A 113,914-nucleotide genomic window follows, 5' to 3' on the forward strand; every position below is an offset into this window, starting at 1 on the left:
TCGGCCAGACAGGCCAGATACAACGCCATCGTGGTCCGGTGGTCCCGCAGTGGTCGGCCGGTCGCCTGCTCGATCTTGTTCATCCGGTAGACGACGGTGTTGCGGTGGATGTGCAGGGCCTCGGAGGCGCGGACGAGGTTGAATCCGCTCTCGCACCACGCCGTGATGGTGTCGCGCAGGACCGGCCAGTCCGGCTGGCCGCGCAGGCTCGCGGTGGTGCGTTCGATCAGACGGTTGCGGGCCGGCTGGGACACCGTCGTGAGGGCCTGGTGGACGCGCAGGTCGGTGATCAGGTGGACGGGGGAGTCGCTGGCCACGCGTGCCCCGAGGCGGAGCGCGTCGCAGGCGTCCTGGTAGGAGTCGTGGAGGCCGCTCACCGAGGCGGCCGGTTCGCCGATGCCGGCCCGTGCGACGAGACCGTCCTGCGCGGCGATGACGTCGGTGGTCCGCCGGCAGTCGTCCAGCAGGGAGGTCACCGGGCGCCGGTCCGGGAGTCTGCGCAGTACGCCGATCCAGCCCGGGGCCGTGGAGGCGATGATGTCCTGGGGGTCGGCGAAGACCTCGCGGACCGTGCGCAGCAGTTCGGAACGGACCAGTGCCATGTCCCGGGTGGGTGCGCCCTGGCGGCGGGCGCCCGCTTCGGGGACCCGTACCTCGATGGCGACCGCGACCCGCCGCAGCCGTAGGTCGAAGCCCAGTTCGGCGGCCCGGAACAGCAGGAAGTCGCCCTCCACGACCTGCGGGTCGTACGACGCGACGTCGGACAGCAGTTTCTCCGCCGCCCGCTCGGCGAGCAGGCGGGAGCGCAGCATCACGGACTCCCTGAGCAGGATCTCCGTCTGGCGTTTGACGAGCAGCCCGAACCGGCGCACCTGCGCGGGCGTTCCGGTGATCCCGACCGTGCCCACGGCCTTTCCGTTCGCGACCAGGGGCAGGGTGACTCCCGGGCGTACTCCGCGCAGTTGCTGTGCCTGCGACGCGTTGTGCGTGGCGGGTTCCTGGGTGCGGACGACCTCGACGGACGCCTCGTGGAAGCTGCCCACCCGGCTGCTGTCGCCGCTGCCGATCACCAAGCCGCCCGCGTCGGTGATCAGCACGTTGAAGCCGATGACGGCGGTGGTGTCGGAGGCGATCTCCTGCGCGAGTGACGGGCTCAGCATGAGCGGTTCTCCCGTCGACGGGCGGGCCCGGGTGGACGCACCGTACAGCGGATCGATCGAATTCGGCCACAAGTCTGTACGAAGTACACGGTGACGTAACCGGAGCCGGTTCGTAGCGTATGGCCCCAATCGCATCCGCAATCACCTCCCCGATCCATCCCCCTCACATCCCCGCCGGGGGCACAGCGCGGTGAGTCGGCGGGCTCCCCTCTGCATCCTTCAGCATCGTTACGGAAGGCCCATGCCGATGATCCGTATGCGTCCGCTTGCCGTCTCTCTGTCCGCCACCCTCCTGCTCCTCGGGACCGCCGCCTGCGGCTCCGGTGACGACGACGGCCCCAAGAACGTGTCGGCGAAGACCGCCGCGCTGGGCACGCTCACCCCCGGCGTCATCAAGGTGGCCGTAGAGCCGTACGCCCCCTACACCAGCGTCCAGGGCGACAAGATCGTCGGCCTGGACGGCGACATCCTGAACTACGTGGCCAAGAAGCTCGGCCTGGAGGTCAAACCGCAGGTGACGGACTTCGCCGGCATGCTCGCCGGGGTGCAGTCCCGCCGCGTGGACATCACCGTCGGCGGTGTCGCCTGGTCCGCGGACCGCCAGAAGCAGGGGCTGTTCACCGACCCGCCCTACTACTCGCCCCCGGCGATGGCCGTCCGCAACGGCAAGACGTACAAGACCGTCGACGACCTCGAGAATCTGAACCTCGGCACCGTCGAGGGCTATGTCTGGGTCAAGTCGATCCAGTCCGTCCCCGGCGCCAAGCTGCACGCCTACCCCGACGCCAACGGCGTCTTCGACGACCTCGGCGCGGGCCGCATCGACGTCGGCTTCCTCGACCCGCTCCTCATCATCGCGGCGCAGAAGGAACGTCCTGAGCTGAAGATCAGCACCCAGTACCTGACCCCGCCGACCGCCGCCGAGGTCAAGGCGAAGCCCGCGTACGCCTACTTCCAGCCGTACCAGACCGGCTTCTACCTGCCCAAGAAGGCCACCAAGCTGGAGCAGGCGATCTCCGCGCAGATCGACGCCATGTACACGAACGGCGAGATGGCCAAGCTCGTCGAGAAGTACGGCGGCGACCCCGGGCAGTTCCTGAAGCCGGCCCCCGACGTCGCCACCGCGCGCCGGGGCGTGGACCGGCCGCAGGACTGGAACCCGCCGACCATCGCGAAGTGAGGGGACGACATGTCCAGCCTCTTTCAGGTTCCCTGGTCCGACTACCGGCCCGACCTCGTCGACGCCCTGTGGCGCACCGTCTCCTACACGGTCGTGAGCTTCGTCGGCGCGGTCCTGCTCGGTCTAGCGGTGGCGCTGCTCCGGCTCAGCAGAGCGTGGCCCGCGCGGGCCGTCGCGGCCGTCTACACCGAGGTGTTCAAGAACGTCCCCCTCCTCGCCATCATCTTCCTCACCTACTTCGGCCTGGCCTCGGCGGGCATCCGGCTCGACGTCTTCACCGCCGGCTGCCTCAGCCTCGTCGTCTTCTACGCCGCCTACCTGTCCGAGATCTTCCGCTCCGCGATCAGCGGGGTGCACGCCGGACAGACGGAGGCCGGGGAGGCGCTGGGCCTGGGCCGGGCGGGAATCTTCGGGCACATCGTCCTGCCGCAGGCCGTACGGCAGGCGCTGCCCGGCACCAACACCATGCTGGTCGACCTGCTGAAGTCCACCTCGCTGCTGGTCACCGTCTCGGCGGCCGAGTTGATGTCCGAGGGGCGGCTCATCACCTCGGCCACCTTCCGGGCCCTGGAGGTGTACCTGGTCATATCGGCCATCTACTTCGCCCTGTGCTACCCGCTCTCCCAACTGCTCCTGCTCCTCGAACGCAAGGTACGGGCGGGCATCCCCCTCTCCCCGTGGCGACGCCGGCGCCTGAAGGCGGCCCGCGCCCTGCTCGCCCCGGCCGTGGAGACCGACATGAAGGCAGGTGCCGTATGACCGAGTCGGTCACCACCCCGCAGACCACGTCTGGGACACCGACAGAGGCAGTCGTACGGATCAACGGCCTGAGCAAGTCCTTCGACGGCCGCCTCGTCCTCGACCAGGTGGATCTGGAGGTCGACCGCGGCCGGATCGTCAGCGTCATCGGACAGAGCGGCGGCGGCAAGACGACCCTGATGCGCTGCGTCAACCTGCTGGAACGGCCCGACCGCGGCACGATCGAGGTCGCCGGAGAGGTGGTGCACAGCGACGGCCGCACGGTCTGCCGCGACCTGCCCCGGCTGCGCCGTACCGTCGGCATGGTCTTCCAGCGGTTCAACCTCTTCCCGCACCTGACCGCCGTGGAGAACGTCGTCCTGGCCCAGCGCAAGGCGGGCATCCCGGAGCAGGAGGCGCTGGAGCGTGCCGTCACGTTGCTGCGCAGGGTCGGCGTCGCGCACCGCGCCCTCGGCCGGCCCGAACAGCTGTCCGGTGGCGAGCAGCAACGCGTCGCCATCGCGCGGGCCCTCGCCCTCAAGCCCGAGCTGCTGCTCTTCGACGAGCCCACGTCCTCCCTGGACCCCGAGGCGACCCGGGAGGTACTGAGCGTGATGCGCGAACTCGCCGCGGACGGGATGACGATGCTGCTGGTCACCCACGAACTGCCGTTCGCCCGCGAGGTGTCCGACCACGTCGTCTTCGTCGACGGCGGCCGGATCGTGGAGGAGGGCAGGCCCGAGGACGTGCTCGACAGCCCCTCCCAGGCCCGCACCCAAGAGTTCCTCGCGTCGTACGGAACCGCGTCATGACCGGTACGCCGGCGCTCACCGGCGACGGACCCGTGGTGGTCGTCGGGGGCGGTGTCGTAGGACTGTGCACCGCGTACTACCTGGCGGCGGCCGGACTTCCGGTGGAGGTCGTCGAGCGGCGCGGGCTGGGTTCGGGGGTGTCCCGGGGCAACGCGGGCTGGGTCTGCCTCAGCCACTCGACGCCCGTTCCGTCCCCCGGCGTGCTGCGCTACGCCCTGCGTTCCCTGGGCCGTCCGGACTCGCCGCTCTATCTGCGGCCCCTTCCCGACCCGGCGTTCCTGCGCTGGCTGTGGCGGTTCTGGCGCAGCAGCGCACCGGCCGCCTTCCGGAGGGGCTACGCGGCGATCGCCGACCTGAACCACGACACCTTCGACCTCTTCGACGAGCTGAGCGAGGCCGGGGTGGCCACCACCCTGACCCGGCCCGGCATGGTGCACGCGTTCCTGTCGGAGGCCGAGGCCCGTCATCACCTCGCGATCCAGCGGGAGATGGCGGAGGGCCACTATCCGATGCCCGCCGACATCACCACGGGCGACGAGGCCCGTCTGCTGGACAGCGCGCTCTCGTCCAAGGTGCGCGCCGCCTACCTCGTCGAGGGCGAGGGCGTGGTCGATCCGGAGGGGTTCGCCCGCGGACTCGGCGAGGCGCTCGCCGCCGCGGGGGTGAAGGTCCACGAGAACGCGGAGGTCACCGGATTCCGGTCCGGGACGGGGCGGGTGACCGCGCTCCGGACCGACCGGGGCGAGATCCCCTGCTCGGCCGTCGTCGTGGCGGCCGGAATGCGGTCCCCGGCGCTGCTGCGCGAGCTCGGACACCGGCTGCCCCTCCAGGCCGGCAAGGGCTACAGCTTCGCGGTGGACCTGGACCCGGCACCCCGGCACACCCTGTACTTCGGCGAGCGCAGGGCCGTCGCCTCACCGATCGGCACCACCACCCGGATCGGCGGCACGATGGAGCTGAGCGGCAACAACAACCGCCTCGACTGGCGCCGGATCGTCGCGGTGGCGCTCGCCAGCCGCCACTACCTGGGCCGCTGGTTCGACGACCCCGACGACCTGGTGAGCCTGATCCGCGACCCCTGGGTCGGCGGCCGGCCCTTCCTGCCGGACGGCCTCCCGGTGATCGACCGTGTGCCAGGCCGGGAGAACGTATTCGCAGCCACCGGCCACGGCATGCTCGGCGTCACCCTGGGTCCTGCCACCGGCCACCGGCTCGCCGAGTACATCCGCACCGGCCGCCGCCCCGAGGTCCTCGCCCCGTTCGGCTTCGACCGGCTGCCCGGCTGAGGAGACACGGCGACGCCGGTCGGGCGGGCTCCCGGGGCCGCGGGAGGGGAGGCGCCGAGCTGATGCCGGATGTGATCGAGTACGTGCCGACGCGGCGCGGCGACGGCAGGCCCGCAACCAGCCCCTCAGCCCTGTGCGGGCCGTGTGCGAGTGGTAGCCGTCCTTCCGGCCGCCGAGGTGCAGGACCACCATGTCGCCCGTCTTGAGCGTCCGGTCGCCCGACTGTGGTGTGGGTTCGCGCTGTTCCGGCCGGACGCCACCACGGTGACGACCTGGCTGTGCCCCTGTTCGTGGAGCAGGCGGGCCAGGTCTGCGGCCACTTCGGACTCGCGGCGGCCGGTGAAGCGGGCGGCGAGGATCTCCTCGTAGGCCGTGTCCGCCGCCGCTCCCGCTGCCGTAAGGCGTGCCACCTCGTGTGCGTCCTTCACCGCGCGGAGCAGGGGGAGTACGACGGTCAGGGGGCGGTAGGTCGTCAGCGGCAGGGCCTGGAGGCCGAGGAGGTGGAGGGCGCAGGTGGTGTCGGAGACGCCGTAGCGGCCGTTGGGGAGGAGGAGGCCGGTGGCTGCGGCGTACGGGTCCTGGCCGTCGCGCCAGTCGGAGATGCGGAGGGCGTTCGCGCCGGGGGCCGCTTCCGCGTCGTCGCGTTCGAGGGACGGGACCAACAGGCGGGGTTCGGAGCGGGGGGTGAGGACGAGGAGGGTGAGGCGTTCCGTCGTCGCGGTGGGGCGGTAGCCGCACAGCCACGTCGGGTCGGGGCCGGGGGTGATGAGCAGCCCGGCCAGGCCGGCCTCGGTCGTGTCCCTGGCCGCCCTGGTCATACGGGCCGCGTAGTCCTGTTCTGTGAAGGGGGCGGGGGTGTCGTTCACGGGGCTCCTCCGACCGCTGCCGTCGCCGGTTCATCGTCGGAGGAGCGGGGTGCAGGGTGCGGGGTGCCCGGGGGCCCAGGCCGGTTGGGTGACAGTTCGTCGTGCCGCCCAGGGGTGAGTCAGAGGGCCCCGGGGCCCAGCGAACGTTCCGCGACCCGACCCAGATGGCGGTGGAACACCCCCCGCGTGTCCGGCGTCAGCGTGCGCAGCGCCACCAACGCGGTGATCACCACGTCGCACAGCTCGCCCTGCACGTCCTCCCAGGTGTGGCTGACACCCTTGCGGGGGTTCTGGCCGAGCGCCCCGATGACCGCCTCGGAGACCTCGCCGACCTCCTCGGAGAGCTTCAGCATGCGCAGGAGGAGACCCTCGCGCCCGCTCACCGGCTGATCCGTCTCCAGCCAGGTCCACAGGGCGTCGACCGACGTCCAGAGGTCGGGGGAGGGGGTGTCGTGATCACTCATGTGGAGGAGCTTGCCACGGCGCGGGGTCCCGCTCGCCTACTCCGCGAACAACGCCTCTTCCTCCTCGAACAGCGACGCCTGCCCGTCGTCGCCCGCACCCTCCTTCTCCCGCAGCCGCCGATTCCGCGCCCCCACGACGAGCGTCGTCACCAGCGCCGTCGCACCGAGGGCCACCGGCACCATCCAGCTCCGGTTCACCGTGTGACCGAGGGCGTGGTCCAGGGAGAGGCGTCCCGGGCCCGTCACCGCGAGACCCGCCGCCGTGAGGCCCAGCGTGGCCGCGTACTCGTAGCCGCCGCCCTGGTTGAAGAAGCCGTTGGGTGCGTGGACCGCGGACGCGCCCGCCATCGCGCCGGCCGCCGCCGCACCCGCGGCCGGGGTCGCGAGGCCCAGGGCCAGCAGGGTGCCGCCGCCCGCCTCGGCAAGGCCCGCCGCGGTGGCGCTCGCCTTGCCCGGCGCGTAGCCGACGGACTCCATGAACTGGCCGGTTCCCTCCAGGCCGCCCCCGCCGAACCAGCCGAGCAGTTTCTGCGCGCCGTGGGCGGCCAGTACACCCCCGGTTCCCAGCCGGAGCAGCAGCAGGCCCAGATCACGTCGGTCATAAGCGGTCACGATGACTCCCAGCACAAGAAGTGGACGAGACCCCCCTCGCGTTTCCACCGTCGCACCGCTCACACCTGCCCGGAACACTCGCGCGGCCGTTCGGGTGGCGGGGCCGGGGGAGCGGTGTGAGGGTGACGGGCATGACGATTCAGACCGCCCGACTGAGCGACCCGGCCGTCCGCGCCTTCGTCTCCGCCGTCAACGCCCACGACCGCGAGGCCTTCCTGGCCCTGCTCGCGCCCGGTGCGACCATGGCGGACGACGGCAGCGACCGTGACCTCGAAGAGTGGGTCGACCGGGAGATCTTCACCTCCCACGGTCACCTCGACGTCGACAACGAGTCCAACGGCGGCCGTTCCCTCCTCGCCCGCTACCGCAACGACGCGTGGGGCGAGATGCGCACCCGCTGGGACTTCACGGTCGGGGAGGACGGCCGGATCTCCCGCTTCGAGACCGGTCAGGCCTGACCTCCGGCAGCCGCCCTCGTGAAACCCCTTGCCCTGAAGCGCACTCCAACTCCTAACGTTCCTGGGCATGGAGATCACACGCACGCTCGGCCGCTCCGGCATCGACATCAGCGCGCTCGGCTTCGGCTGCTGGGCGATCGGCGGCGAATGGCAGGCCGCCGACGGGCAGCCGCTCGGCTGGGGCAAGGTCGACGACGAGGAGTCCGTACGGGCGGTCCGGCGCGCCCTCGACCTGGGCATCACCTTCTTCGACACCGCGGACACCTACGGCGCCGGACACAGCGAACGCGTCCTGGGCCGCGCCCTCGGCAAGCGCCGGGACGACGTCGTCCTCGCCACCAAGTGGGGCAACGTCTTCGACGAGGACACCCGCACCCTCACCGGCTCAGACCACACCCCCGAGTACGCCCGCCGTGCCCTGACCGCGTCCCTGGAACGCCTGGACACCGATCACATCGACCTCTACCAGCTCCACCTCTCCGACCTCGACCCGGCGCTCGCGGCCGAACTGAGGGATCTGTGCGAGGAGTTCGTCAGCGAGGGGCTCATCCGCGCCTACGCCTGGAGCACCGACGACCCGGCCCGTGCCGCGGTGTTCGCCGAGGGGGAGCACTGCGCGGCCGTACAGCACGCGCTCAATGTGATGCAGGACGCGCCCGAAATGCTGGCCCTGTGCGAGGAGTCGGGGCTCGCGAGCATCAACCGCAGTCCGCTCGCGATGGGGTTGCTGGCCGGCAAGCGTCAAGGGCCCAAGGACGCCGGTGACATCCGCAGCAGGCCCCCGGCCTGGCTGCAGGGCTTCGGTGACGGCGCGTCCGCCGACCCTCAGTGGCTGGCCCGCATCGACGCGCTGAAGGAGATCCTCACGAGCGAGGGCCGTACGCTCGCCCAGGGCGCCCTGGGCTGGATCTGGGCCCGCAGCCCGCGCACGGTGCCGATCCCGGGCTTCCGGTCGGTGGCGCAGGCCGAGCAGAACGCGGGCGCGATCGAGAAGGGGCCGCTGACCGCCGACCAGTTGACCGAGATCAACAGGCTTCTCGCACGGTGAACGGCCCCGCCTCGCGCGGCGACTACCGCTGAGCCGGCGACTGTTCGGTCAAGGCGATCTGCCCCGACTTGATCGTCGCCAGCCGCGGCGCCCGCCGGGCGATCGACGAGTCATGGGTGACCATGACGAACGTCAACCCGTACTCGTGCCACAGCCCTTCCAGCAACGCCATGATCTCGTCCCGCATCGACTCGTCGAGGTTGCCGGTCGGCTCGTCGGCGAGCAGCACCTTCGGCTTCTTGACCAGCGCCCGCGCGATGGCCACCCGTTGCTGCTGCCCACCGGACAGCTCGGCCGGCGCGTGGGTGAGCCGTTCGCCGAGGCCGACGGACCGCAGCGCCTCGGCCGCCCGCTCACGCCGTTCCGCCGGCTTCACCCCCAGCGGGACCAGCGCCGTCTCCACGTTCTCCTGCGCGGTCAGCGTCGGGATGAGATTGAACGACTGGAAGATGATGCCGACCTTCTCGGCCCGCAGCCGGGTCAGCCTGGCCTCGCTGATCTTCGCGAGGTCGACACCGTCCAGCTCGACGCTGCCCTCGGTGGGGCGGTCCAGTCCGCCGATCATCTGGAGCAGCGTGGACTTGCCGCCGCCGGTGGGGCCCTGGATGACCAGCTGGTCGCCGTCCTCGATGGTGAGGTCGACGCCGCGCAGAGCCTCGACGGTCTCCTTGCCGCGCGTGTAGCGCTTGGTGACACCCGTGAGTCTGTACATGGGAACTCCGTAGAAAAGGAAGAGGGGCGGGGCAGCTGCCGTTACGGCCGCTCGGGCGCCGTCACGACACGCTGCGCAGCGCGTCCGCCGGCCGCATCCGGGACGCCCGCCAGCCGCCCATCGCCCCGGCGATCAGCCCGCCGGTCACCGCGAGGCCCACGGCGAGCGCGATGGTGGTCATCGAGACCGGCGCGGACAGCGCGATCTCCAGGGTGTTCTGGGAGGCCTGCCCGCCGGGACCACCGCCACCGCCCGGACCGCCACCCGTACCGCCGCCACCGGTGTTCCCGAGCTGCGCGGTCAGCTTGGGGCTGATCGCGGTCACCGTGTACGCGGCCGCGAGGCCGAGTCCGATGCCGAGGGCGCCGCCGAGCAGGCCGTTCACGATCGACTCGCCGACGACCTGCCGGGTGACCCGGCGACTCGGCCAGCCGAGCGCCTTCAGAGTGCCGAACTCCCGTACCCGGCGCGAGACCGCGGAGGAGGTCAGCAGCGCGGCCACCAGGAAGGCGGCGACGAGCACGGCGATCGACAGCCACTTGCCGACGCTGGTCGCGAGGTCGGAGGCGGTGGACAGCGAACCGGACACGGTCTCCGCGAGATCGGCGGACGTCGTGACGGTCGTACCGGAGATGTTCTTCTGGATCGCCGCCTTGACGGAGTCGATCTGCTGCGAGTCGGTCGCCTTGACGTAGACCGTGGTGACCTGGTTCTTGGCGTCGGCCAGCGTCTGCGCCTGCTTCAGCGGCAGGTAGACGTCGGTGGTGGACTCGCTGCTGTCGGGCGTCGCGATGCCGATGATCGTGTACTTGCTGCCGGAGATGGTCAGGGTCTTGCCGAGCTTGAGGGAGTTCTCCTTGGCGTACGCCTTGCTGACGACGGCGACCTTCGCGTTGGTCTGCGCTGCGGTGAAGGTCTTGCCGGTGGTGATCTTCGAGCCGGCGAGCGGGCCGAGCGTCTGGTCGGTGACGTCGACGCCGGCGACCGAGTAGGAGTTCACGTCGAAGTCGGCGCCGCCGCCCTGGACCTGGGGCGCGGCGGTGCTGTTGCCGCCTGAGCCGCCGCCCGGACCGCCCTGGCCGCTGTTCCCTGTGTTTCCGCCGGCACTCTGCGCCTTGCCCTGGGTGAAGGAGCCGTCGACCTTGGTGACGTTGAGCGTCAGCGCGCCGACCGCGCCGGCGACGCCCTTCTGCGCGGCGACCTTGGTGACCACGCCGGACGCCAGGGCCTGACCGCCCTGGGTCATCACGCGGTCGGAGCTCTGTGTGGCGTCGCTGTCGTTGGAATTGGCGTCGAACCGGAAGTTCGGTCTGCCCGAACTTCCGGACGTGGGGGCGGACCTGGCCTTGGTGACGGTCATGTCGGTGCCGAGGCCGTACAGCGACTTCAGGACCTTGTCCTGAGCCTGAGTCATGCCGGCCGACACCGAGTTGACGGTGATGACCAGCGCGATACCGAGCGCCAGACCCAGTGCGATGACCAGGGCCGCCTTCTTGCGCCGGCCCAGCTCGCGCTTGAGATAGATGCCAAACATCCCGTTCCTCGAAGGTTCTTGGCGCCCGCTGTGGGCGCGCCCTCAAGGTAGGGACGCCGCATTGCGGGGCCGTGAGGAAGCGATGTGCGAGGGCTGAGAAGGGATGTGCGCGAGCTGAGAATGTGCGCGGCGGCCGTCCACGGACCGGTGCGTACCTCGCGGTCCCACGCGAGATCCACCCCCACCCGGTCCATGGATGGCCGCCGCGCTCCCCCCTCGGATGCGGTCGTCGGAACGCCACCCCTCAAGTGTGAAGCTCTTGTGGAGGACGCGTGATGAGCATAAGCCGCCAACCGGCCGCAGTGGGGTGGAATCTTGTATTCCGCTTGTGGTAATCGGCTGCTCAGCCACGCCCCACATAGGGCATCGCCGTCGCCAGTACGGTCGCGAACTGCACGTTCGCCTCCAGCGGCAGCTCCGCCATGTGCCGCACTGTGCGCGCCACGTCGGCCACGTCCATCACCGGTTCCGGCACGACCTCCCCGTTGGCCTGGAGGACTCCGGCCCGCATGCCCGCGGTCATGTCGGTCGCCGCGTTCCCGATGTCGATCTGCCCGACCGCGATGCCGTACGGCCGCCCGTCCAGCGACAGCGACTTGGTGAGGCCGGTGAGGGCGTGCTTGGTCGCGGTGTAGGCGACGGAGTGCGGCCGGGGCGTGTGCGCCGAGATCGAGCCGTTGTTGATGATCCGCCCGCCCCGCGGGTCCTGCTCCTTCATCTGCCGGTACGCCGCCTGCGCGCACAGGAACGCCCCGTTGAGGTTGGTGTCCACCACGTGCCGCCACGCGTCGTACGACAGCTCCTCCACCGGCACCCCGCCGGGCCCGAAGGTCCCCGCGTTGTTGAACAGCAGATCCACCCGCCCGAACCGCTCCACGGTGGCGGCGAACAGCGCGGCCACGTCCTCGGGGACCGAGACGTCCGTCCGTACGGCGAGAGCGGCGCCCTCGGGCACGAGGGCCGCCGTCTCCTCCAGCGTCTCGGTCCGCCGCCCGGCCAGCGCCACCGACCAGCCCGTCCGCAGCAGTTCCACGGCGACCGCGCGGCCGATCCCCGAGCCCGCGCCGGTCACCACGGCGGTCTTCACGTTCTTGGTGTCCATGAACCCGCAGCGTAGGTGAGACGGGGGCTCACGCCGGCGTGACGATCCCGGCGGTCTCTCCCGGGTAGCGCACGCCGATCCGGTCCCGAACCGCGTCCAGGGTCCGCATCACCGCGAGGGTGCCCTCCAGAGGCACCAGCGGGGACTGGGTCTCACCGGCCCGCAGGGCGCGCATCACCTCGCGGGCCTCGTGCTTGAGGCTGTTGCGGGGCCCGTCGGCCGGGTCGGCGACGAACTCCTCCGGGTCACGCCCGTCGCGGTGCAGGACGAAACGGTCCGGGTGGAAGAAGCCGTTCGGGATGTCGATGCGTCCCAGCGAGCCGGTGACCGAGGCGATCGTGGCGGTGCCGCCGGTCAGTGAGCAGTGCAGGGAGGCGAGCGCCCCGCTGTCCCAGGACAGCAGCGCGCCCGTCTGGAGGTCGACGCCCTCCTCGGAGAGCACCGCCTTCGCCGTGACGTCCGTGGGCTCCCCGAGCAGCAGGTGCGCGAACGACACCGGGTACACCCCTAGATCGAGCAGCGCGCCCCCGCCCTGGGCCGGGTCCCGCAGCCGGTGCGAGGGCGGAAAGGGCCCGGCGAGCCCGAAGTCGGCCTGGACGGTGCGCACTTCACCGATCGCGCCGTCGTCGACGAGGGCCTTGAGCCGCCTGACCAGCGGGTTGCAGTACATCCACATGGCCTCCATGAGGAAGCGCCCGTGGTCCTTCGCGAGCCCGACCAGTTCCTCGGCCTCCCGCGTGTTCAGCGTGAACGCCTTCTCGCACAGGACATTGCGTCCGGCGGTCAGACACAGCCCGGCGGCCGCGCGATGTGCCGCGTGCGGGGTGGCGACGTACACGACATCGATGTCCGCGTCCTCGGCGAGGGCACCCCACTCGCCGTACGCCCGCTCGATCCCGAACCGTTCCGCGAACGCCTTCGCCGAGGCCTCGGACCGGGAGGCCACCGCGACCACCTCCGCGTCCGGCAGATCCACCAGGTCCGCGGTGAACGCGGCCGCGATCCCGCCCGTCGCCAGAATCCCCCAGCGCACGCTCTGCTCCGTCATTCCCGGCTCCACCCTCGCTCACCTGACCGTCGCCACCCTGTACGAGCTGAGAGCATAGGTGTCGGATCACGTGGAGAGGGAGGGGCACATGCCCGAGCAGGGGCACCTTGAGCAGCGCGGGCATGTCGAGAGGGCGGACGTACCGGACACGGAACGACCGGCGGCCGCCGTGCGCCGCACCGGTCTGCTCGTCACCCTGCTCCTCGGCGGCCTCACCGCCACGCCCCCGCTCGCGATGGACATGTACCTGCCGTCGCTGCCGGAGGTCACCGACTCGCTGCACGCGCCCGCCGCCACGGTCCAGCTCACCCTCACCGCGTGTCTCCTCGGCATGGCGCTCGGGCAACTGGTGGTCGGCCCGATGAGCGACCGCTGGGGCCGCCGGCGCCCCCTGCTCGCCGGTCTCCTCGTGTACGTCGTCGCCACCGCGCTGTGTGCCGTAGCGCCGACCGTGGAGTTCCTGGTCGGCTTCCGGCTGGTGCAGGGACTCGCGGGCGCCGCGGGCATAGTGATCGCCCGGGCGGTGGTCCGGGACCTGTACGACGGCGTGGCGATGGCCCGGTTCTTCTCCACCCTCATGCTGATCGGCGGGGTCGCGCCGATCGTGGCGCCGCTGATCGGCGGGCAGATCCTGCGGGTGACGGACTGGCGGGGCGTGTTCGTCGTCCTGACGGCCATCGGGGCGCTGCTCGCCGTCCTGGTGTGGGCGAGGCTGCCCGAGACCCTGCCCGCCGCCGAGCGGCACACCGGCGGCGTCGTCGACGCCCTGCACTCCATGCGCCGCCTCCTCGCCGACCTGCCGTTCACCGGCTACATGCTCACCGGCGGCTTCGCCTTCGCCGCGCTGTTCGCCTACATCTCGGCGTCCCCGTTCGTGATCCAGGAGATCTACGGGGCCTCCCCGCAGACGTTCAGCCTGCTGTTCGGCGTGAACTCGGTCGGCCTGGTCGTGGTCGGCCAGATCAACGGCAAGGTGCTCGTCGGCAGGGTCGGTCTGGACCGGGTCCTGGGTGTGGGGCTGCTGACCGTGACGGCGGCGGCCGCGGCTCTGCTGCTGATGACGACCGGGGTCTTCGGCGAGGTGGGCCTGTTCCCCGTCGCCGCCGGCCTCTTCGTCCTGATGTCCGCGATGGGTGTCACCCTGCCCAACGCCCAGTCCCTGGCGCTGCTGCGCACCAAGCACTCCGCCGGTTCCGCGTCCGCCCTGCTCGGCACGTCCTCCTTCCTGATCGGCGCGGTCGCCTCCCCGCTGGTAGGCATGGCGGGGGAGGGCACGGCGGTCCCGATGGCGGTCGTCCAGTTGGCGGCAGCACTGGTAGCGCTCCTGTGTTTCATGGCAATGTGCCGTCCTTGGAACAGGCGTGCGACTACGGAGGGGGCGGAGAGCTGAGCGCACCGAGACTGCGCACCGACACACCGGAACGGGCCGGGCTCGACCCCGGGGAACTCCGGCATCTCGTCCGGGACTTCCACACCCTCACTACCGGTGACCGCCCCTGGGCCCCCGGCGCCGTCCTGGTCGCGGGGCGCGGCCCGGTGATCGCCGTGGAGGAGGCGTCGGGCTGGGCCGTCCGTTACGGCTCCTACGACCCCGAAGCCGACGCGGGCGTGGAACTGCCTCCCGAGGCGCGCCTCCCCGTCCGGACGGACACCCCCTTCGACCTGGCGTCCCTCACCAAACTGTTCACGGCTGTGGCGGCGGTGCAGCAGATCGAACGCGGCACGCTGGGCATCGACGCGCGGGTGGGTGCCTACCTGCCCGACTTCACGGCGGCCGTGACCCACTCGATCACCGTCCGTGAACTGCTCACCCACACCTCGGGACTGCGCCCCGAACTCCCGTTCCACGACTGCGACAGCGACGAGGAGCGCCTGAACCTCCTGCGTGCCGAGCCGCCCATCGGCGTCCCCGGCACCTACACCTACTCCGACCTCAACCCGCTCCTCCTCCAGCACGTCCTCCAACGCATCACCGGCCGCCCCCTCGACGTCCTCGTCCACGAGGGCATCACCCGCCCCCTGGGGATGACGTCCACCCGCTTCGGCCCCTGCCCGAGGGCGGCGGCCACGGAGGACCAGCGCCGGCCGTGGGCCAAGGCGGACCGGGGGATGCTGCGGGGCGTGGTCCACGACGAGAACGCGTGGGCGCTCGGCGGGGTGGCGGGCCACGCGGGCCTCTTCTCGACCGCCCGCGACCTCGCGATCTTCTGCCGGGCCCTGCTGGCGGGCGGCGCGTACGGCCCCGCCCGCATCCTCGGCCCGGACTTCGTGGAGCTCCTGCTGACCCCGCCCGGGCTGGGCTTCGCCATCGACCAGAAGTGGTTCATGGGGGAGCTGGCGGGGCGGGGAGCCGCGGGCCACACGGGCTTCACGGGCACGTCGCTGGTCCTGGACCCGGCGACCGACACGTTCGTGGTGCTCCTGGCCAACACGGTGCACCCGAGAAGACGCCCCCCGGACAACCGACCACGGGCGGAGGCGGCGACGCGGGTGGCACGGGCGGTACGGGGGGCGTGAGGGCGTGAGGCGCTCAGCTCTCCACGCCGGTCCGGGAGAACCCGGCCCGTCCGTGCGCGCGAGGACGCGGCGCTTGGGGCCGGTGGGGGCTGGTGGCTAGGTGGCTGGAGGCGCAGCCCTCGCACGGACCCGAAGCGCCCCGGGGCGACGGGCCGGACGGTGACAGCGGGGACGAGAACCTGCGGCGCCCACCGCCAGGGCGGGCCCCATCGTCAGGGCAAGGCCCGCTGTCACCGTCCGGCCCGTCGCCAGGATGAGGTCCACCGCGAGGATGAGGTCCACCGCCAGGGCGAGGCCCGCCCCTGCGCGGCGAGGCCCGCCCCTGCGCGGCGAGGCCCGCCCCTGCGCGGCGAGGCCCGCCCCTGCGCGGCGAGGCCCGCTCTCGTATGGCGAGGGCCGCTCCCGTATGGCGAGGCTCGCCCCTGCGCGGCGAGGGCCGCTCCCGTATGGCGAGGCTCGCCCCTGCGCGGCGAGGGCCGCTCCCGTATGGCGAGGCCCGCCCCGGCACTGCGACGCCCGCCCCCACACGGCGAGGCCCACCCCGGCACCGCGACGCCCGCCCCCGCACCGCGAGGCCCGCCCCCACACCCCCCGCCCCTAGAATCACCGGGTGACCGCCCCCGTGCCCCCGGCCGAGACCCTCCGTACCGCTCTCGCTGCCCTTCTCGACGGCCTTCCTCCGAAGCGGGCCGCCCAGGCGGTGGACCGTCTGATCGCCACCTACCGCGGTGCCACCCCCACCGACACCCCGATCCTGCGAGACCGTGCGGACGTGGCCGCCTACGCCGCCTACCGCATGCCCGCCACCTTCGAGGCGGTCCACGCGGCCCTGGAGGCACTCGCCCAGGCCCTCCCCGACTGGACCCCCGCCGGCCACACCGACGTCGGCGGCGGCACCGGCGCCGCGACCTGGGCGGTCACCGCCACCTGGCCGGGCGACCGGGAGGTCACCGTCCTCGACTGGTCCGACCCCGCGCTCGCTCTCGGCCGCGAGATCGCCGCCGCGAACCCGGCCCTGAAGGACGCCCGCTGGCAGCGCGCCAGGATCGGCCAGGACCTGGCCCTGCCGGCAACCGACCTGGTCACCGTCTCGTACGTCCTCAACGAACTCACCCCGGCCGACCGCACCGCCCTCGTGGACACCGCGGCCGCGTCGGCGCAGACGGTCGTGATCGTCGAGGCCGGGACCCCCGCCGGGTACGCCCGTGTCATCGAGGCCCGCGACCGCCTGATCGCCGCCGGGTTCCGGGTCGCCGCGCCCTGCCCGCACAGCGCCGCCTGCCCGATCGTCCCCGGCGAGGACTGGTGCCACTTCTCGGCGCGGGTCAGCCGCTCCTCCCTCCACCGTCAGGTCAAGGGCGGCTCGCTGCCGTACGAGGACGAGAAGTTCAGCTATGTCGCGGCCACCCGGCTCCCCGCCACCCCGGTACCCGCCCGGGTGATCCGCCGCCCCCAGATCCGCAAGGGCCAGGTCCTCCTCGACCTCTGCGAGCCCGACGAACAGCTGGCCCGGCGCACGGTCACCAAGCGCCACGGAGACCTCTACAAGGCGGCGAGGGACGCGGCGTGGGGCGACGGCTGGCCCCCGCCGGACAGGCCGTAGAACCGTCGGGGCCGCGGTCACGTCGACGCTTCCCCCACCCCGTCCGCCTCCCCCTTCCCCTTCCCCTTCCCCTGAAGTTTCCGCGACAGCTCGCGCTCGCGCGCCTGCGGGTCCCGCCGACTTCGAGCATGCCGCCCGTTCCACCGCGCCATGACCTCCCCCTTTCACTCGCCCGACCCGTGACGAGACGCACCGTCTTGTCAACCTGGTAGGTTCGCCCCATGGCCACCCAGAACCCCAAGCAGCCCGCCCCCGACACCACCCGCCGCAGCGAGAGGTCCCGCCGCGCCATCTACGACGCCGCCCTCGACCTCGTCGTGGAGGCCGGCTACCCGAAGACCACGATCGAGGGGATCGCCGCCCGCGCGGGGGTCGGCAAGCAGACGATCTACCGCTGGTGGTCGTCGAAGGCGGAGGTGCTGATGGAGGCGTTCCTCGACCTCAGCGAGCAGGCGGCACGGGAGGCCGGCCCCGAGGAGGCGTACGCCATCCCGGACACCGGCGACCTCGCCGCCGACCTCAAGGCCGTACTGCGGCTCACCGTGGACCAGCTCAAGGACCCCCGCTTCGAAGCCCCGTCCCGGGCCCTGGCGGCAGAAGGCGTCGTCAACGAGAAGGTCGGCCGTGCCTTCGTGGCCAAGCTCCTCGAACCCTCGCTCCAGCTGTACGTCGACCGGGTGCGTGCCGCCCAAGCGGCCGGCCAGGTGCGCCCCGAGATCGACCCGCGGATCGCCCTCGAACTCTGGGTCTCCCCCCTCGCCCAGCGCTGGCTCCAGTACACCGGCCCGATCAGCTACGACTACACCGACACCCTCGTCGACTACGCCCTCCACGGCATCGCACCCCGCTGAGCCGCACACGGTCAACGGGCATTGGTTCCCAACGCCTCATATCCGCTCAGGGCCCCCCGGAGCAGAGGAAGGTGGGACCATGGGGCATGCTGTTTGACACGACAGCGAGGCGAGGGTGGTAGATGAGCGCGGAGTCGGGGGGCCGGACCGGCCTGCAGGGCAAACTCTCCCAGTGGCTGCGCGGACGCCGGCCGAAGGAGGCCGCCGCCGGGGACGACGGCGGTCGTGAGGCCCTGCTGCTGGCCGCTGCCTCAGCGGGACTCCCGCTCGCGCCCGCCGCGCATCCCGCCCCCGGGTACCGCTGTTCCTGCGACCGCGTCGGCTGTCCCACACCCGCCCGGCACCCCGTGTCCTTCGCCTGGCAGACCCAGTCGACCACCGACCGCGCCCAGATCGAGCGCTGGGCCCGGCACCAGCCGCAGGCCAACTTCATCACCGCGACCGGCATGGTCCACGACGTCCTCGACGTCCCCCTGGAGGCCGGCCGGGAGGCCCTGGAGCGGCTCCTGGACTCCGGCATCGAGGTCGGCCCGGTCGCCGAGAGCGACGACGGGCGGCTGCTCTTCTTCACCCTCACCCGCGGCACCCCCGCGGACGAGGACGAGTGGTGGCCGTGCGAACTGGACTGCCACCCCGAGACGGCGGACGAACACCCCGGCCTGCGCTGGCACTGCCGCGGCTCCTACGTCCTCGTACCGCCCGCCCGGCTGCCCGGCGACCAGACCGTGCACTGGGTCCGCGGCCTCGAACACCCGCTGCCCGACCCGCTCAGCCTTCTGGAAGTCCTCACCGACGTCTGCTCCCGCCACGTCGGCGAGGAGCCGGACCAGACGAACGCGGCCTGGCCCCTGCGCCGGTAACGGCCGGTGGCAGCCCGGTGGTACCACGGGCCGCGGCCCGCGGTCGGTTTCTACGAGCCCTTCGCGGACGTCAGTCCCTGGATCCGCCCGAGTACGTCGACCCGCTGGTCGCCCGCGCCCTTCGGCGGGTCGAGCGCCACCTCGTTGGAGACGAACTCCATCATCAGCGACTGCTTGATCTCGCCGGCCGTCAGCGCGAGCACGGCGTCACCGGGGTCGGGCACCGACGTACCGGAGGCGGCCGTCTCCTTCACGTAGTGGTGCGTGGCGAAGAACACCAGCGCCCCGCCGTCCGTCGTGCGCAACGCCAGCGGCGCGTAGGCGTCGTTCGCCAGCGGCTCGTCGATGTACTGGGTGGCCAGCCCCGGCCGGATGGCGTCCTTCGCCCGGTCCGCCCGCCACACGCTGGTGTGCGTCCCGTCCGCGAAGACGTCCCCGCCGTTCTTCAGGTAGTTCGTGTAGTGCTCGCTCAGGTTCCCGGGCTCGGTGGCCAGACCGGTCGAGTCCGCCGGCACCGCCTCGGCCCAGCCGTCCGCGTCCTTCTTGAACTCCGGCACCTTGCCCTCGGCCACCAGCGTCAGATACGCCGCCTGGAACGGCTCGTCCATGCCGTCGCGGGTGAACACGAACAGCCAGCGTGCCGTGCCGCCCTTGTTGCCGGCCGCGTCGGCGACGAACCAGCGCGGCCAGCCCGCCTTCTTCGGGATCGTGTACGTCACGTCCGACAGCTTCAGCGGGGTGTGCGAGGCGTTGCCGCCAGGGCTGTTGGACTTGCCGGCCTTCAGCCGTGCCGCGTCGATGGCGCCGAGCGCGCCGGTGACATGGGAGGCGTCCAGCGAGCTGTCGTACGCCTTGTCGGCCGCGTTGTACGCGTTCGTGAACTGCTGGAGCGCCTTGGCGGCCTCCGCCCGGGTGGTCGCGGGAAGCACCTCCCGCTCGCCGTGCACCACCACGCATCCGCTCGCCGTCAACGACAAAGCGGTCACAGAGGCTGCTATCAGTGCGCTCCGGTCAAGCCTGCGGAGCCTTCGAGGGCCGCGATCCCTGCTCATCAGGTGCCTTCACCTTCCCCTTCCCGGAGGCGAACCCTACCGGGGCGAGGAACAGCGCGAGCGTCGGGATCAAGTACAGCAGCCACACCGTGACCTGAAGGACGGTCGGGTCCGGCTGGAAGTTGAACACGCCCTTGAGGAGCGTGCCGTACCAGCTGTCCGGCGGGATGGTGTCACTGATGTCGAAGGCCCTGTCGCGCAGGCCGGGCAGCCAGTTCGCCTCCTGGAGGTCGTGGAAGCCGTACGCCAGCACACCGGCGGCCACGACGACCAGCATGCCCCCGGTCCAGGTGAAGAACCTGGCCAGGTTGATGCGCAGGGCGCCGCGGTAGAACAGCCAGCCCAGGAAGACCGCCGTGGCGATACCGAGGGCCGCGCCGACCAGCGGGCGCGGAGTGCCGTCGCCGGCCGCGTGCACCGAGGCCCACACGAACAGGGCGGTCTCCAGGCCCTCCCGGCCCACCGCGAGGAACGCGGTGGCGACCAGGGCGGCGGTGCCCATCTGCAGGGCGGCGTCCAGCTTGCCGTGCAGTTCGGACTTCAGGTGCCGGGCGGTGCGCCGCATCCAGAAGACCATCCACGTCACCAGGCCGACCGCGATGACCGACAGGGAGCCGCCGAGCGCCTCCTGGGCCTCGAACGTCAGCTCCTGCGAGCCGAATTCGAGCGCGCATCCGAAGCCGAGGGCGAGCGCGACCGCGACGCCGATGCCGATCCAGATGGGCCGCAGGGCGTCCCGGCGGCCCGTCTTGACCAGGTAGGCGATGAGGATGCAGACGACCAGGCTGGCTTCGAGCCCTTCGCGCAGACCGATCAGGTAGTTGGAGAACACGGGTCAGGCCTCCTCGGAGAACAGCGTGCTGCCCCACCAGTCGTCCTTGTCACGGACGCCGGGCGGGACGGCGAAGACCGCCGAACCCACGTGCTGGATGTACTCGTTGAGCGCGTCGGTGGCCAGATGCCGCTGGATGCGGATGAAGCCCTCCCGGACGTCCTTCATGTACGCCAGGAAGAACAGACCCGCGTCCAGGCGGCCGAGACCGTCGGTGCCGTCGGTGAAGGAGTAGCCGCGGCGCAGGATCGTCGCCCCGCCGTTGGAGTCGGGGTGCGCGAGCCGGACGTGCGCGTCGGGCTTCATGGCCGGCAGGAACGGCTTGTCGCGTTCCTTGGCCTTGCCGACCGGGGCGCCCTCGCCCTTGTCGCGGCCGAAGACGTCCTCCTGCTCCTGCAGCGAGGTGCGGTCCCACGTCTCGATGTGCATGCGGATGCGGCGGGCGACGAGGTAGGAGCCGCCGTGCATCCACGGGGCGTCCTTGGCGTCCTTGGCGGAGTCCGCCCACACGAACTTCTCCAGGCGGTCCGTCTCCGTGCCCGCGATGTTGCGGGTGCCGTCCTTGAAGCCCATCAGGTTGCGCGGGGTCTGCGCGTCGGGCGTGGTCGAGGACGTCTTGCCGAAGCCGAGCTGCGACCACCGGATGACGACCTTGCCGAAGCCGATCCGGGCGAGGTTGCGGATCGCGTGCACGGCGACCTGCGGGTCGTCCGCGCAGGCCTGGACGCACAGGTCGCCGCCGCTGCGGTTCTTGTCGAGGTTGTCCCCGGCGAACTGGGGGAGGTCGACGAGTGCCTCGGGGCGCTGATCGGCGAGGTCGAACTTCCCGAACAGGGAAGGACCGAAGCCGATCGTCAGGGTCAGCCGTGACGGCTTGAGCCCGAGCGCCTCCCCGGTGTCGTCCGGCGGTGCCTCGGCGAGACCGCCGTACGCCCCTTCCCCGACCGCCTTCCCCCCGGTCATCCGGCGGGCCGCGGCCGTCCAGTCCTTGAGCATCTGCACGAACTCGGCGCGGTCCTCGGTCGTCACGTCGAACGCGGCGAAGTGCAGCCGGTCCTGCACGGGCGTGGCGATACCGGCCTGGTGGGCGCCGTGGAACTCCACGGCTGCACCGGCCTCGGCGGCGGTCGGGGTGAGGTCGTCCCCGGTGCGGGTCATCGCGACCGCGCCACCGGCCGCGGCGGCGCCGAGCGCGAGCCCGGCCCCGCCCCAGCCGATGAGCGCGCGGCGTGAGGGCGTCGAGGATTCTGCTGCGTCGGTCATGGCCCCGGCCTCAGGCGGACTTGGTGACGACGGCGGCGGCGAGCTTGGACAGCGGCTCCGCGAGCGCGTTCACACCGTCCGACAGCTGCTTGCGATCGGCGTCGCCGACCTTGTCGTACGAGGTGAAGTCGTACGACGACTTGTCCGCGCGGTACTTGTCCAGCAGCGTGTCGATCGCCGCGAACTGCTTGTCGAGCTCGGTGACCAGGGCCGCGTTGTTCTCCTTGGCGACCGGCTTCAGCAGCTCGTACGACTTCTCGGCGCCCTCGACATTGGCCTTGAAGTCGACGAGGTCGGTGTGCGAATAGCGCTCCTCCTCGCCGGTGACCTTGCCGGTGGCGACCTCGTCGAGGAGTTCCTTTGCGCCGTTGGCCATGGAGGTCGGGGTGATGTCCGCCTTGCCGACGCGCTTCTGCCAGTCGGTGAGGTCGGTGATCAGCTGGTCGGCGAGGGTCTTGTCCTCGGCGGTGATCTTCTTGTCCTGCCAGAGGGACTTCTCGAGCCGGTGCCAGCCGGTCCACTTCTGCCCGCCCTCCAGCCCGTCGGCCCGCACGTCGACCTTCGGGTCGATGTCACCGAACGACTCCGCCACCGGCTCGGTGCGCTCCCAGCCGATCCGGGAGGGGGCGTAGGCCTTCTTGGCCGCCTCCAGGTCACCGGCCTTGACCGCGGCGGCGAAGGTCTTCGCCAGCGGCAGGGTCGCGTCGGCCTGCTCCTGCGCGTACTTGCGGTACGCGGCGACGGCCGAGTCGAGGCGCGGGTCGCGCTTGGCCACGCTTCCGCCGGTCGCCTTGACCTCCTGGCGGATGCCGTCGCCCTTCATGCCGGGCTTGCAGGCGATCGTGTAGGCGCCGGCCTTCACCTCGGCGGTGACCTTCTGCTTGGTGCCCGGGCCGATGTTCTCCCGCTCGGTGACGATCCGGTCGTCCGGGAACAGGACGTAGACCTCGGTGACCTTGGAGCCCTTGTTCTCGATCGCGAGTTCCACGTGGCCGGCCGGGAACTCCTTCTTGGAGACCTCGCACTTGCTGTCCGTGGCGGTCACGTCGATCACGCGGTCGCTGTCGCCGGAGCTTCCCTTCTCCGTGCACCCCGCGACGGCGGTCAGTGCCGCCACGGCGGTGGCGGTGACGACGGACAGTCTGGCGGCGCGCATGCGGGCTCCTGGTGCTGACGTGAACATCACGTGACGGGTGTCACATGTTTGGTGAGGCTGACCTAACTTATCTGAGGCTTACCTGAGTGATACCGCGAGGTGGCTCAAAACAGACACCAAGGGAAGGTCAAGGGACGGTCAAAGCTTTTGCTCAGGGGGCGTGGCCGGGGCGCCGTACGGTGGCACGAAAGCACCTCGCCCCGCTGGTCATGAGCCTGCGAGACCGGTCACCGACGACGATCTCCCCCGCCGGGCCCTCGCCGTCGACACAACCGGCGCACAGAATCGCCCCCCGGCGCGCGAAAGCGCCGACGAGCCCAGCACCGTGCCGCACCCAAACCACCGCGTCACCGGTGTGCGCCCTTTCGGGAGGTCCGCAGCAGGGGATGTGCCGTGCCCCGCCCGGCTCGCCGGCCGTGTCCCGTCCCGAGGGCAGCGTCTCCGGGTGGGTGCCCTTTCCTGGCGGTCCGCGGGAGGGGGTGTGCCCCGGCTCGATCGGCTTGCCGACCGTGTCGCGCCTGGACCGCCGCGTCTCGGGTGTGCGCCCTTTCCGGGAGGTCTGCAGGGGCTTGCGCTGCGTCGCCCGGTTCGCCGGCCGTGTCGTGTCCCGAAGGGCGGCGTCTCCGGGTGGGTGCCCTTCCCGGGAGGTCTGCAGGAGGGGAGTGCCCCGGCTCGATCCGCTTGCCGACCGTGTCGCGCCTGGCCCACGGCGTCTCCGGTGGGTGCCCTTTCCTGGCGGTCCGCGGGAGGGGGTGTGCCCCGGCTCGATCGGCTCGCCGAAGGTGTCGCGCCTGGACCGCCGCGTCTCCGGTGTGCGCCCTTTCCTGGTGGCTCGCGGCAGGGGGTGTGCCCTGCCCCGCCCGGCTGTGTCGCGTCCCGACGGCAGCGTCTCTGGGTCGGTGCCCTTTCCTGGCGTCCGGCAGCAGGGGGGTGTGCCCCGCCCGCCCCCCGCCCAGCCCCGGCACTGCCAGTACTACGGCGCTCCTCCCCGGATGCTTGAATTCCCCCGTGACTGACTACGACGTGCTGCGCGTCTTCTGTGCGCCGAACGGCGGCTACGGCAATGAGCTGGGGGTCGTGCGCGAGGGGTCCGTGATGCCGGACCGGGACGAGCGACAGGCGTTCGCCGCGAAACTCGGGTTCAGCGAGACCGTGTTCGTCGACGATCCCGAGCGGGGCGTCATCGACATCTACACGCCCTCCGCACGGCTGGCCTTCGCCGGATACCCGTGTGTCGGGGCCGCCTGGCTGCTCGACGTGCCCGAACTCGTCACGCCCGCCGGGGTCGTCGGCACCCGGCTCGACGGGGAGTTCAGCTGGATCGAGGCGCGGGCCGAGTGGGCGGCGCCCCGGACCTTCCGGCAGTACGGCACCGCCGCCGAGGTGGACGATCTGGCCGTCCCGGCGCCGGGGGCGTGGATCTACGCCTGGGCCTGGGAGGACGAGGCCGCCGGACGGATCAGGGCCCGCGGCTTTCCCGGCCGGGGTGACGGTGTCGAGGAGGACGAGGCCACCGGTGCCGCCGCTCTCCAGCTCACCGCCGAACTGGGGCGAGCCCTGAACATCGTCCAGGGCGCCGGTTCCCAGATCCTCACGGCCCCGCAGCCCGGGGGATGGGTCGAGGTGGGAGGGCGGGTCTTCCTGGAGCGCTGAGCCTCACGCGGACAGCGGGAACGCACTCCGCCACGACCCGCGTGCAGTGACGCGCGACGTAACCGGCCGGCCAGGACAGCGCACAGGCCCGCACCCGGTCCGACCGGTCCCGCTCCGGCGCCCACAGCCGGAACAACTCGGGCCGGATGAAGGCCGTGCCGCCGAGCAGGTCGCTCATGAACGTCGAGGTCTCCGACCCGTCCCCCCAGGGGACGGGTCCAGGACGGGCTACGGCAGCGTCAGGACCTCCGCCCCCGTCTCCGTCACCACCAGCGTGTGCTCGAACTGCGCCGTCCGCCTGCGGTCCTTCGTGACGACCGTCCAGCCGTCGTCCCACATGTCGTACTCGTGCGTCCCGAGCGTCAGCATCGGCTCGATGGTGAACGTCATGCCGGGCTGGATGACCGTCGTCGCGTGCGGGCTGTCGTAGTGCGGGATGATCAGCCCGCTGTGGAAGGAGGAGTTGATGCCGTGACCCGTGAAGTCCCGGACGACTCCGTAGCCGAAGCGCTTGGCGTACGACTCGATCACACGGCCGATGATGTTGATCTGGCGGCCCGGCTTGACGGCCTTGATCGCACGGTTCAGGGACTCCCGGGTCCGCTCGACCAGCAGACGGCTCTCCTCGTCGACGTCACCCACCAGGTACGTCGCGTTGTTGTCGCCGTGCACCCCGCCGATGTACGCCGTCACGTCGAGGTTGATGATGTCGCCGTCCCGGAGCACGGTGGAGTCCGGAATGCCGTGGCAGATCACCTCGTTGAGGCTCGTGCACAGCGACTTCGGGAAACCCCGGTAACCGAGCGTCGACGGGTAGGCGCCGTGGTCGCACATGTACTCGTGCGCCACCTTGTCGAGTTCGTCGGTGGTCACCCCGGGAGCGATCAGCTTCGCGGCCTCCGCCATCGCCCGCGCCGCGATACGGCCGGCGATCCGCATCGCCTCGATCGTCTCCGGGGTCTGCACCTCCGGACCCGTGTACGGCGTCGGCGCGGGCTTGCCGACGTACTCGGGGCGCCGGATGTTTCCGGGCACGGAACGGATGGGGGACAGCTCCCCGGGCACGAGCAGCGACTGGCCAGACATGCGGACGAGTCTATCCAGCGGCTATGGGGGAACATGACGTTGGCGAGAGGAGCAGGTCATGCCGTTGTTCAAGAAGCGTGCGGTCGGCAAGCCCGGCGAGTGGTACTACTGCCTGGAGCACAAGAAGGTCGAGGAAGGGCCCGAGTGCCCGGCCAAGGACCGCTTCGGGCCCTACGCGAGCCGTAAGGAGGCCGAGCAGGCGATGGAGACGGCCCGCGAGCGCAACCTCGAGTGGGAGAACGACCCCAAGTGGCACGACGCCCCCGCGAGCAGCGAGGACAGCTGATCACGCCTCCATGGGGGTCGGCGCGGCTGCCTCGCGTTGCTTGCGCAGCCGCGTCGCGTGCTCGTCGGTGCGCACGTCGTACGACATCAGGCTCGGCAGGCACAGGGCCAGCAGGCCCACGGCGCCCGCACACAGCAGGCCGCCGGACCACACCGACGTCCGCACGCCCCACCACGCGGCGAAACCGCCGGCCCTGACCTGGCCGACGGTCGGGCCCACCGAGTACGACAGCAGCTCGATTCCGGCGAGCCGCCCGCGCAGCTCGTCCGGGATGGTCTGGTTCCACATGGCCCCGCGGAAGATCCCGCTGACCATGTCGCAGCCGCCGGCCACGGTCAGGAACAGCAGCACCAGCCATACGTCGTCCATGACCCCGGCGGCCGCGATCGCCACGCCCCACAGGGCCGCCGACAGCACCACCATCCGGCCGTGCCGGTGGACCCGGGACGTCCAGCCGCTCATCAGGCTCACCAGCAGCGCGCCGAACGGGACGCTCGCGTACATCAGGCCCAGCGACCACTCGGCGTCCAGTTCGTCCGCCAGGAACGGCAGCAGGGCCAGCGGCATCGCCAGGAACATCGCGGCGAGGTCGACGGCGTACGTGCCGAGCAGTTCCTTACGGCTCCAGGCGTACCGGGCGCCCTCCGCGATGGCCTTCAGCGACGGCTTGGCCGCCTCGTGGGAGGCCGGCGAGGACGCGATCCGCGCGACGAGGACGACGGAGACGGCGAAGGTCAGCAGGTCCGCGCCGTACGCCCAGCCCAGGCCCGCGTAGGCCACCACCACGCCCGCCAGCGCCGGGCCCGCGACCCCGCCCACCGTCCAGCGGAAGGAGTTCAGCGAGGCCGCCGCCGGGAGGTGGTCGTGGGCCACGATCCGGGGCCACAGGGAGTCGAGCGCGGGCCGCTGCACCGAGACCAGGGCGGAGGACAGGGCGGCGACGACGTACAGCGGCCAGACGGCGGGGTGCGGGAACAGCGCGTTGAGCAGCAGGGCCGCGCTCAGCAGGCCCTGCCCCACCTCGGTCCACACGATCAGCTTCCGCTTGTCCCAGGCGTCCGCGAGCGCGCCGCCGTACAGGCCGAAGACGAGGAGCGGGACCAGCTCCACGGCCCCGATCGCGCCGACCGCGGCCGCTGAGCCCGTCAGGTCCTTGAGCTGGACCGGCAGGGCCACGAAGGTCAGGAAACTGCCGAAGTTCGAGATCAGCCCCGAGTACCACAGCCGCCGGAAGTCCCGGGAGGCCCGCCAGGGGGCGAGGTCGGGGAGCATCGCGCGAAGGCCGGAAGGGGGTTCGGGGGAGTCGTCGCTCACGAGCCGTCATGGTCGGGGGAGGCCTCCCGGTCCGGCAACTGCTTTTCCGCGGCTACCAGCGGGCCGGAGGGGGTGCCGTCAGCTGGTCGGCCAGCCTCGACAGCCGGTCCCGGAACCGCCGCCGGCCCCGGGGCGTGGGGACGGCGTTCTCGCCGGCCGCCGCGCTCACCAGGTGCTGCACGGTGTCCAGATCGAGGTCCGTGCCCTCCGGCACGGCCAGTGACTCGTGGGCCATCGCGGCCAGTCCGCCCTCACCGGGGCCGAGGGAGAGGACCGTCGCGCCGGCCCGCCGGGCGTCATGGACCTGCTCCAGAAGTGGGGCGCCCGGCCGGTCCGGGGACACCACCAGCAGGGTCTCGCCGCGCCGGGCCGCCGCGAGCCGGCCCGGCCCGACCGACAGATGCGCGGGGTCGGAGGGACGCGCGTCGTGGCGTACGAGGGTGGGGGCCAGCTCCGGGGTGCCCGACCAGGCGGCCTCGTCGACCAGGTGGGCCGCCAGATGCCACGGTTCGTACTCCGGCGTGCCGACCAGGAGCAGTCCGCCGCCGTGCGAGACCACCGACCCGCGCAGCACGCCCGCGAAGCGTCGCGTGGCTCCCAACCACTCGGTCCCGGCGAGCACTTCGCGCAGCAGCGCGACCCGTACGGCGTCCATGGGGCCGCATCCTGCCGCAAGCCGACCTCCCTGACCGGCCGTTCGCCCCGGATTCGCCCGAACCGGTCAGGGACACGGCCCTGCGAGCGGATCGCCCACGGAGGTATCCGTGACGCGGCTCACCCGACCGGCCGAGGCGGGCGGGGCGCACGTAAAGTCGGCGCCATGACCTCTACCGACAGTGCTGCACAGAAGGCTCCCGCCAAGGACCCCTGGGACCTTCCCGACGTCTCCGGGCTCGTCGTCGGCGTGCTCGGCGGGACCGGGCCGCAGGGCAAGGGCCTCGCCTACCGGCTCGCCCGCGCCGGGCAGAAGGTGATCATCGGCTCACGCGCCGCCGACCGCGCACAGGCCGCGGCCGAGGAACTCGGGCACGGGGTCGAGGGCGCCGACAACGCCGAGACCGCGCGCCGCAGCGACATCGTGATCGTCGCCGTGCCGTGGGACGGGCACGGCAAGACCCTGGAGTCGCTGCGCGAGGAACTCGTCGGCAAGCTCGTCGTCGACTGCGTCAACCCGCTCGGCTTCGACAAGAAGGGCGCCTACGCGCTGAAGCCGGAGGAGGGAAGCGCCGCCGAGCAGGCCGCTTCCCTGTTGCCGGACTCGCGGGTCACCGCCGCCTTCCACCATCTGTCGGCCGTGCTGCTCCAGGACCCGGAGGTCGAGGAGATCGACACCGACGTCATGGTGCTCGGCGAGGAGCGGGCCGACGTGGAGATCGTGCAGGCGCTGGCCGGCCGTATCCCCGGTATGCGCGGCATCTTCGCGGGGCGGCTGCGCAACGCCCACCAGGTGGAGTCGCTGGTCGCCAACCTGATCTCGGTGAACCGGCGGTACAAGGCGCACGCGGGGCTGCGGGTCACGGACGTCTGAGCCGATGGGGGACACTGGTCGGCGAAGCACAGCAGTGTCCCCCCGACAGGAGCCCATGGAAATGCCCCGCCTCGCCCTCTACGCCCTCGCCGTCTGCCTGCTCGCCGTGGCCGCTGCGGTCGTCTCCTTCGCGCAGGGCAGCTGGCTCGGGGTCGTGTGGGTGTTGCTGGCCGGACTCTCCTCCAACATGTGCTGGTACTACCTCAAGCGGGGCCGGGCGGCTCAGGTCCAGAAGCGGTAGAGGCTCCAGCCGGACGAGGCCTGCCAGGGGTCGACCTGGAGGCCGCGCAGGACCGCGTCGACCAGGTCGAAGAACACGCTGTTGACCTGCGGCACCCACAGCAGCGCGAACACGAACAGCAGGCCGAAGGGCGCGAACGGTTCGATCTGGCGCTTGGTGTTGTACGAGAGCCAGGGCTCGATCACGCCGTAGCCGTCCAGGCCGGGGACCGGCAGGAAGTTCAGGATCGCGGCCGAGACCTGGAGCAGGGCGAGGAAGGCCAGCGCGTAGCGGAACTCCGGCGGGACCCCGTCGAGGGCGTCCAGCCAGAACGGGGCCGTGCAGGCGATCGCGAACAGGACGTTCGTGAGGGGGCCCGCCGCCGAGATCAGGCTGTGCCGCCAGCGGCCGCGGATCCGGTCGCGCTCGATGAAGACCGCGCCGCCTGGCAGGCCGATACCGCCCATGATCACGAAGATGACGGGGAGCACGATGCTGAGCAGGGCGTGGGTGTACTTCAGCGGGTTCAGCGTGAGGTAGCCCTTGGCGCCGATGGTGATGTCGCCGCTGTGCAGGGCGGTGCGGGCGTGCGCGTACTCGTGCAGGCACAGGGAGACGATCCAGGCGCCGGTCACGAACAGGAACACGGCGATGCCGGGCTTCTCGGCGAAGCCGGTCCAGGTGGCCCAGCCCGTCACCGCCGTCACGGCGCAGATGCCTATGAAGACCGGGCTGATCCGCCGGTCGCTGTGGCGGGTGGTGGCGGTGGTCATGGAGCTCCCTGGACTGGACACGCGCGCGGTGGGACTGCCCGACGGTACCGGGCACAGGGAAAACGTCTTGGGGTGGGGCGGGGGTTCCATGGAAGGCTGGGGACATGGGGCTCTGGCACGTGTTCTACGCGGACTGGCAGATGGAGTGTTGCGGTACGCCCTTCTCGGTGGGGGAGGAGGTGGGCTGGCCGCTGCTGTTCCGTGCCGCGGACGACGTGCTCGGTGGCGGCTGGGACCACCACCTCACCGAGCTCGCTGGACCGGTGGAGCAGGGCGCAGTGCGGGTGCTGCGGGACGGGGACGGCCTGGTCGTGGGGGTGGCGGAAGGTGTGCCGGTGCCGGAGGACTCTCACAGGTTCGTCGGGCTGCTCACCGTCGAGACGCATGGGGGGCGGTTGCCGGAGGTGCGGGGACAGGTGCGGAGGGTGCAGGTCGTGACACAGGAGTACGGCCGGACGGAGCCGGGTTCGCGGACCTGGGAGCCGGTGCCGGGGCGGCGGTCGCTGCGGTCGGTGGACGCGTGCCCGAAGTGGTTCGCGGGTGGTGGGGGTGAGCGGTCCGAGGCGGGGGTCCTGGTCACGCTGGAGGTACCGGGCGGGGGATGAGCCTTCCGACGGCCGGCCTCTTGACGGCCTCTCGGGGAGGACCTCGGCACGGACGCCTGGCCCCGGCGGGCGCGCCCCGACACTCCGGCCGACTCCGGCAGTCCGGTCGGCTCCGGTACTCCGGTCGGCTCCGGCAGTCCGGTCGGCTCCGGCAGTCCGGTCGGCTCCGGCAGTCCGATCGGCCTCGGTACTCCGGCCGGCCTCTGCAGTCCGTTCGGCCGACCAGCCCCGGCTGCCTGGCCGGCCCACCCGCCCTGGCGACCCGGCAACCCGGGCGGCTCCGGCAGTCCGGCCGGCCTCGGTACACCGACCAGCCCCGGCATTCCGGCCGGCGGCCTCGGTACTCCGGTCAAGCCCGGCAGCCCGGCCGGCCTCGGTACTCCGGTCAAGCCCCGGCAGTCCGGTCAGCCCACCCGCCCAGAGCAACCCGGCAGGTCAACCGGCACCCCGGCCGGCCTCGGCAGTCCGTTCGGCCCCCGCAGTCCGTTCGGCCGACCAACCCCGGCAAACCCGGCAGGTCGACCGGCACCCCAGCCCGGCCCCGGCACCCCTGCCCGGCCGACCGACACCCCGCTCCCGGAACCCCGTGACCCGTCCCGCCCCCGGCAGAGACAATGGACCCCGTGCGCTATCGCATCCTCGGCACCACGCAAGCACTCCGCTCCGACGGTACGACCGTCCCGGTCGGCGGAACGCGCCTGCGTGCGTTGCTGACCGTGCTCGCTCTGCGGCCCGGCAGGACCGTCCCGGTGAGCCTCCTGGTGGACGAGGTGTGGGACGGCGACCCGCCCGCCGACGCGACGGGCGCGGTGCAGGCGCTGGTGGGGCGGCTGCGGCGGGCGCTCGGCGCGGATGCTGTGGCGTCCGTGGACGGCGGTTACCGGCTGACGGCCGCGCCGGACGACATCGACCTGCACCGTTTCGAGCGGCTCGCCGGTGACGGCATGCGGGCGCTGGCCGACGGCGACCCCGCGAAGGCGGCCGTGGTCCTGGACGATGCCCTCGTCCTGTGGCGGGGTCCGGCGCTGGCCGATCTGCCCGACCGCACGGCCGAGGCGGCCCGCGCCGAGGCCCGCAGGCTGGACGCCCTGCGCGCCCGGCACACCGCCGCCCTCGCCCTCGGCCAGGCCGACCAGGCCCTCCCCGAACTGACCGCTCTCTGCGACACCCACCCCCTCGACGAACCCCTCCAGTGCCTCCGCCTGCGCGCCCTGCGCGACACGGGCCGCACGGCGGAGGCGCTGGCCGCCTACGAGTCCGTACGGCAGCTGCTCGCGGACCGGCTGGGAGCCGACCCGGGGGCCGAACTGCGGGCGCTGCACGCGGAGTTGCTGCGACCGGAGCCGTCCCGCCGGGACCAGGGGACGGGTGGGCCCGCTGGTGGCGCCCGCGCGCAGACCCCGGCCGCGCAGACCCCGGCGGCACAGACCCCGGCCGCACAGGCCCCCGTGGCGGAGGGGACCACGACCGCACCCCCACCCGCCGGCAACCTCCGCGCCCGGCTCACCTCCTTCGTCGGCCGGGAAGCCGACATCGATGCCATCCGGGGCGACCTCGCGACCGCGCGGCTCGTCACACTGCTCGGGCCGGGCGGGGCCGGGAAGACGCGGCTCTCGCAGGAGGCCGCCGAGGCCGTGGGGGACGTGGTGCGGGACGGGGTGTGGCTGGCGGAGCTCGCGCCGGTCGACGATCCGGACGCCGTGCCCGAGGCCGTGCTCACCGCCGTCGGGGCCCGCGAGACCGTGCTGTACGGCGCCGGTGCCGCCGAGGCGATGCGCGCCGCGGGCAGCGAGCGGCTCGACGAGCCCGTCGAGCGGCTCGCCGAGCACTGCGGCCGGCGCAGCATGCTGCTGATCCTCGACAACTGCGAGCATGTGGTCGACGCGGCCGCCCGGCTGGCGGAGCGGCTCCTGGAGCGCTGCCCGGGGCTGACCATCCTGGCCACCAGTCGTGAACCCCTCGGCGTGCCGGGGGAGTTGCTGCGTCCCGTGGAGCCCCTGCCCGAGCCGGTCGCGCTGCGGCTGCTCGCCGACCGGGGCGCCGCCGCCCGGCCCGGGTTCCGGGTCGACGCCGACGAGGAGACCGCGGCGGCCTGCGCGGAGATCTGCCGTCGCCTCGACGGGCTGCCCCTGGGAATCGAGCTCGCCGCCGCCCGGCTGCGGATGCTGACCCCTCGCCAGATCGCCGACCGGCTCGATGACCGGTTCCGGCTGCTCACCTCCGGCAGCCGTACGGTGCTGCCCCGCCAGCAGACCCTCAGGGCCGTCGTCGACTGGTCCTGGGACCTGCTCGACGAGGAGGAACGGGACGTCCTGCGGCGGCTGTCGGTGTTCGCCGGCGGCTGCGACCTGGCCGGCGCCGAAGCGGTCTGCGGCTCCGGTGCGCTGGAGGCGCTCGGTTCGCTCGTCGACAAGTCCCTGGTGGTGGCGGCTCCTTCGGGGGACGGCGAGATGCGCTACCGGCTCCTGGAGACCGTCGCCGAATACGCCGGCGAGCGCCTCGACGAGGCGGACGGCGCCCGTGCCGACGCCGAGCGCGCGCATCTGACGTACTACCGCGAACTCGCCCGCGTCACCGATCCGTTGCTGCGCGGCTCGCGTCAACTCGCCGCCATCGAGCGTCTGGAGCGCGAGTACGAGAACCTGCGCACCGCGCTGCGCCGGGCCGTGGCCGACCGTGACGAGCAGGAAGGGCTGTGCCTGGTCCTGTCGCTGGCCTGGTACTGGCAGATGCGCGACCTGCGCATCGAGGCCCGCAACTGGTCCCGCGAGGTCCAGGGCCTCGGCCCCGACCCCTTCACCGAGCCGGTCCGCCCCGCCGCGCCGGTGTGGGAGCGCTGCACGGACACCCCGCCGCCATGGACCGGCGAGGTCCTGGAGGAGGCGAGGCGCGGCGCCCATCTCGTCCATCTCGCCTGCATGGACACCGAGTTGGACGCCTGGCAGAACCAGCACGCGCAGGCGAAGCTGCGGTCCATCGCCGCCACCTACGAGCCCGGTATGGCACAGACCTGCCGGATGCCGGGCTCCCTGTGGTTCTTCGCCATCATGCTCACCGGGGACATGGACCGGCTGCGGGACGTCATCAGGGCGACCGTCGAGACCTGCCGGGCCACCCCGGGCTACGAGTGGGAGCTCGCCGCCGCCCTCCAGTGGCGGGCCAACCTGCTGGCCAACCGCTCCGACTGGGCCGGCGACGCCATCCAGGACGCGGAGGAGGCGCTGGAGATCTACGAGCGGCTCGGCGATGTGTGGGGAACCGCCGAGGCGCTCTCCGCGCGCGCCGAGGCCCACGAGCGCAAGGGCAAGTGGCAGGCGGCCGCGGACGACTACGAGCGGGCGATCGAGCGGGCCGAACAGCTCGGTGCCCGCGCCCAGAAGTCGGTGCTCAACGCCCGCCTCGGCAGCACGCTGCTGGAGACGGGGGAGGCCGAGCGCGGTGAACTCCTGCTGCGCGAGGTGATCGCCGACCAGGAGGGCGCGCGCAACGAGGCGATGCCCGCCTCCCGGATGTTCCTGGCCGGCTGGCTCGGCCTGACCGGCCGCATCCCCGAGGCGCGCGAACAACTCCGGCTGCTGCGGCAGCAGTTCGGCATCGCCCACTTCGTCATCTTCGACGCCTTCATCCTCGGCTCGGAGGCCTGGCTGGAGGCCTGGGACGGTTGCTACGAGGAGTGTCTGCGGCTGACCCGCCGGGCGCTGGAGAAGTCCGAGGACCCGCTGGCCCTGACCATCGCCCCCCACATGCGCACCATGTACCTGCACACCGCCGGGATCGCCCTGGCCGGGGCCGACGGGGGTGCCCGTGCCCGGGACGGCGCCCGCTGCCTCAGGGTCGGGGACGGGCTGCTGCCCTCCGACCACGTACCGACGACCGTCGAGCGCACCGTGCGGGGCCGGGCCGAGCAGCAGCTGCGCGCGGTGCTCGGCGACGCGGCCTTCGAGTCGGCGTACGCGGAGGGCGACGGCCTCTCCCCGGGGGAGGCCGTCGCCCTGGTGTGACGCGCACCGACGCCTGGGCGTCCAGGCCGGTCAGTTCTTCGTGCGGAACTTGTGGATGGCGTACGGTGCCGCCACCGCCGTGATCGCCGCCGACCAGCCGAGCGTGACCCACAGGTCGTGCGCGACCGGGCCGCCCACCATGAGTCCGCGGGCCGCGTCGGCGAGCGTGGACAGCGGGTTGTAGTCGGTGAAGTGCTGGAGCCAGCCCGGCATCGAGTTCGTCGGCGCGAAGATCGACGAGCCGAACTGGAGCGGGAACAGCACCAGGAAGCCCATCGCCTGCACTGACTGGGCGTTCTTCAGGATCACGCCCAGGGTGAGGAACACCCACATGATCGAGGAGGCGAACACGGCGGACAGACCGACCGCCGCGAACAGACCGCCCCAGTGGTGGATGTCGAAGCCGACCAGGACGGCGACGATCATCAGCACGGTGGTCGCGAACAGCATCCGCAGCAGTTCCACCGAGATCTTCGCGAACAGCACCGAGCCGCGCCCGATCGGCAGCGACCGGAAACGGTCCATGACACCGGAGTTGAAGTCCTGGCTGAAGCCGGTGCCGACGCCCTGGGACAGGGTCATGCTCATCATCGCGATCATGCCCGGGATGACGTACTGGACGTATCCGTCCTGCCCGCCGCCCAGGGCCTGGCCGATCGAGCCGCCGAAGACGTAGACGAACAGCAGGGTGAAGACGACCGGCATCAGTATCGCGTCGAACATCGACTCCGGGTCCTGCCGGATCCACAGCAGATTGCGGCGGACGAGGGCGCCGGTGTGCCGGAGGTGCCCGCGCAGCGGGATCCGGGCGTCGGCGTCGACGGTGGTGGCGGTTGCGGTTGCGGCGCTCATACGGCGACCTCCTCGCGGGTGTCGGTGGGGACGGTGTCCTGCGGGGCACTGGCGCGGTGGCCGGTGAGCGACAGGAACACCTCGTCCAGGCTGGGCAGTTCGGTGGTGATGGAGGAGAGGGTGACGCCGCGCGCGGTGACCGCGCCGACCACGGCGGTCAGCTGCTCGTCGCTGAGGATCGGGACGATGACGGTGCCGCTCTCGGTGTCCACGGTGGAGGTGGCGAGCCCGGTGATGCCGAGCTCGTCGATCCATCCGGCGAGCGGCTGAAGCTGCAGCGGGTCCACGGGCCGTACCCGCAGCGAGCGCCCGCCGACCTTCGCCTTGAGCTCCTCGATGGCGCCGGCGGCGATGACCTTGCCGTGGTCCACGACGGTCAGCTCGGAGGCGAGCTGCTCGGCCTCCTCCATGTACTGGGTGGTCAGCAGGACGGTGACCCCGTCCCCGACCATCCGCTTGACCTCGTCCCACACCTCGTTGCGGGTGCGGGGGTCGAGACCGGTGGTGGGCTCGTCCAGGAAGAGCACCTGGGGCCGCCCGATCATCGAGGCGGCGAGGTCGAGCCGCCGCCGCATACCGCCGGAGTAGGTGCTCGCCGGCCGCTTCGCGGCATCCGTCAGCGAGAACCGCTCAAGCAGCTCGTCGGCCCGGGTGCGGGCCTCCTTGCGGGGCAGGTCGAGCAGCCGCCCGATCATGTACAGGTTCTCCCAGCCCGGCAGCTTCTCGTCCACCGAGGCGTACTGCCCGGTGAGCCCGATCACCCGCCGCAGCTGCCGGGGCTGGCGCACGGCGTCGTAACCGGCGACGGTGGCCTGCCCGGCGTCCGGGGTGATGAGGGTGGACAGAATGCGTACGAGGGTGGTCTTGCCGGCGCCGTTCGGCCCGAGCACACCCATCACGGTGCCCTCGCGCACATCCAGGTCGACGCCGTCCAGCGCCTTGGTCTCGCCGTAGTGCTTGACCAGCCCCCGCACGGAAACGGCGGAGTCCCCGCTCTGGGGGTTCTTGTCGATTCGCGTCATACCGAGGACGGTGCCAGCCCCCACCGACAAACCACCGACAGGTCGCCTACAGGGACCTACAGCCCGCCGACAGACCCTCCGGGGGCATTCCCGGCGAGGGCTCCGAGGAGATCCTTGTGATCGACATCGACCCCCAGGGCCTTGCCGGCTCTGGGCCGAGGACGGCACCCATGTCCTCCAGCCGCCCGCGGGGATCCGGGAGGCCGTCGAGAAGGAGGGTTTCACCTTGGGTGCGGCCCGACGCCGACGACGGCCGGACCAGGGCCGACCACATGTTCCCTAGCACCCTGAGACGGGCGGCGTCGAGGAACGGCGGTCGAGGGCTACCCCGCCACCCGGGCCGAGTGCGCGGTGATGAGGGCCTCGGTCGTCATCGGGTCGGCCGGCAGGAACGCCTCCAGCTTCAGTTCGGACAGCGTCACGTCCACGGCGGTGGCGAAGGTGGTCACCGTCGTCATCAGGTGCAACTCGCCGTACGACGAATCCAGCTGGAGCGGAACCGCGAAGCCGAGCTGCCCGGCGGACGGCTCCAACTCGGGCAGGTACCCGGCGAGTTCGTCCCGCAGAGCAGCCGAGTGGTCAAGGCCGGCGAGGATGTGGCGCGCCCACTCGGCGAGATTGCGGATGCGGGGCGCCAGGCCCTGCGGATGCAGCGCGAGCCGGTAGACGTTCCGTCCCGGTCCGACCAGTTCGGCAGCGGCCCCCTCGGTGAGCAGCTCGAACGCGCTGTTCGCGGCGATCAGGTCACCCCCGCGGTCCACGACCACCGCCGGATAGGGCAGATGCCCGCGCAGGATGTGGTCGATCGCCTCACGCACCGGCGCGAGCACCGGGTCGTCGAACGAGCTCTCCGGATAGACGGGCGCGTATCCGGCCGCCAGCAGCAGCTCGTTGCGCTCCCGCAGGGGCAGTTCGAGCGACTCGGCCAGGCGTACGACCATGGTGCGGCCCGGCCGGGATCTGCCGGACTCGATGAAGCTGAGGTGCCGCTGAGTGGTGCCCGCCCGCAGCGCCAGGTCGAGCTGGCTGAGCTGGCGGCGGGTACGACGGTCGCGGAGCGCACGGGGGAAGTCCACGCGTCAGTTCTACGGCGGCCGAGGGAGCCCGGGCCATTCCCCGCAGGGAATTGTCGCCATTCCCACCGGCCGGAAGCATCGCTGCCATGGACATCGGCGTACTGCTTCCGACCGGCACGGCCCAGTGGGGCACGACCGAAGACCCGCGCGCCCTGGTCGCCTTCGGCCGCTCGGCAGAACAGGCGGGCTTCTCCTCCCTGTTCGTCAACGACTCGTTGCTCACCCCGCGCGTCGAGGCCCTGACGATGCTCGCCGCGCTGGCGCCGGCGACCGAGACCGTCACGCTGGGCACGGCTGCCCTGCTGCCGTTCCTTCGCCGGCCGGTGCAGGCCGCGCAGGCTCTGGCCTCGCTCGACCTCCTGTCCGGCGGCCGGCTCACCGTCGCGGTCGGCGCCGGCTTCCCCGGCCGCTTCGGCCGTCCCCTCTACACCCTGTCCGAGGTCCCGTGGGAACGGCGTTTCGCGCGCCTCGACGAGACGGTCGCCCTCTGGCGGGCCCTGTGGACCGGAGCCGACTCCTTCCACGGCGAGATCCTCCATTACGACGACCTCCCGCCCGCCACCAGGCCCTGTCGTCCCGGCGGCCCCCCGATCTGGCTCGGCGGCGCGACACCGACAGCTCTCGCCCGGACCGGCCGCATGTACGACGGGTGGCTGCCCTACCCTCCCGACCCGGCCGACTACGCGTCCGGCCTCCTGCGGATCCGCGGCGCCGCGGCCGACGCGCGCCGCCGCGCCGAGGACATCACCCCGGCCCTGTTCGTCTCCCTGCGCCTCGACGACGACCCCGTCGCCGGCCACCGCGCACTGGACGACTACGCCCGCGCCACCTACGGCATGCCGCTGGAGGACCTGAGGAGGATCCAGGCGGTCGTCACCGGCTCCGCCGACGAAGTCCTCGACCAGCTGACCCGGTACGCCACCGCAGGCGCCCGGCATCTGGTCGTCCGCCTCGGTGCCCTGGGCCGGTCCGCCCAGCAGGACCAGCTGGAGCGTCTTGCCGACCTGATTCCGGCGGTACGGGAACGGGCCCGGACGCGGACATGAAGAGGGGGCGCCCGGTGATCACCGGGCGCCCCCTCCTGCCGTACGGCTGCTCAGTGGCGCACTGCCTCCGCGTGCTCCGGCACATGCGAGGCGACCACGCGCTCCCGGCCGGCCGGCACGCCCACGCGCCGCCGGTCCACGACCGTCGCCACCGTCGCGACGCCGAGGCCGAGGACGGCCAGGGCGGCGCCTGTCAGGGCCGGGGAGGTCGCGCCGAGGCCCGCGGCCAGGGCGAGGCCGCCGATCCAGGCGCCGCCGGCGTTGGCCAGGTTGAAGGCGGCCTGGTTGGCGGAGGAGGCCAGGGAGGGGGCAGCCGAGGCCTTCTCCATGACCATCAGCTGGAGCGGGGAGCCGGTGACGAAGGCCGCCGTGCCCAGGAGGACGACCGCCGTCGCGGCGGTCCACTGCGTCGACATGAGGACCGGGAACAGGGCCAGGACCACGACCAGCGAGGTCAGGCCGCCGAACAGGGTGCCGCGCAGCGAGTGGTCGGCGAGGCGTCCGCCGATCAGGTTGCCGGCCGTCGCGCCCACGCCGAACAGGGCGAGCAGCAGCGTCACGCTGGAGTCGGCGTAGCCGGCCGCGTCCGTGAGCATCGGCGTGATGTAGCTGTACGCGGAGAACAGCGCGCCGAAGCCCGCCACCGTGGTGCCGAGGGCGAGCCAGACGGGCACCGACTTCAGGGCGACCAGTTCGCGGCGCAGGCCCACCGCCGGGGCGTGCGCGTGGTCGTGCGGGATGAGGAACGCCAGGGAGGCTATCGCCGCCAGGCCGATCGCGCTGACGCCGAGGAAGGTCGCCCGCCAGCCCAGGTGCTGGCCCATGAGGGTGGCGACGGGGACGCCCGCGATGTTGGCGAGGGTCAGGCCGAGGAACATCAGGGAGACCGAGCGGGCCTTGCGTTCCGGCGCCACCATGCTCGTGGCGACGACCGCGCCCACCCCGAAGAAGGCTCCGTGCGGCAGTCCGCTCAGGAAGCGGGCCGCGAGCAGCCAGTGCTCGTCGGGAGCGAGGGCGGAGAGCGCGTTGCCGGCCACGAACAGTCCCATCAGGCCGATGAGGACCTTGCGACGGGACATCCGGGCGGTGACCGCGGCGAGCAGCGGGGCGCCGATCACCACGCCCAGCGCGTACGCCGAGACCAGGTGACCGGCGGTGGGAATCGAGATGCCCAGGTCGTCGGCGACGTCGGGCAGCAGGCCCATCATGACGAATTCGGTGGTGCCGAGACCGAAAGCGCCGACGGCCAGTGCGAGCAGGGCCAGAGGCATGAAGAAGTCGAGCCTTTCAGGGGAGAGCGGAGTTCCGTACCTAGCTTATGTTCATTAACGGAACAAACGCTGCTTCCCCAGGCTTCCCACGGGCTACGACGAAGTGGTGAGGCTCACTCGCGCCGCCACCGGCAGATGGTCGCTGCCGGTCTCGGGCAGGGTCCACGAACTCACCGGCTTCACGCCCTGCACCATGATCTGGTCGATCCGCGCCATCGGGAACGACGCCGGCCAGCTGAACCCGAAGCCGCTGCCCGCCGCGCCCTGCGTGGAGCGCATCTGGGAGGTGACGGCGTTGAGCGCGCGGTCGTTCATCGTGCCGTTGAGGTCGCCGAGCAGGATCTTGCGGGGGAGCCTGTCGTCGGCGATGGCCTCGCCCAGCGCGTCGGCGCTCTTGTCGCGCTGGCGGGCGGTGAACCCGGCCTCCATCTTCACCCGGACGGACGGCAGGTGGGCGACGTACACCGCGACCTGACCGTCCGGCGCGCTCACCGTGGCCCGCATGGCCCGGGTCCAGCCCAGCTTGATGTCGACGGCCTGCACGCCGGTCAGCGGATCCTTGCTCCACAGCCCCACGGTGCCCTCGACCGCGTGGTACTTGTACGTCGACGCCAGCGCCTTCTCGTACACCGGCACCGCGGAGGCGGTCAGCTCCTCCAGGGCCACCACGTCCGCGCCGGAGGCGGCCACGTCCCGGGCGGTGCCGGACGGGTCGGCGTTGTCGGCGTTGACGTTGTGGGTGGCCACCGTGAGGTCGCCGCCGGTGGCGTTCTTGTCGGAGAGCAGCCCGCCGAAGAGGTTCAGCCACACGGCCGCCGGGAGCAGCACCGCGATCAGCGCGGTCGCGGACCTGCGGAGGAAACCGAGCAGGAGCAGCACCGGCACGAACAGGCCGAGCCAGGGCAGGAAGGTCTCCGTGAGGCTGCCGAGGTTGCCGACAGCGTTCGGGATCTGCGCGTGCAGCAGCATCACCAGGGCGACGAGCACAGCGAGGGCGGCCAGGACGAGACCACGGCGCCAGATCCTGGGGTCACCGCGCCAGCCGGACAACGGTCGGCCGAGCAGGCGCCGGAACCGGTCTCTGCGCCGCTCGGGTCCCGAGCCGCCGTCCGCCGTCTCCGTCACGTATGCCTGCTGCGCCATACCGTCGCCTCACTACCTGCCGTGCACACCGTTCGCCCCGTTGCCGTGGGGTGTCAGAACCCCGTACGACCCTAGGGGATGATCGGCTTCCACCTCGTCGTCCCATGACGACCGTACGGGGGCGATGACGTACAAGTCGCCTTCCCGAGTTCCCCGTCCGGGGGGTGAAAGCGCCCTCTGTGACGAAACGCGCACACTAGGAACTGACGGGGCGTAGGCCTTCGAGGACGGTGTCGACGATCTGTTCGGACAGGCCCTCCGGCAGGGCGGCGTTGGGCTGCATGATGGTGCGGAACAGCATGGGTCCGATGAACAGGTCGTTGAGCAGATCGACGTCGATGTCCGTGCGCAGCTCGCCGTTGGCCTGTCCCCGGCGCAGGATGTCGACCTGCTTGCGGTGCCGGGGCGCGACGACGATCGCGTGGTAGGCGTCCCAGACCCTCGGACTGCTCTTCATCTGGGCGAAGACACTGTGCAGCAGCGCCGAGGACCGGGTCATCAGCCCGCGCAGCCGCAACTGCTCCAGCAGGGCCACGAGATCGTCGCGCATCGAGGTGCCGGGCAGTTCCGCGTCCGGCGGCTCGGCGGTGCGCACGACGTCGACGAAGAGCTCCTCCTTGCCGTTCCAGCGGCGGTAGATGGTGGCCTTGCCGACGCCCGCGGTCCGGGCGATGCGCTCGATGGACAGCTCGGCGAGCGGCACGCCGTCCTCCAGCAGCTTGATGACGGCCTCGATGATGGACCGCTCCACGGCCTCGCTGCGGGGCCGGCCCCGTACGGCCCCCGGCTGCCTGGACTGACTCTCGGCGAGGCCGCTCACGTCGCTGGGTCCTCTCTGTGTGATGAAGTGATTATCCCTGCTCTGCGGTGATGCGGGGGAGCGGTGGCCGGCCGGCGACGGCCGGCCACCGCCCCACCGGTTCACTCGCCCGCGGGAACCAACTCCTGTTCCTCCTGGCCCGGCTGACGCTCCGCCGGGCGGCCCGGCAGGTACAGCGCCACCACGAGGGCGCCGACCAGGGCCACGCCCGCTCCCCACAGCGCGGTGACGTGCATCGCGTGCAGGAAGGCGTCGTTGGCCGGACCGACCAGGGCGTCGCCCCGGGGGCCGAGCTTCGCGGCGACGCCGAGCGTGGCCTCGATGGACTCGCCCGCGGTGTGCCGTACGCCCGGCGGAACCGTGCCGAGGTGGGACTCGATACCGCTGCGGTAGGCCGTGGAGAGCACCGAACCGAGGACGGCGATGCCGAGCGCGCCGCCGACCTGCCGGAAGGTGTTGCTCAGCGCGGACGCGGAGCCGGCCTTCTCGCGCGGCAGGGCCTGCATGATGACGACGCTGGTCGGCGTCATGATGTGCGCCATGCCGGTGCCCATGAGGAAGAAGATCACCTCCAGCAGCCAGATCGGCGTGTCCGCCTCCAGCGCGGCGAACGCGCACAGCATCGCGGCGATCAGCAGCATGCCCCCGGTCGTCGTCGCCCGGTTGCCGAAGCGGTCGACGACCAGGCGGGCGCGCGGCGCGAAGATCAGCTGCGCGGCGGCCAGCGGCAGCATCAGCAGACCGGTCTGCAGCGGCGAGTACCCGCGCACGCTCTGGGTGTAGAAGACCGAGAAGAAGGTCACGCCCATCAGCGCGAAGAACACCAGCCCTATGGCGCCGATCGCAGCCGAGAACACCTTGTTCTTGAAGTAGGTGACATCGATCGACGGGTGGTCGCTGCGCTTCTCGAACACCACGAAGGCGACGAGCACGGCGAGACCGGCACCGATGGTGGCCAGTACGGTCGCGTCGGTGAAGTCGGCGAGCTGGCCGCCCTTGATGATGCCGTAGACGAGCAGCACCAGGCCGATGACGGACAGCACGACACCGACGGGGTCGAGCCGGCCCGGCTTCGGGTCGCGGGAGTCGGGCACCAGCCACAGCATCAGCGTGAGCGCGAGCACCACGATCGGCACGTTGATGAGGAAGACCGAGCCCCACCAGAAGTGGTCGAGGAGCACTCCGCCGGTGATCGGCCCGATGGCGATGGCGAGACCGACGCCGCCCGCCCAGATGCCGATGGCCTTGGGCTGCTCCTCGCGCTCGAAGACGTTCATCAGGACGGCGAGCGTGGCCGGCATGACGAACGCCGCGCCGAGGCCCATCATGGCGCGGAAGGCGATCAGCTGGTCCGGCGAGCCGGAGAACGCGGCGAGGGCGGAACCGGCGCCGAACACGACCAGGCCGCCCAGCAGCACCTTCTTGCGGCCGAGCCGGTCGCCGAGCAGGCCCGCGGTGAACAGGAGCCCGGCGAACACCAGGGTGTAGGCGTTGATCGCCCACTCCAGCTCGCTCTGGGTGGCGCCCAGGCCGGTCGGCGCGGGGGTCGAGATCGTCTTGATCGCGACGTTCAGGATCGAGTTGTCGAGCACCACGATCAGCAGGCTCAGCATCAGTACGCCGAGAATCGCCCAGCGGCGCCGGTGCACCGCCTCCGGTACCCGGGAGTCAGGGGCTGCGGTAGTCATGCGTCCGAGAATAGCTCCATTACGATACGGCACCGTCTCGTATCGTTAGTAATTTACCCAGCTCTTACTCACCCGGGTGCCCGCCCGAGCCGTGCCTGAACGGTCACACCGACCACCCCTGGCCCTGGCTGGCACGAGGTGCCACCATGGAGGTGGTCCGGGGACGCCGTGAGGGCGCCTCGAGATGACGTAAGGAGCCGTTGCAATGACGCAGCTTTCGGCTGCCCACACCAAGCCCTCCGACGGCAGCAAGGCGCTGTACGGGGGCAAGGGCACGCGCCGCATCACCGTCCGGGACATCGCCCTCGCCAAGGAACGCGGCGAGAAGTGGCCCATGCTCACCGCCTACGACGCGACGACCGCCGCCGTCTTCGACGAGGCCGGCATCCCCGTGATGCTCGTCGGCGACTCGGCGGGCAACTGTCACCTCGGCTACGAGACCACCGTGCCCGTCACCATGGACGAGATGACCATGCTGTCGGCGGCCGTCGTTCGGGGCACCTCGCGCGCCCTGATCGTCGGCGACCTGCCCTTCGGCTCGTACCAGGAGGGCCCGGTGCAGGCGCTGCGCTCGGCGACCCGGCTGGTCAAGGAGGCGGGCGTCGGCGCCGTGAAGCTGGAGGGCGGCGAGCGCTCCCACGAGCAGATCCGCCTGCTCGTCGAGTCCGGCATCCCGGTCATGGCCCACATCGGCCTGACCCCGCAGTCCGTCAACGCCATGGGCTACCGCGTCCAGGGCCGCGGCGAGGAGGCGGCCCAGCAGCTGTTGCGCGACGCGAAGGCCGTCCAGGACGCGGGCGCGTTCGCCGTCGTCCTGGAGCTGGTCCCGGCGGAGCTCGCGGCCGAGGTCACCCGGGTCCTGCACATCCCGACGGTCGGCATCGGCGCGGGCCCCGAGACCGACGCGCAGGTCCTCGTCTGGACCGACATGCTCGGCCTCACCGGCGGGCGGGTCCCGAAGTTCGTCAAGCAGTACGCCAACCTGCGCGAGGTGATGTCCGGCGCGGTCAAGGCCTTCGCGGAGGACGTCGTCGGCGGCACGTTCCCGCTGGAGGAGCACTCCGTCCACTAGGGCCGACGGCCCGTCAGAGCCACAGCGGCACCACAGCGCCCCGCCGATCTTCCCCCGTCGGCGGGGCGCTCTCCTCTAGGGCCTATGGCGGAAGTGGCCTCTGCCGCGCGACGCCCGGCACGCTCCCCCAGAGGGGGCACCTCACTCGACGCACCGCCCGAAAGCCCGAGTGCGCCCAGTACGAGGGCTTCCGGGCAGCACGCCGAGAGCACGCACCGAACGCCGCGCGGCCGCCCTCCGGGCGACGAGGCCACTTTCGCACCAGGCCCTAGTCGAACCGCTCCAGATCCCGCAGCCAAGCCTTCGCCGAACTGTCCGACGGCGCCCGCCAGTCACCGCGCGGCGACAGCGAACCGCCCGCCGACACCTTCGGCCCGTTCGGCATGGCCGAGCGCTTGAACTGCGCGAACGCGAAGAAGCGCTTGCAGAACACCTCCAGCCACCGACGGATCTCCGGCAGGTCGTACGTCACGCGCTTGGCCTCGGGGAAGTTCGGCGGCCAGTCACCGCTCTTGTCGTCGTGCCATGCGTGCCAGGCCAGGAAGGCGATCTTCGACGGTCGGAAGCCGTAGCGCAGGACGTGGAAGAGCGTGAAGTCGTGCAGCGCGTACGGGCCGATCTTGGACTCGGTGGACTGCATCTCCTCGCCCGGCACCAGCTCCGGACTGATCTCGGTGTCGAGGATCGCGGCGAGGATCCCGCCGGTCTCCTCGTCGAACTGCTCGCTGCTGATCACCCAGCGGATCAGATGCTGCATCAGCGTCTTCGGCACGCCCGAGTTGACGTTGTAGTGGCTCATCTGGTCGCCCACGCCATACGTGGACCAGCCGAGCGCCAGCTCGGAGAGGTCGCCGGTGCCGAGCACGATGCCGCCGCGCTGGTTGGCCAGCCGGAACAGGTAGTCGGTGCGCAGGCCCGCCTGGACGTTCTCGAAGGTGACGTCGTAGACCGGCTCGCCGGAGGCGAAGGGGTGGTCCATCTCCTGCAGCATCAGCCGCGCGGTCGGCGTGATGTCCAGCTCGGCCGCGGTCACGCCGAGGGCCCGCATCAGCTTGTGGGCGTTGTCCTTGGTGTGGTCGCTGGTGGCGAAACCGGGCAGCGTCCAGGCCAGGATGTCGCTGCGCGGACGCCCCGCCCGGTCCATCGCACGGGCGGCGACGATCAGCGCGTGCGTGGAGTCCAGGCCCCCGGACACCCCGATGACCACCTTCGGGCCGCCGATCGCCGTGAGCCGCTGCTGGAGCCCGGCCACCTGGATGTTGTAGGCCTCGTAGCAGTCCTGGGCGAGCCGCTCGGCGTCGGCCGGCACGAACGGGAAGCGCTCCAGACGGCGCTTGAGCCCCAGGTCGCCCGCGGGCGGGTCGAGTTCGAAGGACACCGTCCGGAAGTCACCGGTGCGCGTCCGATGGGCCCGCCGGTTCTCGTCGAACGTGCCCATCCGCATCCGCTCCTGCCGCAGCAGGTCCAGGTCCACGTCGGCCACCGCGTACTCGTCGCCCAGCGGGAACCGCTCGGTCTCGGCCAGCAGCACGCCGTTCTCGTAGACCATGGCCTGGCCGTCCCAGGACAGGTCGGTGGTCGACTCGCCGAGTCCGGCCGCCGCGTAGACGTACGCGGCGAGACAGCGCGAGGACGCCGAGCGGCACAGCAGCTTGCGGTCCTCGGCCCGGCCGACCGTGATCGGGCTGCCGGAGAGGTTGACCAGCACGGTCGCGCCGGCGAGGGCGGCCTCCGCGCTGGGCGGCACCGGCACCCACATGTCCTCGCAGATCTCCGCGTGCAGCACGAGACCGGGGACGTCGCCGGCCTCGAACAGCAGGTCCACGCCGAAGGGCACGCTCGCACCGCCGACCCGGATCGACCCGCCGCGCTCGTCGGCGCCGTCGCCGATCTGCCGACGCTCGTAGAACTCGCGGTAGTTGGGCGGGTACGACTTCGGTACGACACCGAGGACCCGGCCGCGGTGCACGATCACCGCGCAGTTGTAGACCCGGTTGCGGTGGCGCAGCGGGGCACCGACGACCAGCAGCGGGAGCAGGTCGGCCGACCCGGCGACGACGTCCCCGAGCGCCGTCTCGACCTCGTCGAGCAGCGCGTCCTGGAGGAGCAGGTCCTCGATGGAGTAGCCGCACAGCCCCAGTTCCGGGAAGACGGCGACCGCGACCCCCTCCTCGGAGCACCGGCGCGCGTGACGCAGTACCGCTTCGGCGTTGGCGGGCGGGTCCGCGATGACGGTGTGACCCGTACACGCCGCGACGCGTGCGAACCCGTGCTGATAGATGGACCAGAAGTTCGAGGCAGTCACGGGATCAGTGTAATCGTCAGAGCGACGCTATAGAGGTTGGGCCAGGGCCAAGGCGTGAGGGGCCCTTACCGGTGCCCTTACTTTTGGCCTTTACCTTTGCCCTCGATGAGCGCTATGAGCGGCATGAGCGCCACGACCGGAGGCGGGACGAGCGGCATGAACGGTGACAGCCCGGACCGTACGGCGCGATGGGGCTGGTTCCTGGCCTGGCTCCTCGTGGGAGCGTGCGGCGGCATCGGTCTCGCGGCGATCCTGACGGTGGGCGCGGCCTTCGTCGTACTCGCCGTGGTGGCCGCGGTGTTGCTGCTCCGCAAAGGGCCTCGACGCGCTGTCGTGGGCGCCGTCTCAGGGCTGGCTCTGCCGCTGTTCTACCTCGCCTACCTGAACCGGGGCGGTCCGGGAGAGGTGTGCCACGCGGTGACCGGCGGGCAGAGCTGCACCGAGGAGTACACGCCGGTGCCGTTCCTCGTCGCCGGGGCTCTCCTGCTGGCCGTGGGGTTCGTGCTCCACGCGACGACCCGCCGCCAAGGACACACGGACCCGATGCCGCGAAGGTAGGCGGGACATGTACGAGGGGCCCGGTCCCGAAGGTTCTCGCCTTCGGGACCGGGCCCCAGTGGGACGTACGTCCGGTCAGTGCCGGCCGAACGACTGCACGTAACCGTTCGCGGGCGTACCCACGCCCGTCACGTCGTCGTATCCCTTGACCGCGGACAGCGAGCTGTCCTTGCCGAGGCTGCGGACCGAGGTGCTCAACCCACCGCTGGCGTCAGAGCCGTTGATGAAGTCGATGCGCGCCACCGCGAGTCCGGAGCCCGTGGGGTTGTCCGTGACGTCGTGGTACACGCGGGAGCCGAACTTGGAGTAGATCGACGGGTTGGCGAAGCCGAGCGCCTTGCCGCCGCTCGCCTGCTGCGCCAGCGCCTGCACGGCCGCGATCACCGGCGAGGCCAGCGACGTGCCGCCGATGCGGTACTCGCTGTACTGCTGCGAGCCGTCGGGGAACGTCTGCGTCTGACCCACCAGGAAACCGGTGTTCGGGTCGGCGATCGCGGAGATGTCCGGGACCACGCGGTTGCCGGCGGCGTTGTTGGCCGTGGCGAGCGCGTTCGGGACGACACCCTTCTGGTAGAAGGGCTCGGCGACCGTCTTGCTGGTGCCGCCGCCCGCGCCCGAGGTGAACGCGCCGGGGAAGTTGGTCCAGCTCTTGCCGTCCGCGGACAGCGTGGCCTTCTCGGTGCCCCAGCCGGTCTCCCACAGGTACTTGTCGCCCTTGCCGACGGCCAGCGAGGTACCGCCGACCGCCGTCACCCACGCCGAGTTGGCCGGGGTGTCGACCTGCTTCGTACCGGTGTTGGCGACCTCGTCGCCGTTGTCACCGGAGGAGAAGTAGAAGCCGATGCCCTCGACCGCGCCGAACTGGAAGACCTGGTCGTAGGCGGCCGCGAGGTCCGGCGTCTGGTTGGCCTCGATGTCGCCCCAGGAGTTGGAGACGATGTCGGCCAGGTGGTTGTCGACGACCTTGCTGAGCGAGTCGAGCAGATCGTCGTCGTAGCAGGACGCGGCACCCACGTACGTGATGTTCGCGTCCGGCGCCACCGCGTGCACGGCCTCGACGTCGAGGGTCTCCTCGCCGTACCAGCCGGCCGCCCCGCACTCCTCGGTCTTCGTGTAGTTCTTCGGCAGCACCTGCTTCAGCTGGCTGCTCTTGTAGGCCGCGTCACCGTTCTTCTTCGCGTAGGTGGCCGCGTCGAAGGCGATGGTCGGCGAGGCGTAGGCGTCGGTGATGGCGACGCGCACTCCCTTGCCGGTGTACTTGCCCGCGCCGTAGGCGGCGCGCAGCTGCTTGCCCGTGTAGCCCTTGATCGCGTACGGGATCTTCGAGCCGTATGCCTCGGGCAGGGTGCTCGCGATCTTCGAGCCGTAGTACGAGGAGAACGGCCCGGAGTTCTTGAACACGGCGTCCGGCGGCGGCAGCTGGTCCTTGCTGCTGGCCTTGTGCGGCGCGTTGTCCAGGCCGGTGACGGTCAGGACGGCACCGTCCAGAGCGGCCGGCGCGGAAGCGGCCTTGGCCGGGGCACGGTAGGTCTTCGAGCCCTTGGTGTAGTTGTGCAGCTGGGTACCGAAGGCATTCTCGGCGGCGGCTACGTCACCGGTGACGGAGACGTAGTGCTGCGAGACCCCGGTGACCTTCAGGCCCGCCGACTCCAGCCAGGACTTCACCGCGGCGACCTGCGCTTTGGTGGCGCCGAAGCGGGCCTGTGCCTGCTTCGCGCTCAGGTACTTGCCGTACGACGCGGAGGACGGGTCGGACACCGACTTCGCGTAGGCGGCGAGGCCGGCGGCGTTCTTGCCGGCGAGGTAGACCCGGGCGGAGACCTGGGCACTGTCCGAGGCCGCCCCCTTGTCTGCCTTGGCCGTGGCCCACGCGGGCTTGGTCCCGGCCAGCGTGTCACGGTTCGGGCTGTCCGCGGCGTGAGCCGCGGGTATACCGAGCGCCAGCGCGCCCGCGAGCATCGGCAGTGTCGCCGCCATGCTCACCCCGGCGCGGAATTTGGCGCGGTTGGATCTCATGGAACCCCCAAGATGCGGTTCGTCGCGAGTGATCACTCGACGGTGTGGCCACTCTTGCGACGAACCGTTCATGTCCGGGGAATGGGCATGCCAAGAAAAGCCCAATTAACCTAATGGAAAAGGCTCGTTCGAGGGTTAACCCTCTATCATCGCGGGTTCGCGCCCCGCTCCTTCAGCATCCCCGCCATCAGGTCGATCTCCGACTGCTGCGCGGCGACCATCCCCTGCGCGAGACGCTTCTCCACACCGACCGTGCACTTCTCCACACAGCCCTTCGCCATGTGGATGCCGCCCTGGTGATGGTCCGTCATCAACTGCAGGTAGAAGATCTCGGCCTGCTTGCCGTTCAGCGTGCCCAGCTTCTTCATCTCGCTGTCGGTCGCCATGCCCGGCATCAGCGAGCCCTCACCGGCCGACGGCATGTCGCCCATGTCCATCCACGTCATCGGCGGATCGGCCGACACCTTGGGCAGCTGCCACAGATCCAGCCAACCCAGCAGCATGCCGCGCTGGTTGGCCTGCGTCTGCGCGATGTCGTAGGCGAGCCGCCGCACCTCGACGTCCTTGGTGCGGTCGCGCACGATGTACGACATCTCCACGGCCTGCTGGTGGTGCACGGCCATGTCGCGCGCGAAGCCGGCGTCCGCGGACTCCGCCGACGGGGTGTCGCCCGAGCCGCCGTCCTCGGCCACGGCATAGGTGATCGCGCCCGCCGCGACGAGGACGCCCGCCACGGCCACGGCCACTCCCGCGAACCTCACTGCCCCAGACCACCCGTGCACGCCGCGCCCGGCTCGGGCGTCTGCTCGCCCTGCACGAACTTCGCGAAGAACTTGTCGACGTTCGGGTCCTTCGCCCCGGTCACGGTCCGCTGGTGGCCCCACGCCGACAGCATGATCGGGTCCTTCTGCTTGTCGTCCGGGCTCATCAGCGTGTACGGCGTCTTCTTCACCTTGGCCGCGAGCGCGTCCACGTCGGCCTTCTCGGCCTTGCTGGTGTACGTCACCCAGACCGCGCCGTGCTCCAGCGAGTGCACGGCGTTCATGTTGTTCAGCGCCTTGGTGTACACGTCACCGTTGCAGTTCATCCAGACCTGGTTGTGGTCGCCGCCGACCGGGGGCTCCATCGGGTAGCTGACGGTCTTGACGACGTGGTTGCGGCCCAGCGTGCCCTTCCAGGTCCGCACACCGTCCGAGCCCGTGACGAAGTGCCCCTTGCCGTTGCCCTTGCCGTCGGCCGCCGTGCTGTCGTCGGACTGCGACTGCACCAGCACGATGGCGCCGGCGACCAGACCGGCGACGACGACCGCGCTGGCGGTGATGGTGAGGATCCGGTTGCGGCGCTCTCTGGACTGCTCGGCGCGCCGCATCTCCTCTATGCGCGCCTTGCGTGCCGCGGTGGTGCTGTTCTTGGCGGAACCCATGAGGTGTGTCCTTCTGGGGGAAAGGGGCGGGACGGATGGTGACGATCGGTCCGCTGATCGTAGTGGGGCGGGGGTGGTTGCTCGTAGGGCGCCCACGGGAAACCGGGGCGTGCGGTGAGACGGGGTGGGCCGGGCATTACGTATGTCAGTCCGAGCAGGCAAGATGGGCGGGAGAGCAGTACATCCGCCGGACGTGAGGCGTTCACTCCCGGGTCGCCGGGACGATCAAGGTCGGCAACGCGCACGAAATGCTGTTGTGGTGTGATGCTCAGGTGCCCGACCGCCTCCTGCGGGACACGGAGACAGGCGGCCTGACCAGCAAGGATGGGGAAGCGGAAGATGGACAAGCAGCAGGAGTTCGTGCTCCGGACCTTGGAGGAGCGCGACATCCGGTTCGTACGCCTGTGGTTCACGGACGTGCTGGGCTTCCTCAAGTCCGTCGCGGTGGCCCCGGCGGAGCTCGAACAGGCCTTCGACGAGGGCATCGGGTTCGACGGCTCCGCGATCGAGGGATTCGCTCGTGTATACGAATCCGACATGATCGCCAAGCCGGACCCGTCGACCTTCCAGGTCCTGCCCTGGCGCGCCGAGGCCCCCGGCACGGCCCGGATGTTCTGCGACATCCTCATGCCGGACGGCTCCCCGTCCTTCGCGGACCCCAGGTATGTGCTGAAGCGCGCCCTGGCCCGCACCTCCGACCTGGGCTTCACCTTCTACACCCACCCGGAGATCGAGTTCTTCCTCCTGAAGGACCGCCCGCTGGACGGCTCACGTCCGACTCCGGCCGACAACTCCGGCTACTTCGACCACACCCCGCAGAACATCGGCATGGACTTCCGCCGCCAGGCGATCACCATGCTGGAGTCGATGGGCATCTCGGTCGAGTTCTCCCACCACGAGGGCGCCCCCGGCCAGCAGGAGATCGACCTCCGCTACGCCGACGCGCTCTCCACGGCCGACAACATCATGACGTTCCGCCTGGTCATGAAGCAGGTGGCGCTGGAGCAGGGCGTCCAGGCGACGTTCATGCCGAAGCCGTTCTCGGAGCACCCCGGCTCGGGCATGCACACCCACCTCTCGCTCTTCGAGGGCGACCGGAACGCGTTCTACGAGTCCGGCTCGGAGTACCAGCTCTCCAAGGTCGGCCGCTCCTTCATCGCGGGCCTGCTGAAGCACGCGGCGGAGATCTCCGCGGTCACCAACCAGTGGGTCAACTCCTACAAGCGGATCTGGGGCGGCACCGAGCGCACCGCCGGCGCCGGCGGCGAGGCTCCCTCCTACATCTGCTGGGGCCACAACAACCGCTCCGCTCTGGTCCGCGTCCCGATGTACAAGCCCGGCAAGACCGGCTCGGCCCGCATCGAGGTCCGCTCCCTCGACTCCGGCGCCAACCCCTACCTCGCCTACGCCCTGCTCCTGGCCGCCGGCCTCAAGGGCATCGAGGAGGGCTACGAGCTCCCGCCGGGCGCCGAGGACGACGTCTGGGCCCTGTCCAACTCCGAGCGCCGCGCCATGGGCATCGAGCCCCTGCCCCAGAACCTGGGCGAGGCCCTCACCCTGATGGAGCGCAGCGACCTGGTCGCGGAGACCCTGGGCGAGCACGTCTTCGACTTCTTCCTGCGCAACAAGAAGAGCGAGTGGGAGGAGTACCGCAGCGAGGTCACGGCCTTCGAGCTGCGGAAGAACCTGCCGGTGTTGTAGGGGCAGGTCAGGGCGGGTTTCCCGCTGATCGACCACGTGAGGCCGACGGTCACGGACCGTCGGCCTCGGTGCGTTACTGGCCCTGGGCCGCCTGGTAACGGGTCAGGACCACGCCGCCGGGACACGTCCGCGTCTCCACCAGGTTCAGGTTCACCCAGTTGTCCAGCGCCGTGAAGAACGGCGTGCCGCTGCCCACCAGGACCGGGTGGGTGGCGATCGCGTACTCGTCGATCAGCCCGGCGCGCATGGCCGCCCCGGCGAGCGTGGCGCCGCCGATGGTCATCGGGCCGCCGTCCTCGGCCTTGAGCCGGGTGATCTCGGCGATCGCGTCGCCGGTGACCAGACGGGTGTTCCAGTCGACCTTGTCGATCGTCGAGGAGAACACCACCTTCGGCGTGTCCCGCCAGTTCCGCGCGAACGCGATCTGCGCCGGGGTGGCGCCCGGCTGCTCGTCGCCGGTCGGCCAGTAGGAGCTCATCGCCTCCCACAGCTTGCGCCCGTACAGCGTCAGGGCACTTGCCTGCTCGTGGTCGAGCCACCACTGGAACAGCTCGTGGCTCGGCGGTCCGCTCCAGCCGATGTCGTCGCCGGCCGCGGCGATGTAGCCGTCCAGGGTGAGGTTCATGCCGTAGATCAGTTTCCGCATGGCCCAGCCTTCCTCGCCGCCTTCTCCGTAGGGCGCGAGGTTCTACTGTTCTGCCAGTTTCGACAGAACCGCGTGCAGCGGCTCCGTCTCCCTGCGCTTGTACTCCTGGATCGCCCAGCCGTTGCCGTCCGGGTCCTTGAAGTACATGAAGGTGGCGCCGTCCTGTGGGGCGAACTGGACCGGTTCGCTGACGTCCAGGCCGCGGGTGGTGAGTTCCTCGTACGCCGCCTTCGCGTCCGTCACGCACAGTTGCATGCCGTGGTACGTCCCGGGCTGCGGGGTGCCGGTCGGGACCTGGAGGCCGTCCACCAGGGCGATGGAACAGCCCGAGCCGGGCGGGGTCAGCTGGCAGATGCGGACGCCCTCCATCACCTCGCCGTCCAGATCCACGTGGAAACCGACCTTGTCGCGGTAGAACTCCTTGGCGCGGTCGACGTCCGTGACCGGCAGCAGGATGACTTCGAGGCTCATGTCCATGGCGTGACTCCCTTGTCTACGTCAGTACAGAGGGCCGTTCAGGGCCGTTCTCAGAAGCGCCACCGCGTCTGGCTGAACGGCTGTCCCTTACCGAAGCCGAAAACCGTGCGCGGCGCCACCGCATATACGACGGCGTGTCCCGGCCCGTGATGGAAGTAGCCGTCCCGCACCTCGAAACGCCAGAAGTCGCCGTACTTGGCCTCCCACGCGGCGGCCAGCTCGCGCAGCCTCGTGTCGTCCGAGACCCGCACCGCCTCGCCCTCCACCACCAGGTCGTAGCCCTTGTCCCAGATGTTGGTGCCGGTCGTCAGGGTCACGTGCGCGTTGTGCGCGAGGTTCTTCGCCTTGCGCTCCTCGGGGCCGGTGCAGAAGTGCAGCGCCCCGTGCGCCCACACGGCCGGCAACGGTGTGACGTGCGGCCGCCCGTCCGGACGTACCGTCGAGATCCAGAACAGCTCGGCGGAGGCCAGCAGTGACTCCGCGTCGGCCCAGGCGTGCGCCGTCGCGTCCGGGTCGCTGTAGCGCGTGTCGAGGTGGGTCTCGGGTTCCTTCTCGGTCATCACAACGCCTCCGGCTCGGGGAACACCCGGCCCACCGATGCGGTCCGGCTCGACATTCCCAGTCTGCCCAAGGCGTACCCCGAATGCGGGAGAAGACGACGATCTGCTCGGCCCGACGGGCGCGTCCGGCCCCGAACGCGCCCACTCCCGCCCTGGCCCCGCTCCCGCCCCGCCGCCGTTCCCGCGTCGGCGGCGTGTCTGGTTCCGGCCCTGGTCCCGTACCCGCGTCGGCCGCGCGTCTGGGTCTCGCCCCGGCCCCGTTCCCGCGTCGGGGGGCGGGTCTGGTTCTGGCCCGGCCTCGTTCCCGTCTCGGCCGTGTCTGGTTCTGGCCCTGGTCTCGTATCCGCCTCGGCCGCGCGTCTGGGTCTCGCCCCGGCCCCGCTCCCGCGTCGGGGGCGCGTCTGGCTCTCGCCCCGGCCCCGTTCCCACCGCGGCCGCGTGCCTGGCTCTCGCCCCGGCCCCGTTCCCACCCTCGCCCCGGCCCCGTTCCCACCCTGGCCCCGCGCCTTGCGCCTCACTCTCCCCTCGGCCCCCGCGCCCGACCACACCCCGCCCGAAATCCCCCCACCCGCGCGCCAGCGCTCATTCCCCGCTCTCCGGATAGGCTCGATCGACACGACCTAGATCGGACAGGAGGCCGGGATGACGGCGGCGCCGGGGCGCAGGAGCAGTACCTTCACGCGGCTGCTGCGGCACGGTTTCACCGACCCGTCGGGCGCCGAGCGACTGTTGGAGAGCGCGGAGCTGAGCGGCGTACGCAATGACCCCGTGCTCCTTGAGGCGCTCGGCGCGACCGCTGATCCCGATCTCGCGCTGCTCGGTCTGGTACGGCTCCTGGAGGCGCAGCCCGACCGGGAACTGCTCGACACGGTGATAGCGGCGAAGCCGTTCCGGGACCGGCTGCTCGGGGTGCTCGGCGCGTCCGAGGCGCTCGCCGAGCATCTCGCCCGGCACCCCGCCGACTGGCAGGCCCTCGTCACCTACGAGCCCCGCGACCTGCACCCCGGTGTCGAGGAGTTCGAGCGCGGGCTCGCCGAGGCCACCGACCCCGTCGCCCTGCGCGTCGCCTACCGGCGCTGTCTGCTGTCGATCGCCGCCCGTGACGTGTGCGGCACCACCGACCTCGCCGAGACCGCCGCCGAGCTCGCCGACCTCGCCACCGCGACCCTGCGCGCCGCCCTCGCCATAGCGCGGGCGGCCGCCCCCGAGGACGCGGCGCTGTGCCGGCTCGCGGTGATCGCGATGGGCAAGTGCGGCGGGCACGAGCTGAACTACGTGTCCGACGTCGATGTCATCTTCGTCGGGGAGGCTGTCGACGGCGCCGACGAGGGCAAGGCCCTGCGCGCCGCCACCAAGCTCGCCTCGCACATGATGCGGGTCTGCTCGGAGACGACCGTCGAGGGGTCCATCTGGCCCGTCGACGCCAATCTGCGCCCCGAGGGCAGAAACGGTCCGCTGGTGCGCACCCTCTCCAGCCACCTCGCCTACTACCAGCGCTGGGCCAAGACCTGGGAGTTCCAGGCCCTCCTCAAGGCCCGCCCGGTCGCCGGCGACCTGGAGCTGGGCGAGGAGTACGTCGCCGCCCTCGAACCCCTCGTCTGGAAGGCCGCCGAGCGCGAGAACTTCGTCGCCGACGTGCAGAAGATGCGGCGGAGGGTGGTCGAGAACATCCCCGTCGCCGAGCTGGACCGGCAGCTCAAGCTCGGCCCCGGCGGGCTCCGGGACGTCGAATTCGCCGTGCAGCTGCTGCAGTTGGTGCACGGTCGCGAGGACGGCTCCCTGCGCAGCGGCACCACCCTCAAGGCCCTGCACGCCCTCGCCGCCGGCGGCTACGTCGGCCGGGCCGACGCCGCCCAGCTCGACGACGCCTACCGCTTCCTGCGCTCCATGGAGCACCGCATCCAGCTCTACCGGCTGCGCCGCACCCATCTCGTCCCCGAGGACGAGGCCGACCTGCGCCGCCTCGGCCGCTCCCTCGGTCTGCGCGCCGACCCGGTGACCGAGCTCAACCGCGAGTGGAAGCGGCACTCCTCCGTCGTACGACGACTGCACGAGAAGCTGTTCTACCGGCCGCTGCTGGACGCGGTGGCCCAACTCGGGCCCGGCGAGATCAGGTTGAGCGCCGGGGCGGCGCGGGAGCGGCTGGTCGCGCTCGGGTACGCCGACCCCGGCTCCGCGCTCAGGCACCTGGAGGCGCTCGCCTCCGGCGTCACCCGCAAGGCCGCCATCCAGCGAACTCTCCTTCCCGTGCTGCTGGGTTGGTTCGCCGAGTCGGCCGACCCGGACGCCGGACTGCTCAACTTCCGCAAGGTGTCGGACGCGTTGGGCAAGACGCCCTGGTATCTGCGGCTGCTGAGGGACGAGGGCGCCGCCGCCGAGAACCTCGCGCGCGTTCTGTCCGCCGGGCGCCTCGCCCCGGACCTGCTGATGCGCGCCCCCGAGGCCGTGGCGCTCCTCGGGGACGGCGACGGCGGCGGGCTCGCTCGCCGCGAGCGGGCCGGTCTGGAGCAGGAGATACTGGCCGCGGTCGGCCGCGCCGAGGGCGCCGTCCAGGGCGTCACGGCGGCCCGTGGAGTGCGGCGCCGCGAACTCTTCCGTACGGCCGCCGCGGACATCGTCGGCTCCTACGGCACCGAGACCCAGCCCGCCGAACCGGACCAGGGCGCCCTGGTGGACCGCGTCGGCGCCGCCGTGTCCGACCTGACCGCCGCGACCCTCGCCGGCACCCTGCGCGCGGTCGTCCGGGAGGGCTGGGGGGACACCCTGCCCACCCGGTTCGCCGTCATCGGCATGGGCCGCTTCGGCGGTCACGAACTCGGCTACGGCTCCGACGCGGACGTCCTGTTCGTCCACGAGCCGCGCGAGGGCGTCGAGGAACGGGTGGCCTCCGAGGCCGCCAACAAGGTCGTCTCCGAGATGCGCCGCCTGCTCCAGATCTCCAGTGCCGACCCGCCGCTGCTCATCGACGCCGACCTGCGCCCGGAGGGCAAGTCTGGGCCGCTGGTGCGCAGCCTGACCTCGTACGCGGCCTACTACCGCCGCTGGTCGCTCGTCTGGGAGGCGCAGGCGCTGCTGCGGGCCGAACCGGTCGCCGGGGACGAGGAGTTGGGCCACCGCTTCGTCGAGCTCATCGCCCCCCTGCGCTATCCGGAGGCCGGCCTCGGCGACGACGCCGTACGCGAGATCCGGCGGCTGAAGGCGCGCATGGAGTCGGAGCGGATGCCCCGCGGCGCCGACCCGAAACTGCACACCAAGCTCGGGCCCGGCGGCCTGTCGGACGTCGAGTGGACCGTCCAGCTGCTCCAGATGCGGCACGGGGCCCAGGTGCCGGGGCTGCGCACGACCCGTACCCGCGCGGCCCTCGTCGCCGCACGGGACGCCGGGTTCATCTCCGCTGACGACGCCCAGGTCCTCGACGAGGCGTGGGTGCTGGCGACCCGGGTGCGCAACGCGGTGATGCTGGTACGGGGGCGGGCCGGGGACACGTTTCCGACCGAGGCGCGCGAACTCGCCGCCGTGGGCCGTTACCTGGGGTACGGGCCGGGGCACGCGGGGGACATGCTGGAGGACTACCGGCGGACGGCCCGGCGGGCCCGGGGCGTGGTGGAGGAGTTGTTCTACGGAGGGTAGGGGGCGTCTTCGTGCGTCTCCGTGCGTCTCCGTGTCCTCCGGCCGCGGACCGGCCAAGTCTGGGCGCCCCGTCACGAGCCGGCCGACCGAGCCGCATGTGCCGCCGCGGACCGGCCAGGCCCCATGCGCACAACGGCCCCGTCAGGCCCCATGCGCACAACGGCCCCGTCAGGCTCCAGTGCGGTGCGACCCGACTGCGCCTTGCCGCGCCGCCGCGACCCCGCTAAGCCTTGCTGCGGCGCTGGGCGCGCCCGTCCGCCCCGTCACGAGCCGGCCGACCGAGCCGCGATGTGCCGCCGCGGACCGGCCAAGCCCCATGCGCACAACGGCCCCGTCAGGCCCCATGCGCACAACGGCCCCGCCAGGCCCCCATGCGCAACGCTCCCGCCAGGCCCCAGTGCGGCGCGACCCGACTGCGCCTTGCCGCGCCGCCGCGACCCCGCTAAGCCTTGCTGCGGCGCAGGGCGCGCAGGGCGCGCAGGGCGCGCAGGGCGCGCAGGTCCCGCACGGGCCTCGGCGGCGCGTACGGCACCTTCGGCAGCGCGTACGGCAGCGCCCCGTACCAGAGCCACGCCACCGTGTAGCCGAACATCAGGCACAGGGCGCCGCCGACCGCGTCGAGCCAGAAGTGGTTGGCCGTGGCCACGATGACCAGGAGTGTCGCCGCCGGGTAGACGAGGCCCAGGACGCGCACCCACGGCACCGACGCCAGCGCGAAGATCGTCAGGCCGCACCACAGGGACCAGCCGATGTGCATGGACGGCATCGCGGCGTACTGGTTGGACATGTGCTTGAGGTCGCCGGAGGCCATCGATCCCCAGGTCTGGTGGACCACGACCGTGTCGACGAAGTCGCCGCCGATCATCAACCGCGGGGGCGCGAGCGGATACAGGTAGTAACCGACCAGGGCCACACCCGTGGTCGCGAAGAGCACCAGCCGGGTCGCCGCGTAGCGGCCGGGATGGCTGCGGTAGAGCCAGACCAGGACGCCGAGGGTCACGACGAAGTGCAGTGTCGCGTAGTAGTAGTTCATCCCGACGACGAGCCAAGTCACCGAGTTCACCGCGTGGTTGACGGACTCCTCGACCGCGATGCCGAGGTGGTGCTCCATCCGCCAGATCCAGTCGGCGTTGCGCAGTGCCTCCGCCTTCTGCTCCGGCACCGCGTTGCGGATCAGCGAGTACGTCCAGTAACTCACCGCGATCAGCAGGATCTCGAACCACAGGCGAGGCCGGCGCGGAGTCCGCAGCCGGCGCAGCAGACCTGGCCGGAAACCCGGCCGGTCGGCGGCCGTGAGCCGGTCGGCGGCCGTGAGGGAGTCCGGAGCGGCCGCATTCCCGCGGTCTTCCAGACTGGTCACGGTCGAGTCACCCATAGACACAAAGTCTGCCAGAGACGCCTTACCTCACCGATCATCCCCCGGTCGGGTTCGGGTCGCATGTCCTACGGCGGGAAGACTGCCCCGTTCTCCTACCGGCGCACTGCGGAAAGCCCGGTTTCTCCACCCTGAGAACGACCGCGTTCCCCAGGGGCCGAAGCCGTCGAACCCCGTACCACCAGCTCGGGCATGAACACGAACTCGCTGTGCGGCGCGGGCGTTCCGCCGATCTCCTCCAGCAGGGTCCGTACCGCCGCCTGTCCCATGGCCGGCACCGGCTTGCGGACCGTCGTCAGCGGCGGGTCGGTGAAGGCGATCAGCGGGGAGTCGTCGAAGCCGACGACCGACACGTCCCGGGGGACTTCCAGGCCCCGCTGCCGGGCCGCCCGTATCGCACCCAGCGCCATCATGTCGCTCGCGCACACCACCGCCGTGCAGTCACGGTCGATGAGGGCCGTCGCGGCCGCCTGACCGCCCTCCAGGGTGTAGAGCGAGTGCTGGACGAGGTCCGCCTCGACGGTCGCCGCCGCCAGACCGAGCAGGTCCTGCATGGTGCGAACGAAGCCCTCGATCTTGCGCTGGACCGGCACGAAACGCTTCGGGCCGAGCGCGAGGCCGATCCGCGTGTGCCCCAGCGACACCAGATGGGTCACCGCGAGGGCCATCGCCGCGCGGTCGTCGGGGGAGATGAACGGCGCCTGCACCTTCGGCGAGAAACCGTCCACCAGCACGTACGGCACGCCCTGCGCCCGCAGCTGCTCGTAGCGCTGCATGTCCGCCGAGGTGTCCGCGTGCAGCCCGGAGACGAAGATGATGCCCGCCACGCCCCGGTCGACGAGCATCTCGGTGAGCTCGTCCTCCGTGGAGCCACCCGGGGTCTGGGTGGCGAGGACCGGCGTGTACCCCTGCCGGGTCAGCGCCTGGCCGATCACCTGGGCCAGGGCCGGGAAGATCGGGTTCTCCAGCTCCGGGGTGATCAGGCCCACCAGACCCTCGCTGCGCTGCCGCAGCCGCACCGGCCGTTCGTAGCCCAGCACGTCGAGTGCGGCCAGCACGGACTGGCGGGTGGTGGCGGCGACCCCCGGCTTCCCGTTGAGGACGCGGCTGACGGTCGCTTCGCTCACACCCGCCTGAACAGCGATGTCGGCTAGCCGTGTGGTCACGGCACCGGACTGTACCGGCCGTATCGTCATCGCGGTCCCTCTGTTCTGGTCGGTGCACCTTGCCCCGCAAGGGGATGATTCCCGTCCGGGAGGAAGATGGCAAGAGCTTGCAGAGTCTTGCACAACCCGTAGTCGTCCCGCTCAGCCCCGTAAAACAAGGGTCTCGCGACGGTCGACAAGGGGTCACGGCGGGGTAACTTCCGCTGCCCCTTGCACTTTTTTTCTGCAAGGTCTTTCGCAAGTCTTGCATCGCTGTTACGTTCCCACTCGCCCGGCGGCCGCAACGGCGCAGTCGGCAGACAGGGACGGCAGACGGGGCCTGTCCCTGCATCTCACGGGCTTTCACCCTCAAGGAGAACTCATGCGGCGTGGCATAGCAGCCACCGCGCTGGTGGCGTCTTTCGCCCTCGCGGCGACGGCCTGCGGCGGAAGCGACAGCGGCGACAAGGCCGACGGTCCGGTCACCATCACCTGGTGGGACACCTCCAACGCCACCAATGAGGCGCCGACGTACAAGGCCCTGATCAAGGACTTCGAGGCCGCCAACAAGAACATCAAGGTCAAGTACGTCAACGTCCCGTTCGACCAGGCGCAGAACAAGTTCGACACCGCGGCCGGCGCGAGCGGCGCCCCGGACGTGCTGCGCTCCGACGTCGGCTGGACCCCCGCCTTCGCCAAGAAGGGCTACTTCCTGCCGCTCGACGGCACCGAGGCCCTCGCCGACCAGGCCAAGTTCAAGCCGAACCTGATCGAGCAGGCCCAGTACGACGGCAAGACCTACGGCGTCCCCTTCGTCACCGACACCCTCGCCCTGGTCTACAACAAGCAGCTCTTCGAGAAGGCCGGCGTCGAGGCCCCCAAGACCTGGGACGACCTGAAGACCGCTGCCGCCACGATCAAGGCGAAGACCGGCGTCGACGGCTACTGGGGCTCCACCGCGGCCTACTACGCCCAGCCGTTCCTCTTCGGCGAGGGCACCGACACCGTCGACGCCTCCGCCAAGAAGATCACCGTGAACTCGGCCGCCGCCAAGAAGGGCTACGGCACCTGGCTGAGCCTCTTCTCCGGCAAGGGCCTGCACAAGGCCGACACCACCGCCGACGCCTACGCCCACATCCAGGACGCGTTCGTCAACGGCAAGGTCGCCGCGATCATCCAGGGCCCGTGGGAGATCACCAACTTTTACAAGGGCTCCGCGTTCACGGACAAGTCCAACCTCGGCATCACCACCGTCCCGGCCGGCTCCGCCGGCAAGGCGGGCGCCCCGACGGGCGGCCACAACCTCTCGGTCTACGCCGGCTCGGACTCCGCCCACCAGAAGGCGGCCGAGAAGTTCGTGGGCTTCATGACCTCCGCGAAGTCGCAGACGCAGATCGCGCTGAAGAACTCCACGCTGCCCACCCGCGACGACGCCTACACCGCCGAGGTCAAGGCCGACCCGGGCATCGCCGGCTACCAGACGGTCCTCGCCTCCGCCCAGCCGCGCGTGGCCCTGCCGGAGTACAGCTCCCTGCTGACCCCGCTGGACACCGAGCTGCTCAAGATCGCCGGTGGCAAGGAGTCCCTGGACAAGGGCCTGGGCAACGTCGAGACCGCCATCGCCAAGCTGGTGCCGGACTTCAGCAAGTGAGCCCGCGTGGCCGCCGGATCCCCCGGTCATCGGGGGGAGGGATCCGGCGGCCACCGGCCCGCGCCCGGCGGACCGCGTCGCCCAGCCACTTCTCAGAGCCGCAGAACTTCCAGAAGGTGTCGAACATGACAGTCGCCATCGACCGCGCCACCGGCAAACGCCACGGTGACCGCGCGCCGCGGCCCGGGCTGGGCCAACGTCTGAAGCACGGCTACCAGAAACACTGGTACGCCTACGCGATGATCGCCCCGGTGGCGGTCGTCCTCGGTGTCCTCGTGCTCTACCCCCTGGTCTACGGCGTCTACCTCACGCTCACCGACGCCAACAGTCTCAACACGGCCCGCACGATCGGCGTCAACCACATCGACGCCACCTACAAGTTCATCGGCCTGGACAACTACGCCGACATCCTGTGGGGCGACACGGCCTACGACCGCTTCTGGTCGCACTTCATCTGGACCGTCGTCTGGACGGCCCTGTGCGTCGCCCTGCACTACTGCATCGGGCTCGGCCTCGCGCTGCTGCTCAACCAGAAGCTGCGCGGCCGCACGCTGTACCGGCTGATCCTGGTGCTGCCCTGGGCCGTACCGACCTTCGTCACCGTCTTCGGCTGGCGCTTCATGCTCGCCGACGGCGGCATCATCAACACCGTCCTGGACGCGTTGCATCTGCCGAGTCCGGCCTGGCTGGAGGACACCTTCTGGCAGCGGACCGCCGCCATCATGGTCAACACCTGGTGCGGAGTGCCGTTCATGATGGTCTCCCTGCTCGGCGGACTCCAGTCCATCGACGCCTCGCTGTACGAGGCCGCGGAGATGGACGGCGCGAGCGCCTGGCAGCGGTTCCGGTACGTCACCCTCCCGGGCCTCAGAAGCGTCAGCTCCACCGTCGTGCTGCTCGGCATCATCTGGACGTTCAACCAGTTCGCCGTGATCTTCCTGCTGTTCGGCAACACCGCGCCGGACGCGCAGATCCTCGTCACCTGGGCCTACTACCTGGGCTTCGGACAGCAGCCGCGTGACTTCGCGCAGTCGGCGGCGTACGGCATCCTGCTGCTGGCCATCCTGATCGTCTTCACCTCCTTCTACCGCCGCTGGCTGAACCGCAATGACCAGCAGCTCGCGATCTGAGGCAGGAGTTCCCATGAGTACGACCACTGTCGAGACCTCCGCCGCGGTGTCCCGGACCGCGCCCGCGCAGGCGCCCGGACGGATCCGCCGCCGCGGTGACAAGAGCCTCGCCGGCTCCCTCGTCTCGCACGGCATCCTGATCGTCGCGAGCCTGATCGCGCTGTTCCCGATCCTCTGGCTGGTCTTCCTGTCCCTGGGCCCGGACAAGGACGACTACCTCCACCCGGGCGGCATCTGGAAGAAGATGACGTTCGACAACTACTCGTTCGTCCTCCAGCACACGGCCTTCTTCGACTGGCTGAAGAGCTCGCTGATCGTCTCGCTCGGCACCACGGTGATCGGCGTACTGATCGCCGCGACCACCGGGTACGCCGTGTCCCGGATGCGCTTTCCGGGGTACCGGAAGTTCATGTGGGTGCTCCTGGTCACCCAGATGTTCCCGGTAGCCGTACTCATGGTGCCGATGTACCAGATGCTGTCGGACCTCCAGCTCATCGACAGCTATCTTGGGCTCGTCCTCGTGTACTGCACGACCGCGGTGCCCTACTGCGCCTGGCTGCTGAAGGGCTATTTCGACACCATCCCGTTCGAGATCGACGAGGCCGGACGCGTCGACGGGCTGACCCCCTTCGGCACGTTCGCGCGGCTGATCCTGCCGCTCGCCAAGCCGGGGCTCGCGGTCGCCGCGTTCTACAGCTTCCTCACGGCCTTCGGTGAGGTCGCGTTCGCCTCGACGTTCATGCTGTCCGACACGAAGTACACGTTCGCGGTCGGACTGCAGAGCTTCGTGAGCGAGCACGACGCCCAGCGGAACCTGATGGCGGCGACGGCGGTGCTGATCGCGATACCCGTGTCGGCGTTCTTCTACCTGGTGCAGAAGAACCTTGTCACTGGGCTCACCGCCGGTGGCACGAAGGGGTAGGGCTGCCCGATGCGGCGCCGTCGTGGCTGGTCGCGCCCACGCGGCGGAGCCGCACAGCGATGCAGCCCCGCGCCCCTGTGGGGGCAAGCCCCCACACCCCCAATACCCGAGGTGGCCGTGGTCTCCATCCGACCCCGCTGTGACCGCGGCCGCCTCGTCACTCTTCCTACCTTTGACCTGATGAACCCGTTACACATCAAGGACGCCATGAGCCAGCAGCACTCCGCCCTCGCCCCGGCCGCCCACTCCGCCGAAGCCAAGCGCAGCGACTGGTGGCGGGACGCGGTGATCTACCAGGTCTATCCGCGCAGCTTCGCCGACAGCAACGGCGACGGCATGGGCGACCTGGAAGGCATCCGCACCCGACTGCCGTACCTGCGCGACCTCGGCGTGGACGCCGTGTGGCTCAGCCCCTTCTACGCCTCCCCGCAGGCCGACGCCGGCTACGACGTGGCCGACTACCGGGAGGTGGACCCCATGTTCGGCAACCTCCTGGACGCCGACGCGCTGATCCGGGACGCCCGCGGACTGGGGCTCAGGATCATCGTCGACCTGGTGCCCAACCACTCCTCCGACCAGCACGAGTGGTTCAAGCGGGCGGTCGCCGAGGGCCCGGGATCGCCCCTGCGGGACCGCTACCACTTCCGCCCCGGCAAGGGCGAGAACGGCGAACTCCCGCCCAACGACTGGGAGTCCATCTTCGGCGGCCCCGCCTGGACGCGCGTCGAGGACGGGGAGTGGTACCTCCACCTCTTCGCCCCCGAGCAGCCCGACTTCAACTGGGACCACCCGGCCGTCGGCGACGAGTTCCGCTCGATCCTGCGCTTCTGGCTGGACATGGGCGTGGACGGCTTCCGTATCGACGTGGCCCACGGTCTGGTGAAGGCGGAGGGCCTTCCGGACCTTGGATCCCACGACCAGGTGAAGCTCCTGGGCAACGATGTCATGCCGTTCTTCGACCAGGACGGGGTGCACGAGATCTACCGCCAGTGGCGGCTGATCCTCGACGAGTACTCGGGCGAGCGGATCTTCGTCGCCGAGGCGTGGACCCCGACCATCGAGCGCACCGCGAACTACGTCCGCCCCGACGAGCTCCACCAGGCCTTCAACTTCCAGTACCTGAGCACCGCCTGGAACGCCGAGGAACTGCGCGAGGTCATCGACCGCACGCTGGACGCGATGCGCCCGGTCGGCGCCCCGGCCACCTGGGTTCTCTCCAACCACGACGTCACCCGCCACGCCACCCGCTTCGCCAACCCGCCCGGCCTCGGCACCCAGATCCGCACGGCGGGGGACCGGGAGCTCGGGCTGCGCCGCGCCCGCGCCGCCACGCTGCTCATGCTGGCGCTGCCCGGATCGGCGTACATCTACCAGGGCGAGGAGCTCGGCCTCCCGGACGTCGTCGACCTCGCCGACGAGGTCCGCCAGGACCCGGCGTACTTCCGCGGCGCGGGCCAGGACGGCTTCCGCGACGGCTGCCGGGTGCCGATCCCGTGGACGCGCGAGGGATCGTCGTACGGCTTCGGCGCGGGCGGCAGCTGGCTGCCCCAGCCGCCGGAGTGGGCGGAGCTGAGCGTGGAGGCGCAGACCGGCGACCCCGGCTCCACCCTGGAGCTGTACCGCACGGCCCTCGCCGTCCGCCGCGCCCAGCCCGGCCTCGGCGCCGGCGACGCGGTCGAGTGGCTGCGCGCGCCCGCGGGCGTTCTCGCCTTCCGCCGTGGCGAGTTCGTCTGTGTCGCCAACACCGGGGGCGAGTCGGTGACCACTCCGGCATACGGCCGTCTGCTGCTCGCCAGCGGGGAGGTCGCCGAGGTCGACGGGGACGCGAAGGTGCCGGCCGACACGACCGTGTGGTGGACGACGGCCTGAGGACGGACAGGGATCACCGGGCCCCGACCGGGCCCGGTGATTTTTTCGCCGGGCGTGTCGATCGGCGGGAGCCGCGTTCGACGCTTGGGTGGAAGGGCGCAACAGCGCCCCCTACCCGAGGAGACATCATGCAGATCCGCGCCCGCCTGAGCATGAGCGCCGACGGCTATGTGACCACCCCGAGCGGCTGGCCCGCGCTGACCGCCGACCCCGCGTTCGTCTCCGGCCAGAGCCACGGCATCCGGGAGTTCCTGGCCGACTGCGAGGCCGCGCTCATGGGCCGTACGACCTTCGAGCCCGCCCTGACCAACAGCCGCTGGCCGTGGCCCGACCTGGACGTGTTCGTCCTCGGCTCGCACCGCCCGGAGGGCACCCCCGACCACGTCACCACCGACAGCGACCCGGTGCGGCTCCTTGAGAAGATCCGCGCGGCCAACCGGGGCGGCGACGTCCACCTCATCGGCGGCCCGCGGACCATCGCGACCTTCCACGCGCTCGGCGCCCTGGACCGCCTCGAACTGATCGTGCTGCCTATGCTGTTCGGCGGCGGCACCCAGCTCACCCCGGCGCTCAGCCCCGAGACCGGACTGACCTTCCAGAGCCAACGGGCCCTGCCCGGCGGGTCGGTGGAGATCGTGTACGCCTGCGGGGGCAGCCGCGGCGACCTCCCCGGCAGGCCCGCCAGCCAAGTGTGAAAGTTCTTGCCGTTACTTTCGCGACTCTTGCTGTAAACATTTCAACAGCGGTACGTTCTCGCCGGCGCCGGGCAAAGACGCCCGGCCGTCGCGTAAGGAGAACCCCCACGTGATACCGAGAAGCTCCGCAAGGGTCACAGCCGCCGCCGCGGCCACCGTGCTCGCCACCGCGGTGGCCGTCCTCACCCCCACCGCCGCCCAGGCCTCCCCGCCCGGCGGCAAGGACGTCACCGCAGTCCTCTTCGAGTGGAACTTCGCCTCCGTCGCCAAGGAGTGCACCACCACCCTCGGCCCCGCCGGATACGGCTACGTCCAGGTCTCCCCGCCCGCCGAGCACATCCAGGGCTCGCAGTGGTGGACCTCGTACCAGCCGGTCAGCTACAAGATCGCGGGGCGGCTCGGTGACGCCACCGCCTTCCGGAACATGGTCAGCACCTGCCACGCGGCCGGTGTGAAGGTCGTCGTCGACACCGTCGTCAACCACATGTCCGCGGGCAGCGGCACCGGTACCGGCGGATCGTCGTACTCGAAGTACAACTACCCCGGCCTGTACTCCTCGTACGACATGGACGACTGCACCTCGACCATCAGCGACTACACCAACCGCGCCAACGTCCAGAACTGCGAACTCGTCGGCCTCGCCGACCTGGACACCGGCGAGGACTACGTCCGCGCCACCATCGCCGGCTACCTGAACTCCCTGCTCGGCTACGGCGTCGACGGCTTCCGCATCGACGCGGCCAAGCACATCCCGGCCACCGACCTCGCCAACATCAAGTCCCGGCTGAGCAACCCTTCGGCGTACTGGAAGCAGGAGGTCATCTACGGCAGCGGAGAGGCCGTCCAGCCCACCGAGTACACCGGCAACGGGGACGTCCAGGAGTTCCGTTACGCCTACGACCTCAAGCGGGTCTTCAACAACGAGAACCTCGCCTACCTGAAGAACTACGGCGAGGGATGGGGATACCTGAGCAGCTCGGTGGCCGGCGTCTTCGTCGACAACCACGACACCGAGCGCAACGGCTCCACCCTGAACTACAAGGACGGCGCCGACTACACACTCGCCAACGTCTTCATGCTCGCCTATCCGTACGGCGCCCCGGACATCAACTCCGGTTACGAATGGTCCGACAAGGACGCGGGCCCGCCCAACAGCGGCTCCGTGAACGCCTGTTGGCAGGACGGCTGGAAGTGCCAGCACGCCTGGCCGGAGATCCTCCGCATGGTCGCCTTCCGCAACGCCGTCCGCGGTGAGTCCGTCACCAACTGGTGGGACAACGGCGGCGACGCGATCGCCTTCGGGCGCGGCGCCAAGGGGTACGTCGCCATCAACCACGAGTCGAGCAGCCTCAGCCGCACCTACCAGACCTCGCTGCCCGCCGGGACGTACTGCGACGTGCAGCACAACACGAGCGTGACGGTCGGCTCCAACGGCCAGTTCACCGCCACCCTCGGCGCCAACACGGCGCTCGCGATCTACGCGGGCAAGACCGGCTGCTGAGTCCGGGAGGGTGGCTGGCGGGAAACGTGGGATTGACGCTCAAGGAGTGTCGTCCTACGTTCCCTGCTGTCTATGGGAGCGCTCCCTGTACGGCGCCTCACTGGGGGCGACCCGGGGCCTGATCCAGATGGACGGCGACAGCTACCACGTCTCCAAGCGGCTGTGGGCGATGGCCAATTACAGCCGCTTCATCCGCCCCGGCGCCATCCGAGTCGGCGCCACGACCCCCGACAGCGCGCTGAAGCTCTCGGCGTTCCGCAACACCGACGGCACGGTCACCGTAGTGGCGCTGAACACGGCCACCGAGGCGGACCAGGCCGGCCTCAGCCTCCGCAACACCGGGATCACCAGCGGGACCGCGACGCCGTACCTCACCAACGGCTCGAACAGCACCGCCCGTCAGGCGTCGGTCCCGGTCACCGCAGGCTCGCTCACGGCCACCGTCCCGGCCCGTTCGCTCGTCACGTACACCATCCGGCACTGAAAGTTCTTTCCAGTCGTTTCAGGACTCTTGCTGTAATCCTTACGGCGGCGATACGGTCACGCGGGGTCGGACCCGCAGAGCCGTACATCGCAAGGAGTCCACGTCTGTGATACCGAGATGGCCGGTGCCGTCCAGGCGCCGCACCACGCATGCCGGACGGGTCGCCGCGGTCACCGTGACCGCGCTGGCCGCAGCGCTCGTCCAGCCGCTGTCCGCCCGGGCGGACACCCCGCCGCCACCACCCTCCGACGCGAGGCTCGCCGCGCAACCGGCCCGGCACGACGACACCCGTGAGCAGTTCTACTTCGTCCTGCCGGACCGTTTCGCCAACGGCGACAGCTCCAACGACCGGGGCGGGCTCACCGGTTCACGGCTGAGCACCGGCTACGACCCCACCGACAAGGGCTTCTACCAGGGCGGCGACCTCAAGGGCCTCACCAAGCGGCTCGACTACATCAAGGGCCTCGGCACCACCTCCATCTGGATGGCCCCGATCTTCAAGAACCGGCCCGTCCAGGGCACGGGGTCCAACGCCTCGGCCGGCTACCACGGTTACTGGATCACCGACTTCACCCAGGTCGACCCGCACTTCGGCACCAACAAGGACCTGGAGACCCTCATCTCCAAGGCCCACGCCAAGGGCATGAAGGTCTTCTTCGACGTCATCACCAACCACACGGCCGACGTCGTCGACTACGAGGAGAAGTCCTACGACTACCTCTCCAAGGGCGCCTTCCCGTATCTGACGAAGGACGGCGAGCCCTTCGACGACGCGGACTACGCGTCCGGCGGCAAGAAGTTCCCCGCCGTGGACGCCGACTCCTTCCCGCGCACGCCCACCGTCACCAGCAGGAGCGCCAAGGTCCCCGCCTGGCTCAACGACCCGGCGATGTACCACAACCGCGGCGACTCGACCTACGCCGGCGAGTCCACGACCTACGGCGACTTCTCCGGACTCGACGACCTGTGGACCGAGCGTCCCGAGGTCGTCTCCGGCATGGAGAAGATCTACCAGCGCTGGGTCAGGGACTTCCGTATCGACGGCTTCCGGATCGACACCGTGAAGCACGTGAACATGGAGTTCTGGACCCAGTGGGCCACGGCCCTCGACGCCTACGCGGCCGGGCAGGGCCGCAAGAACTTCTTCATGTTCGGCGAGGTCTACTCCGCGGACACGTCGATCACCTCGCCGTACGTCACCCAGGGCCGACTCGACGCCACGCTCGACTTCCCCTTCCAGGAGGCCGCCCGGCAGTACGCCTCCCAGGGCGGCAGCGCACAGTCCCTCGCGAGGGTCTTCGGCGACGACTACAAGTACACGACCGACAAGGCCAACGCCTACGAGCAGGTCACCTTCCTCGGCAACCACGACATGGGCCGCATCGGGTACTTCCTGAACCAGGACAACCCCACGGCCGGCGACGCCGAACTGCTCGCCAAGGACAAGCTCGCCAACGAGCTGATGTTCCTCAGCCGCGGCAACCCCGTCGTCTACTACGGCGACGAACAGGGCTTCACCGGCGCCGGCGGCGACAAGGACGCCCGGCAGACGATGTTCGCGTCCAGGACGGCCGACTATCTGGACGACGACGAGATCGGCACCGACCGCACCCACGCGAGCGACGCGTACGACACCAGCGCCCCGCTGTACCGGCAGATCGCCGAACTGGCCAAGCTCCGCAAGGCCAACCCGGCGCTGACCGACGGCGTCCAGGAGGAGCGGTACGCGGCCGACGGGGCCGGCGTCTACGCCTTCTCCCGCACCGACGCGAAGACGGGCCAGGAGTACGTCGTCGCCTTCAACAACGCGGGCGAGGCCAAGTCGGCCTCCTTCGCGACCGGTTCGGCGAACATGGCCTTCCAGGGCGTCTACGGCGGCGCCCCGAGCGTGACCTCCGACGCGGACAGGAGGATCACCGTCACCGTCCCCGCCGGTTCGGCGATCGTCCTTAAGGCGGCCGACAAGCTCGCCGAGCCCGCCACGAAGCCGACGCTCACCCTCAAGGCCCCGGCCGCCGGCGCCACCGGCACCGTCGAGCTCACCGCCGACGTGCGGGGCGGACAGCTCAACCGGGTCGTCTTCGCGGCGCAGACCGGCAACGGCAAGTGGCGGACGCTGGGCACCGCCGACCACGCCCCCTACAAGGTCACCCAGACCATCGGCAAGGGCACCGCGGCCGGAACAGCCCTGCGCTACAAGGCGGTTGTCGTCGACTCGACGGGACGCACCGCGTCAGCGGCAGCGGAGTCCGTGACCGGCACCCCGCCCGCCGAGGAGACCCCCACCGCCTCCTCCCGCGACTACGCGGTCGTCCACTACAAGCGCACCGACGGCGACTACGCCGACTGGGGCCTGTACGCCTGGGGTGACCTCGCCGACGGCGAGTCCACCACCTGGCCGAACAGCCATCCCTTCGTCGGCCGGGACGCGTACGGCGCCTTCGCCTACGTCAAGCTGAAGCCCGGTGCCTCCAGTGTCGGCTTCCTCGTCATCGACAAGGACGGCGACAAGGACGTCTCCACCGACCGCACGATCGACGTCACCAGGACCGGCGAGGTGTGGATCGAGCAGGGCAAGGACGCCGTACGGACGGAACGCCCCGACTACCCGGCGCAGGACACGTCCAAGGCGGTCCTCCACTACCACCGCGCCGACGGCGACTACGCCGACTGGGGTCTGCACGTCTGGACGGGCGCCGCGAACCCCACCGACTGGTCGAAGCCGCTGGAGCCGGTGCGGACCGACGCCTACGGCGCGGTCTACGAGGTTCCCCTCAACGCCGGTGCCACCAGCCTCAGTTACATCATCCACAAGGGCGACGCGAAGGACCTGCCCACCGACCAGTCCCTGGACCTCACGGCGAACGGCCACGAGGTGTGGCTGCTGAACGGCCAGGAGAAGTACCTCCTCCCGCAGCCCGCCGGGTCCGCCGCCGCGCTCGACCTGACCACCTCCAAGGCGGTCTGGATCGACCGCGACACGGTCGCCTGGAAGGGCTCCGAGGCGGCCGCCTCCACCCAGCTGCTGTACTCCCACGACGGCTCGATCGCCGTTCACGGCGGCGCGCTGACCAGCGACGACGAGCGATGGCTGCGGCTCACCAAGACCACCCTCAGCGACGCCCAGAAGGCCAGGTTCCCGCATCTGAAGGACTACCCGGCCTGGTCCGTGGACCCACGTGACCGCGACCGCGTACGCGAAGCCCTCAGCGGGCAGCTCGTCGCCTCCCAACGGGCCGCGAACGGAGCCGTGCCGGCCGCGACCGGCGTCCAGATCGCGGGCGTGCTGGACGACCTGTACCCGGAGGCGACGAAGGCCGATCTCGGGCCGACGTTCAGCAAGGGACGCCCCACGCTCTCGGTCTGGGCGCCGACCGCGCAGTCGGTGAAGCTCGAACTCGACGGCTCCACGGTCGCCATGAAGCGCGACTCCACCACCGGCGTCTGGTCCGTCACCGGTCCGGGGTCCTGGAAGGGCAAGCCCTACCGGTATGTGGTCAAGGTCTGGGCGCCCAGTGCCGGGAAGGTCGTCACCAACAAGGTCACCGACCCCTACGCGGTCGCCCTGACCACCGACTCCGAGCGCAGCCTCGTCGTCGACCTGGACGACCGGTCCCTCGCCCCGCGCGGCTGGTCGACGTACACCAAGCCGAAGGCCGTGCCCCTCAAGGACGCCGAGATCCAGGAGCTGCACATCCGGGACTTCTCGGTGGCGGACGGGACCGTGCCCTCCGAGGACCAGGGCACCTACCTCGCCTTCACCGACAAGGGCAGCGACGGCTCGAAGCATCTGCGTGAGCTCGCGAAGTCGGGGACGAGCTACGTGCACCTTCTGCCCGCCTTCGACATCGCCACCGTTCCCGAACGCCGGGAGGACCGGGCGAGCACCGACTGCGACCTCGCCTCCTACCCGGCCGACTCCGACCGGCAGCAGGAGTGCGTCGCGAAGACCGCCGCGAAGGACGCCTACAACTGGGGCTACGACCCGTACCACTACACCGTCCCGGAGGGCTCGTACGCGACCGACCCGGACGGCACCGGCCGTACGGTCGAGTTCCGGAAGATGGTCAAGTCCCTCAACGACGACGGCCTGCGGGTCGTCATGGACGTCGTCTACAACCACACCGCGGCGAGCGGGCAGGCCGCCACGAGCGTGCTCGACCGGATCGTGCCCGGCTACTACCAGCGCCTCCTCGCCGACGGCTCGGTCGCCAACAGCACCTGCTGCGCCAACACCGCGACCGAGAACGCCATGATGGGCAAACTGGTCGTCGACTCCCTCGTCACCTGGGCCAGGGAGTACAAGGTCGACGGCTTCCGCTTCGACCTCATGGGCCACCACCCCAAGGCCAACATCCTGGCCGTGCGCAAGGCCCTCGACGCGCTCACCCTCAAGAAGGACGGCGTCGACGGCAAGAAGATCATTCTCTACGGCGAGGGCTGGAACTTCGGCGAGGTCGCCGACGACGCCCGCTTCGTGCAAGCCACCCAGAAGAACATGGCCGGGACCGGGATCGCGACCTTCTCCGACCGCGCGCGTGACGCCGTACGCGGCGGCGGACCCTTCGACGAGGACCCCGGCGTCCAGGGCTTCGCGTCCGGGCTGTACACGGACCCCAACACGTCCACGGCGAACGGGACCGAGGCACAGCAGAAGGCCCGCCTCCTCCACTACCAGGACCTCATCAAGGTGGGCCTGTCCGGCAACCTCAAGCAGTTCACCTTCACCGACACCGAAGGCAAGGAGGTCACCGGCGCCGAGGTCGACTACAACGGGCAGCCCGCCGGATACGCGGACGCGCCCGGTGACGCCCTCGCCTACGCCGACGCGCACGACAACGAGTCACTGTTCGACGCGCTGACGTACAAGCTGCCCGCGGGCACCAGCGCCTCCGACCGGGCCCGGATGCAGGTCCTCGCCCTGGCCACGGCCGCCCTCTCGCAGGGCCCGGCGCTCTCCCAGGCGGGCACCGACCTGCTGCGTTCCAAGTCCCTGGACCGCAACTCCTTCGACAGCGGCGACTGGTTCAACGCGATCCACTGGAACTGCAAGGACGGCAACGGCTTCGGCCGCGGACTGCCCATGGCGGTCGACAACGCCTCCAAGTGGCCGTACGCCAAGCCGCTGTTGGGCTCGGTGAAGGTCGGCTGTGCGCAGATCGAGGGGGCGTCGGCCGCGTACCGGGACCTGCTGAGGATCCGTATGACGCAGAAGGCGTTCTCGCTCGGCACGGCGGACCAGGTGCAGTCGCGGCTGTCCTTCCCGCTGTCCGGCAAGGACGAGACGCCCGGTGTGATCACGATGGAACTCGGTGACCTCGTCGTCGTCTTCAACGCGACACCGAAGGCACAGAGCCAGCGGGTCGACGCCCTGGCCGGAAGCACCTACCGGCTGCACCCCGTACAACGCGCAGGGGCGGACCCTACCGTCAAGGAGGCGTCCTACGAGAAGGAATCCGGTACGTTCGCCGTTCCGGCGCGAACCGTGGCTGTTTTCATCCACCATCCCTAGTTGAACGCATTACCTTGGTGGAGCAGACCCCGAACCCCGGTCTGCTCCACCGGTGCTGCCCGAGGGCTGACAGATGGAAACAAAAGGCAAGCTGACAGGCACGACCGTGCTGGTCGTGGACGACATGGAGGCCAGCCGGTACGCCATGGGCAGCGTGCTGAGCCGCGCCGGGCACCGGGTCGTACCGGTCGCCACCGGCCGCGAGGCCCTGGCCGAACTCGAGACCCGGCTGCTCAAGGGCACCCTGCCGGACGTGGCGCTGGTCGACGTCGGGCTGCCCGACATGAGCGGCTTCGACCTGTGCCGACTGTTCAAGGAACGCCCGCACACGGCCGGGATGCCCGTCGTGCACTTCTCGGCCGCGGCCTCGCCCCCGGCCGACTTCTGCCAGGGCCTGGACGGGGGCGTCGAGGCCTATCTGAAGGTCCCCGCCGAGCCCCTGGAGATCGAGGCGGTGGTCCGGGCCGCCGTCCGCAACGCCCAACTGCGGGCCGGCGACCGGGCGCTCGTACGACGGCTCACCCTGCTCTCCGAGACGATCGTCACCATCCAGTCGGCACGCACCCTCCAGGAACTGTCCGACGCGGCCGCCGAGGGCGTCTCGCGGCTCACCGGAACCCCGGCCGCGGTCTTCGTCCTCGACCAGGACGACCAGCTCTACCGCGGACTGTCCCGTGACCGGATCCCCGTCGCACTGCCCGACGAGGCCGCCGACCGGGCCGTCAGCGCTCTGCTGCGCCGCCTCACCCGGGGGCAGGCCGGAGTGCAGCTCACCACCGTGCCGGCGCCGCTGTGGCCCGCCGGGTTCTTCCGGCCCGGTGTCCAGCACGACGCCCGCCTCGCGCTCGTCGTCAGCCAGGACGGCCGGGCCCCGGTGTGCCTGGCCGCGCCCGCACGCGGGATGCGCAGGGTGGGACTGGAGGGCGAGGCCCTGCTGGCCCAGCTGGCGCAGGCCACCGCGCTGGCCGCCGAGCCGCTGCTCATGTACAAGGTCGAGCGGCATGTCGCCCTCACCCTCCAGCACAGCTTCCTGCCCCAGCCGCACAAGCTGCCCGAGCTGCCGGGCATCGACGTGGTGGTCCGCTACGTCCCCGCCTCCCGGCAGACCGAGATCGGCGGCGACTTCTACGCCGCGCTACGCGTGGACGAGGGCGTGCTGACCGCGGTCGGCGATGTCGTCGGGCACTCGCTGGACGCGGCGACCGTCATGGTCGAACTCCGGCACGCGCTGCGCGCCTACGCCGTCGACGAGAGCGATCCGGCCGTGCTCGCCGAGCGCCTCGACCGGACTCTGCGCCGCTACCACCCCGACACCACGGCCACCGTCTGCCTGGCCCTGATCGACCCGGACACCGGACGCACCCGGATCGCCAACGCCGGTCACATCCCGCCGCTGATCGTCCGCGACAACGGCACCGCCGACTACGCCGAGGCGGCCGGCCCGCTGCTCGGGGTCGGCCTGCCCCACCCGCCGGCCACCGAGCTGTTCCTCGAACCCACCGACCGGCTCCTCATGGTCACCGACGGCCTCATCGAGACCCGGGGCACCGACCTCACGGCCTCCCTGGAACACCTGCGCGCGGCCTCCTCGGGCGCCCTGCCTGGACTGGACGCGCTGTGCGACACCCTCCTGGACACCTTCGGCCACGACCGGGAGGACGACATCGCCATGCTGGCACTGCGGCTAGGGTGACCTGTGCCGTCATAGAACAGGAGTGCCCATGCCGCAGATCACCGTCGAACGCTCCCCGTACCTCGACCATGTCGACTGGGAGGAGTTCGCCCTGGCGCTGCACCCGGTCGTCGTCGAGACGGCGGCCGCGAAGCTCGAAGCGTGCAAGACCCGGGTGCTGCGCACCGAGGACGAGGCGGTCGGCGGCGAGAAGGAGGACCACGCGATCGTGAACGTCACGATCGCCCTGCTCGCCGGACGGTCCGAGGAGACCAAGGCGAAGCTCACCGAGGCCGTCCTGGAACTGCTGCGCAAGCACGTCGGCCCCGCGGACGGTCTCACCGTGCACCTCTCCGCCGAGGTGCGCGACCTGGACGCCTCCTACACCAAGGCCGTGCTCTAGGAGGCCAGCGTGATCAGCCGGGCGGCGAGGTCGGTGAACGGGCCGTCGTGCGGCTCGTCCTTGAGCATGTGCCGCAGCAGCGCGGTCATCTCCTCGTCGTAGGCCGCGCTCACCGCGGCCAGCGCGGCGAAGTCGTGCACGAGCTGGATCTCCAGCTCGGCACGCGGGATACGGCGGCCGTCCAGCCAGATCAGGGCCGTCGACTCGACGAGCGAGATCCAGGAGCGGATGAGCAGTTCCAGGCGCGCGGGCGGGTCCGTCACCCGCAGATGCGACAGGATCTGCTCGTAGGCCACCTGCCGTACGGAGTCGATGAGCGCGTTCGTCGCCGACGAGCCCACGGCGGGCCCGCCGCGCATCAATGCCGAGAAGCCCGGCCCGTGTTCGTCCACGAAGTCGAAGAACCGGCGCATCACCCGCAGCAGCCGGCCGCCCAGCGAACCCTGGTGCGGCTCCTCGAAGCGGCTCGCGAGATCCTCCGCAGCCCGCTTCAACGCGGCCTCGTACAGGCTGAGTTTGCCGGGGAAGTAGTGGTAGACCAGCGGTCGCGAGATACCGGCCGCCGACGCTATCTCGTCGATGGAGACCTCGTCGGGCGAGCGGCGGGCGAACAGTTCGAGGGCGACGCCGATCAACTGCTGACGCCGTTCCTCGACTCCCATTCTTCGACGGACCCCGGTTGTCATACGAACACCTTACCGATCGAATCCGGCCCGGAACGGTCCCGTCCGGCCAGCGGTGTTCACACGTCCGGCACCGGCCGCTACCGGAGCCCGCTGACCGCCCGCCCGTCCTCCAGGGTCCCCTTCAGCTCGGCCCGGCCCCCCTGCTCGGCCTTCACCGCCAGCAGGTTGCCCCGGGCGGAACCCGTCACCCCGCCCGTCGCGCTGATCGACGACGTCCCCCGGCTCCCCGCCGCCAGCAGGTACCAGGACCCGGTCCCCGACTTCCACAGCACCCCGGCCAGCACCTGCGGGTCCTTCGCCCCGCACGCCGGCACGTTCTCGGCCTTCGCCGCGACCGCCCCGTACGTCGAGCCGGGCGTGTGGAACTGGGCCAGCACCCGCTCCCCGCCGCCCTGCCAGGTCTCGGCACGGGTGCACACCCAGTCGGCCGCCCCGCCCGTGTCGGGCAGCGGCTGCGACGCGTAGGCCCAGGCGTTCACACTGCGCACGCCCGAGGAGCGCATCGCACCGAGCGAGCAGGCGTACGGCGCCCAGGCGCGCAGCGCCCCCGCTCCGGAGGCGTCCTTCACGGACCCGGGACGGCCGGTGGTGAGGCGGGCCGGGACCAGTTCGCCCAGGTCGGTCAGCAGCCGGGTTCCGGAGGCGTCCGTCAGCTGGAGCACGTTCCAGGAGGTGCAGGCGCCGCTCTGCGCGGGGCCCGCCATCGGCGCGGTGGCGCCGCCGGTCAGCGTGAGGTCCATGGCGCCGGCACTCGGCTTCAGCAGGTCCCGCTCGGCGGCCTTCGTCACCCAAGGAGCCGTCAGATAGCGGATGTTGCCGTCGGCCCGGCCCAGCACGACCGCGCCCGCCTCGGCCCGGTCCGCGCCGTCGACCCGGGCGAAGTCGAGAGCCGCGCCCTTGGTGCCGTCCCGCGGCTCGGCGTAGCGGACGATGCGCAGACCGTCGTAGAGGAGCACCACGCGCGCGTTGTCGACGATCCCGGCGTACAGGAGCTGCGGCGGGCCGGAGGGGCCGCCCGAGGGGGTGCCGGGGGTCGCGGAGACCTGGACGCTCTCGCCGGGGCGGGCCCAGACGGCGAGCGCGCGGCGCAGCAGGGCGCTGTCGCCGGTCAGGCCGCCGCGCGCGGGCCACACGGAGAAGTCGGTGCGCGCCGAGGACTCCCACGCGGCGGCCGGGACCTTGAGCAGCAGGGCCGGGTTCAGGGCGGCCTGGGTGGCGGGGTTCTGCGCGTAGGGGGGCGCGGCGGCACCGTCGGGGCCCCAGCCGTCGCCGGGCATGCCGAACAGCGCCCCGCACACGGCGACGGCCGCCGCGGCGGCGAGCGCCGCCTTCATGTGCTGCCTGCGCCGCATCAGGTCGGTGGGGCGGGCCTGGAGCGAACAGGGATCGAACTCGGGGGAGTCGAGGAGGGCGTACGCGTCCTCGGTGCCGGCGGCCTCGTCGAGCGCCGCGTCCACGTCGGCCACGCCCGCCGCCGTCAGCAGCTCGCGTACGTCACCGTCGGGAAGCTTCTCCAGGCCGCGCAGGACCCAGGCGGCGCGGGCCGGTCCGGACATGGCCGACAGCCGCTGGTCCAGGGCGAGTTCGTCGGCTCCGCCGGAGCGCGGGAAGAGCCTGAGGCCCCACACCTGGGGGAGCAGCGGCGGGAGCTGGGAGCGCTTGGGCCACGCCCGGCGCTTGAGCGGCAGGCCGGCCTCCAGCGCCGTACGCACCACCTGGAGGCGGACGAAGGCGTAGCCGGGGTCGCCCTCGCGGCCGGCCGACTGGGCCGGGATCACGGGCGTCGCCGTGCGGCCCCGCGGCAGGGCGCGCTGGGTGAGGGCGTGCGCGGTCAGGACCCGCCGGCCACGGCCGAGGCCCGGCGGCAGTACCAGATAGGCGATCCTTGCCAGCCGGGGGTAGTGCTCGACGAGCGCGGCCTCGGCCTGCTCGACATCGACGACGGGGTCGGCGGCGGAGCCGGAACCGGGTGCGGGGCGCGGGGCGACATCCTGTGACTGCACGTTCAGCAGAACGAGCGAATCGTCCGTTGGTCACCCCCGCCCAGGTGAATCAGCTCTCCGGTTCGACCAGGGCGCGCGCGTAGTTGGCCATCGACCGCTGGTAGCGCGGCAGATGGGGGGCGAGCGCGCCCAGGACCAGGGACAGTCCCTCGCGGTCGCGGCCGAGGCTGGACAGGCACAGCGCGAGTGTGGCCCGTACGGCGTCGTCCAACTCGTCGGACGGGGCGTCCAGTTCGGGAGTGAGCAGCTTGACGCCCTCCTCCGCCTGCCCGATGTTCCGCAGGGAGCTCGACAGTTGGATCTTGGCGCGCCGCCCCTTGTACCCGCGCAGCCCCTTCGCGAGTGCCTCCCGGTACAGCGGGGCCGCCTTGTCCGAGTGCCCCGTCGAGTCCCAGGCGCAGGCCCGCTCGAAGGGGCCGTCCGGGCTGTCGTCCGGCAGCTCGGCCACAAGGGCGTCGATCACGGCCCGGAACTCGGCCGCCCGCTCCTCGGGATACTCGTCGAAGGTGTCCCACGCGGCGGTCACTCGCTTTTCCCAGTCCTCGTTCACCGGCACACTTTCGCACAGCCGTACCCGTGACGACACGAGGATTTGAGTGTCCCGCGCTCCACAGCCGTATGGGGGGAGACGGACCCCCGCCGGGGCCCGTCCGACGTGACCCCCGTGACCGGAGGAACAGATGAGGTTGACCCGACCGATGCTCGCGCTGACCGGCGCGGCCGCGGTGCTGGCGCTGGCGGGCTGCGGATCCGGCGGTGACGCGAAGGCCGTCGCCGCGGTGCCGTCCGCGGCCACCGGGAGCCTGGAACACCTGGCCGCCGAGGTGAAGTGCACGCCCAACATCCAGATCGACGCCGACGAACTGCGCCAGGCCGTCTGCAAGAAGTCCAAGGACGCCGACGGCAAGTTCATCCTCGCCACCTTCGCCACCGACCGCGGCCAGCGCGAGTGGATCAACGGTGCCAAGGACTACGGCGGTCACTTCCTGGTCGGCCGCAAGTGGGTCGCCGTCGGTGACACCACCAAGACGGTGACGGTGCTGCGCAAGACGCTCGGCGGGGACATCGAGGAGGGCACGGACCACTCGAAGATGGGTGCCACGCACTCGGCCCACTGAGGACGCGCACACGCGAAAGCCGGCGGTGAGAGATTCTCACCGCCGGCTTTCTCAGTGCGTCACTGGCAGTTCTTGCCGGTGTTGATGCAGTTGACCATCTTGTTCATCGTGTTCTGGGAGAAGAAGTTGATGAAGTCGTTGTGGTCGGTGATCGGCTTGTGCAGGTTCTCCGGGAAGGTGTCCACCGCGTAGGGGTTGACCACCGTGCCGTTCTGCAGCTTCGGGGCCGGGACGTTGTACACGAGCCGGACCTGGAGCTGGGGGATCGCCTTGAAGCCGTTGGCGCAGGAGCCGTCCGCCGCGGCGAAGGCCACGTGCGTGCGGTGGTTGGCGCTGTCGATGTTCTGACCGTCCCAGCAGCTCTGGAAGTTGGTCGTGCGCACCACCTGGCTGCCCTGCGGGCAGATCGGGTACTTGTCGTGCAGCTGCACCTTGTTCTCGAAGCCGGTGCAGGACCAGTTCACGTTGGCGTTGGCGTTGCCGTTGACGAAGGCCTTGGCGTCACCGGTGATGATGCGCAGGGCGGTCGGCATCGCGACGACGTTGCCCTTCTTGTTGCCGACGAACTTGATCTGCGCCTGGGAGGCCTGAAGGATCTTGCCGACGTTGCCTTCCTTGCCACCGCCGTCCTTGTTCTGGTCGAAGTCCTGCGTGCCGTTCTGCAGGCGCAGCACCGGCCAGAAGTACGAGGACTTGTCGCCCTGGTTCTGGCAGGTGCTCTGGGCCGCCGCCAGTTCCTGGTCGCTCGCGAAGGCGTCGTTGCTCTGGTTGCCGACGTAGTCGTGCAGGTGGTGGGCGCCGTTGGCGACACCGGGAGCCACGATCACGTTGTCCGTGTTGTGGTTCTTGTTCGCGTTGGTGCCGCACTTGGTGGTGAAGCTGCCCCGCGAGCCCGAGTTGCCGTTGGCCGGGAGGCCGTTGGCGCCCACGCCGAGCTGGGCGTTGCCCTGGACCTTGGTGATGTCCACGAAGTCGGCCGCGACCGGGCCGTTGCCGCCCTGTCCGCCGTTGCCCTGCTGCTGGCCGCCGTTCTGCTGACCACCGTTCTGCTGGCCGCCGTTGTTCTGCTGGCCGCCGTTCTGCTGCTGGCCGCCATTTTGCTGCTGGCCGCCGTTCTGCTGTTGACCACCGTTCTGCTGGCCACCGCCGGCGTTGGTCTGCGGGGCCGCGGCCTGCGTCGTGCAGGCCGCCAACTGGCTGAGCGAGGTGTTGAACTGACCACCGACCCGCTGGATGTCGATGCGGATCCGGTCGATCGTGGCCGCCCGCTTCTCCTTCAGGGGACCGACGATGGCGTTCTGGACGAAGCCCGAGTCACCCGCCTGGGCCTGCCGCGTCGAGGCGAGCCGGGCGTAGGCCTCGGTGATCTGCTTGTCCAGGTTGGCCAGCTCCGTGGCCACCCCCTGACGCGCGTTCTGAGGCACGTTCGTCAGCTTCTGACCGACGTCGGGGCACGAGATGGTCGCGACCTGCGCGGCGGCGGCCTTGGTCTGGTTCTGGGACCAGCCGTTGTTGTTCGACTCGTGCGCCGAAGCGTAGAAGTTCGCCCAGATCAGCCCGCCCCCACCGAGCGCTAGGGCCGCCGACGCGGCTATGGCCTTCGTGGCCATCGACGAGCGGCGTTTACGTGTATTGCGTCCCATGGAACTCCTCTGACTTCCTTTTCCGGGCCATCGAGGCGCCCGACAGGAGTGAAGCGGCGCCCTCCCATACGCAGGGCGCCCCACGGGTGTTCAGCCGTCCCACAAACAAATCAGAGGTTTACCGGGAACCGGGGCGACAACAGCCGCCTGAACAGCAGGAGTTACAGAGAATGAGGATCTGATCACCGGCCCCGGTCCAGGAACGCGAGCACCGCCAGAACGCGGCGATTGTCATCGTCCGACACCTCAAGACCCAGTTTGGCGAAGATGTTGGCGGTGTGCTTGGCGATGGCCCGTTCCGTGACCACGAGCTTGGCTGCGATCGCCGCGTTCGAACGCCCCTGCGCCATCAGCTCCAGCACCTCCCGCTCGCGGGGCGTGATCCGGGCGAGCGGCTGGTCGTCGGCCGCCCTCCGGGCCAGCAGCTGCTGGATCACCTGCGGATCCATCGCCGTACCGCCCGCCGCGACCCGCCGTACGGCGTCCACGAACTGCTCGGCGTCGAACACCCGGTCCTTGAGGAGATACCCCACCCCGCCGCTGCCGTCGGCCAGCAGCTCGCGGGCGTACAGCTGCTCCACGTGCTGCGAGAGCACCAGCACCGGCAGCCCGGGTCTGTCCCGCCGGGCGTTCAGCGCGCACTGGAGCCCCTCGTCGGTGTGCGTCGGCGGCAGCCGTACGTCGACCACCGCGACGTCCGGTTCCAGCTCGGCCAGCGCGCGGGTCAGCTCGGGACCGCTCTCGACGGCCGCGGCGATCTCGAAGCCGTGTGCCTCCAGGAGTCGTACGAGACCGTCGCGCAGCAGGAAGAGGTCTTCGGCCAGGACTACACGCAAGGGATCTCCATGGTGACCATGGTGGGGCCGCCCGCGGGTGAGCTGACGGCCAGGACGCCGTCGAATGTACCCAGCCGCCGCTCGACTCCGGCCAGGCCCGAACCGGCCCCGATCACCGCGCCGCCCCGGCCGTTGTCGGTGACGGTGATCCGCAGCATCCCCTCGCTGTGGTGAAGGTCGATCCAGATCCGGTCGGCGCCCGAGTGCTTGACCGCGTTGGTGAGCGCCTCGCTGACGGCGAAGTAGGCGGCGGACTCCACGGGAGCGTCCGCCCGGCCCGGCAGGTCCACGATCACCTCGGTCGGGACCGGCATCCTGAGCGCCAACGCCCTTACCGCGTCGCCCAGTCCGCGCTCGGCCAGGACCGGCGGGTGGATGCCGCGCACCAGGTCGCGCAGTTCGGTGAGCGCGTCCGCGGAGGACTGGCGGGCCTGCGCGAGGAGCCGCTTGGCCTGCGCGGGGTCCTTGTCGAGGAGCATCTCGATGGTGCCGAGATCCATGCCCATGGCGACCAGACGTGCCTGCGCCCCGTCGTGCAGGTCCCTCTCGATGCGCCGCAGTTCGGCCGCGGAGGTGTCCACGGCGTCCCGCCGGGTCTCGGTGAGGACGCGGACCCGTTCGGCCAACTCGCCCTGTCCGGCGCCGAGTACGGCCCGGGTGAGCCGGAAGTGGAGGGTCAGCAGACGGGGCGCGAGCGGGGCGAGGGCCAGCAGGGCGACGCCCAGGGCGCCGGCGGCGAGCGCGGAGGTCTGGTCGGCGACGCGCACGAAGCCGTACCAGTAGCCGCCCGACGCGGCGAGCGGCCGCCACAGTCCGGCCGCGACCGCCAGCCCCTCCAGCGGGTAGAGGACGAACACCGCCGGCAGCAGGGCGGTCACGAACCCCGCGGTCATGTCCACCGGCAGCCACCGCAGATCCCGCCAGGTCGCCGGGTCGCGCAGGAGCCCGAAGGTGCGCGTCCAGGGATTGGGGTCCTTCGGCGCCGGCCGGTACGCCGAGGGGATGCGCACCCCGCCCCACTCGGCCGCCAGGACCCGCCGCCAGTCCGCGAGGGCCCGCACCCCGGTCAGCACCCACGGGGTCGTGACCAGCCCGACGCCGATCGGCACGAGCGCGATCGACACCACGGCCAGCGTGAAACCGAGCACCGCCCCCGGCAGCGTCACCAGCGCCAGCCCGAACCCCCGTAGGGCCGCGAGACCCATGGCCCGCACCCTCGTACTCCAGCTGCCGTTCCCCGTCCGCATGGTCATACAGTCAGTCTCGTCCAGCGGGGCGGCGCGGGGCACTGGGTCTGTCCGCCCGCTCGGGGGTGGTGCCGGATACACCCTGTGCCGCGCTCACACCGTGAATCGCGCCACAGCACCACCAGGTAACACGGGGTTCACATTCGAGCAATGACCGGGAAATCGCCTGTTGACAGGCTCGCGGGCGTCAACAAGTGGCGGCGTTTCAGTGCCGCAGCGCCGCAGCACCCGCAGTGCGTAGACACATCCCCCGAAGGAAGTGGCCCGTGACCTTCAAGGCTGAGTACATCTGGATCGACGGCACCCAGCCGACCGCCAAGCTCCGTTCCAAGACGAAGATCCTGGCGGACGACGCCAAGGGCGCGGAGCTTCCGATCTGGGGCTTCGACGGGTCCTCCACGAACCAGGCCGAGGGCCACTCCTCGGACCGTGTCCTCAAGCCGGTCTTCTCCTGCCCCGACCCGATCCGCGGCGGCGACGACATCCTCGTCCTGTGCGAGGTCCTCAACATCGACATGACGCCGCACGAGTCCAACACCCGTGCCGCGCTCACCGAGGTCGCCGAGAAGTTCGCCGCCCAGGAGCCGATCTTCGGCATCGAGCAGGAGTACACGTTCTTCAAGGACGGCTACCCCCTCGGCTTCCCCAAGGGCGGCTTCCCGGCCCCGCAGGGCGGCTACTACTGCGGCGTCGGCGCCGACGAGATCTTCGGCCGTGACATCGTCGAGGCCCACCTGGAGAACTGCCTCAAGGCCGGTCTCGCCATCTCCGGCATCAACGCCGAGGTCATGCCCGGCCAGTGGGAGTTCCAGGTCGGCCCGGTCTCCCCGCTGGAGGTCTCCGACCACCTGTGGGTGGCCCGCTGGCTGCTCTACCGCACCGCCGAGGACTTCGGCGTCGCCGCGACCCTGGACCCGAAGCCGGTGAAGGGCGACTGGAACGGCGCGGGCGCGCACACCAACTTCTCCACCAAGGCGATGCGCGAGACCTACGAGGCGATCATCACCGCGGCCGAGTCGCTCGGTGAGGGCTCCAAGCCGCTCGACCACGTCAAGAACTACGGCGCCGGCATCGACGACCGCCTGACCGGCCTGCACGAGACCGCCCCGTGGAACGAGTACTCCTACGGCGTCTCCAACCGCGGTGCCTCGGTCCGTATCCCGTGGCAGGTCGAGAAGGACGGCAAGGGCTACATCGAGGACCGCCGCCCGAACGCCAACGTCGACCCGTACGTCGTGACGCGGCTGATCGTCGACACCTGCTGCTCCGCGCTGGAGAAGGCCGGCCAGGTCTGATCCCCGCTGCTGCACCCCGAGGGGCGTCCACCGGCCACGGTGGGCGCCCCTCGGCGCGTCGCGCCGCACAGGTGCCACGCCAATTTCACGCCAAGGAATTGTCCGAGCAGTGAGAGGAGGCTCCTGTTGTCGGCCGACGTCTGGTTCAATGAGCTCATGGCCAGCTACCGGAAGTGCAGCGCGACGGGTCGCCATGACCTCGAGCCCTTCTGGCCTTCCCGTCAGCACCATGACTTCGACCGGGTGTGTTGCCGCGCGACGAACGCGCCGGCCCTCTAAAGCCGTACATCCCGGCCTTCGGCCAGCGCGCAGACGTACGTCCTCCGACGATCCTCTCGCGCGAAAGAGCTGACCTCATGGCGACCACTCGTACCCTCTCCACCGCCACCCTCCCCACCCCGTCCGAGAACGGCGCACGGCACCGGCTCCGAGCCGTCGGCCCGGACGAGGTCCCACAGGTGGCGGAGTTCCTTCCGCCGGGCGCCACCTGGCTGCCCGCTCCCCAGCACACCCTTCCCACCCTGCCGGGCCAGCCCCCGATGATCGGCTACCTGGTGCTCGTCCCGGCCGACCAGCACCAGCCCTTCCGGCCGGAACCGACGGTCACGGACGCCGACGCGCCCCTCGTGCGGATCGACACCGTGCAGCGCACCGCCGAGGTGAACGGCCGCGAACTCGACCTCACCTACCTGGAGTTCGAGCTCCTCGCCCACCTCGTCCAGAACCCCCACCGGGTGCATACCCGCGACCAGCTGGTCACCACGGTCTGGGGATACGGCCACGTGGGCGACGGCCGTACCGTCGACGTCCACATCGCCCGGCTGCGCCGCAAGCTGGGCGCGGACTTCCGGGGCGCGATCCAGACCGTGCGGCGGGTCGGCTACAAGTACACCCCGCCGACCGGCGACTGACCCTCTGCCCACGGCAGATCCGGGTTCCCCCGCGCCGCGCCGGCGGGCACAGTCACCGGCATGAGACTTCTTCTGCTGGGTGGTACGGAGTTCGTCGGCCGGGCCGTCGCCGAGGCGGCCCTGGCGCACGGCTGGGACGTGACCGTCTTCCACCGGGGACGGCACGCGCCCGTGGCCGGGGTGCGGTCGCTGCACGGCGACCGCACCGCGCCCGACGGCCTCACCGCCCTGGCCGACGGGGGCCCCTGGGACCTGGTCGTGGACACCTGGTCGGCGGCGCCCCGGGCGGTCAGGGACGCGGCGCGGCTGCTGCGGGACCGCGCCGACCGGTACACGTACGTGTCGAGCTGCTCGGTGTACACCTGGCCGCAGCCGGCCGGATACACCGAGGAGGCTCCCGTGGTCGAGGGAGCCTCAGCCGACGCGGACGCGACCGACTACGCCCGGGACAAACGCGGCGGCGAACTGGCCGTCCTGGACGCCTTCGGCACGGACCGCTCCCTCCTCGTCCGGGCCGGGCTGATCCTCGGCCCGTACGAGAACATCGGCCGCCTGCCGTGGTGGCTGGGCCGCATCGCCCGCGGCGGCCGGGTCCTCGCCCCGGGACCACGGGACCTTCCCCTGCAGTACGTCGACGTCCGCGACCTGGCCCAGTGGACGCTGAGCGCTGCCGCGGCGGGGCTGAACGGCTCCTACAACCTGGTGAGCCCGCGCGGCCACACCACCATGGCCGAACTCCTCGACGCCTGCGTGACCGTGACCGGCTCGACGGCCGAGCTGTGCTGGACCGACCCGGACACCGTCCTCGCCGCGGGCGTCGCCCCGTGGACCGGCCTGCCGGTGTGGGTCCCGCCGGACACCGACCTGCACACCTCCCTGCACGAGGGGGACACCTCCCGGGCCGCCGCCGCGGGCCTGCGCTGCCGCCCGGTCACCGAGACGGTGGCCGACACCTGGAGCTGGCTGGGGGAGATCGGCGGGGTGGCACCACAGCGCCCGGACCGCCCGGTGCTGGGCATCGACGAGGAGACAGAGGCGAAGGCGCTGGCGGCGGCGGGGCGCGGCTGAGAAGCGGGGGCTGGGGCGGGCGCCGGGCGGAGCGCCGGGGCTGGGAGGCGGGCTGGGCGCGGGCGCGGGAGCCGGGGCCGGGCCGGTAGCGGGCGCCGGGCCGGGAGCCGGGGCCGGGCCGGTAGGCGGGCCGGTAGCCGGCTGGGAGCGGGCGCCGGGCGGGGCGCCGGGCAGGGAGTGGGCACCGGGAGCCGGAGCCGGAGCCGGAGCCGGGCAGGTAGGCGGGCCGGGAGTGGGCGGTGGGCGGGGCGCCGGGTCAGGAGCCGGGCGGGGCACCGAGCCGGGAGCCGGGCCGGAAGAGACCCGGGGAGCCGCCCCGGTCTACGAGGCGGGTGGAGCCCGCCTGGATCACGACTGGCTCGGCGTTCAGGAGGCCGCCGCCGGTTTCCCCGCCGCCAGGCCGGTCACCCGTTCCCGCCCCCCCGCCCTGGACGCACTGCGCACCCTGCAAACGCCGGTCCTGCTGCTCGTGGCCGCGAGCAGCAGGACCCATGACGCCTACGAGGTGGCGGCCCGGGCGGGCGGACTGCCGCCGCGGGCGGAGACCGGCGTGGTCCACGGTGTCTCCCACCACGCGCTGCCGCAGTCCGCACCTCCCGAACTCGCCTGCCGCCTCAGCGAGTTCCTAGGAGAAGGGCGCGAACAGCCTCACCCCACCTTCTCGATCACGGCCCGGCGGATGAGGAACTTGCCGGGCTCCCGTACCTGTTCGAAGGCCGCGTTGTTGAGCAGCACACAGCTGCCGGAGACCGAAGTGACCTTCACCGTGGTGGACTTGTTGTTGTCCAGATTGGTGACCTTCAACGTCGTACCGGCCGGGAACTGGTTGCTGGACGCGGCAGGCGCACCGGCCTCGCCGGACAGCGTGACGGTCGAGCCCTTGCACACCTGCTGCCCGGAGACGGCGTTCCCGGGGGCGGCGTTCCCCGTCGAGGGGGCCTGGGAGACGGCGGGTGCCGACGGGGGCGCGGCCTGCGAGGGCTGTCCCGCGGCGGCCTGGGAGCCCTGAGCCGACTCCCCGACCACACAACCGGACGCCTTCTGCTGCACCTTGATCTGCGCGATCACCGCTTCCCGGTTGGCGATCCGGGCCGCCGACTGCGCGTCGGGTTCGGCCCGTTGCCCCTCGATGAACCGCTGGTTGTTGCCGAGCGCGGTGGCGAGACCCTGGCAGACCGTCGACTGTGCCGCCGTCTGCGGACTCTGCGAGGCGTTTGAGGTGCCGGCCATCACGAAGGCCCCACCACCCGCCACCGCCGCCGCGCTCACCAGCAGCGCGACCTTCTTCTTCGTACCGAGCGTTCTCCTGCGCGACATTCGCGCCTCCTGAGAAGTAGGGAAGCGTACGCCGCTATGTACGAGATACCGAACGGATGTGCTCAACTCTTCTTCAAGACATCCCGTACGGCGTCTTCCGTGCGGGCCACCACCGCCGAGCCGTCGTCCGCCGTGATGATCGGACGCTGGATGAGTTTGGGGTGGGAGGCGAGCGCGGCGATCCAGCGGTCGCGCGAACTGTCGTCCCGGGCCCACTCCTTGAGGCCGAGCTCCTTGGCGGCGGCCTCCTGGGTGCGGGTGATGTCCCACGGTTCGAGGCCGAGCCGGTCGAGCACCTCGCGGATCTCGTCCTCGCTCGGGACGTCCTCCAGATAGCGGCGGACGGTGTACTCGGCCCCCTCCGCGTCGAGCAGGCTCATCGCGCTGCGGCACTTCGAACAGGCCGGGTTGATCCAGATCTCCATGGCACCCACGGTACGCGAAAACCCGTCTTCCACCTGCGTCACAGCACCCCCGAAAGCCCTTGTGGCCAGGGGCTTTTGTCAGTGCCGGGCGGTAGAATAAAACCAGTGTTCGAGGGCGTCGCCGGAGCCCCCGGCCGTCGTCCTTACCGCGACAGGAGGATGCCTGTGCCCGCTGCCGCACTGAAGCCGAAGCCGTTCCCGACCCAGTCCACCGCGAAGCACCCCGTGCTGCTCGACCTGCCGTACACCCCCGTGGAGAAGCGCCCGTTGCCGCCGGGCCGCCCCCGCGAGTGGTATGTCACCCACAACCGCCGTCTCAAGGCGATGCGGCTCGCGATCGCCCTGCTCGACTCCGGCGTCTACGTGCCGAACCAGGCGCGCAACGAGACGATCCGGGACGCGGCGGAGATGATCGGCGTCCACCCACCGTCGGACACGACGTGCCACATGGTGCGGGCGTTGATGCGCTACTCGCGGTAGGCCGTGGCGCCGGGTGCCCTCCTGTTCCACGGGGCGCCCGGCGTTCCGGTCAGCCCGCGGGTTCGGCCAGTTCCTTCTCCAGCGGCGTCCGGAACCGGGGCCGCACCCGTGTCGCCCCCACCCACTCCCGCAACCGGGCGGCCTCCACCGCGATGGCCGCTTCCGCCTCGCGCCCCACGCCCTCGGTGTCCAGCAACCGCCAGACGATCTCCCCGTCGGGCCGCTGACCCCAACCGCCCACCACCCGCCCGTTCCACCACACCGTCGGTCCCACGTTGCCGCTGCGGTCGAACAGGGCGGGCCGCAGGGCGGGCGCCAGATACCAGTCCCGCTGCTGCCAGCCCATCGCCGTCGGATCGAGTCCGGGAAGCAGCGCGGCCCAGGGCTCCGCGGGCTCCGGGACCGGACCGTCGTCGCCGTCCACGACGTGGGCCGGACCCTCGTCGACGGTCACCGGCACCGCGCGGATCGCCGTGAGAGCACGGCGCACCTCGGTCACCTTCCAGCCCGTCCACCACTTCAGGTCCGCCTCCGTGGCCGGCCCGCACACCGCCAGCCAGCGCCGCAGCAACTCCGCCTGGGCCCCGGCCACATCGAGCTCGGGATGCGGCGGCGCCACCGCCCAGCGGAACTGCGAGGACATCCAGGTGCCGAGCGGCCGCCCGCGCACCACCTTGCCCTCCACGCCGAGCACCCTCAGCAGACGGCTCACGACGGTGTGGACGCCCTCGTAGCTCTTCCCGGCCGCGTACACGAACTGCTCCCGCAGTCGCGGCTCGTCCTCGGTGAGCTCCGACGCCGTGGCCTGCCCACGCCGGGCGAGCGCGGCCAGCGCCGACTCCTCGACCTCCTTCAGCCAGGTCGCGTCGGGGGCACCCGCCTTCGCCATGTCCTTGATGAGCGCGGCCCGCTCCCGCGCGGCGACCGTGAGACCGGTCGAGGCGTGCACGACGGCGGTGAGCTCGGTCGGGAACGCGAACACGGTGTGCCGCATGCCGTGCATCCGCACCAGGGACCGGTCCTCGTACAACGCCCGCTCGGTCTCGGCGACGGTCCGACCCGGGTCCACGAGCCGCGCGCCGACCGCCAGGTACACGGTCGCGGGGTCGGATCCGTGCAGCGCGACCAGCGCGTCGGCCACCTCCTCGGGACTCCCCACGCGGGCACTGCCCGCCAGCTGATGCCGCAACGCCAGCCGAGCCCGCCGCTCGTCCACCCCGATGTACCGCTCCCCAGCACCCATGGGCCCATCTTGACGCAGGCCACTGACAACGCGCCCCAGAGAGGCGCGGGGCTGTACTGGATGTGCGGCTACCTCCGCCCGGGCGCGACCGGCCACGACGGCACCGCAGACGAACGGCGACACATCGCCGCACTCCGACGGAGCGCATGTCACCCGATTGCCGTACCCGGCATGCGCACCGTCCCCCTCCGGCCCTTCACTGCGAAGAGGAGGTGAAGGACACCGGCGACCAGGAGGCGAGCGTGACGCAGAGACCCGGCACATGAACATCCCCGGCACTCCACAGGACCGCGGTCGCGCGGCCCGCAAACGCGTCCCCCGCTCCGCCCACGCCGGCTGGATCCCCTCCGCCGACCGCCCCGACCCCGTGGCCGTGCTGGAACGCCAGGGCCGCGACCGCCTCACGGAACTGCTGCCGATCCGGTACGGCAGGATGTCGTCCTCCCCCTTCGCCTTCCTGCGCGGCGCGGCCGCCGTGATGGCCGCCGACCTCGCCGCCCAGCCCCACACCGGCCTCACCGTGCAGCTCTGCGGCGATGCCCATCTGCTCAACTTCGGTCTGTACGCCTCTCCGGAACGCTCCCTCCTCTTCGGCCTCAACGACTTCGACGAGACCTTCCCCGGCCCCTTCGAGTGGGACGTCAAACGGCTCGCCGCGAGCGTCGCCGTCGCCGCCCGCGAGAACGGGCACAGCGAGGACAAGGCCCACCGGGCGGCCGGGGAGTCGGTCACCGCGTACCGCACGGCCATGCGCCGGCTGGCCCGCATGGGTGAGCTGGAGGTCTGGCACTCGGGCGTCGACGCCGACAGCCTGCTGCCCCTCGTCCGCTCCGGCCGCCGTCGCCGGCGCGTGGAGTCCAGCCTCACCCGCGCCCGCCGCCGCACCAGCCTCCACGCCCTCGGCAAGCTCACGGAGGTCGTCGACGGCCGCCGCCGCATCATTCACGACCCGCCGCTCCTCGAACCGGCCGGCGGCCCCGACCTGGCCGGCCTGCGCAAGATCTTCAGCGACTACCGCTCCACGCTCTCCGACGAACGCCGGCTGCTCCTGGACCGCTACCGCTTCGTCGACGCGGCCCGCAAGGTCGTCGGCGTCGGAAGCGTCGGCATGCGCTGCTTCATCGTGCTGCTGGCCGGCCGGGACCTCGACGACCCGCTGTTCCTGCAGATCAAGGAGGCGCGGACGTCCGTACTGGAGGAACATCTGCAACACGGCCCCTACGTCCATCCCGGCCGCCGTGTGGTCATGGGCCAGCGCCTGCTCCAGGCGACGAGCGACAGCTTCCTGGGCTGGATGAGCGGACCGCAGGGGCGGGCCTTCTACTGGCGTCAACTGCGGGACATGAAGGGGTCCGCGGATGTCGCCGGCATGCCCCCGGCCGACCTCAGGGCCTACGCCCGCCTGTGCGGCACCACCCTGGCCCGGGCCCACGCCCGCTCCGGCGACCGCATCGCCATCGCCGCGTACCTCGGCGGCTCCGACACCTTCGACCAGGCGATCGCCGACTTCGCACTCGCCTACGCCGCCCGCACCACGTCCGACCACGCGGCCCTGTGCGCCGCCATCGCGGCAGGCGTCGTGGGGGCGGCCCCGGGCGAGTGACCCCCGGCCCCCGCCCGCTCACCCGTACCGCTCCCGCTCACCCGTACCGCTCCACCAACTCCCGCACATAGGCCTCCAGCCGCCCGCCCAGCACCTGGGGCGTCAGATCGGTGCGTCCGAGTTCGCGCCACGGTCCGGCGAGCTTCGCCGCGTCGGGGCAGTAGGCGAGCGCGTCGAGGAGCCGCCAGTACAAGTGGTCCGGCCCGTCCGTGAGCCTCCGTCCGCCGTGCGCCTCGTACCGCTGCCGGAAGGCGAGGCCGTGTTCGGGGCCGTGCAGCAGGGCCAGGGCCGTGGAGCAATGGGCCACATCGAGGTCGGCCGGTCCCCAGGAGGTCTCCACCCAGTCGACCACCCCGCTGATCCGCAGCTCGGTGCCCACCCCGGTGAACAGCACGTTCCCGGGGTGAAAGTCCCGGTGCAGGAAGCAGCCTTCGTACGGCGGCGGGTCCCGGCGGATCACGTCCACGGCCCGCTCCCACAGCGGGCCCGTCACCCCCTGCACCTTCTCCGGCCAGGTCCATGCCTGGTAGGTGCGCGGCCGCTCCCCGGGAACGACCCGGTGGATGCGTACGAGTTGAGCCGCCAGCAGGTCGAGGCGCCGTTCATGATCCTCTTCGTCGACGCGTACCCGCCCCGGCAGCCGGGACATCAACAGCGAGGGATGGTCGCAGTGTTCGGCCGTCGCGTCGACCGCGACGGGCTCCGGGGCCGGAACACCGTCGGTGCCGGCGAGCAGCGTCAGGATCGAGGCCTCGCGGCCCAGCAGACCGGGGGCGTGGCGCCGGAAGAACGGCTTCACGAACGACCGCAGGACCAGCTCGGTGTCGTCGTCGAGGGTGAGCCGCCGCATCTGGGAGGTCCAACCTCCCGACAGAAAGCCCGAGTCGACGACCGAACGGCCCTCGGGGAGCTGTTTGGCCACCCACCCCCGTGTCGCCGTCCAGCCCCGGTCGCCGAGGCCGGTCAGCAGCGCGGCCACCAACTCCCGCCGCTCGTCCGCGTGATCGCACAGCCACCTGGCCAACTGATGCTCCGAGTGTGGCAGTTCGAGGCGTGTGAACTGGGATCGGAAGGTCAGCGCTTCCTGCACGACCTCGGTCACCTCCGGCGGGATCACCGCGTCCGTGCCCGGTACCGCGAGCACCGCCCGCCCCTCGTACGCCCGCAGCGCCTCCAGCGCAGGGGAGTGCCGCCAGCTGTCCGGCCGCCGGATGATCTCGCTGAACTCCCCGTCGCCGCGCCCGAACGGCAGGCCCCAGGCCTCACCCGCGTACACGGCGGGCGCGCACAGCCCCAGCGCCGCCACCCGCTCGCCGTAGTGCCGCGCGAGGTCCGCCACCGTCTGCCCGCTCATGCTGAACCCGACCAGCACCAGTGGCCCGTCCCCCGGAACATGCGCGTCGATCACGGCGACCGCCTGCTCGAACCGGCGCCGCAGACTCAACTCGGCCAGGTCACCCGAGCTTTCGCCATGCCCCGAGAAGTCGAAGGCGAGCGCCCGGCAGCCGTGGGCCACGAACTCGTCGAGCAGCGGCAGGAGCCGCTCCTTGGCGGCGTGGCCGGCTCCGTGCAGCAGGACGGCGGTCGGGGCCGTGGCCCGGGTCGGACCGCCGCCGTACACGCCACGAAGCCGCTCACCGGCGTGGTCCTGTGTGAAGGGCTCGGGCATGCCGTCAACTCCAGAGTGCGGGAAAAGAGCTTCGCGCAGGGCAGGCATCAGCGCGCTCCTCCGGGACTACGCTTCTACACCACACCCACGCACACGGAGGCCCGTCATGGGCACCATCGTCCTTTCCGGGACCGTCGTCCTGGTCATCCTGGGCTTCGGGAACCACACCTGGTGGCTCGTCGCCGTCGCCCTGCTCTTCGTGTACATGCAGTACGGCCGGGGTGGTGCCTCGGCGTCCTCGTCAGGAGGCTCGTCGGGCGGTTCGTCAGGCGCTGGTTCGGGGGCCGTGCCCGGCAGCTACCGCGCCTATCGCGACCGCCGCGACAAGCAGGCCAGGTGGGACCGCCGGTACCGCCGCGAGCGCCCTCTGGAATCCCGTCGGCAGGCGCGCGAGAGATAGGGCCGGGGGCTCAGAGACCGGGGGCACCCCACAGGGGGAACCAGCGGTTCAGGTCCTGCTCGACCCGTAGATCGTTCGCGAGTGCCGCCTTCACCCGCAGCTCCAGCGGGTTGTCGCGCCGCTGTCCCTCCCCGGGCAGCGGCGCGAAGGGGTAGAAGGTGCCGCGCTTGTAGAGGTAGACCAGCGCGAGGGAACGGCCCTCGGTGTCCTGGAACCCGGCGAGCGAGCACAGCAGTTGCGGCCCGAAGCCGTTGACCTCCATCGAACTGTTCACCGCGTGCAGGTCGTTGACCAGCTGCGGCAGCTGGTCCGGGGTGCGCTCGGAGACCAGCCAGGAGTAGCCGAACCCGTCCCTGGTGAGCCGCACCGGGGGACCGTCCCGGTCGGCGTCCGCGTCCAGCAGGGCCTGGACCTCCCGGTGCGTCTGCTCGAAGGCCGCGCCCTCGACCGTGGCGAAGCACACCGCCCCGCGCCCGGTCGGCGTGAAGGAGGCGGCCGCCTCCAGTGTGACGGCCGCCGACGGCAGCGCGAAGAGCTGGTCGAGATCGGGCGCGACGGGCTTCGTGCGCCCGAGCAGGATGTCCAGCAGCCCCATACTCAGTCCGTCCTGCCGTTCCCGGGCGTCGCCGCCTCACCCAACTCCGAGGAGATCCGGCCCAGTTGCTCCAGCCGCTGTTCCAGGGACGGGTGGGTCGAGAAGATCCGCTCGATGCCGGGCTCCTTGCCGGTGGCAGGGGTGAAGTAGAAGGCGTTGAAGGCCTGGGCGGTGCGCAGGTCCTTGGTAGGGATGCGGGCGAGCTCTCCGGAGACCTTGGTGAGCGCGGAGGCGAGGGCCGAGGGCCGGCCGGTGAGATGGGCCGCCGCCCGGTCCGCCGCCAGCTCCCGGTACCGGGACAGCGCCCTGATCAGCAGGAAGCTGAGCGCGTACACGGCCGCCGAGACACCCATCACGGCGGCGAAGATCACGGCGGTGTTCTGGTCCTTCCGCCCGCCGAACAGCTGGCTGTAGAAGGCGAACCGCACGATCAGCCCGGCGATCACGCCCAGGAACGAGGCGATGGTGATCACGGCGACGTCCTTGTGCGCCACGTGCGACAGCTCGTGCGCGAGCACACCCTCCAGCTCGGCGGGATCCAGCCGCCGCAACAGCCCGGTGGTCACACACACCACGGCGTTGTCCGGGTTCCGCCCGGTGGCGAACGCGTTCGGCATGTCCATCGTGGACACCGCGATCACGGGCTTGGGCATGTCCGCGATGGCACACAGCCGGTCTACCACCGCATGCAGCTCGGGATACTCCTCGCGCCCCACGACCTTCCCGCGCATCGCGAACATCGCGATCTTGTCGGAGAACCAGAACTGCGCCACGAACATCACGGCGATCAGTCCCACGACCAGCAACCAGGACTTCAGCAACACGATCAACGCGGCGAAGAAGGCCACGTACAGCAACCCGAGCAGGAACATAGTGACCGTCATCCGCACGGTCAGCCGCCGGTCGCTCCGGAAACGACTCCGCATCTGCACCACCCCGCAGTCAGGCACTCGTCCCACCCTTCAGTGTGCACCCGCCGCTGGCCATGAAGCGGTCCCGATCAGCCCTAGGACCAGCAAAGGCTCAGGCCTTGATCCCGGCCTCCCACTTGAGCCGGTGCACCGTGTACGGGTCGAGGAGACGAGCCCGGTCCAGCAGCTCGCCCACCTCCGCCGACCCGCGCGGCACATCGGCCGTGGGACGCCAACGCTCCACGGACTGCCGGGCCCAGTACCGCAGCCGGTCGTCCGGATCGTCGAGCAGCGCGACGGCCGCCCGCAGCCGTACGAGCCCCTCGTGCGCGTTGAGCAGCCGGAACGCGGACACCCGCTCCTGCCGAGGCCGCCGCGCCGCCAGCCGCCGCATCAGCCACCGCTCGTCCAGCATCCGGGCGGAGGGCAGCAGCGCGAGGGCCGCCTCGCGTACGACCCCGGGGGCGGGATCGTCGAGCAGCTCCCGCATCCGCGCCACGTCCGTCACGTCCAGCGCCCGCAGCCCGGCCACGGCCCGGGCCCGCACCGCCGCCACCGCGTGCGAGGTGAGCGCCCACAACAGCTCGGCGTCGGCCCGTTCCCCGACCTCCGCGAGCCCGCTCACGGCCCCGGCCGGCAGCGTGGGGCCGCCCGCCCCGCACCGCTCCCGGTACCAGGCGAGCGGATCGCCCCCACCCTGCCGCAGGACATACCGGGCGCAGGCCCGCACCACCCCGGCCCGGTCCCCGAGAAACTCCGCGGCCCGCCCGCTCCGCCCGGCCCGCCGCAACGCGGTGACCCCGGCCGCCCGGGCCTGCGCCCCACGGGCACCGAGCAGCGGTTCGAGTACGTCGTCGTAGGCGTCGCCGGTCTCCCCGCTCGCGCCCCTCCGCGCGAGCCCCGCCAGGGCCGCGTCCGCACACCGGGACTGGATGACCGTGTCGGTGTCCCGGGCGGCGGCGCGGGCGAGCTCGGCGGGGGAGAGGTACCCCACAGCGGGGCGAGCGTGTCCCGGGGCGCGGCGCGCAGCAGTCTTGCGGCCAGGTCGGTGACGAAGTGTCCCCGGTCCCGGCGGCCGATGCGCAGGATCAGTGGCATCAGCCGTACCGCGGACTCCGCGTCGAGCACCTCCGCCAGCCGCCGCCGGGCGTCCTCACGCACCGGCGGTGCCCAGTCGGAGCACCGCACGACCAGGAGCGGGAGCAGTTCGGGACGTGCGGCGGACATCTCCAGGGCCGCCGCCCGGATCCGGCCCTGCCGGTGGCACAGACCGAGCGCGAGCCACCCCGCAGCGAGCGGCCGGGCGTTGGAGCCGCCGGTGAGGGCCTCCGTCAGCGCCCGTCCGGCCCCGGTCCTCTCCCAGGCCGGCAGCCAGTCCGGACCCGGAGTGATCTCCCGTACCCCGGCGTCCAGCGCGGTCCAGGCGGCCGGGTCGGCCGTGTCGACCGCCTCCCGCAGCGATGCCCCCTCGGCGAGGCGCAACGCCGCCGCTGCCCCGTTCCCGCTGTCCCCGCCCATGCCCGCTCCCGGCCTCGATGTGTCCGGAGATCGTAGGCGGAGCAAGCGTGAAAGGCCCTGCGATTTACCTGCTCACCCTCTGTGGGGCGCGGCTAGTACGACGCCCGGAAGTTCACGTACCCCAGTAGCAGGATGACGGCCGCCACACTCCCGAGCACGATCGCCGTCGAGCGCCAGGACGAACGGCGAGGCGTCCTCGGCCCGGGATCGGCGCGGAACGGCTGGGGTTGCGGCGGATTCTCCCTCCAACGGGCGGCGAGCATCCGGGCCCGTGCCGACGGCTCCTTGAACTCGGCCCCGTCGGCCCACCTGAGATCGAACTCCCGCTCCGCGTCGTCCTGTTCGGGCATCGCCCCTACCCCCGTCGGTCTCTCGAACAGCCGTGCCAGAAACGATACGACGGCGCCCCCGTCCCGAGAAGCCGGGACGGGGGCGCCGTAGAGCCACCCTAAGACCGCCGTGGGACGGCCTACGGTTCGATCACACGTCGAAGTACAGCTCGAACTCGTGCGGGTGCGGGCGCAGCTGGAGCGGGGCGATCTCGTTCGTCCGCTTGAAGTCGATCCACGTCTCGATCAGGTCCGGCGTGAAGACGTCGCCCTGGAGGAGGAACTCGTGGTCGGCCTCGAGGCGGTCGAGGACGGCCGGGAGGGAGGTCGGGACCTGGGCGACGCCCGCGTGCTCCTCGGGAGCCAGCTCGTAGAGGTCCTTGTCGATCGGCTCGGCCGGCTCGATCTTGTTCTTGATGCCGTCCAGACCCGCGAGGAGCAGAGCCGAGAAGGCGAGGTACGGGTTGCCGGAGGAGTCGGGCGCGCGGAACTCGACGCGCTTGGCCTTCGGGTTGGAGCCCGTGATCGGGATACGCATGGCCGCGGAGCGGTTGCGCTGGGAGTAGACGAGGTTGATCGGCGCCTCGAAGCCCGGGACCAGGCGGTGGTACGAGTTCACCGTCGGGTTGGTGAAGGCCAGCAGCGACGGGGCGTGCTTGAGGATGCCGCCGATGTAGTAGCGGGCGGTGTCCGAAAGGCCCGCGTAACCGGCCTCGTCGTAGAAGAGCGGGGAGCCGCCCGACCACAGGGACTGGTGGACGTGCATGCCCGAGCCGTTGTCACCGAAGATCGGCTTCGGCATGAAGGTCGCGGTCTTGCCGTTGCGCCAGGCCACGTTCTTCACGATGTACTTGAAGAGCTGGAGGTCGTCGGCCGCGGCGAGCAGCGTGTTGAACTTGTAGTTGATCTCGGCCTGGCCGGCGGTGCCCACCTCGTGGTGCTGGCGCTCGACCTGGAGGCCGGACTTGGCCAGCTCCAGGGAGATCTCGGCACGCAGGTCGGCGAAGTGGTCGACCGGCGGGACCGGGAAGTAACCGCCCTTGTAGCGGACCTTGTAACCGCGGTTGTCCTCCAGCGCACCGGTGTTCCAGGCGCCCGCCTCGGAGTCGATGTGGTAGAAGGACTCGTTCGACGAGGTGGCGAAGCGGACCGAGTCGAAGACGTAGAACTCCGCCTCGGGGCCGAAGTACGCGGTGTCGGCGATGCCCGTCGACGCGAGGTAGGCCTCGGCCTTCTTCGCCACGTTCCGCGGGTCACGGCTGTACTGCTCGCCGGTGATCGGGTCGTGGATGAAGAAGTTGATGTTCAGCGTCTTGTCGCGGCGGAAGGAGTCCACCCGGGCGGTCGACAGGTCCGCGCGCAGCGCCATGTCGGACTCGTGGATGGCCTGGAAGCCGCGGATCGACGAGCCGTCGAACGCGAGCTCCTCGTCCGGGTCGAACGCCTCGACGGGCAGCGTGAAGTGCTGCATGACGCCCGGCAGGTCGCAGAAGCGGACGTCGACGAACTTGACGTCCTCGTCCGCGATGAACTTCTTGGCCTCGTCGGCGTTCTGGAACATCCAGCTCCTCCTACTCCCGACCGTTCCTGGACCGGGGTGGTAGTTCGTTCGTGCGGCCAGTGCGGTGGCACACGCTGTCCACGACCCTAGGGACGGGTGGTTTCTCGGGCGTGACCCATTTGTTTCGCACAAGTTAACCGGACATCGTCGGCCGGGCCCCACCTGTCCGTATCCCGAAACGCTGGCAGTACCGTGGACGCGTGGACAAGAGGGATGCAATCGGATCGTGGCTCTCCGGCCCCCGCGCGGCCGCCGAGGATGCCGGTATCGACTTCGGATACCGCGGACAGCAGCTCGGCCTGCCGGAGGAGGGGCCGGGGTCGATCGCCCGCCCCGGGCGACGGCTGGGCGCACTCGCCGTGGACTGGGCGATGAGCGTCCTGATTGCATCCCGGTTGATCACCCAGAGCTACGGCGACCCCTCGACCTCGAACTGGTCGCTGCTCGTCTTCTTCGTGATGGGCGTCCTCACGGTCGGCACCATCGGCTTCACCCCGGGCAAGCGCCTCTTCGGCCTGCGCGTGGTCGCCCTCGACACCGGCCGTGTGAACCCGGCGCGCGCCCTCCTGCGCACGGTCCTGCTCTGCCTCGCCCTCCCGGCCCTGATCTGGGACCGCGACGGCCGTGGCCTGCACGACAGGCTCGCGAAGACCGTGGAAGTGCGGATCTGACGACGCCCTGTGTCCTTCTGAGTCCCTGTCGCGTCCTTGTCGCGTCCTGACAGTCCTGGCGACGAACATGCGCGGCTACTGACTATTGGTCAGTAGGTGCGGGCTCCTAGCGTCTGGCACCCAAGCAACCCTCCCCCGTTGCGAAGGGACCCTCCGGACCGATGAAGAGATCCGCCCTTGTCACGGCCCTCGCCGCCCTCGCCGCCGCCCTGCTGGGCGGCGGCCTCGTCTCCGAAGCACCGCAGGCCTCCGCCGCGGCCGCCTGCACCGCCGCCGACGCGGACGTCTACGCACCCCCCGCCACCGTCCCCGCCACCCCGGGCACCGTGCTGGCCTGCCGTTCCGTGACGCTGAGCCAGGTGCCGGGCAGCATCGCCATGTCCGCGTGGAAGGTCCGCTACAGCTCCACCGACAACCAGGGCCGGCCCGTCGCCGTCTCCGGCACTCTCGCCGTCCCCGCGGCGCCCTGGACCGGCACCGGTGCCCGCCCCGTCGTCGCCTTCCACCCCGGCACCCTCGGCCTCGGCCCCCAGTGCGCGTTCTCCAAGCAGCTCGCCGGGGCCTTCCAGGACGAGTACGAGGGCGACAACATCGCGGCCCTGCTCAGAGCCGGGTACGCCGTCGCCGCCACCGACGGCCCCGGCTACCTGGACGGACAGACGCACACCTATGTCGCCGGCACCGACTCCGGCCATGCCCTGCTCGACATCGCCCGCGCCGCCCCCGCCGTGCCGGGCAGCGGTCTGTCCCGGCAGGCCCGCGTCGGTCTGTGGGGCTACTCCGAGGGCGGTGCGGCCAGCCTGTGGGCGGCCCAGCTGGCGGCGTCCTACGCACCCGACCTGAACGTGGTCGGAGACGCGTCCGGCGGCATCCCCGGTGATCTGAAGCAGGTGGCGGCCGGGCTCGACGGCAGCGCCTTCTCCGGCTTCCTCGCCGACGCGGCCGTCGGCATCCAGGCCGCCTACCCGACGCTGCCCCTCGACTCGCTCCTCAACGACCAGGGCAAGGAGGCCGTGAAGACCGCCAAGTCCGTGTGCCTGGCCGGCACCGTCACCGCCCTCGCGGGCAAGAGCATCAAGGACTTCACCACGGCCGGGCTCAGCCTCGACCAGCTCTACCAGCAGCGCGGCAGCGACGGCCGCACCTGGGGCCAGGTCCTGGACGCCCAGAAACTCGGCGTGAACCTCGGGGCCTACAAGATCGCCTTCCCGGTCCTGCAGTACCGCGGCGCCCTCGACGAGGTCATCCCCACCGCCACCGAGGACGCCGTCCGCTCCGCCTACTGCGCGGCGGGCGTGAGGACCGGCTGGAAGATCTACGCCGGCGACCATCTGCTCACCGACAACCAGGCCGTCGGCGATGTCGTCTCCTGGCTCGGCGACCGGTTCGCGGGCAGGTCCGCCCAGAACACCTGCTGATCCGTCACGACGTTGGGGGCGCCCGGTGTCACACCGGGCGCCCCCAACGTCGTACGAGAAAACTCAGCGGGCCTTGCCGCCGCCCTTCGGCAGCTTCATGCCCTTCGGCATCGGGCCCTTGGGGAGCGGCATGTTGCTCATCAGGTCGCCCATCGCCCGCAGCCGGTCGTTGGTGGCGGTCACCTGGGGGCCGGTCAGCACGCGCGGCAGCTTGAGCATCGTGGTCCGCACCTTCTTGAGCGGGACCTGGCCCTCGCCCGTGCCGACGAGGATGTCGTGCACCGGTACGTCCGCGACGATGCGGTTCATCTTCCGCTTCTCGGCGGCCAGCAGGCCCTTGACCCGGTTCGGGTTGCCCTCGGCGACCAGGACGATGCCGGCCTTGCCGACGGCCCGGTGCACCACGTCCTGGGAGCGGTTCATCGCCACCGCGGGGGTGGTCGTCCAGCCCCGGCCGATGTTGTCCAGGACGGCCGCAGCGGCACCCGGCTGGCCCTCCATCTGCCCGAACGCGGCCCGCTCGGCCCGGCGCCCGAAGATGACCGCCGTCCCGAGGAAGGCGAGCAGGAAGCCCAGGATGCCGAGGTAGACCGGGTGGCCGATCAGGAAACCGATGGCGAGAAAGACGCCGAGGATGAGGAGGAAGACACCCGCGAGTACCAGGCCGATCTTCTTGTCGGCCTTGCGGGTCATCTTGTACGTCAGGGCGATCTGCTTCAGTCGCCCGCTGTTCGCGGCATCCGCCGCACTGTCACTTCTCGCCATGCCCCGAAGTCTACGTGGCCCCGCAGACGCCGACGACGGCAGTGTCCGCCCCTCGGAAGGGGAGGGATTCAGGAGCTGACGGTGAAGGTCTGGTCCAGCACGCGCTGCACCTCGACCCGGTCCTTGGCGCGGCGGCGGTCCTCCAGGACGGAGGTCCAGGCGTTGCGGCGGGCGGTGCGCTGACCGCTGCTCATGAGCAGCGACTCGACGGCACGCAGTGCAGTGGAGAAGGACGGAATGGCGGTGGCGCGAACCGGCGCGGCCTGCATGATGGAGGTCCCCCCTCGGGATGGCGGCTCTGGTGAGTGATGCACGGGGTGTACAACCAGGGTCACTGATTGGTGTTACCAGCGCATGACCGACCGGTCAAACGCCCATGAAGCCCCGATGCGCCGCCCGAAAACACGGACGCGGCCCCGATGGCCCCCCTATCTGCGGGGATGTCCGGGACCGCGTCAATCGGCCACTACCAGGCGGTAGTTGCTTGTGCTCGGATTCACACGTTTGGAGTGGCACTCCGTGCCATCCGAAGGGCGCTCAGTTGATGCTCAGACGGCCTGCGAAGCGACGTAGGAACCGCGCTTCTCCACCGCCATCTGGTAGAGCCGGCCGGCCCGGTAGGAGGACCGGACGAGGGGCCCGGACATCACACCGGAGAAGCCGATCTGCTCGGCCTCCTCCTTCAGCTCCACGAACTCCTGCGGCTTGACCCAGCGCTCCACGGGGTGGTGGCGCACCGACGGCCGCAGGTACTGCGTGATGGTGATCAGCTCGCAGCCCGCGTCGTGCAGCTGCTGGAGCGCCTCGCTGACCTCCTCGCGGGTCTCGCCCATGCCGAGGATCAGGTTGGACTTGGTCACAAGACCGAAGTCACGGGCGTCGGTGATGACCTTCAGGGAGCGCTCGTAACGGAAGCCGGGGCGGATGCGCTTGAAGATCCGCGGGACCGTCTCGACGTTGTGCGCGAAGACCTCGGGGCGGGACTCGAAGACCTGCTGGAGCAGCTCCGGCACGGCGTTGAAGTCGGGGGCCAGCAGCTCGACCTTGGTGCGGCCGGCCTCGCGGCCCGCGGTCTGCTCGTGGATCTGGCGGACCGTCTCGGCGTACAGCCAGGCGCCGCCGTCCTCCAGGTCGTCGCGGGCGACGCCGGTGATGGTGGCGTAGTTCAGGTCCATGGTGACCACGGACTCGCCCACGCGGCGCGGCTCGTCCCGGTCGAGGGCCTCGGGCTTGCCGGTGTCGATCTGGCAGAAGTCGCAACGCCGGGTGCACTGGTCGCCGCCGATGAGGAAGGTCGCCTCGCGGTCCTCCCAGCACTCGTAGATGTTGGGACAGCCGGCTTCCTGGCAGACCGTGTGCAGGCCCTCGCTCTTCACGAGCTTCTGCATGGCGGTGTACTCGGGGCCCATTTTCGCCCGGGTCTTGATCCACTCGGGCTTGCGCTCGATGGGGGTCTGAGCGTTGCGGACCTCCAGGCGCAGCATCTTGCGTCCGTCGGGTGCGACTGCGGACACGACCGGCTCCCTAGCGATTGATTCTTCGGCGTGCTCAAGGGTACGCCCGTGGATTTGAAAGGCCGCGGCCTGTCTCAGGCCGCAGGTGTCTTCTCGATCACCCTCGGCTTGAGGTCCGCGTTCTCCAGTACGTCCCTCAGGTGCCGCTCCACGACGGGCAGGACCTCGTCGATGGTCACGTCCCGGCCGAGCTCGCCCGCGAGGGAGGCGACGCCCGCGTCCCGGATGCCGCACGGGATGATCCGGTCGAACCACTTGTTGTCCGGGTTCACGTTCAGCGCGAAGCCGTGCATGGTGACGCCCTTGGCGACGCGGATGCCGATCGCCGCGATCTTGCGGTCCTCGCGCCGCTGGCCCGCGTTGGAGGGGGCGTACTCCGGGCCGTTCATGCGCGGGTCGAACTCGTCGTCCGTGAGCCGGGGATCGAAGTCCAGGGAGAGCCCGCCGAGGGACGGGCGCGTCTCGACCGGATCGCCGAGCACCCACACGCCACTGCGGCCCTCGACCCGGGTGGTCTCCAGCCCGAACTCCGCGCAGGTGCGGATCAGGGCCTCCTCCAGGCGCCGCACGTGCGCCACCACGTCCACCGGACGCGGGAGCTTCTGGATCGGGTAGCCCACCAGCTGCCCCGGGCCGTGCCAGGTGATCTTGCCGCCGCGGTCCACGTCGACGACCGGGGTGCCGTCCAGGGGGCGCTCGTTGTCCGCGGTGCGCCGGCCCGCCGTGTACACAGGGGGGTGTTCGAGCAGCAGGACGGTGTCGGGGATCTCGTCCTCGAACCGCGCCGTGTGCACCCGGCGCTGCTCGTCCCAGGCTTCCCGGTACTCGACCGCGTCCGCACCGAACCCCATGCGGACGAACCGCAACCCACTCACGGCAAGCGCCTCCCTAGAAGGTCGTAAGGCACGAAGGGTGCCTACGCCACTGTACGTCCGCCCCGCGGGCGTCAGCCCTGGGGGCAATCCTCACACGATCGGATGAACGAGCGTCGAAGTGTGCGATCGTCTGCTCACTCTCCGCTACATTCGCCGTTCGCGCAGGCCATAAGGGCTGCTCACAGGCAATCCGGGCACCACGTGACCGCGTGACGGCCCGAAAGGCAGGAGACCGCACCGCAGATGACGGAACGACCCGCGCAGCGCACTCCCAACCGACAGCTCGCCGCGCTCATCGCAGAAGCGGGGTTCTCCAACGCGGGTCTCGCCCGACGCGTGGACCAGCTCGGTCTCGAACACGGGCTGGATCTCAGATACGACAAGACCTCCGTGACCCGGTGGCTGCGCGGGCAGCAGCCCCGGGGCACCACGCCCGCCCTCATCGCCGAGGTCTTCACCCGCCGGCTCGGACGCCGGCTCTCCGCGCAGGACCTCGGCCTAGACGCCTGCGCGCCCGTCTACGCCGGGCTGGAGTTCGCCGCCGGACCCGAGGAGGCCGTCGACATCGTCAGCGGCCTGTGGCGCAAGGACTCCGGCAGCCACGCCGAACTCCGCAAGATCGCCTTCACTCCGGCCGGCCTTGTCGTGCCGAGCCGCGACTGGCTGATCGGCCGTCCCGACGACCGGGTCGCCCGCGGCGAGCCTCCTCTCCGGGTCCCTGCCCAGGGGCGCCCGGTGGTACCCCGGCAACGCGGCCAGGCCGAGCGCGGGCCCGGTCAGAAGGTCACCGGGGGCGACATCGCCGCCCTCGGTTCGGTCGGCGACCTCTTCCGCACCCTCGACGACCAGTACGGCGGCGGCCACGCCCGGCAGGCCCTGGTCCGCTACCTGGAGCACGAGTGCGAGCCGATGCTGCGCGGCACATACGGGGAGACGACCGGACGCAGGCTGTTCGCCGCGGCCGCGGACCTGACCCGGCTCGCGGGCTGGACGTCGTACGACATCGCGGCGCACGGACTCGCGCAGCGGTACTTCGTGCAGGCGCTGCGGCTCGCGCAGGCCGCAGGGGACCGGGCGTACGGCGCGTACGTGCTGGTCACGATGAGCCGGCAGGCCGTGTACCTGGGGCACGGCCGGGAGGCGATCCAGCTCGCGCGAGTGGCTCAGCAGGGCGTCGGGACGACGGCTCCACCGGTCGTCCAGGCGTTGCTGCACTCGGCTGAGGCGCGGGGGCACGGCGTGCTGGGCGAGGTGCGGGCGTGCACGGCGTCGCTGGTCCGCGCGGAGCGGGCCCTGGAGACGGCGCGGCCCGGCGACGAGGTCCCGCACTGGGCACGGTTCTTCGACGAGGCGCAGCTGGCGGACGAGTTCGGGCACTGCCACCGGGATCTGCAGCAGTTCCGGGCGGCGGCGCAGCACGCCGAGCGCTCGCTCCAGTTGCGTGCGCCCGCGTACGCGCGCAGTCGGTTGTTCTGCCGGGTGGTGCTCGCCTCCGCGCGGCTGGGGCTCGGTGAGCTGGACCAGGCCTGCTCGCTGGCCGCGGAGGCCGCCGGGCAGGCCGCGGAGATGCGGTCGGTGCGGGCGGTGGAGTACGTGCGGGACTTCGAGCGGCGGTTGGAGCCGTATAAAGATGCGGCGCCGGTGAGGAGTTATCGGGACAAGGTGGCTGCGCTGGGGTAGGGGGCCGCCGTGACTCCGCACCCTTGTGTACGGAGTGCTGGTGCGTTGTGGCTTGTCGCGCAGTTCCCCGCGCCCCTACGGGGCGCGGGTGACCCTACGCTGCCTGAGCCGTAGGAGTCGGATCCGCTCGGTGCATCGAGCCTGCTGCTCCCAGGTCCTTCAGGATTGCTGTTGTTGCCCGGCGGGCCGAATGCAGTGCTCCCTGGACCGTGCTCGTGTCGCGGTGGTCGCCGCAGACGTACAGGCCGGCCAGGAGGCGTACCGGGCGGCGCAGGTCGTGGGGGGCGGGCATGGCCGGGACCGCCTCCCGGGTGTGGTGGACCGCGAGGGTCTCCCAGCGGTGCGTCGGCGTGCCGTACAGACGGGCCAGGTGGGTGCGTACGGCCGTTTCCAGATCCGTGGGAGGGGGACCGAGGACCGTCGAGGAGATCAGGGCCCGGCCCGAAGGGGCCCGGCTCGGGTCGACCTCGCTGATCACCGCCGTGTGGGCCACCGGGCCGCCCCGGTCGGCGTCGAGCAGCAGCGCGGAACCCGTGCGGGGCGGGTCGTCCGTCGTGTGGTGGACGACCGTCACCGGGTGGAAGTCCGGTACCCGCAGGCCCGGCAGCAGCTGAGCCGCGGCCCGCGCGTCCGTCGCCAGCAGTACGGCCCGGCACCGGAGCTCGCCGTGCTCGGCGGTGGTCACCGACGTGGTCGCGACGGACGTGACCCGCACCCCCGTGTGCACGGTCCCCGCCGGCAGCGTGCGCGCGAGCAGCTCCGGAAGCGCCTCCGCGCCTCCCTCCGGGACACACAGCCGTCCGCCCGCGAAGGCCCGCAGCGCGAGGTCGGCGCACCGGCTGGACGTCGTCAGCGCGGGGTCGCAGAGCAGCGCGGCGAGCAGCGGACGCAGGAACCCGTCGATCGTGCGCGCGGGCAGCCCCCGGGCCGCGAGCGCGTGCCCCGCGGGCAGTTCGGGACGGGCGAGGAGGCGTTCGACGGGCACGTGGGCGAGCCGGGTGAGCGCGGCACCGAGCCGGGCCTGATCGACGGCACCGCCGAGCGGTGCGGCCCCGCGGGCGACCCGGGACACGGTTGTCTGACCGGCACCGGGCAGCACCCGGAACGCGGCCCTCCGGGACGCCGCCATCAGCCCTGGCCCCGGCACCCCCCGAGGGGCGCTCGCCAGGGCGCGCACCGCGCGCAGTGCGCCCCTTGCGCTCCGGGCGCCCGCCGGAGCCTCCACCCGGTGATGGCGCCCGTCGCCGTGCAGCAGGACCCCCGGCGCGAACGGGCGCAGTACGAGCCCGTCGAGCCCCGGTGTCAGCCGTAGTTCGGGATACGCCGTGGACAGCAGCTGTCCGATCCGGTCGAGCCGGAAGCCGTCGATCTTCTCGGTCGACATGCGGCCGCCCACACAGGGGGCGGCCTCCAACACCGCGACGGTCACTCCTTGGCTGGTCAGTCGATGCGCCGCGGAGAGTCCGGCGACCCCGGCTCCCACGATCACGACGTCCGCCTGGTACGCGGGCTCAAGCACGTGCCCCTCCTCGAGGTTGCGCGGCCGGTGGGGACGTCATGCCCCAACAGGCTCCGGGAATACCCGAGTTCGGGTCGAGGGTAGGGCTGTCATCGGTCAGGAACAGTCGCGCATCGGCAGGGCACGGTCGCACACCGGTCGCATGTCGTCACAGACGGTCGCGTGGGGCGTCGTACGGCACACGCGTGCCCGGCGCGTTCCTCACGCCGCCCGGATCGCCCCCTCGATGTCCGGGAACGCGAACGTGAACCCCGACTCCAGCAACCGCGTCGGCCGCACCCGGGCGCTCCCGAGCACGTCCCCGGCCATCTCGCCGAGCACGGCCCGCAGGGCCGGCGCGGGCACGGAGAAGAGCGTCGGCCGGTGCAGCACGCGGCCCATGGCCTCGGTGATCTCACGGTTCGTCAGGGGCTGCGGGGCGGTGAGGTTGAACGGTCCGGACAGCCCGTCGGTCTCCAGGAGGTGGCGGATCGCGGCGACCTCGTCGTGCAGCGCGATGAACGACCAGTACTGCCCGCCGTCGCCCATCCGCCCGCCGAGCCCCGCCTGGAACAGCGGGAACAGCTTGCCCCATGCCCCGCCCCCGCGGCCCACCACCAGGCCGGTGCGGGTGAACGCGGTCCGCACTCCGGCCTGTTGCGCGGGCGCGGCCGCCGCCTCCCACTCCACGCACAGCTCGGGCAGGAAGCCCTGGCCGGCGGGCGAGTTCTCGTCGACGACCCGGTCGCCTGTCTCGCCGTAGTACCCCATCGCGCTGCCGTTCACAAAGACCCGCGGCGGCTCGTCCAGAGAGGCGACCGCCTCGGCGAGGGCCCTCGTGCCGTTCACCCGGCTGTCGTGGATCCGGGTCTTGTACGCCTCCGTCCAGCGGCGCGAACCGACCCCCGCCCCGGCGAGGTTGACCACGGCGTCGCACCCGGCGAGCCCGGCCGTGTCGACCCGCCCGGCCTCGGGGTCCCACCGGACCTCGGTGTCGTCCCGGGGCTCCCGGCGCACCAGGCGCACCACCTCGTGCCCGTCCGCGCCGAGCGAGCGCACCAGGGCCGAGCCGATCAGTCCGGACGCCCCGGCCACCGCGATTCTTGAAAGTTGCATGACCTCATCCTGCCTGGTGGGTGCGTAAAAGCGATGTCTGGTTCCGGTACCCCGCCCTAGGCTGGCAGCCATGCCCGAGCTGTCCATACGCCGCGCCCTGCCCGACGACGACGAGGAACTGGCCCGCCTCGATCGTGCGACCTGGTCGACCCTGCACGCGGTCACGCCGCGGCAACACCCCCCTTACCGGCCCTTCTTCGGTGAGCATCACCTCCCCGACGACTGTCTGCTCGCCGAGACCGACCGCCGCATCCTGGGATACGTCCTTCTCGGTTTCCCGACCCCGGTCGAGGCGAACGCCCACGTACGCCAGATCCAGGGCCTCGCCGTCAGTGAGGAGGCCCGGGGCCGGGGCGTGGGCCGCGCCCTGATCCGCGCGGTCACCGACGAAGCCCGCCGCCGGGGCGCCCGCCGCCTCACCCTGCGCGTCCTCAGCCACAACACCCCGGCCCGCAGGCTCTACGAGTCCGAGGGCTTCACGGTCGAGGGCGTGCTGCCCGAGGAGTTCCTGCTGGCGGGGGAGTACGTCGACGACGTGCTCATGGGGCGCCGTCTCTGAGGACCTGGTCGGCCGCGGCGGTCGTACGGCGTCTGCGCACCACGAGGTGGAGCGCGATCCCCGCCACAAGCAGCGAGATCAGGAAGAACACGGGCACGGGGGCCTCCGCGAGGACGAAAGGGGCCGACCCTCCCATCATCGGGGAGGACACCGCCTCACGACGTGACCAGCTCGCCCGTGTCCACCGGTGACGTCGCGTCTGCCGCCTTCTCGGCGTCGCCCGCGACCTCGTCGGCGGTCAGGACGTAGCCCGTCTCGTCGTCGGAGGTGGAGCGGGCGAAGACCACGCCGTAGACCTTGCCGGAGGTGGTCAGCAGGGGGCCGCCGGAGTTGCCGGGGCGGACGGTCGAGCGGATCGAGTAGATCTCGCGGGTGACGGTGGCGTCGTTGTAGATGTTCTGCCCGGTCGCCTTCACCCGGCCCGCCACCGTGGCTGCCTGGAGGTTCAGGTCGCCGTCCTGCGGATAGCCCGCGACCACCGCGGAGTCGCCCCGGGCGGCGCCGTCGTCGAAGCGCAGCACCGGTGCGCGGAGATCCGGGACGTACAGCACGGCCACGTCCCGGTCCGGGTCGAACAGCACCACCCGCGCCTCGTACGCCTGCCCGACCCCGCCGATCCGGACGTTGGGCTCGTCGATGCCGGCCACCACGTGGGCGTTGGTCATCACGTGCTGCGGCGCGTACACGAAACCGCTGCCCTCGCGGCCCTGGGTGCCGGAGGCGCCCTCGATCTTGACGGTGCTGACCTTGGCCGCGTTGGTGGCGGCGGCCGTGACGCTGTCGCCGGTGGGTTTGGCCACCTCGGCCGTCGACTCGTTCTCGAACGGGTTGAAGACCTGCGGGAAGCCCGCCTCGGTGAGCGCGGAGGTGGCCCGGGAGAACCAGGAGGGTGTGGTGTCCGGCATGGCGTCCTGGACGGTGCCGAGCAGGGCGGAGTCCCGGATGGCGGTGGTGACCAGCGGGGACGAGGACGCGCCGAGCACGCTGGCGGCGACCCAGGACACGATGAGCACCGCCACGGAGTTGGCCGCGGCCCCGCCGACGCCGTCGGCGACTCTCAGCGGCCCCTGGTCCAGTTCCCTGCGCAGCCTGAGCGCCAGCCGCCCCGCCAGCTCGTGCCCCACGGCGGCCGGGGCCAGCACGGTCAGCACCGCGGTCACCGTCGCGGCCGTGCTCCCCGGTGTCACCAGGTCCATGATCCACGGCAGCGCCCAGACGCCCACGACCGCGCCGCCGACGAAACCGGCCAACGAGACGCAGCCGGCCACCAGGCCGCGCCGGTAGCCGGAGGCCGCATAGGCGGCGATCACCAGCAACAGCAGGATGTCGAGCACGTCCACGGAGCCGCCCTTCTCTCTCGGAACCTTCAGTACGCAGGCGAGGCGTCCAGTGATCAGCTACGCGCACGCGTGGCACCGGGAACCGGCCACGCGTGCGTGCACCTGGAAAAACGTCGCGGACCTGGACGATGGTTCCACCGGGTGGCACAGCACACATCGCGGGCGGAGCGGATCCGTCCCACAGTGGGACCATGCGTGTCCGAAGAGCCCGGGGGATACGAAGGCGGCGGTCGGCCCGGATACGCGGCGCGAGCCTGATCCGGCTCGCGCTGCGAAACCGCTTCCCCGTCAGCTCGCCGGGGTGTGCGGCGGCGGAGGAAGGGGCTCCTCAGGGGACCGCGGTCCCTGCCGGAGCGGGCGCTTCTGGCGACTGTGCGGTGTCTGTCGGGTCTGCCGCTCCTGTCAGCCCGACGGGGTCTCCCGGGCCTGCGGTTGCTGCCGGGGCAGATGCTTCCGGCGGACCTCCGACCTGCGCCGGACGCACCGCTCTGGTCAGGTCTACGGCGTCAGCGGGGGATCCGGATCCCGCCCGGGGCGCCGCTTCTCCTGGGGTCGAGACGTCTGCCGGGTCCGGGGCTCCCTCCCGCCCCACCAGGGCTCCCGCTGGGGCTGCCACCTCCACGGCCCTCGCCGTGCCCGCGACCCCCTCCGGGCCTCCGGCATCCGCCCAACCAGCGACCCCAGGGACCCCAGCGACCCCCGCACCCATCGAACCCGCACCCATCGAGCCCCCACCCCCCGCTCGGACACGACGCCGTGCGCCCCGCGCCCTCTCCCTTCCGCTGGCCTGTGTGCCCGGGCTCGCCGTCGTTCTCGGGCTTGTGCTGTGTGTCAGTGGGGTCGAGCGGGCGGTGGACGCCGGGAGGGCCGGGGGCGCCGCGTCGGCGCGGCCCGGGGTCGTTTCGCGGGGGGCCCTCAGGCCGCACATCGTGCCGAGGTCGGTGTGGGCCGTCGGCGGGGAGGAGAACTCCACCGCCCGTACCCCGCCGCCCCCCAGCTACGACGACAAGGTGCTCGCGGTCTTCGTGCACCACACCGACTCGCCCAACGACTACGACTGCGCCGATTCCCCCCGCATCATCCGCTACCTCGCCGCCGGCCAGACCGGCGCCCGGAACTGGGACGACATCGGCTACAACTTCCTCGTCGACCGTTGCGGCACCATCTACGAGGGCCGAGCGGGCGGCATCGACCGCCCCGTCACCGGCGCCCACACCCTGGGCTTCAACCACCGCACCGCGGGCATCGCCGCCCTCGGCACCTTCACCGCGGGCGTCGCCGTCCCGCGGGCGATGACCGACGCGATCGCCGCCCTGGTCGCCTGGAAACTCGGCCTCGCCGGCGTCGACCCCCGCAGTACCGTCCGCCTCACCTCCAGCAACAGCCTCAGCCGCTACGCCGACGGCACCACCGCGGCACTGCCCGCCCTCGCGGCCCACGGCGACGCCTACATGACGACCTGCCCCGGCGCCGCCCTCCGTGCCATGCTCCCGGAGATCAGACAGAGGGCGGCCCGCCTCCAGGGCAGGACCTGACCCCGGGACGTGACCCGGCGGGCACCCCGGCCGTGTCACCTGCGCCCGAGATACATCCCCAACGCCCGCTGCAGCACCCGCCCTTGGACCCCCACGGGGCGTTCCCACTCGCCGAGGTACTCCACGACCCGGCCCCCCGCCCCCGTCTTGAAGTGGAGCCGGCCCAGCAGCCGGTCCTCGCCGAGGGAGGGGGTGACCGCACGCAGGTCGTACGTCGCCGCACCGGCCGCCCGCGCATCGCACAGCATCCGCCACAACAGCGCGCTGCTGGGCCGCACTTCCCGCCCCCGGCGGCCGGACCCGGCGTAGGAGTGCCAGACCCGGGAGCCGACGTTGATCATCAGCGCGGCGGAGAGCACCTCGCCGTCGTACTCGGCGAGATAGAGCCGCAGCCGGTCGGAGTCCTCGGCGTTCAGGGCCTCCCACATGCGCCGGAAGTAGGCCGGGGGCCGGACCCGGAAACCGTCGCGGGCGGCGGTGGCCGCGTAGAGGCGGTAGAAGTCGGGCAGATCGGCGGCCGTACCCCAGGAGACCCGGACGCCCGCCGACTCGGCCGTGCGCAGGGACTGCTCGAAGTGCGGCGCGAGGGCCGCGCGCAGCTCGTCCACCGAGCGGCCCGCCAGCGGGATGTGACAGCCGTACCGTGGCTGCCCGAGGCCGAAGCCGCTGTCCTCGTCCTGTGCGCACCGCCGCCACCCGAGCCCGCGCAGCCGTTCCCCGGCGTCCAGCGCGAACCCGTCGACACCGGCCGCGGGCAGCTCGCGCACATGGCGGACGCCGGGGTCGGCGAGGCCCGCCGTCACCGTGCCGGCGTCCCAGTGCCGGACGACGACGGGCGGCCCGATCCGCACCGAGAACGCCCCGCGCTTCTCCAGATGGGCGACCAGGGGATCCAGCAGGTGTTCCGGGCGCGGGCCCAGCCAGTCGATCGTCGGTCCGTCGGGCAGGTAGGCGAGACAGCGCCGGGTGCCGGGCAGCGGCCGGTACAGGACGAGGGCCGTCGCGATCCTGGTCCCGTCCTCGAACCAGCCGACGCTCTCCGCCAGCCAGTCGGGCTTCACGTCGGCCCACTCGGGGATCTGGAGATGGCTCGCGTCGGGATGCAGCCGCAGATGGGCGAGATGTTCCTCGCGCGTGATCTCGCGCACATACGGGCTGGTCATGGGCGGGGTGCTCCTGTTCGGGGCGGCCACGGTACGCCGGGAGTCACGGCCGGGGTCAAGAGCCTCAGCTCTCACAGGCTTCTCGTAGGCGACTCAAGGACCACGCCGAAACAGCCGCCCTATCGTCATCCACACGCACTGACTGGAGGTGGGGAAGAAATGAACAGCAGTCACATGAACGGCCCCGAGAAGACCGCTGGCAGGCTCCGTACCACCGGCGGCCCCTGGGCGGTCGTCTGTGCCGTCGCGGCCGTCATCCTCGGCCCGGCCGCGGTCACCGCGTCCGCCCTCGACCAGGCCAACGCGGCCCCCCTGCACCACCCGGTGAAGGCGGACCAGACGCAGGCGTACATCCCGACGGACACGACCCGCCGCCGGAACGCGGCGGCCTGAGAGACGGCATGAGACGGCAGCCGGTGACGGGCGCTCAGCCCCTGAAGCGCTCCCACAACTTGGGACACCGCTCCGCCAGCACCCGGTCGCTCTCCAGGTCGACCGGCGCGCCCAGCGGCTCGGAGGCCGCGGGCGGGATACCCAGGTCGGGCGCGACGGTACCGGTGAGCTGCTCGTAGGCCTCGTCGGCCGCGAAGCCCAGTTCCTCGCCGTCGCCGTCGATCTCCTCGTCGAAGTCGGCCAG

The 113,914-nt window shown here is 71.3% G+C and carries 99 protein-coding genes and 2 pseudogenes (2 of these 101 running past the window's edge); 45 read left to right on the forward strand and 56 right to left on the reverse strand.

Annotated elements, in window-relative coordinates:
* On the reverse strand, nt 1-1,160 hold the 5' portion of the coding sequence (locus D1369_RS29095) for a sugar diacid recognition domain-containing protein (protein WP_007381619.1). The gene continues 43 nt to the left of window position 1, outside the view; only the first 1,160 of its 1,203 coding nucleotides appear in the window; it begins with the start codon at nt 1,158-1,160; its stop codon lies beyond the left edge, outside the window.
* 241 nt (nt 1,161-1,401) lie between these two features.
* Between D1369_RS29095 and D1369_RS29100 the strand changes: the two genes are divergently transcribed.
* The 4 genes from D1369_RS29100 to D1369_RS29115 are packed head-to-tail and all read left to right on the forward strand — an operon-like array spanning nt 1,402 to nt 5,176.
* A complete protein-coding gene (locus D1369_RS29100; protein WP_237557618.1) occupies nt 1,402-2,340 on the forward strand; it encodes a transporter substrate-binding domain-containing protein in 939 nt (312 codons plus the stop codon).
* A 9-nt stretch (nt 2,341-2,349) separates the two neighbouring features.
* On the forward strand, nt 2,350-3,099 hold the full coding sequence (locus tag D1369_RS29105) for an amino acid ABC transporter permease (protein WP_007381617.1): 750 nt from the start codon (nt 2,350-2,352) through the stop codon (nt 3,097-3,099).
* Entirely contained in the window at nt 3,096-3,890 is a 795-nt protein-coding gene (locus tag D1369_RS29110) for an amino acid ABC transporter ATP-binding protein (protein WP_007381616.1), read from the forward strand. The genes D1369_RS29105 and D1369_RS29110 overlap by 4 nt, the downstream gene beginning before the upstream one ends.
* Nucleotides 3,887-5,176 (forward strand): FAD-dependent oxidoreductase, encoded by a 1,290-nt coding sequence (locus tag D1369_RS29115; RefSeq protein ID WP_118082688.1) that lies wholly within the window; start codon nt 3,887-3,889, stop codon nt 5,174-5,176. Before D1369_RS29110 ends, D1369_RS29115 begins: the two co-directional genes overlap by 4 nt.
* 132 nt (nt 5,177-5,308) lie before the next feature.
* Here D1369_RS29115 and D1369_RS29120 read toward each other — a convergent pair.
* From D1369_RS29120 to D1369_RS29130, 3 genes and pseudogenes are all read right to left on the reverse strand, one after another.
* A pseudogene (locus D1369_RS29120) lies at nt 5,309-5,994 on the reverse strand (M24 family metallopeptidase); the annotation flags it as partial.
* Between the two features lie 167 nt (nt 5,995-6,161).
* Nucleotides 6,162-6,506, reverse strand: a complete 345-nt coding sequence (locus D1369_RS29125) for a MazG-like family protein (RefSeq protein WP_007381614.1) — start codon at nt 6,504-6,506, stop codon at nt 6,162-6,164.
* Nucleotides 6,507-6,542: 36 nt separating this feature from the next.
* On the reverse strand, nt 6,543-7,118 hold the full coding sequence (locus D1369_RS29130) for a DoxX family membrane protein (RefSeq protein ID WP_007381613.1): 576 nt from the start codon (nt 7,116-7,118) through the stop codon (nt 6,543-6,545).
* Between the two features lie 131 nt (nt 7,119-7,249).
* On the opposite strand from D1369_RS29130, the gene D1369_RS29135 reads away from it, so the two are divergent.
* Together D1369_RS29135 and D1369_RS29140 are read left to right on the forward strand one after the other, a co-directional pair.
* Nucleotides 7,250-7,576: a nuclear transport factor 2 family protein gene (locus D1369_RS29135; protein WP_118082689.1), complete on the forward strand. Its 327-nt coding sequence runs from the start codon at nt 7,250-7,252 to the stop codon at nt 7,574-7,576.
* A gap of 67 nt (nt 7,577-7,643) precedes the next feature.
* Nucleotides 7,644-8,624 (forward strand): aldo/keto reductase, encoded by a 981-nt coding sequence (locus tag D1369_RS29140; RefSeq protein WP_202476982.1) that lies wholly within the window; start codon nt 7,644-7,646, stop codon nt 8,622-8,624.
* Nucleotides 8,625-8,646: 22 nt separating this feature from the next.
* Here the strand turns inward: D1369_RS29140 and D1369_RS29145 are convergent, their stop codons facing one another.
* The 4 genes from D1369_RS29145 to D1369_RS29160 all read right to left on the reverse strand — a co-directional run bounded on the left by D1369_RS29145 (nt 8,647) and on the right by D1369_RS29160 (nt 13,020).
* On the reverse strand, nt 8,647-9,336 hold the full coding sequence (locus D1369_RS29145) for an ABC transporter ATP-binding protein (RefSeq protein WP_007381610.1): 690 nt from the start codon (nt 9,334-9,336) through the stop codon (nt 8,647-8,649).
* Nucleotides 9,337-9,397: 61 nt separating this feature from the next.
* A complete protein-coding gene (locus D1369_RS29150) occupies nt 9,398-10,870 on the reverse strand; it encodes an ABC transporter permease (protein ID WP_007381609.1) in 1,473 nt (490 codons plus the stop codon).
* Between the two features lie 343 nt (nt 10,871-11,213).
* Nucleotides 11,214-11,972: an SDR family oxidoreductase gene (locus D1369_RS29155; RefSeq protein ID WP_007381608.1), complete on the reverse strand. Its 759-nt coding sequence runs from the start codon at nt 11,970-11,972 to the stop codon at nt 11,214-11,216.
* Nucleotides 11,973-12,000: 28 nt separating this feature from the next.
* Nucleotides 12,001-13,020, reverse strand: a complete 1,020-nt coding sequence (locus tag D1369_RS29160) for a Gfo/Idh/MocA family oxidoreductase (RefSeq protein WP_037899785.1) — start codon at nt 13,018-13,020, stop codon at nt 12,001-12,003.
* 88 nt (nt 13,021-13,108) lie between these two features.
* On the opposite strand from D1369_RS29160, the gene D1369_RS29165 reads away from it, so the two are divergent.
* The 5 genes from D1369_RS29165 (at nt 13,109) to D1369_RS29185 (ending at nt 18,851) form a co-directional block, all read left to right on the forward strand.
* Nucleotides 13,109-14,410 carry a multidrug effflux MFS transporter gene (locus tag D1369_RS29165; protein ID WP_037899782.1) on the forward strand — a complete coding sequence of 434 codons (1,302 nt, stop codon included), beginning with the start codon at nt 13,109-13,111 and terminating at the stop codon, nt 14,408-14,410.
* Nucleotides 14,362-15,537 (forward strand): serine hydrolase domain-containing protein, encoded by a 1,176-nt coding sequence (locus D1369_RS29170; RefSeq protein ID WP_205574492.1) that lies wholly within the window; start codon nt 14,362-14,364, stop codon nt 15,535-15,537. Before D1369_RS29165 ends, D1369_RS29170 begins: the two co-directional genes overlap by 49 nt.
* A 610-nt stretch (nt 15,538-16,147) precedes the next feature.
* Nucleotides 16,148-17,140, forward strand: coding sequence for a small ribosomal subunit Rsm22 family protein (locus D1369_RS29175; protein WP_007381604.1), 993 nt, complete (start codon nt 16,148-16,150; stop codon nt 17,138-17,140).
* 221 nt (nt 17,141-17,361) lie between these two features.
* Entirely contained in the window at nt 17,362-17,991 is a 630-nt protein-coding gene (locus D1369_RS29180; protein ID WP_007381603.1) for a TetR/AcrR family transcriptional regulator, read from the forward strand.
* A gap of 122 nt (nt 17,992-18,113) precedes the next feature.
* A complete protein-coding gene (locus D1369_RS29185) occupies nt 18,114-18,851 on the forward strand; it encodes a bifunctional DNA primase/polymerase (protein WP_007381602.1) in 738 nt (245 codons plus the stop codon).
* A gap of 50 nt (nt 18,852-18,901) precedes the next feature.
* On the opposite strand, the gene D1369_RS29190 is transcribed toward D1369_RS29185, so the two are convergent.
* The 4 genes from D1369_RS29190 to efeO are packed head-to-tail and all read right to left on the reverse strand — an operon-like array spanning nt 18,902 to nt 23,154.
* The gene (locus D1369_RS29190; protein ID WP_106433486.1) at nt 18,902-19,903 is read right to left on the reverse strand and encodes a hypothetical protein; all 1,002 of its coding nucleotides are present in this window, start codon (nt 19,901-19,903) and stop codon (nt 18,902-18,904) included.
* On the reverse strand, nt 19,863-20,735 hold the full coding sequence (gene efeU / locus D1369_RS29195) for an iron uptake transporter permease EfeU (protein ID WP_007381600.1): 873 nt from the start codon (nt 20,733-20,735) through the stop codon (nt 19,863-19,865). The genes D1369_RS29190 and efeU overlap by 41 nt, the downstream gene beginning before the upstream one ends.
* Nucleotides 20,736-20,738: 3 nt before the next feature.
* A complete protein-coding gene (gene efeB / locus D1369_RS29200; RefSeq protein ID WP_007381599.1) occupies nt 20,739-21,998 on the reverse strand; it encodes an iron uptake transporter deferrochelatase/peroxidase subunit in 1,260 nt (419 codons plus the stop codon).
* 10 nt (nt 21,999-22,008) lie between these two features.
* Nucleotides 22,009-23,154: an iron uptake system protein EfeO gene (gene efeO, locus D1369_RS29205; protein WP_007381598.1), complete on the reverse strand. Its 1,146-nt coding sequence runs from the start codon at nt 23,152-23,154 to the stop codon at nt 22,009-22,011.
* Nucleotides 23,155-24,162: 1,008 nt separating this feature from the next.
* On the opposite strand from efeO, the gene D1369_RS29210 reads away from it, so the two are divergent.
* Nucleotides 24,163-24,807 carry a PhzF family phenazine biosynthesis protein gene (locus tag D1369_RS29210; protein WP_007381596.1) on the forward strand — a complete coding sequence of 215 codons (645 nt, stop codon included), beginning with the start codon at nt 24,163-24,165 and terminating at the stop codon, nt 24,805-24,807.
* Between the two features lie 228 nt (nt 24,808-25,035).
* Here the strand turns inward: D1369_RS29210 and map are convergent, their stop codons facing one another.
* On the reverse strand, nt 25,036-25,893 hold the full coding sequence (gene map, locus D1369_RS29215) for a type I methionyl aminopeptidase (RefSeq protein ID WP_007381595.1): 858 nt from the start codon (nt 25,891-25,893) through the stop codon (nt 25,036-25,038).
* A gap of 58 nt (nt 25,894-25,951) precedes the next feature.
* Between map and D1369_RS29220 the strand changes: the two genes are divergently transcribed.
* Entirely contained in the window at nt 25,952-26,179 is a 228-nt protein-coding gene (locus D1369_RS29220) for a hypothetical protein (protein ID WP_007381594.1), read from the forward strand.
* Here D1369_RS29220 and D1369_RS29225 read toward each other — a convergent pair whose 3' ends face one another.
* Both D1369_RS29225 and D1369_RS29230 read right to left on the reverse strand, forming a co-directional pair.
* Entirely contained in the window at nt 26,180-27,451 is a 1,272-nt protein-coding gene (locus D1369_RS29225) for an MFS transporter (protein ID WP_037899774.1), read from the reverse strand.
* Between the two features lie 94 nt (nt 27,452-27,545).
* Nucleotides 27,546-28,148, reverse strand: coding sequence for a hypothetical protein (locus D1369_RS29230; RefSeq protein WP_007381592.1), 603 nt, complete (start codon nt 28,146-28,148; stop codon nt 27,546-27,548).
* Nucleotides 28,149-28,313: 165 nt separating this feature from the next.
* Here D1369_RS29230 and npdG point away from each other — a divergent pair, with 165 nt between their 5' ends.
* Nucleotides 28,314-29,021, forward strand: coding sequence for an NADPH-dependent F420 reductase (npdG, locus tag D1369_RS29235; protein WP_007381591.1), 708 nt, complete (start codon nt 28,314-28,316; stop codon nt 29,019-29,021).
* 55 nt (nt 29,022-29,076) lie between these two features.
* On the forward strand, nt 29,077-29,262 hold the full coding sequence (locus tag D1369_RS29240; protein ID WP_237557616.1) for a hypothetical protein: 186 nt from the start codon (nt 29,077-29,079) through the stop codon (nt 29,260-29,262).
* Here the strand turns inward: D1369_RS29240 and D1369_RS29245 are convergent.
* The gene (locus D1369_RS29245) at nt 29,244-30,014 is read right to left on the reverse strand and encodes a site-2 protease family protein (protein WP_037899770.1); all 771 of its coding nucleotides are present in this window, start codon (nt 30,012-30,014) and stop codon (nt 29,244-29,246) included. The two genes, D1369_RS29240 and D1369_RS29245, sit on opposite strands and share 19 nt — an antisense overlap.
* A 104-nt stretch (nt 30,015-30,118) precedes the next feature.
* Between D1369_RS29245 and D1369_RS29250 the strand changes: the two genes are divergently transcribed.
* Both D1369_RS29250 and D1369_RS29255 read left to right on the forward strand, forming a co-directional pair.
* Nucleotides 30,119-30,619, forward strand: a complete 501-nt coding sequence (locus D1369_RS29250; RefSeq protein WP_037899769.1) for a DUF6578 domain-containing protein — start codon at nt 30,119-30,121, stop codon at nt 30,617-30,619.
* Nucleotides 30,620-31,233: 614 nt separating this feature from the next.
* Nucleotides 31,234-34,620 (forward strand): BTAD domain-containing putative transcriptional regulator, encoded by a 3,387-nt coding sequence (locus D1369_RS29255; RefSeq protein WP_118082691.1) that lies wholly within the window; start codon nt 31,234-31,236, stop codon nt 34,618-34,620.
* 30 nt (nt 34,621-34,650) lie between these two features.
* On the opposite strand, the gene D1369_RS29260 is transcribed toward D1369_RS29255, so the two are convergent.
* The 3 genes from D1369_RS29260 to D1369_RS29275 form a co-directional block, all read right to left on the reverse strand.
* Nucleotides 34,651-35,472 (reverse strand): ABC transporter permease, encoded by an 822-nt coding sequence (locus tag D1369_RS29260; RefSeq protein WP_007381586.1) that lies wholly within the window; start codon nt 35,470-35,472, stop codon nt 34,651-34,653.
* Nucleotides 35,469-36,494 (reverse strand): ATP-binding cassette domain-containing protein, encoded by a 1,026-nt coding sequence (locus D1369_RS29265; protein ID WP_037899767.1) that lies wholly within the window; start codon nt 36,492-36,494, stop codon nt 35,469-35,471. Before D1369_RS29265 ends, D1369_RS29260 begins: the two co-directional genes overlap by 4 nt.
* Before the next feature lie 323 nt (nt 36,495-36,817).
* Complete coding sequence (locus tag D1369_RS29275; RefSeq protein WP_007381583.1) at nt 36,818-37,570, reverse strand: helix-turn-helix transcriptional regulator; 753 nt, start codon at nt 37,568-37,570, stop codon at nt 36,818-36,820.
* A gap of 86 nt (nt 37,571-37,656) precedes the next feature.
* Between D1369_RS29275 and D1369_RS29280 the strand changes: the two genes are divergently transcribed.
* On the forward strand, nt 37,657-38,616 hold the full coding sequence (locus tag D1369_RS29280) for an LLM class flavin-dependent oxidoreductase (RefSeq protein WP_007381582.1): 960 nt from the start codon (nt 37,657-37,659) through the stop codon (nt 38,614-38,616).
* 50 nt (nt 38,617-38,666) lie between these two features.
* Here the strand turns inward: D1369_RS29280 and D1369_RS29285 are convergent, their stop codons facing one another.
* The 4 genes from D1369_RS29285 to D1369_RS29300 form a co-directional block, all read right to left on the reverse strand.
* Nucleotides 38,667-39,887, reverse strand: a complete 1,221-nt coding sequence (locus D1369_RS29285) for an MFS transporter (protein ID WP_007381581.1) — start codon at nt 39,885-39,887, stop codon at nt 38,667-38,669.
* Nucleotides 39,888-39,980: 93 nt separating this feature from the next.
* Nucleotides 39,981-41,030, reverse strand: coding sequence for an endonuclease/exonuclease/phosphatase family protein (locus tag D1369_RS29290; protein WP_007381580.1), 1,050 nt, complete (start codon nt 41,028-41,030; stop codon nt 39,981-39,983).
* 196 nt (nt 41,031-41,226) lie between these two features.
* Nucleotides 41,227-41,850, reverse strand: coding sequence for a TetR/AcrR family transcriptional regulator (locus D1369_RS29295; protein ID WP_118082692.1), 624 nt, complete (start codon nt 41,848-41,850; stop codon nt 41,227-41,229).
* 101 nt (nt 41,851-41,951) lie between these two features.
* The gene (locus D1369_RS29300) at nt 41,952-43,538 is read right to left on the reverse strand and encodes an MFS transporter (protein ID WP_007381578.1); all 1,587 of its coding nucleotides are present in this window, start codon (nt 43,536-43,538) and stop codon (nt 41,952-41,954) included.
* A gap of 205 nt (nt 43,539-43,743) precedes the next feature.
* Between D1369_RS29300 and panB the strand changes: the two genes are divergently transcribed.
* A complete protein-coding gene (gene panB, locus D1369_RS29305) occupies nt 43,744-44,610 on the forward strand; it encodes a 3-methyl-2-oxobutanoate hydroxymethyltransferase (RefSeq protein ID WP_007381577.1) in 867 nt (288 codons plus the stop codon).
* Nucleotides 44,611-44,878: 268 nt separating this feature from the next.
* Here the strand turns inward: panB and D1369_RS29310 are convergent, their stop codons facing one another.
* Nucleotides 44,879-46,915 carry an NAD(+) synthase gene (locus tag D1369_RS29310; RefSeq protein ID WP_007381576.1) on the reverse strand — a complete coding sequence of 679 codons (2,037 nt, stop codon included), beginning with the start codon at nt 46,913-46,915 and terminating at the stop codon, nt 44,879-44,881.
* A 105-nt stretch (nt 46,916-47,020) separates the two neighbouring features.
* Between D1369_RS29310 and D1369_RS29315 the strand changes: the two genes are divergently transcribed.
* Nucleotides 47,021-47,473: a hypothetical protein gene (locus D1369_RS29315; protein ID WP_202476980.1), complete on the forward strand. Its 453-nt coding sequence runs from the start codon at nt 47,021-47,023 to the stop codon at nt 47,471-47,473.
* A gap of 75 nt (nt 47,474-47,548) precedes the next feature.
* Here D1369_RS29315 and D1369_RS29320 read toward each other — a convergent pair whose 3' ends face one another.
* The 3 genes from D1369_RS29320 to D1369_RS29330 form a co-directional block, all read right to left on the reverse strand.
* Entirely contained in the window at nt 47,549-49,489 is a 1,941-nt protein-coding gene (locus D1369_RS29320) for a S53 family peptidase (protein ID WP_007381574.1), read from the reverse strand.
* 146 nt (nt 49,490-49,635) lie between these two features.
* Entirely contained in the window at nt 49,636-50,235 is a 600-nt protein-coding gene (locus tag D1369_RS29325; RefSeq protein ID WP_106433485.1) for a DUF305 domain-containing protein, read from the reverse strand.
* Between the two features lie 11 nt (nt 50,236-50,246).
* Complete coding sequence (locus D1369_RS29330; protein WP_007381572.1) at nt 50,247-50,912, reverse strand: DUF3105 domain-containing protein; 666 nt, start codon at nt 50,910-50,912, stop codon at nt 50,247-50,249.
* Between the two features lie 339 nt (nt 50,913-51,251).
* On the opposite strand from D1369_RS29330, the gene glnA (D1369_RS29335) reads away from it, so the two are divergent.
* Complete coding sequence (gene glnA / locus D1369_RS29335; protein WP_007381571.1) at nt 51,252-52,613, forward strand: type I glutamate--ammonia ligase; 1,362 nt, start codon at nt 51,252-51,254, stop codon at nt 52,611-52,613.
* Nucleotides 52,614-52,686: 73 nt separating this feature from the next.
* On the opposite strand, the gene D1369_RS29340 is transcribed toward glnA (D1369_RS29335), so the two are convergent.
* The 3 genes from D1369_RS29340 to D1369_RS29350 are packed head-to-tail and all read right to left on the reverse strand — an operon-like array spanning nt 52,687 to nt 54,296.
* The gene (locus D1369_RS29340; protein WP_007381570.1) at nt 52,687-53,259 is read right to left on the reverse strand and encodes a dihydrofolate reductase family protein; all 573 of its coding nucleotides are present in this window, start codon (nt 53,257-53,259) and stop codon (nt 52,687-52,689) included.
* Nucleotides 53,260-53,301: 42 nt separating this feature from the next.
* Entirely contained in the window at nt 53,302-53,736 is a 435-nt protein-coding gene (locus tag D1369_RS29345) for a VOC family protein (protein ID WP_007381569.1), read from the reverse strand.
* Between the two features lie 50 nt (nt 53,737-53,786).
* On the reverse strand, nt 53,787-54,296 hold the full coding sequence (locus tag D1369_RS29350) for a pyridoxamine 5'-phosphate oxidase family protein (protein WP_037899762.1): 510 nt from the start codon (nt 54,294-54,296) through the stop codon (nt 53,787-53,789).
* Between the two features lie 642 nt (nt 54,297-54,938).
* Between D1369_RS29350 and D1369_RS29355 the strand changes: the two genes are divergently transcribed.
* Nucleotides 54,939-57,926, forward strand: coding sequence for a bifunctional [glutamine synthetase] adenylyltransferase/[glutamine synthetase]-adenylyl-L-tyrosine phosphorylase (locus D1369_RS29355; protein ID WP_007381567.1), 2,988 nt, complete (start codon nt 54,939-54,941; stop codon nt 57,924-57,926).
* A 442-nt stretch (nt 57,927-58,368) separates the two neighbouring features.
* Here D1369_RS29355 and D1369_RS29360 read toward each other — a convergent pair whose 3' ends face one another.
* Together D1369_RS29360 and D1369_RS29365 are read right to left on the reverse strand one after the other, a co-directional pair.
* Nucleotides 58,369-59,301 (reverse strand): phosphatase PAP2 family protein, encoded by a 933-nt coding sequence (locus D1369_RS29360; protein ID WP_118082693.1) that lies wholly within the window; start codon nt 59,299-59,301, stop codon nt 58,369-58,371.
* A gap of 95 nt (nt 59,302-59,396) precedes the next feature.
* Nucleotides 59,397-60,467, reverse strand: a complete 1,071-nt coding sequence (locus D1369_RS29365; protein ID WP_007381565.1) for a LacI family DNA-binding transcriptional regulator — start codon at nt 60,465-60,467, stop codon at nt 59,397-59,399.
* 361 nt (nt 60,468-60,828) lie between these two features.
* Here D1369_RS29365 and D1369_RS29370 point away from each other — a divergent pair, with 361 nt between their 5' ends.
* From D1369_RS29370 to D1369_RS29415, 10 genes are all read left to right on the forward strand, one after another.
* A complete protein-coding gene (locus D1369_RS29370; RefSeq protein ID WP_118082694.1) occupies nt 60,829-62,097 on the forward strand; it encodes an extracellular solute-binding protein in 1,269 nt (422 codons plus the stop codon).
* 125 nt (nt 62,098-62,222) lie between these two features.
* Nucleotides 62,223-63,227 carry a sugar ABC transporter permease gene (locus D1369_RS29375; protein ID WP_007381563.1) on the forward strand — a complete coding sequence of 335 codons (1,005 nt, stop codon included), beginning with the start codon at nt 62,223-62,225 and terminating at the stop codon, nt 63,225-63,227.
* 13 nt (nt 63,228-63,240) lie between these two features.
* The gene (locus D1369_RS29380; RefSeq protein WP_118082695.1) at nt 63,241-64,149 is read left to right on the forward strand and encodes an ABC transporter permease subunit; all 909 of its coding nucleotides are present in this window, start codon (nt 63,241-63,243) and stop codon (nt 64,147-64,149) included.
* A 207-nt stretch (nt 64,150-64,356) separates the two neighbouring features.
* Entirely contained in the window at nt 64,357-66,018 is a 1,662-nt protein-coding gene (locus D1369_RS29385) for a glycoside hydrolase family 13 protein (protein WP_037903243.1), read from the forward strand.
* A gap of 128 nt (nt 66,019-66,146) precedes the next feature.
* The gene (locus D1369_RS29390) at nt 66,147-66,713 is read left to right on the forward strand and encodes a dihydrofolate reductase family protein (RefSeq protein ID WP_007381560.1); all 567 of its coding nucleotides are present in this window, start codon (nt 66,147-66,149) and stop codon (nt 66,711-66,713) included.
* Nucleotides 66,714-66,822: 109 nt separating this feature from the next.
* Nucleotides 66,823-68,214 (forward strand): alpha-amylase family protein, encoded by a 1,392-nt coding sequence (locus tag D1369_RS29395; protein WP_007381559.1) that lies wholly within the window; start codon nt 66,823-66,825, stop codon nt 68,212-68,214.
* A 46-nt stretch (nt 68,215-68,260) separates the two neighbouring features.
* The gene (locus tag D1369_RS29400) at nt 68,261-68,698 is read left to right on the forward strand and encodes a glycoside hydrolase family 30 beta sandwich domain-containing protein (protein ID WP_037899756.1); all 438 of its coding nucleotides are present in this window, start codon (nt 68,261-68,263) and stop codon (nt 68,696-68,698) included.
* A gap of 124 nt (nt 68,699-68,822) precedes the next feature.
* Nucleotides 68,823-74,210: a pullulanase-type alpha-1,6-glucosidase gene (gene pulA, locus D1369_RS29405; RefSeq protein ID WP_240436107.1), complete on the forward strand. Its 5,388-nt coding sequence runs from the start codon at nt 68,823-68,825 to the stop codon at nt 74,208-74,210.
* A 73-nt stretch (nt 74,211-74,283) separates the two neighbouring features.
* Nucleotides 74,284-75,903 (forward strand): fused response regulator/phosphatase, encoded by a 1,620-nt coding sequence (locus tag D1369_RS29410; RefSeq protein WP_007381556.1) that lies wholly within the window; start codon nt 74,284-74,286, stop codon nt 75,901-75,903.
* A 28-nt stretch (nt 75,904-75,931) separates the two neighbouring features.
* Nucleotides 75,932-76,285 (forward strand): isomerase, encoded by a 354-nt coding sequence (locus D1369_RS29415; protein WP_037899753.1) that lies wholly within the window; start codon nt 75,932-75,934, stop codon nt 76,283-76,285.
* On the opposite strand, the gene D1369_RS29420 is transcribed toward D1369_RS29415, so the two are convergent.
* From D1369_RS29420 to D1369_RS29430, 3 genes are all read right to left on the reverse strand, one after another.
* Nucleotides 76,282-76,971: a TetR/AcrR family transcriptional regulator gene (locus D1369_RS29420; RefSeq protein WP_118082696.1), complete on the reverse strand. Its 690-nt coding sequence runs from the start codon at nt 76,969-76,971 to the stop codon at nt 76,282-76,284. The two genes, D1369_RS29415 and D1369_RS29420, sit on opposite strands and share 4 nt — an antisense overlap.
* Nucleotides 76,972-77,048: 77 nt before the next feature.
* Entirely contained in the window at nt 77,049-78,974 is a 1,926-nt protein-coding gene (locus D1369_RS29425) for a hypothetical protein (RefSeq protein ID WP_118082697.1), read from the reverse strand.
* 49 nt (nt 78,975-79,023) lie between these two features.
* Entirely contained in the window at nt 79,024-79,524 is a 501-nt protein-coding gene (locus D1369_RS29430; RefSeq protein WP_240436108.1) for a tetratricopeptide repeat protein, read from the reverse strand.
* 130 nt (nt 79,525-79,654) lie between these two features.
* On the opposite strand from D1369_RS29430, the gene D1369_RS29435 reads away from it, so the two are divergent.
* The gene (locus D1369_RS29435) at nt 79,655-80,092 is read left to right on the forward strand and encodes a hypothetical protein (RefSeq protein WP_007381552.1); all 438 of its coding nucleotides are present in this window, start codon (nt 79,655-79,657) and stop codon (nt 80,090-80,092) included.
* Between the two features lie 59 nt (nt 80,093-80,151).
* Here the strand turns inward: D1369_RS29435 and D1369_RS29440 are convergent, their stop codons facing one another.
* From D1369_RS29440 to D1369_RS29450, 3 genes are all read right to left on the reverse strand, one after another.
* The gene (locus D1369_RS29440) at nt 80,152-81,735 is read right to left on the reverse strand and encodes a DUF1996 domain-containing protein (protein WP_007381551.1); all 1,584 of its coding nucleotides are present in this window, start codon (nt 81,733-81,735) and stop codon (nt 80,152-80,154) included.
* A 182-nt stretch (nt 81,736-81,917) separates the two neighbouring features.
* Nucleotides 81,918-82,571: a response regulator transcription factor gene (locus D1369_RS29445; RefSeq protein WP_007381550.1), complete on the reverse strand. Its 654-nt coding sequence runs from the start codon at nt 82,569-82,571 to the stop codon at nt 81,918-81,920.
* Nucleotides 82,562-83,824 carry a sensor histidine kinase gene (locus tag D1369_RS29450; protein ID WP_037899747.1) on the reverse strand — a complete coding sequence of 421 codons (1,263 nt, stop codon included), beginning with the start codon at nt 83,822-83,824 and terminating at the stop codon, nt 82,562-82,564. Before D1369_RS29450 ends, D1369_RS29445 begins: the two co-directional genes overlap by 10 nt.
* Before the next feature lie 260 nt (nt 83,825-84,084).
* On the opposite strand from D1369_RS29450, the gene glnII reads away from it, so the two are divergent.
* The 3 genes from glnII to D1369_RS29470 all read left to right on the forward strand — a co-directional run bounded on the left by glnII (nt 84,085) and on the right by D1369_RS29470 (nt 87,092).
* Entirely contained in the window at nt 84,085-85,113 is a 1,029-nt protein-coding gene (glnII, locus tag D1369_RS29455) for a glutamine synthetase (protein ID WP_007381548.1), read from the forward strand.
* Nucleotides 85,114-85,469: 356 nt separating this feature from the next.
* Nucleotides 85,470-86,024, forward strand: coding sequence for a winged helix-turn-helix domain-containing protein (locus D1369_RS29465; protein ID WP_037899745.1), 555 nt, complete (start codon nt 85,470-85,472; stop codon nt 86,022-86,024).
* Between the two features lie 60 nt (nt 86,025-86,084).
* A complete protein-coding gene (locus D1369_RS29470) occupies nt 86,085-87,092 on the forward strand; it encodes an SDR family oxidoreductase (protein WP_118082698.1) in 1,008 nt (335 codons plus the stop codon).
* A 648-nt stretch (nt 87,093-87,740) separates the two neighbouring features.
* Here the strand turns inward: D1369_RS29470 and D1369_RS29480 are convergent.
* The gene (locus tag D1369_RS29480; RefSeq protein WP_037899743.1) at nt 87,741-88,409 is read right to left on the reverse strand and encodes a hypothetical protein; all 669 of its coding nucleotides are present in this window, start codon (nt 88,407-88,409) and stop codon (nt 87,741-87,743) included.
* A gap of 62 nt (nt 88,410-88,471) precedes the next feature.
* Nucleotides 88,472-88,834: an arsenate reductase family protein gene (locus tag D1369_RS29485; protein ID WP_037899742.1), complete on the reverse strand. Its 363-nt coding sequence runs from the start codon at nt 88,832-88,834 to the stop codon at nt 88,472-88,474.
* A gap of 165 nt (nt 88,835-88,999) precedes the next feature.
* On the opposite strand from D1369_RS29485, the gene D1369_RS29490 reads away from it, so the two are divergent.
* Entirely contained in the window at nt 89,000-89,314 is a 315-nt protein-coding gene (locus D1369_RS29490) for a hypothetical protein (RefSeq protein ID WP_007381544.1), read from the forward strand.
* 49 nt (nt 89,315-89,363) lie between these two features.
* On the opposite strand, the gene D1369_RS29495 is transcribed toward D1369_RS29490, so the two are convergent.
* A complete protein-coding gene (locus tag D1369_RS29495; RefSeq protein ID WP_118082699.1) occupies nt 89,364-90,557 on the reverse strand; it encodes a winged helix DNA-binding domain-containing protein in 1,194 nt (397 codons plus the stop codon).
* Nucleotides 90,558-90,819: 262 nt separating this feature from the next.
* Between D1369_RS29495 and D1369_RS29500 the strand changes: the two genes are divergently transcribed.
* Entirely contained in the window at nt 90,820-92,160 is a 1,341-nt protein-coding gene (locus D1369_RS29500) for a DUF2252 domain-containing protein (protein WP_037899739.1), read from the forward strand.
* Between the two features lie 37 nt (nt 92,161-92,197).
* Here D1369_RS29500 and D1369_RS29505 read toward each other — a convergent pair whose 3' ends face one another.
* Nucleotides 92,198-93,829: an alpha/beta fold hydrolase gene (locus D1369_RS29505; protein ID WP_007381542.1), complete on the reverse strand. Its 1,632-nt coding sequence runs from the start codon at nt 93,827-93,829 to the stop codon at nt 92,198-92,200.
* Nucleotides 93,830-93,935: 106 nt separating this feature from the next.
* On the opposite strand from D1369_RS29505, the gene D1369_RS29510 reads away from it, so the two are divergent.
* Nucleotides 93,936-94,229, forward strand: a complete 294-nt coding sequence (locus D1369_RS29510) for a hypothetical protein (protein WP_007381541.1) — start codon at nt 93,936-93,938, stop codon at nt 94,227-94,229.
* A 10-nt stretch (nt 94,230-94,239) separates the two neighbouring features.
* On the opposite strand, the gene D1369_RS29515 is transcribed toward D1369_RS29510, so the two are convergent.
* From D1369_RS29515 to glnA (D1369_RS29535), 5 genes and pseudogenes are all read right to left on the reverse strand, one after another.
* Nucleotides 94,240-94,824 (reverse strand): hypothetical protein, encoded by a 585-nt coding sequence (locus D1369_RS29515; RefSeq protein WP_007381540.1) that lies wholly within the window; start codon nt 94,822-94,824, stop codon nt 94,240-94,242.
* Nucleotides 94,825-94,826: 2 nt separating this feature from the next.
* Nucleotides 94,827-95,750 (reverse strand): zinc metalloprotease HtpX, encoded by a 924-nt coding sequence (gene htpX, locus D1369_RS29520; RefSeq protein WP_007381539.1) that lies wholly within the window; start codon nt 95,748-95,750, stop codon nt 94,827-94,829.
* A 97-nt stretch (nt 95,751-95,847) separates the two neighbouring features.
* Nucleotides 95,848-97,253, reverse strand: a pseudogene (locus D1369_RS29525) (hypothetical protein).
* A gap of 92 nt (nt 97,254-97,345) precedes the next feature.
* Nucleotides 97,346-97,603 carry a hypothetical protein gene (locus D1369_RS29530; RefSeq protein WP_007381537.1) on the reverse strand — a complete coding sequence of 86 codons (258 nt, stop codon included), beginning with the start codon at nt 97,601-97,603 and terminating at the stop codon, nt 97,346-97,348.
* A gap of 130 nt (nt 97,604-97,733) precedes the next feature.
* Entirely contained in the window at nt 97,734-99,143 is a 1,410-nt protein-coding gene (glnA, locus tag D1369_RS29535) for a type I glutamate--ammonia ligase (RefSeq protein ID WP_007381536.1), read from the reverse strand.
* Between the two features lie 200 nt (nt 99,144-99,343).
* Here glnA (D1369_RS29535) and D1369_RS29540 point away from each other — a divergent pair, with 200 nt between their 5' ends.
* The gene (locus D1369_RS29540; protein ID WP_007381535.1) at nt 99,344-99,814 is read left to right on the forward strand and encodes an RDD family protein; all 471 of its coding nucleotides are present in this window, start codon (nt 99,344-99,346) and stop codon (nt 99,812-99,814) included.
* Nucleotides 99,815-99,975: 161 nt separating this feature from the next.
* Nucleotides 99,976-101,232, forward strand: a complete 1,257-nt coding sequence (locus tag D1369_RS29545) for a lipase family protein (RefSeq protein WP_007381534.1) — start codon at nt 99,976-99,978, stop codon at nt 101,230-101,232.
* A 63-nt stretch (nt 101,233-101,295) separates the two neighbouring features.
* On the opposite strand, the gene D1369_RS29550 is transcribed toward D1369_RS29545, so the two are convergent.
* From D1369_RS29550 to lipB, 4 genes are all read right to left on the reverse strand, one after another.
* Nucleotides 101,296-101,997, reverse strand: coding sequence for a DUF4191 domain-containing protein (locus D1369_RS29550; RefSeq protein WP_007381533.1), 702 nt, complete (start codon nt 101,995-101,997; stop codon nt 101,296-101,298).
* 68 nt (nt 101,998-102,065) lie between these two features.
* Nucleotides 102,066-102,266 (reverse strand): hypothetical protein, encoded by a 201-nt coding sequence (locus tag D1369_RS29555; protein WP_007381532.1) that lies wholly within the window; start codon nt 102,264-102,266, stop codon nt 102,066-102,068.
* A gap of 279 nt (nt 102,267-102,545) precedes the next feature.
* Nucleotides 102,546-103,511 carry a lipoyl synthase gene (gene lipA / locus D1369_RS29560; RefSeq protein WP_007381531.1) on the reverse strand — a complete coding sequence of 322 codons (966 nt, stop codon included), beginning with the start codon at nt 103,509-103,511 and terminating at the stop codon, nt 102,546-102,548.
* A 74-nt stretch (nt 103,512-103,585) separates the two neighbouring features.
* Nucleotides 103,586-104,386, reverse strand: coding sequence for a lipoyl(octanoyl) transferase LipB (gene lipB / locus D1369_RS29565; RefSeq protein ID WP_007381530.1), 801 nt, complete (start codon nt 104,384-104,386; stop codon nt 103,586-103,588).
* Nucleotides 104,387-104,629: 243 nt separating this feature from the next.
* Between lipB and D1369_RS29570 the strand changes: the two genes are divergently transcribed.
* Entirely contained in the window at nt 104,630-106,066 is a 1,437-nt protein-coding gene (locus D1369_RS29570) for a hypothetical protein (protein ID WP_007381529.1), read from the forward strand.
* 94 nt (nt 106,067-106,160) lie between these two features.
* Here the strand turns inward: D1369_RS29570 and D1369_RS29575 are convergent, their stop codons facing one another.
* Together D1369_RS29575 and D1369_RS29580 are read right to left on the reverse strand one after the other, a co-directional pair.
* On the reverse strand, nt 106,161-107,585 hold the full coding sequence (locus D1369_RS29575) for an NAD(P)/FAD-dependent oxidoreductase (RefSeq protein ID WP_037899733.1): 1,425 nt from the start codon (nt 107,583-107,585) through the stop codon (nt 106,161-106,163).
* 201 nt (nt 107,586-107,786) lie between these two features.
* Nucleotides 107,787-108,680 (reverse strand): TIGR01777 family oxidoreductase, encoded by an 894-nt coding sequence (locus tag D1369_RS29580; protein WP_202476977.1) that lies wholly within the window; start codon nt 108,678-108,680, stop codon nt 107,787-107,789.
* Between the two features lie 70 nt (nt 108,681-108,750).
* Here D1369_RS29580 and D1369_RS29585 point away from each other — a divergent pair, with 70 nt between their 5' ends.
* Nucleotides 108,751-109,239 (forward strand): GNAT family N-acetyltransferase, encoded by a 489-nt coding sequence (locus tag D1369_RS29585; protein WP_037899728.1) that lies wholly within the window; start codon nt 108,751-108,753, stop codon nt 109,237-109,239.
* Nucleotides 109,240-109,394: 155 nt separating this feature from the next.
* Here D1369_RS29585 and D1369_RS29590 read toward each other — a convergent pair whose 3' ends face one another.
* Nucleotides 109,395-110,579, reverse strand: coding sequence for a MarP family serine protease (locus D1369_RS29590; protein WP_118082700.1), 1,185 nt, complete (start codon nt 110,577-110,579; stop codon nt 109,395-109,397).
* 782 nt (nt 110,580-111,361) lie between these two features.
* Here D1369_RS29590 and D1369_RS29595 point away from each other — a divergent pair.
* The gene (locus D1369_RS29595; protein WP_050789875.1) at nt 111,362-112,114 is read left to right on the forward strand and encodes a peptidoglycan recognition protein; all 753 of its coding nucleotides are present in this window, start codon (nt 111,362-111,364) and stop codon (nt 112,112-112,114) included.
* A gap of 35 nt (nt 112,115-112,149) precedes the next feature.
* Here D1369_RS29595 and D1369_RS29600 read toward each other — a convergent pair whose 3' ends face one another.
* Nucleotides 112,150-113,277, reverse strand: coding sequence for a peptidoglycan bridge formation glycyltransferase FemA/FemB family protein (locus D1369_RS29600; RefSeq protein ID WP_007381523.1), 1,128 nt, complete (start codon nt 113,275-113,277; stop codon nt 112,150-112,152).
* 159 nt (nt 113,278-113,436) lie between these two features.
* On the opposite strand from D1369_RS29600, the gene D1369_RS29605 reads away from it, so the two are divergent.
* Nucleotides 113,437-113,670 carry a hypothetical protein gene (locus D1369_RS29605; protein WP_007381522.1) on the forward strand — a complete coding sequence of 78 codons (234 nt, stop codon included), beginning with the start codon at nt 113,437-113,439 and terminating at the stop codon, nt 113,668-113,670.
* Between the two features lie 34 nt (nt 113,671-113,704).
* On the opposite strand, the gene D1369_RS29610 is transcribed toward D1369_RS29605, so the two are convergent.
* A protein-coding gene (locus D1369_RS29610; RefSeq protein WP_037899723.1) for a DUF4240 domain-containing protein crosses the window boundary here: on the reverse strand, nt 113,705-113,914 show its 3' end. The gene runs 309 nt beyond the window's last position; 210 of the gene's 519 nt are visible here — the last part of the coding sequence; its start codon lies beyond the right edge, outside the window; it ends in the stop codon at nt 113,705-113,707.

The sequence above is a fragment of the Streptomyces sp. CC0208 genome (assembly GCF_003443735.1).
In the GTDB taxonomy this organism is placed as follows: Bacteria; Actinomycetota; Actinomycetes; order Streptomycetales; family Streptomycetaceae; genus Streptomyces; species Streptomyces sviceus.

What these genes read in the sequence shown, in the direction of transcription:
- D1369_RS29100 (WP_237557618.1), top strand. Translation starts at nt 1,402, where the DNA reads ATGCCGATGATCCGTATGCGTCCGCTTGCCGTCTCTCTGTCCGCCACC.
- D1369_RS29105 (WP_007381617.1), top strand. Translation starts at nt 2,350, where the DNA reads ATGTCCAGCCTCTTTCAGGTTCCCTGGTCCGACTACCGGCCCGACCTC.
- D1369_RS29110 (WP_007381616.1), top strand. Translation starts at nt 3,096, where the DNA reads ATGACCGAGTCGGTCACCACCCCGCAGACCACGTCTGGGACACCGACA.
- D1369_RS29115 (WP_118082688.1), top strand. Translation starts at nt 3,887, where the DNA reads ATGACCGGTACGCCGGCGCTCACCGGCGACGGACCCGTGGTGGTCGTC.
- D1369_RS29125 (WP_007381614.1), bottom strand. Translation starts at nt 6,506, where the DNA reads ATGAGTGATCACGACACCCCCTCCCCCGACCTCTGGACGTCGGTCGAC.
- D1369_RS29135 (WP_118082689.1), top strand. Translation starts at nt 7,250, where the DNA reads ATGACGATTCAGACCGCCCGACTGAGCGACCCGGCCGTCCGCGCCTTC.
- D1369_RS29140 (WP_202476982.1), top strand. Translation starts at nt 7,644, where the DNA reads ATGGAGATCACACGCACGCTCGGCCGCTCCGGCATCGACATCAGCGCG.
- D1369_RS29145 (WP_007381610.1), bottom strand. Translation starts at nt 9,336, where the DNA reads ATGTACAGACTCACGGGTGTCACCAAGCGCTACACGCGCGGCAAGGAG.
- D1369_RS29150 (WP_007381609.1), bottom strand. Translation starts at nt 10,870, where the DNA reads ATGTTTGGCATCTATCTCAAGCGCGAGCTGGGCCGGCGCAAGAAGGCG.
- D1369_RS29155 (WP_007381608.1), bottom strand. Translation starts at nt 11,972, where the DNA reads ATGGACACCAAGAACGTGAAGACCGCCGTGGTGACCGGCGCGGGCTCG.
- D1369_RS29160 (WP_037899785.1), bottom strand. Translation starts at nt 13,020, where the DNA reads ATGACGGAGCAGAGCGTGCGCTGGGGGATTCTGGCGACGGGCGGGATC.
- D1369_RS29165 (WP_037899782.1), top strand. Translation starts at nt 13,109, where the DNA reads ATGCCCGAGCAGGGGCACCTTGAGCAGCGCGGGCATGTCGAGAGGGCG.
- D1369_RS29180 (WP_007381603.1), top strand. Translation starts at nt 17,362, where the DNA reads ATGGCCACCCAGAACCCCAAGCAGCCCGCCCCCGACACCACCCGCCGC.
- D1369_RS29185 (WP_007381602.1), top strand. Translation starts at nt 18,114, where the DNA reads ATGAGCGCGGAGTCGGGGGGCCGGACCGGCCTGCAGGGCAAACTCTCC.
- D1369_RS29190 (WP_106433486.1), bottom strand. Translation starts at nt 19,903, where the DNA reads ATGAGCAGGGATCGCGGCCCTCGAAGGCTCCGCAGGCTTGACCGGAGC.
- efeB (WP_007381599.1), bottom strand. Translation starts at nt 21,998, where the DNA reads ATGACCGACGCAGCAGAATCCTCGACGCCCTCACGCCGCGCGCTCATC.
- efeO (WP_007381598.1), bottom strand. Translation starts at nt 23,154, where the DNA reads ATGCGCGCCGCCAGACTGTCCGTCGTCACCGCCACCGCCGTGGCGGCA.
- map (WP_007381595.1), bottom strand. Translation starts at nt 25,893, where the DNA reads ATGTCTGGCCAGTCGCTGCTCGTGCCCGGGGAGCTGTCCCCCATCCGT.
- D1369_RS29220 (WP_007381594.1), top strand. Translation starts at nt 25,952, where the DNA reads ATGCCGTTGTTCAAGAAGCGTGCGGTCGGCAAGCCCGGCGAGTGGTAC.
- D1369_RS29225 (WP_037899774.1), bottom strand. Translation starts at nt 27,451, where the DNA reads ATGCTCCCCGACCTCGCCCCCTGGCGGGCCTCCCGGGACTTCCGGCGG.
- D1369_RS29230 (WP_007381592.1), bottom strand. Translation starts at nt 28,148, where the DNA reads ATGGACGCCGTACGGGTCGCGCTGCTGCGCGAAGTGCTCGCCGGGACC.
- npdG (WP_007381591.1), top strand. Translation starts at nt 28,314, where the DNA reads ATGACCTCTACCGACAGTGCTGCACAGAAGGCTCCCGCCAAGGACCCC.
- D1369_RS29240 (WP_237557616.1), top strand. Translation starts at nt 29,077, where the DNA reads ATGGAAATGCCCCGCCTCGCCCTCTACGCCCTCGCCGTCTGCCTGCTC.
- D1369_RS29245 (WP_037899770.1), bottom strand. Translation starts at nt 30,014, where the DNA reads ATGACCACCGCCACCACCCGCCACAGCGACCGGCGGATCAGCCCGGTC.
- D1369_RS29250 (WP_037899769.1), top strand. Translation starts at nt 30,119, where the DNA reads ATGGGGCTCTGGCACGTGTTCTACGCGGACTGGCAGATGGAGTGTTGC.
- D1369_RS29255 (WP_118082691.1), top strand. Translation starts at nt 31,234, where the DNA reads ATGGACCCCGTGCGCTATCGCATCCTCGGCACCACGCAAGCACTCCGC.
- D1369_RS29260 (WP_007381586.1), bottom strand. Translation starts at nt 35,472, where the DNA reads ATGAGCGCCGCAACCGCAACCGCCACCACCGTCGACGCCGACGCCCGG.
- D1369_RS29265 (WP_037899767.1), bottom strand. Translation starts at nt 36,494, where the DNA reads ATGACGCGAATCGACAAGAACCCCCAGAGCGGGGACTCCGCCGTTTCC.
- D1369_RS29280 (WP_007381582.1), top strand. Translation starts at nt 37,657, where the DNA reads ATGGACATCGGCGTACTGCTTCCGACCGGCACGGCCCAGTGGGGCACG.
- D1369_RS29285 (WP_007381581.1), bottom strand. Translation starts at nt 39,887, where the DNA reads ATGCCTCTGGCCCTGCTCGCACTGGCCGTCGGCGCTTTCGGTCTCGGC.
- D1369_RS29290 (WP_007381580.1), bottom strand. Translation starts at nt 41,030, where the DNA reads ATGGCGCAGCAGGCATACGTGACGGAGACGGCGGACGGCGGCTCGGGA.
- D1369_RS29300 (WP_007381578.1), bottom strand. Translation starts at nt 43,538, where the DNA reads ATGACTACCGCAGCCCCTGACTCCCGGGTACCGGAGGCGGTGCACCGG.
- panB (WP_007381577.1), top strand. Translation starts at nt 43,744, where the DNA reads ATGACGCAGCTTTCGGCTGCCCACACCAAGCCCTCCGACGGCAGCAAG.
- D1369_RS29315 (WP_202476980.1), top strand. Translation starts at nt 47,021, where the DNA reads ATGAGCGCTATGAGCGGCATGAGCGCCACGACCGGAGGCGGGACGAGC.
- D1369_RS29320 (WP_007381574.1), bottom strand. Translation starts at nt 49,489, where the DNA reads ATGAGATCCAACCGCGCCAAATTCCGCGCCGGGGTGAGCATGGCGGCG.
- D1369_RS29330 (WP_007381572.1), bottom strand. Translation starts at nt 50,912, where the DNA reads ATGGGTTCCGCCAAGAACAGCACCACCGCGGCACGCAAGGCGCGCATA.
- glnA (WP_007381571.1), top strand. Translation starts at nt 51,252, where the DNA reads ATGGACAAGCAGCAGGAGTTCGTGCTCCGGACCTTGGAGGAGCGCGAC.
- D1369_RS29340 (WP_007381570.1), bottom strand. Translation starts at nt 53,259, where the DNA reads ATGCGGAAACTGATCTACGGCATGAACCTCACCCTGGACGGCTACATC.
- D1369_RS29345 (WP_007381569.1), bottom strand. Translation starts at nt 53,736, where the DNA reads ATGGACATGAGCCTCGAAGTCATCCTGCTGCCGGTCACGGACGTCGAC.
- D1369_RS29350 (WP_037899762.1), bottom strand. Translation starts at nt 54,296, where the DNA reads ATGACCGAGAAGGAACCCGAGACCCACCTCGACACGCGCTACAGCGAC.
- D1369_RS29355 (WP_007381567.1), top strand. Translation starts at nt 54,939, where the DNA reads ATGACGGCGGCGCCGGGGCGCAGGAGCAGTACCTTCACGCGGCTGCTG.
- D1369_RS29360 (WP_118082693.1), bottom strand. Translation starts at nt 59,301, where the DNA reads ATGGGTGACTCGACCGTGACCAGTCTGGAAGACCGCGGGAATGCGGCC.
- D1369_RS29370 (WP_118082694.1), top strand. Translation starts at nt 60,829, where the DNA reads ATGCGGCGTGGCATAGCAGCCACCGCGCTGGTGGCGTCTTTCGCCCTC.
- D1369_RS29375 (WP_007381563.1), top strand. Translation starts at nt 62,223, where the DNA reads ATGACAGTCGCCATCGACCGCGCCACCGGCAAACGCCACGGTGACCGC.
- D1369_RS29380 (WP_118082695.1), top strand. Translation starts at nt 63,241, where the DNA reads ATGAGTACGACCACTGTCGAGACCTCCGCCGCGGTGTCCCGGACCGCG.
- D1369_RS29385 (WP_037903243.1), top strand. Translation starts at nt 64,357, where the DNA reads ATGAGCCAGCAGCACTCCGCCCTCGCCCCGGCCGCCCACTCCGCCGAA.
- D1369_RS29390 (WP_007381560.1), top strand. Translation starts at nt 66,147, where the DNA reads ATGCAGATCCGCGCCCGCCTGAGCATGAGCGCCGACGGCTATGTGACC.
- D1369_RS29410 (WP_007381556.1), top strand. Translation starts at nt 74,284, where the DNA reads ATGGAAACAAAAGGCAAGCTGACAGGCACGACCGTGCTGGTCGTGGAC.
- D1369_RS29415 (WP_037899753.1), top strand. Translation starts at nt 75,932, where the DNA reads ATGCCGCAGATCACCGTCGAACGCTCCCCGTACCTCGACCATGTCGAC.
- D1369_RS29420 (WP_118082696.1), bottom strand. Translation starts at nt 76,971, where the DNA reads ATGACAACCGGGGTCCGTCGAAGAATGGGAGTCGAGGAACGGCGTCAG.
- D1369_RS29435 (WP_007381552.1), top strand. Translation starts at nt 79,655, where the DNA reads ATGAGGTTGACCCGACCGATGCTCGCGCTGACCGGCGCGGCCGCGGTG.
- D1369_RS29440 (WP_007381551.1), bottom strand. Translation starts at nt 81,735, where the DNA reads ATGGGACGCAATACACGTAAACGCCGCTCGTCGATGGCCACGAAGGCC.
- D1369_RS29450 (WP_037899747.1), bottom strand. Translation starts at nt 83,824, where the DNA reads ATGACCATGCGGACGGGGAACGGCAGCTGGAGTACGAGGGTGCGGGCC.
- D1369_RS29465 (WP_037899745.1), top strand. Translation starts at nt 85,470, where the DNA reads ATGGCGACCACTCGTACCCTCTCCACCGCCACCCTCCCCACCCCGTCC.
- D1369_RS29470 (WP_118082698.1), top strand. Translation starts at nt 86,085, where the DNA reads ATGAGACTTCTTCTGCTGGGTGGTACGGAGTTCGTCGGCCGGGCCGTC.
- D1369_RS29480 (WP_037899743.1), bottom strand. Translation starts at nt 88,409, where the DNA reads ATGTCGCGCAGGAGAACGCTCGGTACGAAGAAGAAGGTCGCGCTGCTG.
- D1369_RS29485 (WP_037899742.1), bottom strand. Translation starts at nt 88,834, where the DNA reads ATGGAGATCTGGATCAACCCGGCCTGTTCGAAGTGCCGCAGCGCGATG.
- D1369_RS29495 (WP_118082699.1), bottom strand. Translation starts at nt 90,557, where the DNA reads ATGGGTGCTGGGGAGCGGTACATCGGGGTGGACGAGCGGCGGGCTCGG.
- D1369_RS29500 (WP_037899739.1), top strand. Translation starts at nt 90,820, where the DNA reads ATGAACATCCCCGGCACTCCACAGGACCGCGGTCGCGCGGCCCGCAAA.
- D1369_RS29505 (WP_007381542.1), bottom strand. Translation starts at nt 93,829, where the DNA reads ATGCCCGAGCCCTTCACACAGGACCACGCCGGTGAGCGGCTTCGTGGC.
- D1369_RS29510 (WP_007381541.1), top strand. Translation starts at nt 93,936, where the DNA reads ATGGGCACCATCGTCCTTTCCGGGACCGTCGTCCTGGTCATCCTGGGC.
- D1369_RS29515 (WP_007381540.1), bottom strand. Translation starts at nt 94,824, where the DNA reads ATGGGGCTGCTGGACATCCTGCTCGGGCGCACGAAGCCCGTCGCGCCC.
- htpX (WP_007381539.1), bottom strand. Translation starts at nt 95,750, where the DNA reads ATGCGGAGTCGTTTCCGGAGCGACCGGCGGCTGACCGTGCGGATGACG.
- D1369_RS29530 (WP_007381537.1), bottom strand. Translation starts at nt 97,603, where the DNA reads ATGCCCGAACAGGACGACGCGGAGCGGGAGTTCGATCTCAGGTGGGCC.
- glnA (WP_007381536.1), bottom strand. Translation starts at nt 99,143, where the DNA reads ATGTTCCAGAACGCCGACGAGGCCAAGAAGTTCATCGCGGACGAGGAC.
- D1369_RS29545 (WP_007381534.1), top strand. Translation starts at nt 99,976, where the DNA reads ATGAAGAGATCCGCCCTTGTCACGGCCCTCGCCGCCCTCGCCGCCGCC.
- D1369_RS29550 (WP_007381533.1), bottom strand. Translation starts at nt 101,997, where the DNA reads ATGGCGAGAAGTGACAGTGCGGCGGATGCCGCGAACAGCGGGCGACTG.
- D1369_RS29555 (WP_007381532.1), bottom strand. Translation starts at nt 102,266, where the DNA reads ATGCAGGCCGCGCCGGTTCGCGCCACCGCCATTCCGTCCTTCTCCACT.
- D1369_RS29570 (WP_007381529.1), top strand. Translation starts at nt 104,630, where the DNA reads ATGACGGAACGACCCGCGCAGCGCACTCCCAACCGACAGCTCGCCGCG.
- D1369_RS29580 (WP_202476977.1), bottom strand. Translation starts at nt 108,680, where the DNA reads ATGCAACTTTCAAGAATCGCGGTGGCCGGGGCGTCCGGACTGATCGGC.
- D1369_RS29585 (WP_037899728.1), top strand. Translation starts at nt 108,751, where the DNA reads ATGCCCGAGCTGTCCATACGCCGCGCCCTGCCCGACGACGACGAGGAA.
- D1369_RS29600 (WP_007381523.1), bottom strand. Translation starts at nt 113,277, where the DNA reads ATGACCAGCCCGTATGTGCGCGAGATCACGCGCGAGGAACATCTCGCC.
- D1369_RS29605 (WP_007381522.1), top strand. Translation starts at nt 113,437, where the DNA reads ATGAACAGCAGTCACATGAACGGCCCCGAGAAGACCGCTGGCAGGCTC.